The 115343-nt window shown below is 32.8% G+C and carries 104 protein-coding genes, 4 tRNA genes and 1 pseudogene (2 of these 109 cut by a window edge); 46 read left to right on the top strand and 63 right to left on the bottom strand.

Features of this window, described 5'->3' with window-relative positions:
• Positions 1-855, bottom strand: partial view of a 16S rRNA (cytosine(1402)-N(4))-methyltransferase RsmH gene (gene rsmH, locus ACFSX9_RS14650; RefSeq protein WP_379809004.1) — the 5' portion only. The gene continues 54 nt to the left of window position 1, outside the view; 855 of the gene's 909 nt are visible here — the first part of the coding sequence; the start codon lies at positions 853-855; its stop codon lies beyond the left edge, outside the window.
• A complete protein-coding gene (gene mraZ, locus ACFSX9_RS14645; RefSeq protein WP_379809002.1) occupies positions 830-1300 on the bottom strand; it encodes a division/cell wall cluster transcriptional repressor MraZ in 471 nt (156 codons plus the stop codon). Before mraZ ends, rsmH begins: the two co-directional genes overlap by 26 nt.
• 336 nt (positions 1301-1636) lie before the next feature.
• Between mraZ and ACFSX9_RS14640 the strand changes: the two genes are divergently transcribed.
• From ACFSX9_RS14640 to ACFSX9_RS14630, 3 genes are read left to right on the top strand one after another with little or no spacing between them, the layout of a single operon-like run.
• Positions 1637-2392, top strand: coding sequence for an alpha/beta fold hydrolase (locus ACFSX9_RS14640; protein WP_379809000.1), 756 nt, complete (start codon positions 1637-1639; stop codon positions 2390-2392).
• 34 nt (positions 2393-2426) lie between these two features.
• Complete coding sequence (gene yihA, locus ACFSX9_RS14635; protein WP_379808998.1) at positions 2427-3044, top strand: ribosome biogenesis GTP-binding protein YihA/YsxC; 618 nt, start codon at positions 2427-2429, stop codon at positions 3042-3044.
• Positions 3031-3621, top strand: coding sequence for a hypothetical protein (locus ACFSX9_RS14630; protein ID WP_379808996.1), 591 nt, complete (start codon positions 3031-3033; stop codon positions 3619-3621). The genes yihA and ACFSX9_RS14630 overlap by 14 nt, the downstream gene beginning before the upstream one ends.
• Before the next feature lie 86 nt (positions 3622-3707).
• Here the strand turns inward: ACFSX9_RS14630 and ACFSX9_RS14625 are convergent, their stop codons facing one another.
• The 7 genes from ACFSX9_RS14625 to gldB all read right to left on the bottom strand — a co-directional run bounded on the left by ACFSX9_RS14625 (position 3708) and on the right by gldB (position 10641).
• Positions 3708-6326 carry a hypothetical protein gene (locus tag ACFSX9_RS14625; RefSeq protein ID WP_379808994.1) on the bottom strand — a complete coding sequence of 873 codons (2619 nt, stop codon included), beginning with the start codon at positions 6324-6326 and terminating at the stop codon, positions 3708-3710.
• Positions 6327-6384: 58 nt separating this feature from the next.
• Complete coding sequence (locus tag ACFSX9_RS14620) at positions 6385-7125, bottom strand: GLPGLI family protein (RefSeq protein ID WP_379808992.1); 741 nt, start codon at positions 7123-7125, stop codon at positions 6385-6387.
• Between the two features lie 54 nt (positions 7126-7179).
• On the bottom strand, positions 7180-7446 hold the full coding sequence (locus tag ACFSX9_RS14615; RefSeq protein ID WP_379808990.1) for a hypothetical protein: 267 nt from the start codon (positions 7444-7446) through the stop codon (positions 7180-7182).
• Positions 7447-7648: 202 nt separating this feature from the next.
• A complete protein-coding gene (locus ACFSX9_RS14610) occupies positions 7649-8389 on the bottom strand; it encodes a GLPGLI family protein (protein WP_379808988.1) in 741 nt (246 codons plus the stop codon).
• Between the two features lie 4 nt (positions 8390-8393).
• Positions 8394-9134 carry a GLPGLI family protein gene (locus ACFSX9_RS14605; protein ID WP_379808986.1) on the bottom strand — a complete coding sequence of 247 codons (741 nt, stop codon included), beginning with the start codon at positions 9132-9134 and terminating at the stop codon, positions 8394-8396.
• A 155-nt stretch (positions 9135-9289) separates the two neighbouring features.
• Positions 9290-9616, bottom strand: a complete 327-nt coding sequence (gene gldC, locus ACFSX9_RS14600) for a gliding motility protein GldC (RefSeq protein WP_379808984.1) — start codon at positions 9614-9616, stop codon at positions 9290-9292.
• 62 nt (positions 9617-9678) lie between these two features.
• Complete coding sequence (gene gldB, locus ACFSX9_RS14595) at positions 9679-10641, bottom strand: gliding motility lipoprotein GldB (RefSeq protein WP_379808982.1); 963 nt, start codon at positions 10639-10641, stop codon at positions 9679-9681.
• 80 nt (positions 10642-10721) lie between these two features.
• On the opposite strand from gldB, the gene nadE reads away from it, so the two are divergent.
• Together nadE and ACFSX9_RS14585 are read left to right on the top strand one after the other, a co-directional pair.
• Complete coding sequence (gene nadE / locus ACFSX9_RS14590) at positions 10722-11519, top strand: NAD(+) synthase (RefSeq protein ID WP_379808980.1); 798 nt, start codon at positions 10722-10724, stop codon at positions 11517-11519.
• A 79-nt stretch (positions 11520-11598) separates the two neighbouring features.
• Positions 11599-12228 carry a LuxR C-terminal-related transcriptional regulator gene (locus ACFSX9_RS14585; RefSeq protein WP_379808978.1) on the top strand — a complete coding sequence of 210 codons (630 nt, stop codon included), beginning with the start codon at positions 11599-11601 and terminating at the stop codon, positions 12226-12228.
• Here the strand turns inward: ACFSX9_RS14585 and dnaG are convergent.
• The 7 genes from dnaG to rlmN all read right to left on the bottom strand — a co-directional run bounded on the left by dnaG (position 12225) and on the right by rlmN (position 20252).
• Positions 12225-14201 carry a DNA primase gene (gene dnaG, locus ACFSX9_RS14580; protein WP_379808976.1) on the bottom strand — a complete coding sequence of 659 codons (1977 nt, stop codon included), beginning with the start codon at positions 14199-14201 and terminating at the stop codon, positions 12225-12227. The two genes, ACFSX9_RS14585 and dnaG, sit on opposite strands and share 4 nt — an antisense overlap.
• A gap of 206 nt (positions 14202-14407) precedes the next feature.
• Complete coding sequence (locus ACFSX9_RS14575) at positions 14408-14737, bottom strand: hypothetical protein (RefSeq protein ID WP_379808974.1); 330 nt, start codon at positions 14735-14737, stop codon at positions 14408-14410.
• Positions 14738-14752: 15 nt separating this feature from the next.
• Positions 14753-16360, bottom strand: a complete 1608-nt coding sequence (locus tag ACFSX9_RS14570) for a hypothetical protein (RefSeq protein ID WP_379808972.1) — start codon at positions 16358-16360, stop codon at positions 14753-14755.
• A gap of 68 nt (positions 16361-16428) precedes the next feature.
• The gene (locus tag ACFSX9_RS14565) at positions 16429-17121 is read right to left on the bottom strand and encodes a hypothetical protein (protein WP_379808970.1); all 693 of its coding nucleotides are present in this window, start codon (positions 17119-17121) and stop codon (positions 16429-16431) included.
• Positions 17108-17677 (bottom strand): RNA polymerase sigma factor, encoded by a 570-nt coding sequence (locus ACFSX9_RS14560; protein WP_379808968.1) that lies wholly within the window; start codon positions 17675-17677, stop codon positions 17108-17110. The genes ACFSX9_RS14565 and ACFSX9_RS14560 overlap by 14 nt, the downstream gene beginning before the upstream one ends.
• A gap of 163 nt (positions 17678-17840) precedes the next feature.
• Positions 17841-18821, bottom strand: coding sequence for a polyprenyl synthetase family protein (locus ACFSX9_RS14555; protein WP_379808966.1), 981 nt, complete (start codon positions 18819-18821; stop codon positions 17841-17843).
• 390 nt (positions 18822-19211) lie between these two features.
• Positions 19212-20252: a 23S rRNA (adenine(2503)-C(2))-methyltransferase RlmN gene (gene rlmN / locus ACFSX9_RS14550; protein WP_379808964.1), complete on the bottom strand. Its 1041-nt coding sequence runs from the start codon at positions 20250-20252 to the stop codon at positions 19212-19214.
• A gap of 93 nt (positions 20253-20345) precedes the next feature.
• Between rlmN and ACFSX9_RS14545 the strand changes: the two genes are divergently transcribed.
• Entirely contained in the window at positions 20346-20987 is a 642-nt protein-coding gene (locus tag ACFSX9_RS14545) for an O-methyltransferase (protein ID WP_379808962.1), read from the top strand.
• Here ACFSX9_RS14545 and ACFSX9_RS14540 read toward each other — a convergent pair.
• The 7 genes from ACFSX9_RS14540 to ACFSX9_RS14510 all read right to left on the bottom strand — a co-directional run bounded on the left by ACFSX9_RS14540 (position 20953) and on the right by ACFSX9_RS14510 (position 27194).
• A complete protein-coding gene (locus tag ACFSX9_RS14540) occupies positions 20953-21540 on the bottom strand; it encodes a phosphatase PAP2 family protein (RefSeq protein ID WP_379808960.1) in 588 nt (195 codons plus the stop codon). The genes ACFSX9_RS14545 and ACFSX9_RS14540 overlap by 35 nt on opposite strands.
• Before the next feature lie 2 nt (positions 21541-21542).
• Entirely contained in the window at positions 21543-21887 is a 345-nt protein-coding gene (locus ACFSX9_RS14535) for a twin-arginine translocase TatA/TatE family subunit (protein WP_379808958.1), read from the bottom strand.
• 96 nt (positions 21888-21983) lie between these two features.
• Positions 21984-24257, bottom strand: a complete 2274-nt coding sequence (locus ACFSX9_RS14530; RefSeq protein ID WP_379808956.1) for a M1 family metallopeptidase — start codon at positions 24255-24257, stop codon at positions 21984-21986.
• A 15-nt stretch (positions 24258-24272) separates the two neighbouring features.
• Positions 24273-24767 (bottom strand): DUF6702 family protein, encoded by a 495-nt coding sequence (locus ACFSX9_RS14525; RefSeq protein ID WP_379808954.1) that lies wholly within the window; start codon positions 24765-24767, stop codon positions 24273-24275.
• Between the two features lie 19 nt (positions 24768-24786).
• The gene (locus ACFSX9_RS14520) at positions 24787-25602 is read right to left on the bottom strand and encodes a hypothetical protein (RefSeq protein ID WP_379808952.1); all 816 of its coding nucleotides are present in this window, start codon (positions 25600-25602) and stop codon (positions 24787-24789) included.
• A gap of 12 nt (positions 25603-25614) precedes the next feature.
• Positions 25615-26361: a carboxypeptidase-like regulatory domain-containing protein gene (locus ACFSX9_RS14515; protein WP_379808950.1), complete on the bottom strand. Its 747-nt coding sequence runs from the start codon at positions 26359-26361 to the stop codon at positions 25615-25617.
• A 125-nt stretch (positions 26362-26486) separates the two neighbouring features.
• Complete coding sequence (locus tag ACFSX9_RS14510) at positions 26487-27194, bottom strand: hypothetical protein (RefSeq protein WP_379808948.1); 708 nt, start codon at positions 27192-27194, stop codon at positions 26487-26489.
• Between the two features lie 113 nt (positions 27195-27307).
• On the opposite strand from ACFSX9_RS14510, the gene pepE reads away from it, so the two are divergent.
• On the top strand, positions 27308-28015 hold the full coding sequence (pepE, locus tag ACFSX9_RS14505) for a dipeptidase PepE (protein ID WP_379808946.1): 708 nt from the start codon (positions 27308-27310) through the stop codon (positions 28013-28015).
• 35 nt (positions 28016-28050) lie between these two features.
• Here the strand turns inward: pepE and ACFSX9_RS14500 are convergent.
• Positions 28051-28126: transfer RNA gene (locus ACFSX9_RS14500), tRNA-Gly, on the bottom strand.
• Positions 28127-28157: 31 nt separating this feature from the next.
• Positions 28158-28233, bottom strand: a tRNA-Gly gene (locus ACFSX9_RS14495).
• A gap of 163 nt (positions 28234-28396) precedes the next feature.
• Here ACFSX9_RS14495 and ACFSX9_RS14490 point away from each other — a divergent pair.
• Positions 28397-28834, top strand: a complete 438-nt coding sequence (locus ACFSX9_RS14490; RefSeq protein ID WP_379808944.1) for a GNAT family N-acetyltransferase — start codon at positions 28397-28399, stop codon at positions 28832-28834.
• 42 nt (positions 28835-28876) lie between these two features.
• Complete coding sequence (locus tag ACFSX9_RS14485; RefSeq protein ID WP_379808942.1) at positions 28877-30469, top strand: L,D-transpeptidase family protein; 1593 nt, start codon at positions 28877-28879, stop codon at positions 30467-30469.
• A 74-nt stretch (positions 30470-30543) separates the two neighbouring features.
• On the opposite strand, the gene ACFSX9_RS14480 is transcribed toward ACFSX9_RS14485, so the two are convergent.
• Positions 30544-31275, bottom strand: a complete 732-nt coding sequence (locus tag ACFSX9_RS14480; RefSeq protein WP_379808940.1) for a murein L,D-transpeptidase catalytic domain family protein — start codon at positions 31273-31275, stop codon at positions 30544-30546.
• 190 nt (positions 31276-31465) lie between these two features.
• On the opposite strand from ACFSX9_RS14480, the gene ACFSX9_RS14475 reads away from it, so the two are divergent.
• From ACFSX9_RS14475 to ACFSX9_RS14465, 3 genes are all read left to right on the top strand, one after another.
• Positions 31466-33877 carry a DUF5916 domain-containing protein gene (locus ACFSX9_RS14475; RefSeq protein WP_379808938.1) on the top strand — a complete coding sequence of 804 codons (2412 nt, stop codon included), beginning with the start codon at positions 31466-31468 and terminating at the stop codon, positions 33875-33877.
• Positions 33878-33954: 77 nt separating this feature from the next.
• Entirely contained in the window at positions 33955-35472 is a 1518-nt protein-coding gene (gene gpmI, locus ACFSX9_RS14470; protein ID WP_379808936.1) for a 2,3-bisphosphoglycerate-independent phosphoglycerate mutase, read from the top strand.
• Positions 35473-35823: 351 nt separating this feature from the next.
• Positions 35824-39420 carry a T9SS type B sorting domain-containing protein gene (locus ACFSX9_RS14465; RefSeq protein ID WP_379808934.1) on the top strand — a complete coding sequence of 1199 codons (3597 nt, stop codon included), beginning with the start codon at positions 35824-35826 and terminating at the stop codon, positions 39418-39420.
• A 473-nt stretch (positions 39421-39893) separates the two neighbouring features.
• On the opposite strand, the gene ACFSX9_RS14460 is transcribed toward ACFSX9_RS14465, so the two are convergent.
• From ACFSX9_RS14460 to ACFSX9_RS14450, 3 genes are all read right to left on the bottom strand, one after another.
• The gene (locus ACFSX9_RS14460; RefSeq protein WP_322549753.1) at positions 39894-40223 is read right to left on the bottom strand and encodes an RNA recognition motif domain-containing protein; all 330 of its coding nucleotides are present in this window, start codon (positions 40221-40223) and stop codon (positions 39894-39896) included.
• Positions 40224-40387: 164 nt separating this feature from the next.
• On the bottom strand, positions 40388-41395 hold the full coding sequence (locus tag ACFSX9_RS14455) for a type I restriction enzyme HsdR N-terminal domain-containing protein (protein ID WP_379808932.1): 1008 nt from the start codon (positions 41393-41395) through the stop codon (positions 40388-40390).
• 101 nt (positions 41396-41496) lie between these two features.
• The gene (locus tag ACFSX9_RS14450) at positions 41497-42771 is read right to left on the bottom strand and encodes an acetyl-CoA hydrolase/transferase family protein (protein WP_379808930.1); all 1275 of its coding nucleotides are present in this window, start codon (positions 42769-42771) and stop codon (positions 41497-41499) included.
• Between the two features lie 438 nt (positions 42772-43209).
• Here ACFSX9_RS14450 and ACFSX9_RS14445 point away from each other — a divergent pair, with 438 nt between their 5' ends.
• The 4 genes and pseudogenes from ACFSX9_RS14445 to ACFSX9_RS14430 all read left to right on the top strand — a co-directional run bounded on the left by ACFSX9_RS14445 (position 43210) and on the right by ACFSX9_RS14430 (position 45918).
• Positions 43210-43560: a hypothetical protein gene (locus tag ACFSX9_RS14445; RefSeq protein WP_379808928.1), complete on the top strand. Its 351-nt coding sequence runs from the start codon at positions 43210-43212 to the stop codon at positions 43558-43560.
• Between the two features lie 330 nt (positions 43561-43890).
• The gene (gene map, locus ACFSX9_RS14440) at positions 43891-44709 is read left to right on the top strand and encodes a type I methionyl aminopeptidase (protein WP_379808926.1); all 819 of its coding nucleotides are present in this window, start codon (positions 43891-43893) and stop codon (positions 44707-44709) included.
• Between the two features lie 32 nt (positions 44710-44741).
• Positions 44742-45116 (top strand): annotated as a pseudogene (locus ACFSX9_RS14435) (GxxExxY protein).
• A gap of 37 nt (positions 45117-45153) precedes the next feature.
• Entirely contained in the window at positions 45154-45918 is a 765-nt protein-coding gene (locus ACFSX9_RS14430) for a class I SAM-dependent methyltransferase (protein ID WP_379808924.1), read from the top strand.
• Between the two features lie 214 nt (positions 45919-46132).
• On the opposite strand, the gene ACFSX9_RS14425 is transcribed toward ACFSX9_RS14430, so the two are convergent.
• From ACFSX9_RS14425 to ACFSX9_RS14415, 3 genes are all read right to left on the bottom strand, one after another.
• Entirely contained in the window at positions 46133-48940 is a 2808-nt protein-coding gene (locus ACFSX9_RS14425) for a M16 family metallopeptidase (RefSeq protein ID WP_379808922.1), read from the bottom strand.
• Positions 48941-49023: 83 nt separating this feature from the next.
• Positions 49024-50049, bottom strand: a complete 1026-nt coding sequence (locus ACFSX9_RS14420) for an FAD:protein FMN transferase (protein ID WP_379808920.1) — start codon at positions 50047-50049, stop codon at positions 49024-49026.
• Positions 50024-50389, bottom strand: a complete 366-nt coding sequence (locus ACFSX9_RS14415) for a Na(+)-translocating NADH-quinone reductase subunit F (protein ID WP_379808918.1) — start codon at positions 50387-50389, stop codon at positions 50024-50026. Before ACFSX9_RS14415 ends, ACFSX9_RS14420 begins: the two co-directional genes overlap by 26 nt.
• Positions 50390-50840: 451 nt before the next feature.
• Here ACFSX9_RS14415 and ACFSX9_RS14410 point away from each other — a divergent pair, with 451 nt between their 5' ends.
• Together ACFSX9_RS14410 and ACFSX9_RS14405 are read left to right on the top strand one after the other, a co-directional pair.
• Positions 50841-51563: a GLPGLI family protein gene (locus ACFSX9_RS14410; RefSeq protein WP_379808916.1), complete on the top strand. Its 723-nt coding sequence runs from the start codon at positions 50841-50843 to the stop codon at positions 51561-51563.
• Between the two features lie 31 nt (positions 51564-51594).
• Entirely contained in the window at positions 51595-54252 is a 2658-nt protein-coding gene (locus ACFSX9_RS14405; RefSeq protein ID WP_379808914.1) for a hypothetical protein, read from the top strand.
• 179 nt (positions 54253-54431) lie between these two features.
• On the opposite strand, the gene ACFSX9_RS14400 is transcribed toward ACFSX9_RS14405, so the two are convergent.
• The 8 genes from ACFSX9_RS14400 to ACFSX9_RS14365 form a co-directional block, all read right to left on the bottom strand.
• The gene (locus tag ACFSX9_RS14400) at positions 54432-54848 is read right to left on the bottom strand and encodes an SH3 domain-containing protein (RefSeq protein WP_379808912.1); all 417 of its coding nucleotides are present in this window, start codon (positions 54846-54848) and stop codon (positions 54432-54434) included.
• A 9-nt stretch (positions 54849-54857) separates the two neighbouring features.
• Positions 54858-55193, bottom strand: coding sequence for a hypothetical protein (locus ACFSX9_RS14395; protein ID WP_379808910.1), 336 nt, complete (start codon positions 55191-55193; stop codon positions 54858-54860).
• A 174-nt stretch (positions 55194-55367) separates the two neighbouring features.
• Entirely contained in the window at positions 55368-56660 is a 1293-nt protein-coding gene (gene nqrF, locus ACFSX9_RS14390; protein ID WP_379808908.1) for an NADH:ubiquinone reductase (Na(+)-transporting) subunit F, read from the bottom strand.
• 26 nt (positions 56661-56686) lie between these two features.
• Positions 56687-57454, bottom strand: coding sequence for an NADH:ubiquinone reductase (Na(+)-transporting) subunit E (gene nqrE / locus ACFSX9_RS14385; RefSeq protein WP_379808906.1), 768 nt, complete (start codon positions 57452-57454; stop codon positions 56687-56689).
• A 5-nt stretch (positions 57455-57459) separates the two neighbouring features.
• Positions 57460-58125 (bottom strand): NADH:ubiquinone reductase (Na(+)-transporting) subunit D, encoded by a 666-nt coding sequence (locus ACFSX9_RS14380; RefSeq protein WP_379808904.1) that lies wholly within the window; start codon positions 58123-58125, stop codon positions 57460-57462.
• Between the two features lie 5 nt (positions 58126-58130).
• A complete protein-coding gene (locus ACFSX9_RS14375; protein WP_379808902.1) occupies positions 58131-58814 on the bottom strand; it encodes an FMN-binding protein in 684 nt (227 codons plus the stop codon).
• 2 nt (positions 58815-58816) lie between these two features.
• On the bottom strand, positions 58817-59983 hold the full coding sequence (locus tag ACFSX9_RS14370; RefSeq protein WP_379808900.1) for an NADH:ubiquinone reductase (Na(+)-transporting) subunit B: 1167 nt from the start codon (positions 59981-59983) through the stop codon (positions 58817-58819).
• A 3-nt stretch (positions 59984-59986) separates the two neighbouring features.
• Entirely contained in the window at positions 59987-61336 is a 1350-nt protein-coding gene (locus ACFSX9_RS14365; protein WP_379808898.1) for a Na(+)-translocating NADH-quinone reductase subunit A, read from the bottom strand.
• A gap of 194 nt (positions 61337-61530) precedes the next feature.
• Here ACFSX9_RS14365 and ACFSX9_RS14360 point away from each other — a divergent pair, with 194 nt between their 5' ends.
• The 4 genes from ACFSX9_RS14360 (at position 61531) to pruA (ending at position 66000) form a co-directional block, all read left to right on the top strand.
• Complete coding sequence (locus ACFSX9_RS14360) at positions 61531-62778, top strand: type IX secretion system plug protein (protein ID WP_379808896.1); 1248 nt, start codon at positions 61531-61533, stop codon at positions 62776-62778.
• 3 nt (positions 62779-62781) lie between these two features.
• Complete coding sequence (locus ACFSX9_RS14355) at positions 62782-63831, top strand: DUF3667 domain-containing protein (RefSeq protein WP_379808894.1); 1050 nt, start codon at positions 62782-62784, stop codon at positions 63829-63831.
• 3 nt (positions 63832-63834) lie between these two features.
• Positions 63835-64221: a Co2+/Mg2+ efflux protein ApaG gene (apaG, locus tag ACFSX9_RS14350; RefSeq protein ID WP_379808892.1), complete on the top strand. Its 387-nt coding sequence runs from the start codon at positions 63835-63837 to the stop codon at positions 64219-64221.
• 153 nt (positions 64222-64374) lie between these two features.
• The gene (gene pruA, locus ACFSX9_RS14345) at positions 64375-66000 is read left to right on the top strand and encodes an L-glutamate gamma-semialdehyde dehydrogenase (protein WP_379808890.1); all 1626 of its coding nucleotides are present in this window, start codon (positions 64375-64377) and stop codon (positions 65998-66000) included.
• A 102-nt stretch (positions 66001-66102) separates the two neighbouring features.
• Here pruA and rsmG read toward each other — a convergent pair whose 3' ends face one another.
• Positions 66103-66732: a 16S rRNA (guanine(527)-N(7))-methyltransferase RsmG gene (rsmG, locus tag ACFSX9_RS14340; protein ID WP_379808888.1), complete on the bottom strand. Its 630-nt coding sequence runs from the start codon at positions 66730-66732 to the stop codon at positions 66103-66105.
• A gap of 105 nt (positions 66733-66837) precedes the next feature.
• Between rsmG and ACFSX9_RS14335 the strand changes: the two genes are divergently transcribed.
• The 11 genes from ACFSX9_RS14335 (at position 66838) to ACFSX9_RS14285 (ending at position 77907) form a co-directional block, all read left to right on the top strand.
• Entirely contained in the window at positions 66838-67932 is a 1095-nt protein-coding gene (locus ACFSX9_RS14335) for a fatty acid desaturase family protein (RefSeq protein ID WP_379808886.1), read from the top strand.
• Positions 67933-67991: 59 nt separating this feature from the next.
• Positions 67992-69176 (top strand): pyridoxal phosphate-dependent aminotransferase, encoded by a 1185-nt coding sequence (locus ACFSX9_RS14330; protein ID WP_379808884.1) that lies wholly within the window; start codon positions 67992-67994, stop codon positions 69174-69176.
• Positions 69177-69541: 365 nt separating this feature from the next.
• A complete protein-coding gene (locus ACFSX9_RS14325; protein ID WP_379808882.1) occupies positions 69542-71413 on the top strand; it encodes a peptidase U32 family protein in 1872 nt (623 codons plus the stop codon).
• 219 nt (positions 71414-71632) lie between these two features.
• Complete coding sequence (locus ACFSX9_RS14320; protein WP_379808880.1) at positions 71633-72349, top strand: hypothetical protein; 717 nt, start codon at positions 71633-71635, stop codon at positions 72347-72349.
• Between the two features lie 85 nt (positions 72350-72434).
• Positions 72435-73133, top strand: a complete 699-nt coding sequence (locus tag ACFSX9_RS14315) for a Crp/Fnr family transcriptional regulator (protein ID WP_379808878.1) — start codon at positions 72435-72437, stop codon at positions 73131-73133.
• 77 nt (positions 73134-73210) lie between these two features.
• A complete protein-coding gene (locus tag ACFSX9_RS14310; protein WP_379808876.1) occupies positions 73211-73927 on the top strand; it encodes a pirin family protein in 717 nt (238 codons plus the stop codon).
• 145 nt (positions 73928-74072) lie between these two features.
• Positions 74073-74978, top strand: a complete 906-nt coding sequence (locus tag ACFSX9_RS14305) for a mechanosensitive ion channel family protein (protein ID WP_379808874.1) — start codon at positions 74073-74075, stop codon at positions 74976-74978.
• Positions 74979-74981: 3 nt separating this feature from the next.
• Positions 74982-75266: a GNAT family N-acetyltransferase gene (locus tag ACFSX9_RS14300; protein ID WP_379808872.1), complete on the top strand. Its 285-nt coding sequence runs from the start codon at positions 74982-74984 to the stop codon at positions 75264-75266.
• A gap of 4 nt (positions 75267-75270) precedes the next feature.
• Positions 75271-75798 carry an NADPH-dependent FMN reductase gene (locus ACFSX9_RS14295; RefSeq protein WP_379808870.1) on the top strand — a complete coding sequence of 176 codons (528 nt, stop codon included), beginning with the start codon at positions 75271-75273 and terminating at the stop codon, positions 75796-75798.
• Positions 75799-76035: 237 nt separating this feature from the next.
• On the top strand, positions 76036-76908 hold the full coding sequence (gene fabD / locus ACFSX9_RS14290; RefSeq protein WP_379808868.1) for an ACP S-malonyltransferase: 873 nt from the start codon (positions 76036-76038) through the stop codon (positions 76906-76908).
• A 6-nt stretch (positions 76909-76914) separates the two neighbouring features.
• A complete protein-coding gene (locus tag ACFSX9_RS14285) occupies positions 76915-77907 on the top strand; it encodes a YihY/virulence factor BrkB family protein (protein ID WP_379808866.1) in 993 nt (330 codons plus the stop codon).
• Between the two features lie 59 nt (positions 77908-77966).
• On the opposite strand, the gene ACFSX9_RS14280 is transcribed toward ACFSX9_RS14285, so the two are convergent.
• The 5 genes from ACFSX9_RS14280 to ACFSX9_RS14260 form a co-directional block, all read right to left on the bottom strand.
• The gene (locus tag ACFSX9_RS14280; RefSeq protein WP_379808864.1) at positions 77967-78857 is read right to left on the bottom strand and encodes a DMT family transporter; all 891 of its coding nucleotides are present in this window, start codon (positions 78855-78857) and stop codon (positions 77967-77969) included.
• A gap of 58 nt (positions 78858-78915) precedes the next feature.
• Positions 78916-79233, bottom strand: coding sequence for a hypothetical protein (locus ACFSX9_RS14275; protein ID WP_379808862.1), 318 nt, complete (start codon positions 79231-79233; stop codon positions 78916-78918).
• Positions 79221-79406, bottom strand: coding sequence for a hypothetical protein (locus ACFSX9_RS14270; RefSeq protein WP_379808860.1), 186 nt, complete (start codon positions 79404-79406; stop codon positions 79221-79223). Before ACFSX9_RS14270 ends, ACFSX9_RS14275 begins: the two co-directional genes overlap by 13 nt.
• A gap of 106 nt (positions 79407-79512) precedes the next feature.
• Complete coding sequence (gene galE / locus ACFSX9_RS14265; RefSeq protein WP_379809330.1) at positions 79513-80526, bottom strand: UDP-glucose 4-epimerase GalE; 1014 nt, start codon at positions 80524-80526, stop codon at positions 79513-79515.
• 98 nt (positions 80527-80624) lie between these two features.
• Positions 80625-81752: a DegT/DnrJ/EryC1/StrS family aminotransferase gene (locus tag ACFSX9_RS14260; RefSeq protein ID WP_379808858.1), complete on the bottom strand. Its 1128-nt coding sequence runs from the start codon at positions 81750-81752 to the stop codon at positions 80625-80627.
• Between the two features lie 96 nt (positions 81753-81848).
• Here ACFSX9_RS14260 and ACFSX9_RS14255 point away from each other — a divergent pair, with 96 nt between their 5' ends.
• A complete protein-coding gene (locus tag ACFSX9_RS14255) occupies positions 81849-83102 on the top strand; it encodes a 3-deoxy-D-manno-octulosonic acid transferase (RefSeq protein WP_379808856.1) in 1254 nt (417 codons plus the stop codon).
• Positions 83102-83554: a GNAT family N-acetyltransferase gene (locus ACFSX9_RS14250; RefSeq protein WP_379808854.1), complete on the top strand. Its 453-nt coding sequence runs from the start codon at positions 83102-83104 to the stop codon at positions 83552-83554. The genes ACFSX9_RS14255 and ACFSX9_RS14250 overlap by 1 nt, the downstream gene beginning before the upstream one ends.
• Here ACFSX9_RS14250 and ACFSX9_RS14245 read toward each other — a convergent pair.
• The 3 genes from ACFSX9_RS14245 to ACFSX9_RS14235 form a co-directional block, all read right to left on the bottom strand.
• Positions 83549-84271 (bottom strand): LytR/AlgR family response regulator transcription factor, encoded by a 723-nt coding sequence (locus ACFSX9_RS14245; RefSeq protein ID WP_379808852.1) that lies wholly within the window; start codon positions 84269-84271, stop codon positions 83549-83551. The genes ACFSX9_RS14250 and ACFSX9_RS14245 overlap by 6 nt on opposite strands.
• A gap of 4 nt (positions 84272-84275) precedes the next feature.
• On the bottom strand, positions 84276-85364 hold the full coding sequence (locus ACFSX9_RS14240) for a sensor histidine kinase (protein WP_379808850.1): 1089 nt from the start codon (positions 85362-85364) through the stop codon (positions 84276-84278).
• Between the two features lie 64 nt (positions 85365-85428).
• A complete protein-coding gene (locus tag ACFSX9_RS14235; RefSeq protein WP_379808848.1) occupies positions 85429-87594 on the bottom strand; it encodes a prolyl oligopeptidase family serine peptidase in 2166 nt (721 codons plus the stop codon).
• Positions 87595-88098: 504 nt separating this feature from the next.
• Between ACFSX9_RS14235 and ACFSX9_RS14230 the strand changes: the two genes are divergently transcribed.
• Positions 88099-90252, top strand: a complete 2154-nt coding sequence (locus tag ACFSX9_RS14230; RefSeq protein ID WP_379808846.1) for a S46 family peptidase — start codon at positions 88099-88101, stop codon at positions 90250-90252.
• A 165-nt stretch (positions 90253-90417) separates the two neighbouring features.
• Positions 90418-90618, top strand: coding sequence for a hypothetical protein (locus ACFSX9_RS14225; RefSeq protein WP_379808844.1), 201 nt, complete (start codon positions 90418-90420; stop codon positions 90616-90618).
• Between the two features lie 345 nt (positions 90619-90963).
• On the opposite strand, the gene ACFSX9_RS14220 is transcribed toward ACFSX9_RS14225, so the two are convergent.
• From ACFSX9_RS14220 to mutS, 4 genes are all read right to left on the bottom strand, one after another.
• Positions 90964-91314 carry a DUF1508 domain-containing protein gene (locus tag ACFSX9_RS14220; protein ID WP_379808842.1) on the bottom strand — a complete coding sequence of 117 codons (351 nt, stop codon included), beginning with the start codon at positions 91312-91314 and terminating at the stop codon, positions 90964-90966.
• A 135-nt stretch (positions 91315-91449) separates the two neighbouring features.
• A tRNA-Leu gene (locus tag ACFSX9_RS14215) sits at positions 91450-91535 on the bottom strand.
• 16 nt (positions 91536-91551) lie between these two features.
• A tRNA-Gly gene (locus tag ACFSX9_RS14210) sits at positions 91552-91624 on the bottom strand.
• Positions 91625-91775: 151 nt separating this feature from the next.
• Positions 91776-94343: a DNA mismatch repair protein MutS gene (gene mutS, locus ACFSX9_RS14205; protein WP_379809328.1), complete on the bottom strand. Its 2568-nt coding sequence runs from the start codon at positions 94341-94343 to the stop codon at positions 91776-91778.
• A 291-nt stretch (positions 94344-94634) separates the two neighbouring features.
• Here mutS and ACFSX9_RS14200 point away from each other — a divergent pair, with 291 nt between their 5' ends.
• Positions 94635-95162: an RNA methyltransferase gene (locus ACFSX9_RS14200; RefSeq protein WP_379808840.1), complete on the top strand. Its 528-nt coding sequence runs from the start codon at positions 94635-94637 to the stop codon at positions 95160-95162.
• Positions 95163-95508: 346 nt separating this feature from the next.
• Here ACFSX9_RS14200 and folK read toward each other — a convergent pair whose 3' ends face one another.
• The gene (gene folK, locus ACFSX9_RS14195) at positions 95509-96648 is read right to left on the bottom strand and encodes a 2-amino-4-hydroxy-6-hydroxymethyldihydropteridine diphosphokinase (protein ID WP_379809326.1); all 1140 of its coding nucleotides are present in this window, start codon (positions 96646-96648) and stop codon (positions 95509-95511) included.
• 112 nt (positions 96649-96760) lie between these two features.
• Here folK and sppA point away from each other — a divergent pair, with 112 nt between their 5' ends.
• The gene (gene sppA, locus ACFSX9_RS14190; protein ID WP_379808838.1) at positions 96761-98527 is read left to right on the top strand and encodes a signal peptide peptidase SppA; all 1767 of its coding nucleotides are present in this window, start codon (positions 96761-96763) and stop codon (positions 98525-98527) included.
• 177 nt (positions 98528-98704) lie between these two features.
• Positions 98705-101323: an AsmA-like C-terminal region-containing protein gene (locus ACFSX9_RS14185; RefSeq protein ID WP_379808836.1), complete on the top strand. Its 2619-nt coding sequence runs from the start codon at positions 98705-98707 to the stop codon at positions 101321-101323.
• A 259-nt stretch (positions 101324-101582) separates the two neighbouring features.
• On the opposite strand, the gene ACFSX9_RS14180 is transcribed toward ACFSX9_RS14185, so the two are convergent.
• Entirely contained in the window at positions 101583-102386 is an 804-nt protein-coding gene (locus ACFSX9_RS14180) for a DUF2797 domain-containing protein (protein ID WP_379808834.1), read from the bottom strand.
• A gap of 102 nt (positions 102387-102488) precedes the next feature.
• Between ACFSX9_RS14180 and ACFSX9_RS14175 the strand changes: the two genes are divergently transcribed.
• Positions 102489-103997: a GH3 auxin-responsive promoter family protein gene (locus ACFSX9_RS14175; RefSeq protein ID WP_379808832.1), complete on the top strand. Its 1509-nt coding sequence runs from the start codon at positions 102489-102491 to the stop codon at positions 103995-103997.
• An 11-nt stretch (positions 103998-104008) separates the two neighbouring features.
• Positions 104009-104176: a hypothetical protein gene (locus tag ACFSX9_RS14170; protein ID WP_379808830.1), complete on the top strand. Its 168-nt coding sequence runs from the start codon at positions 104009-104011 to the stop codon at positions 104174-104176.
• A gap of 103 nt (positions 104177-104279) precedes the next feature.
• Here ACFSX9_RS14170 and clpX read toward each other — a convergent pair whose 3' ends face one another.
• The 8 genes from clpX to ACFSX9_RS14130 all read right to left on the bottom strand — a co-directional run bounded on the left by clpX (position 104280) and on the right by ACFSX9_RS14130 (position 112810).
• The gene (clpX, locus tag ACFSX9_RS14165) at positions 104280-105512 is read right to left on the bottom strand and encodes an ATP-dependent Clp protease ATP-binding subunit ClpX (RefSeq protein ID WP_379808828.1); all 1233 of its coding nucleotides are present in this window, start codon (positions 105510-105512) and stop codon (positions 104280-104282) included.
• 72 nt (positions 105513-105584) lie between these two features.
• Entirely contained in the window at positions 105585-106244 is a 660-nt protein-coding gene (gene clpP / locus ACFSX9_RS14160) for an ATP-dependent Clp endopeptidase proteolytic subunit ClpP (RefSeq protein WP_379808826.1), read from the bottom strand.
• Between the two features lie 167 nt (positions 106245-106411).
• Positions 106412-107737: a trigger factor gene (gene tig, locus ACFSX9_RS14155; protein WP_379808824.1), complete on the bottom strand. Its 1326-nt coding sequence runs from the start codon at positions 107735-107737 to the stop codon at positions 106412-106414.
• Between the two features lie 101 nt (positions 107738-107838).
• A complete protein-coding gene (locus ACFSX9_RS14150) occupies positions 107839-108183 on the bottom strand; it encodes a phage holin family protein (protein ID WP_379808822.1) in 345 nt (114 codons plus the stop codon).
• A 75-nt stretch (positions 108184-108258) separates the two neighbouring features.
• Positions 108259-109839: a G-D-S-L family lipolytic protein gene (locus tag ACFSX9_RS14145; protein WP_379808820.1), complete on the bottom strand. Its 1581-nt coding sequence runs from the start codon at positions 109837-109839 to the stop codon at positions 108259-108261.
• Positions 109840-109857: 18 nt separating this feature from the next.
• On the bottom strand, positions 109858-111096 hold the full coding sequence (locus tag ACFSX9_RS14140) for an OmpP1/FadL family transporter (RefSeq protein WP_379808818.1): 1239 nt from the start codon (positions 111094-111096) through the stop codon (positions 109858-109860).
• Positions 111097-111217: 121 nt separating this feature from the next.
• On the bottom strand, positions 111218-111982 hold the full coding sequence (locus ACFSX9_RS14135; protein ID WP_379808816.1) for an alpha/beta fold hydrolase: 765 nt from the start codon (positions 111980-111982) through the stop codon (positions 111218-111220).
• 114 nt (positions 111983-112096) lie between these two features.
• Complete coding sequence (locus ACFSX9_RS14130) at positions 112097-112810, bottom strand: pyridoxine 5'-phosphate synthase (RefSeq protein WP_379808814.1); 714 nt, start codon at positions 112808-112810, stop codon at positions 112097-112099.
• Positions 112811-112905: 95 nt separating this feature from the next.
• Between ACFSX9_RS14130 and ACFSX9_RS14125 the strand changes: the two genes are divergently transcribed.
• From ACFSX9_RS14125 to ACFSX9_RS14110, 4 genes are all read left to right on the top strand, one after another.
• Positions 112906-113565, top strand: a complete 660-nt coding sequence (locus ACFSX9_RS14125; protein ID WP_379808812.1) for a CBS domain-containing protein — start codon at positions 112906-112908, stop codon at positions 113563-113565.
• A gap of 6 nt (positions 113566-113571) precedes the next feature.
• Entirely contained in the window at positions 113572-114456 is an 885-nt protein-coding gene (locus ACFSX9_RS14120) for an NAD kinase (protein ID WP_379808810.1), read from the top strand.
• 121 nt (positions 114457-114577) lie between these two features.
• The gene (gene porG, locus ACFSX9_RS14115) at positions 114578-115261 is read left to right on the top strand and encodes a type IX secretion system protein PorG (protein ID WP_379808808.1); all 684 of its coding nucleotides are present in this window, start codon (positions 114578-114580) and stop codon (positions 115259-115261) included.
• Positions 115261-115343, top strand: the start of a protein-coding gene (locus tag ACFSX9_RS14110) for an isoprenyl transferase (RefSeq protein WP_379808806.1). It continues 661 nt past the right edge of the window; the window shows 83 of its 744 coding nt (coding positions 1-83); the start codon lies at positions 115261-115263; its stop codon lies beyond the right edge, outside the window. Before porG ends, ACFSX9_RS14110 begins: the two co-directional genes overlap by 1 nt.

The following is a 115343-nucleotide window of genomic DNA, read 5'->3' as shown; positions in this document are numbered from 1 at the left end:
GATTTCTTCCTCTGAAGGCACAATTAACTTTTCGATGGTTTTAAACGGCACTTCGAAATTTCCGAAGAAATCGCGCTCTGGTTCGCCTTCAAACATTCCGTTCTTTACAAATCTTTTCACCAGTCGATCTTCTAACGAATGGTATGAAATCACACTCAATCGGCCACCCGGTTTTAAAATCTCTAACGATTGTTCTAAAAATTCTTTTAAAACATCCATTTCCTGATTCACTTCAATACGAATCGCTTGATATATTTGTGCTAAAATCTTATTGCTTTTATGTCCTGGTAAGAATCGAGCTAATATCTGTTTTAACTGTTCTGAATTTTTAATTTTGGTGTCTTGACGCGCTGCCACAATCACAGTTGCCATTGCTCTTGCGTTTTTCAATTCGCCATAATTAAACAAAACACGAGCAATTTCTTGCTCATCGTACTCATTTATAACATTATACGCACTGATTTCACCTTTCTGATCCATTCTCATATCCAATTCTGCCTCAAAACGGGTTGAAAAACCACGTTCTGCAACATCAAACTGATGCGACGAAACACCTAAATCAGCTAAAATTCCATCTACTTGTTTTATTCCGTGAAAACGTAAAAAACGTTTTATAAATCTAAAATTCTGATTGATCAATAAAAATCGTTCATCGTCAAGTGCATTTTTTAAAGCATCTAAATCTTGATCGAAAGCAAATAATTTTCCACCTTCGCCCAAACGACTCATTATTTCTCTTGAATGACCACCGCCACCAAAAGTAACATCCACATATATTCCATCAGGACGAATATTCAATCCGTCAACCGTTTCTTTTAACAATACCGGATTATGATATTCCATCTTCGTCGTCATTTAAATTACCCATTACTTCTTCTGCCAAATCTGCGAAATCATCTGTAGCATCATCCACCGCATTTTCATATAAATCTTTGTCCCAAATTTCAATGATATTGATTGCAGAATTCAATACAATTTCTTTATCAATTTTTGCAAAAACCACCAAATCTTTTGGAATCAAAAGTCTTCCCGTAGCATCGATTTCAATCATTTTAACTCCTGCCGTAAATCTTCTAATAAAATCATTGTTCTTTTTTACAAAACGATTTAATTTGTTGATTTTCAACATCATCTTATTCCATTCACTCATTGGAAACAACTCCAAACAAGGTTGAAAAACCGATCTTTTCAACACGAAACCTTCCTCTAAAGAACCCAATTGTTTCTTTAGCGACGTAGGCAGCATCAGCCTTCCTTTGGCATCCACTTTACATTCGTATGTTCCGATTAATGTCTTCAATTGTTATATCTATAAGAATAGGGACAAATTTAGAAAAATTTTACCACTTTTTACCACATAATACCACTTTGTTGATAAGTTTTTGGTATTCTAAAACGAAGATTTCCAGTTTTAACAAAGCTTTATTTGCAAAATCGAGAAAAAACGAATGTTAATCGAAATTAAAAATCAACAAAAACCATCCTAAAAAACACCTATTTTAATGCAAATTTGTTGATAACTAATAAATTAGGCGCAAATAGCGTGTTTGAAAAAAGCAGATAATTTATTGTTTAATTTCTTTAATAATATAGTATATTTGTTGCGCGTGAGAACTCATTATATTAAGTGGAATTTATGTTAAAGAAAGAAAAAAAATATACCTATTTTGAAGCCGGAGAAGGCAAACCAATCATTATACTGCACGGCTTAATGGGAGGCTTGAGTAATTTTGACGGTGTAGCCGAATTTTTTCCACCAAAAGGATATAAAGTTGTCATTCCAGAATTACCTATTTATACCCAAAATATATTAAAAACAAACGTAAAAGCCTTTTCAAAATTTGTAAAGGATTTTATCACTTATAAAGAGTTTGATAAAGTAATTCTTGTAGGAAATTCATTGGGAGGACACATTGGATTATATTTTACAAAAATGTATCCAGAACTTGTAGAAGCGCTAGTGATTACAGGAAGTTCAGGTTTATATGAAAGCGCTATGGGCGATGGTTACCCAAAACGTGGCGATTATGAATACATCAAAAAGAAAGCAGAAGACGTCTTTTACGATCCTGCAATTGCCACCAAAGAAATAGTAGATGAAGTTTTTGCAACTGTTAATGACAGAATAAAATTGATAAAAACTTTAACCATTGCTAAAAGTGCTATTCGTCATAATATGGCGAAGGATTTACCTAAGATGACCACACCAACTTGTATTATTTGGGGAAGAAACGATAAAGTTACACCTCCAAATGTTGCTGAAGAATTTGATAAATTGTTACCAAATTCAGAATTGTTTTGGATTGAAGAATGTGGCCACGCAGCAATGATGGAACACCCAAATCAATTTAACGAAATTCTTAATAATTGGTTCCAAAAACATAACATATAACAGTTCCCCGAATGGGGAATTTTATTTTACACATATGAAAATTAATACAGCCGAATTTATAATTAGTAATTCTGAAATTGATAATTGTCCGAAAGAGCGCATTCCAGAATATGCTTTTATTGGTCGTTCAAACGTAGGAAAGTCATCATTAATTAATATGTTGACTAATCATAAAAATCTAGCAAAAACATCATCTCGACCTGGAAAAACACAATTAATTAATCACTTTAAAATCAACAACAATTGGTTTTTAGTCGATTTACCTGGTTATGGTTATGCGAGAGTTTCTAAAAAAACGAAAGCTGTTTTCCAACAATTCATTATGGATTATTTCGAACAAAGAGAACAACTAGTTTGCGCTTTTGTGTTGATTGACGTTCGATTGGAAGCACAAAAAATTGATCTTGAATTTATGGAATACTTAGGCGAAAGCGAAATTCCATTTGCAATTGTTTTCACCAAATCAGACAAACTTGGTAAAACTAAAGTTCACGGTCACGTTGAAGCTTACAAGAAGCAAATGTTAGCTGGAGATTGGGCAGAAATGCCTCCATATTTCATCACTTCTTCATTAGATGCAGTGGGAAGAGAGCCTATATTAGAATACATTGGTGGAATCAACGAAGATTTATTTAAGGATGAAGGTTTTTAAAATACTTATCGTAACTTTTTTATTAACTTCTTGTAATTTACCAAAATATTACTTTAAGGACGATTCTATTACAACAGGAGTTGATTTCACAAAAGGAAAATGGCTCTTAAATAGAATTGAAAGTTCCAAAGCAACCGAAGAACAATTAACTAAAAAAACGACTGCTTTTTTTACTGAAAAGTTAGGAAACAGATTTAGTACAGTTTATTCTGAAAAGGTTTTGGTGCCTCAAAGCAGTAATTTCTTGTTAAATGCCGAAGAACTAAAGCAAATAAAAATTGGTTCTAATTATGATTATTTTATCCAAGTAAAATCTGGAAATTCTAAAAACGAGCTTGGTGTTATTGATGCAACTCCTAAAAATTTTAATAAAAATTTGAAAAACGAAGCATCGATTCAACTTGTAATTTATGATTTAAACACACAACAGCTTATTTATTCTAAAAACGCTTTTGGTATTGCTGGAAATCCAGAGAATAACAGCAACGACATCACACTCACAAAATCTTCAACTGGCTTATTGATAGGCTGTTTAGATAAAATTATAAAAGATTTAGACAAAAAATCAATCCAATAAAAAAAAATCACTAATTCAACATTAGCGATTTTTTTTATGCTTTAAGCTCCAGCTTTTCTAAAAGAAAATATTCAAAACTTAAAAATTTAGAATTTATAAGTAGCTTTTAACATAGCAATTCTTGGCAATATTCTAGTTGAACTGTAAGCTGAAACATAATTTGATATCGAATTTGAATTAATTGTTTTCGAGTTAAAAACATTGGTAACGCCAAGATTAAACAACCACGGATTATTACTTTTACCATATTCTAGTTGCGCATTTGCTAATTGGTAATAATTTTTAGAGTCATTAACTTCATTACTAGTATAGTTATAATCACCTTTAAAAATTAAATTATCCAGCAACTCAATTTCTATGTCCGCAAATAAAAAATCACTTTGATATTCTGTCTCTGATTTACTTTTATAAGTGTTGTAACCTTTTTCATAACCTACGCCAATTTGAGGCCATTCTACGTTATTAGTTTTTAAAGTAATCCCAAACGTATTATTATTAACATTGACGGCTGAAAGCATATCATTCGTTTGTTGTGTGTAATTCAACATACTTAATTTAGAACTGAGTATAACATCAAAATTCTTTAGATTTTTAGTAAAACTACCTCTAAAAGTAAAGTTATCGCTAGGTGCATTTATATAAATCGGCTGCGATGATTGGTTAATACCTGATAATAAAACACCGTTTCGTATCGGATTATTGGTACGATTGTAAAAAGAAAACAAATCGAAATAATACCTTTTAAATACATTTCTTCTATTGTACGTGAGAGCGAAAGAATGAGCCTGCTCAAACATCAAATTACCATTACCCTCATAAACGCTGTTAAAAGAGTTAATCACAAGACCTTTTGATAATTGCGCTAAACTAGCTAAGTTATTTAAAAACTGATAATCAAACTGTAAAAAATGCGCCTCACTAAATTTATAATCGCTCCTATAATTAGGCTTAAAATTGACTTTTTGTATATCAATTTCTTGGTCAAAATTTCTAAATTTTCTATTGATATTCTCCAACTCGAAACTGAAAGTATTCGTCCATTTCTTAACCTGCAACTTGTATTCAAGGTTTGTACTTATTTTCACGTCTTTATTAGCAATTTTATTTCCAAATACATTAGGATAAAAAGCGACAAAAGAGTTATCAGTTAATACTTGTCTGTCTGTTTCTGCAACATTTTGAAGGTTGAGATCTCCAAGAGCCGAAATAGTGAATGTATTCCTACTGTTAGGCTTCCAATAGGATGAATAGGTAATATCAAATGAATTTGTTTTAAGCGCAACCTCTTTATTTAAACTGTATGAAGTGTCGTTTTGCAGCGGTAAATAATCTTGCAAAAAAGGCGCATTCGATAACCAGTTCTTATCAATTACTCCTTCACTATAGGCGTGATTAATTACAAAAGTTTGATATTTTCTGCTGTTTATCTTGCGGTTATATTCGAAAAAATGATTAAAAGATTTACTTTCATTTATATTATTTGTATCGAAAAAATTTGTCGCTAAATCCGAAGATGAAATTATATTATTTCCGCTTTTATCATTTGAATCTTTTAAATTTAAAACATATTTAATATTCACATCTTTAGCTGGCTTCGTGTTTATCTTAAGATTAAAAAGAATGAAATCTGAATTTTGCCTGTCTAACGTATTTCTCGTTTCATTATTTAAATTGCTATTATTTGCATACTGAATAAAGTAATCGTTTTGCATTAGATTATTACTTGCACCATATATAAAGTAAGTTTCTAAACTTGTTTTAGCATTTATTTTTTCATTATAATTTGTAGCTATAAATTTCCCATTTGTTTTAGTTACTCTATCATTACTTACTGCAAACTGAAATAGGTTATTATCAATTTTTTTTTTGTTTTTTGAATAACTGCTAAAAATCCCAGATTCTAATCGAAAAACATCAGTGAATTCTAGCGTATTTGTTCCATTATTATTGAAATCCACTATAGAACTTAAACTTCTTTTTGGCGAATAGTAAAAGAGATTAGAATGTAATTTATAATAGTTGTTATCTGAATGACCAGCGGTTATATCGCCAAAGGCAAACTTTTTTTTCTCTTTTTTTAGCACTACGTTCATAATCAGGTCGCCGCTTTCTTCTACCTGCTTCATGAAATCAACTTCAGAGAAATTATCTAATAAAACTATTTTATCAACGGCGTCAGCGGGAATATTTTCTACTGCTATTTTAGAACTACCCCCAAAGAAACTACCGCTTTCTACGAGTGTAGTTTTCACTTGTTTGCCCTGATAAGTTACTGTTCCGTTTTTACTAACTTGCATCCCTGGTAATTTTTGCAATTGATCTTTTAATTTACGTTCGTTACCGTTTGTAAATTTTGAAACATCAAAAACTACCGTATCTTTTTTAATAAGTATTGGTTCAACTTTATATTGAATAACAATTTCTCTTAAACTTTCAGTGGAAGGTGTTAATTTAATAAGTAAAGAGTTAGTTTGTTGTTCTGGATATATCTCTTTAACATAATCTATAAAACCAATGTACGAAACCGCTATTTTATAGGAAATGCCCACTTTTAAATCCAAAGAAAAATCACCTTTACTATTTGAACTTGCAAATTTAAAATCATCTTTATTAAGCATTGAACTCGCTATAATAGTAGCATTTTCCAATGGTATATTTAAAGAATCAACAACTTTTCCTACGACTATTTTGCTCTGAGAAGACATCAAAAAAGTAATAAAAAAAAATAAAACCACATAAAAAAATCTTCTTGTCAGCACTATTTTACTTTATTCGTTTACTATCCATCACGGCTTTTTTCTGCTCTGGCGTCAAAGAACTCATACTGTATTTATCGATTTCATCGCCTGTTAATTGCGGATAGTTTTCTAATTTATCAATTTTAGGATCTTCCTTTAAATTTAAATCAATAGTCTTGACATAAAGAACAGCTTTAAAAGATTGTAATTCTAAGATTAAACCAGGTAATTTCCCATAACCATTAGGACCATAAGGAACTGGGATTGTCGGTGTGAACCAAGCTGTTATTGCAAATTTTGAATCTAATATCTCACCCTCTCGATATTTTGGAGATGTTGCTTTGTAACAAATATAACCGCTAATTTCTTTGGTTTCATTGGTAATTGTCCATTTGTATTGCAAAGAATCAGTTTGTACTACTTCCCCAATTCTAAAACTATTAAAATAACTTCTGTAAATCTTTTTTTTTCTATTTTCATAAATCTTATGATTAAAATCAAGATCAGAACTAAAATCACGAATTGTTTTACCTTCTGGTAATTCGATATCTTTTACCTTAAATCCGGCTTCCGTTTTATTAAAAGAAAGACTTAACACCACTGAAGGTGCAACATTCGTAGCTTCTTTGTCACCCGCACTTAAATATTCATTATTCTTGTATAGTTCGTTTATATTTTTTTGTATCCCATAAGTAACCACTCCATTTTTTATTTGTGAGAAAGAGTAAAAAGAGGTTAAAAGGGCTAAAGTGAATATATATTTCATAAATTATTTTTAAAAAACTACTGGCTCTAAAAATTAAAGCCAGTAATCCTATGTTTATTGTTGCGTTGTTGAATCAGAAGCTTCTTCCACTCCAGCATCTTTTTTAAGCGCATTTTTGCAAGCTCTTTCTACCATATCAGCTTTATCCCTTGCCTCCTGACGTGTACTACCACTAGTGTAATAGTCATGATAAACTGCAATCCACGCTGCATCGCAACCAGGGTTAACAACAACATCCACAGCAACTTCTTTTACCTCCACTGCAAAAGTAGCAGTAGAAAATGCACAAACAGCAAAAGCTGTAAAAATGATTTTTTTCATAATTTGTTTTTGTAAAATTTAAAATTTGTTTTTTTGTTATAACGCTTCAAAATTGAAAAAAAAAAAATGATATTTTAAAACAATTAACCAAATTTTAACAAATATAACCTGATTAATTTTAAGTTAACAATCTTATCTATTGAATTGTAAAAAATATTATTAGAAAGAGTTTTACTTAAATAAAAATCTTATTGAATTTCTGTTACTTTATTCGTTTACTATCCATCACGGCTTTTTTCTGCTCTGGCGTCAAAGAACTCATCATGTATTTAATAATTTCATCACCTGTCAATTGCGGATAGTTTTCTAATTTATCAATTTTAGGATCTTCCTTTAAGTTTAAATCGATAGTCTTTACATAAAGAACACTTGTGAAAGATTGTAATTCCAAGATTAAGCCGGGTAATTCTCCATAACCATTAGGACCATAAGGAACTGGGATTTTAGGTGTAAACCAAGCTGTTATTGTAAATTTTGAGTCTAATATTTCTCCCTCTCTATATTTTGGAGATGTAGCTTTGTAACAAATATAACCGTTGATTTCTTTTGTCTCACTAGTGATTGTCCATTTGTACTGCAAAGAATCTGTTTTTATTACTTCTCCAAGTCTAAGACTATTAAAATAACTTCTGTAAATCTTTCTTTTTCTATTTTCATAAATCTTTTCATTAAAATCAAGATAAGAACTAAAGTCATCAATAGCTTTACCTTCTGGTAATTCGATATCTTTTACCTTAAATCCTGCTTCCGTTTTATTAAAAGAAAGACTTAATACCACTGAAGGCGCAACATCCGTAGCTTCTTTATCACCTGCACTTAAATATTCATTATTCTTGTATAGTTCGTTTATATTTTTTTGTATCCCGTAAGTAACCACTCCATTTTTTATTTGTGAAAAACAAAAAAAAGAGGAAAAAAGTGCTAAAGCTAATGTATATTTCATAAAATTATTTTATTCGTTTACTATCCATCACAGCTTTTTTCTGCTCTGGCGTCAAAGTACTCGTCATGTATTTAATTATTTCATCCTCTGTCAATTGCGGATAGTTTTCTAATTTATCAATTTTAGGATCTTCCTTTAAGTTTAAATCGATTGTCTTTACATAAAGAACACTATAAAAAGATTGTAATTCTAAGATTAATCCGGGTAAATTTCCATAACCATTAGGACCATAAGGAACGGGTATTTTAGGTGTAAACCATGCGGTTATATCATATTTCGACGCTATTGCCCCATTATCCCCAAACTGTGGAGTAGTTGCTTTATAACAGTTATAACCATTAATTTCTTTGGTTTCACTGGTTATTGTCCACTTGTATTGTAAGGAATCTACATTTACTACCTCTCCTATTCTAGAACTATTAGAATAAGTACGATAGATTTTTTTCTTCTTGTTTTCATAAATTTTTTCTGTAAAACCAATGAGATATGTCATATCAGTAACAGTTTGATTTTCTGGTAAAGTAATTTCCTTTACACTAAAACCTACTTCTGCCTTATTAAAAAAAAGATTGAATACTATTGAAGGCGCCACTTCTGTAGCCTCTCTATCAAATTCACTTAAATATTCTTTATTCTTAAATTCTTCGATTAAATTTTTTTGTACTCCATATGTAACCACTCCATTTTTTATTTGTGAGAAAGAGTAAAAAGAGGACATTAACACTATAGCAATTATATATTTCATAGATTATTTTAAGATTTTGTCTCGAACTTATGCTGTAAACCTAGCGCCAAAGAAATAAAAACAAAACAACAAAACAAAATCAACCTTCCTAAACTTTGTGTTCAAAATCAAAAATCAAAAAAAAATCGCTAATTCAAAATTAACGACTTTTTTTGTTATGCTTTTAACTCCAGCTTTTCTGCGAAATATTCACAAAAATCACGCATTGTGTCAGACATCTTTTCGTCAGCTGTGGCGCGTTCAAAAGTATCAGCCATTGCCACTAGCGTTTGATGGAAAAATTGCTTCATCTCATCTACTGGCATTTCTTTTGTCCACAAATCAATACGAAGTGTTTCTTTCTTTTTACTATCCCAAACAGACAATAAAATTGCTTTTGCTTCTTCTTGTTCGATGCCACCGTCTTCTGCTGTCCACAATAATTTGTCAGGCACATTATTTTCGTCTAAACCTACGGTGATTTTTATATCTGATGTTTTCATATTTATGATGATTTTAGTGCAACTGTTTACAATGTTGCAGGATTATTATAAAGTGAAAAATATTAGTTTTTCTTTGGTTTGTATTTTGAGTTTTCAAAAATTGTCTTCGCGTTTAACGCTAATAAATCTTCTAAAGTAGTTTTGGAGTTATTCTCCATATAGCTTCTAACAATTTGCCATCCTAGCCATTGCCCTACTCTCCCCGGAGTTTGATTATCTATTTCTAAATAGAATTTTGAAAATGGTGCCGGATTGATGAATCGCTGTTCACTTTTAGGATTAGAATCGTACAATAATTTATTTTCCACTAAACTACTCCACATTTGATATTCGTTTAATTCACAAAATTGCAATTGCAAATCCGTGTAACCAATTTTATTCGCATCAGAATATTCAGGAATCAACTTATCCTTAAGATACAATTCTTTTCCGTAATAAATCATTGCTGCTAATAAAGTTCTATCCGTGGGTGTTGCTATTTTTCCATAACTAAAGCTCGAAACTAAATTAGGTAAGATTTGACTTTCTTCCAATTCAACTTTCTTAAATTCAGGAAAATCGACATAAAAGCGATGGTCTTTACCTAAATAACAATCTAGAGAAACCAAAACCAATGAATCTAAGTAAAAAGACTTCGCTTCCGTATCTACTTCATTGATTAAAGTAATAACCCTAGGCGTTTTATATTTTGGAAAATAATACTCAACATGCTGAAATAATTTCTTTAAATCCGTTTCAACTTTATCTAAATTCGAATATTTTCGCTGCACTTCCGTGTACAATTCTCTTAATAATGGATCGCTCAATTTGTTTACCCAAACTGAATCTTGATTGCCTTCCGGAAAAAAGAAAGGATATTTTGCTTTAATTTGCGGTAAATCTTCGGGCTTGGAGCCATAAAAAACTTGATCAAAGCGTTCTACTTTGAATTCCGCAGGAATTTTTGCCACAACTTCTTCTACATTAGTTTCGTTTTTGCACGAAAAAAAGGAAGCTGCAATAACAACAAATAATAATTGTTTCATAAAGCGTATTTTTATATTTTTATCAAATCTAAAATCGGTTGCAAATATACAGTTATCGACTCACAAATTCTCATAAAATAATGACAAATTCTACTCGTTTCCAGGCCGAAAAAATAAATCAGCACATTGTTGAATGGTTACTTGATTATGCTATTAACGCAAAAGTGAAAGGTTTTGTTGTCGGAATTTCGGGTGGTATTGACAGCGCATTGGTTTCTACTTTGTGCGCACAAACAGGTTTACCTACGTTATGTGTGGAAATGCCAATTCATCAAGCTGAAAGTCATGTAAGCAGGGGAAATGAACATATCGCACAATTAAAAGAGCGCTTTCCAAATGTAACCAATGAAAAAGCAGATTTAACTCCAATTTTCGAAAGCTTTAAAATGGCAGTTCCTACTTCTGAAAATGATGCACTTTTGAATTTGTCTCTAGCAAATACTCGTGCAAGATTACGTATGACGACTCTCTACTATTTTGCTGGAATTCACAGTTTACTAGTTGCAGGAACCGGAAATAAAGTGGAAGATTTTGGAGTAGGTTTCTTTACAAAATATGGTGACGGTGGCGTTGACATTAGTCCGATTGGGGATTTAATGAAAAGCGAAGTACACGAATTATCGGCTTATTTAGAAGTACCACAAAGCATTTTAAATGCCAAACCAACTGATGGATTATTTGGCGATGATCGAAGTGATGAAGATCAAATTGGCGCGAATTATGACGAATTAGAATGGGCGATGCATAATGATGAAAACGGGAAAACACTAAATGATTTCGAAGGACGAGAAGCCGAAGTTTTTAAAATATATAAAAGACTAAATACAATTAACCAACACAAAATGCAACCCATTCCTATTTGTAGAATTTTTATATAATTTAAAAAATAATTAAACATAAAATACATTTTTTTCACTAACTTTGATAAGATGTTGTAATTAATGTAATCTTTTAACTATGATAAAAATATGTATTGCAGATAGTTTCCCGGTTGTAGCACACGGACTACAGTCGTATTTTTATGGGAATTCCAAATTTGAAGTTATAGCTTCGGTTCGAAATTTAGAATCTTTATTGCATCTTTTAAACAATAAATCTTGTGCTATTTTGATTTTAGACATCGAATTAGAAGGTTTAGCCAGCATAAGAGATGTTAAAAGTTTAATCAAAGATTATCCTGAAACAAAAATTGTACTTTTTACTTCGGTTTCAGAACAAATGTATGCTCCAACAGCCATAAAAGCTGGGGTTTCTGCGTACGTTCCAAAAAACACTGAATTAAAAGATCTAGAACACACACTTATAAAAGTTGCTGAAAATGGAGTAGTTCTAAGTGATTCAGTAAAAAAAGCAATTGAATTTTTAGGCAAAGGAAAAAAAGCAGATCGCTTATTCAAGAAATTATCTACTAGAGAGATTGAAGTTTTGCGTTACTTAAATGACGGAAAGAAAAACAAAGAAGTAGCACAAATTTTAGGCTTAGACGAGAAGACGATTAGTACTTATAAACTGCGATTGTTAGCCAAATTAAACGTTAGTAACTTAGTAGATTTATTGAAGAAAGCTAAAGATTTAGATGTGATTTAATTATATCTGGATAATACTCTTCCTAAACTATTAGAGAAAATATGCGTTAGCCCCAAATAAGCCATAACCATTTCTAATGTTTCTCTGTTATCAGAATTTTCACCTGTTACAAGATCTTTCTTTAAGTCATCGATGATATTATTTACCAAATACCAACGAAGCGTAATAATTGTTTCTGTAACATACTGACTGATAGTAGCGTCTTTTTGCTTTACATAAATTTGTTGCACTTCCCAATTATGCAATACTTCGCGCTCTTCGTTCATTAGAACGGAAGTAACCTCCTGCGCTAATTCTCCAGGCAAATGCATAAGATATTTGTCCAGCTCAAAATTTTCATTTTCATTGTAATAAGCAATCAAGTGATTGTAAATAGCTCTGAAAATTGGATTCGCTAGTTCCACTTCGTCTTCTTGCAGACTTAAATAAATGCGTTGGTACACTTTGTAAGGTTTGGTTTCTTTCACCTCAACCAATGCACCTTCTTCATTATTAGCTAAAACAATATCTTCAAACTGCTCTTCTTTGCTTCCATAAAGCAATAGAATTTCTATTATCTTTTGCTCTAATTCGTACTGAATATCAACTTTAGCAGAAGACTGAGAACTATCATTCTTTACTACTTCAAAAGCTTTTTGATCTTTCTTATATTCTTTATTGGCTTCAGTTAAATCTTTTTTAACCAATTGCGCTAGCGTATTAAACAGTACATCTTCGGAAATATCCATAATTCTGGAACATTCTTGGATATATACCTCACGCTTAATGCGATCTGGAATTTTTGAAATACTAACCACCATATCACGAATCAAATCTGCCTTTTTTATAGGATCATTTTTGGCATCTTGCATTAATAAAGAAGCTTTAAACTGAATAAAATCTTTCGAATTCTCTTCAAAATAAGCTAAAAGTGATTCTTGATTGTTTTTTCTCGCAAAACTATCGGGATCATCACCATCAGGAAACGAACAAACTTTTACATTCATTCCTGCTTCCAAAATTAAATCAATTCCACGAATCGACGCACGAAGTCCGGCTGCATCACCATCAAAAAGTACGGTAACATTTGGTGTTAAACGATTTATCAAACGAATTTGATCAGCAGTCAAGGCAGTTCCTGAAGAAGAAACTACGTTCTCAATTCCAGATTGATTCATTTGAATAACATCAGTATAACCTTCCACTAAATAACAGTTATTTAGCTTTGCCATTGCTTGCTTTGCATGGAAAATTCCGTACAATACTTTACTCTTGTGGTAAATATCACTTTCTGGTGAATTCAGGTATTTCGCTGCTTTTTTATCATTGGTCAAAATCCTTCCACCAAAACCTAAAACACGACCGCTCATACTTTGAATTGGAAACATCACACGACCTTTGAATCGGTCAAATTGTTTGTCTTCTTTTACAATTGAAAGCCCTGTTTTATCTAAAAATTCTAATTTATAACCTTTCCCAAGGGCTTCTTTAGTAAAAGCATCCCAAGATTCAGGCGAATAACCTAGTCCGAATTTCTTAATAGTATCGGAAGTAAAACCACGCTCTTTGAAATAAGACAGTCCAATTGCTTTTCCTTCTTCCGACTCTAATAAAGTGTGCTGAAAATATTTTTGTGCGAATTCGGAAACCAAATACATGCTTTCCTTTTCATTGGCCTGAGCCATATCTTCATCCGTTTGAAGGGTTTCTTCGACTTCAATATTGTATTTTGCTGCTAAATATTTTATAGCTTCTGGATATGTGAAATGCTCGTGTTCCATTAAAAAAGTAACAGAATTTCCGCCTTTCCCAGATGAAAAATCTTTCCAAATTTGCTTTACAGGAGAAACCATAAACGAAGGAGATTTCTCGTTTACAAACGGGCTTAATCCTTTCAAATTACTTCCAGCACGTTTTAATTGTACGAAATCACCAATTACCTCCTCTACTCGGGCGGTTTCAAATACTTTTTCTATAGTGTCTTTTGTAATCAAATTTTTCGGGATATTGAGATTTCAGAATTTGGATTTTAAGGTTCCATAAAATCGATTTCAAAGTTACAAAGTTTTTAAATAGTAAATGAGTAGGAAAACAAAAACCTTGACAAAAACAAAAAAGCACCTCATTAAAGAAGTGCTTTTTCAAAACAGATAACTTAACCTAACCCAAATTTATCTTAAATCGAAACTAACTCATTAATTTAATTTATGGCTTCTGATTTTGCTTCAAATTTATTTTTTGTCTTTTTAAACTTTACTAAAACGTTCTCTTTTTTATTGTCATTTTCAATTTCATATATCATTTCATAAACTTGCTTGATAGTGTCATTTCCCTTACCAACAAAAACTTTAGTATTTTCTACCGAAACTAATTTAAAATCAGTTATTTCTTGTTTTTGCTTTAATTCGTTATGATAATCATCTCCTACTTTTACAGCTCTTTTAATTTCGTCTTCATCATTAAATTTAATATGTTGAAATCCACAACTTGTAAGTAGAAAAACTACTATAATTCCCGCTAATTTATTCATAACTTATACTCTTAATTAGTTGAAATCGAAACGTATACCTAAACTAACGTTGTTCTGTTCTATATTATTGTTCTTGAACATTGAATTTAAGTCATATTTAACATATAGACTTGTCTGACCGTAACCAACATACGCACTTAATCCATAATTAAAGTCGGAAACATTGAAATCTCCTTTTTGTTTGTCTTTGATTTTAAGGTCGTCTAATTCATATTTTATAATTTGTTTTGACTTCAGGCGAACACCTGCATAACCTCCAACTCCTAAACGAAATGATTGGTGTATTCTGAAAGATGTTTTTGTTCCGTCTGCTGAAAGTTTCTTCGGTGTAAAATCAAACTCTAAATGAACTGGAGCCGTTAAATAGACACTTCTAAAACGGGAATCATTTAAATGATTTGTTGCCACAACTAAGTCTGTTTGATTTCCATTCGTTTCAAAATAACGATTGTCAGTTGGACGCAAATTATTGTACTGCAATGACAAACCATATTTAGCATGTAATAAATTGTTGTTTTTTAAAATCCTTGAATTCAGAGTCATTCCCCATTCATAAAAATGCGAACCTAAAACTCTAAAATCTGAATTCTCTAGGTTTTCTCCTTCTGTAATAACATTATTAATACCCATTGCAAAAACAAATTGAGAAGTTGTTCTTCTGGATTTTCGCTCCATTTTATCTTCTTCTCCTTTGTAAATTTTCATTCCGCCAATATTAATTTCAGTTCTGTTTTTTCCGATCGAATCTTTAGAGTTTCCACCTAGATAAATTGTTGTTCCACCTCTTTTTGAAGAATCATTTGCATCTGAAAGCTTTCCATCGACTTTGTCTTTAACCAATTGAGCCAACTTAGCTTCTTCAACAGCTACTTTTGTTTCTATGTTATTTGCTCTTTCAGAAGCCGCTTTAGTCTTCAATTGTTTCCCTGTCTCAGCTGAAATTTCACCTGCAATTATTTGAGCGTCGATTTCTTCAACTTCTTTTTTAAGCGCCTCTTTTTCTTTGGTTGTAATCTCTTCAATTTGATTACTAATTTCATTAGCTCTATCTTCAAACGAGGGTGATTTTTGATTTCTTCCCTTAATAGTTCCAGTTTCTGCTACAGTATCACTAACTACTTCTAATGAAATATCCTTCATCCAAATTTGGCCTGTTCCAGCTAGTAGTACTCCATAAGAAATAGATGTTGCAAATTCAGGAACGAATAATACAACTTCATACTTTGTCCAGTCTGTTGTTCCTTTTATTCCTCTTTGCTGCATATTATCAAAAGCAAGCTCTTTACTTGAATAGAAATCAACACGCATCCACATTCCGGCCCATGACTTTACGTTTTCACTTTTAACATAACCAGTCATTTTAACTGTTTTCCCTTGGTATGGATTAGCATCTACAGTTTTCATTATATTTCCAAATCTTTCAATTTTTGATTTAATCGATTTTATTGTGTAAACCTCTTGATTGGAATAAATTTGATCTTTTGTTGGGCCAATTTCATAACTTTGAGATTCATTTTGTTTGAAACTCCAGCTTACTGAATCTTTGATAGCTACTGTTTGCGCTACTGTTTTCGTAATAAATGAAAACAAGAGAATAACGATGTAAAGGATAACTTTGTTCATAATTGTTCGATTTTTGATTGATGATTGATTTATTGATGATTGATTTATGAAGTTATAAAAAGCCTCATTTAGTCGTAATTTCTATTAACTATTGCTGTTTTCACAACCTTAAAATTCTTGTTTAATTTATCTAAAATTGTTTCTCTGTAGGAAACGTCTAATTCTTTTTCAACAGTAGAAAGCAAAGCATTAGCATCTACTTTTACCGATGATTTAGGATTGATTTTACTCGCAGAATACGATGTTATTTCTTCGTTCTGTACTTCCGCTAGTAAGTTCTCTGGTGATACGTATTTGTAAGAATCTTTAGCTATCAGTTGTCGGTTGTCGGTTAGCTGCTGTTGGTTATGATCTGTTATATTCGAAGCAATTGAACTTTTCTTAATCAATTCGTCTTTAATTGAATTGTCTTTATTAACTGATTTATTTTCGTTCTGAACTAAAACAGGTTGTTGCGATTCAATTACAATCTTGTCAGTTTTAGTCGTTTCATCAGATTCAATAGCCTTCTCAACCTCTACTATTACAGGGATTTGATGATTAACTTCTAAAGTTTCGTCTGAATTAAAGAGAAAAATTCCTAAGCCAAAGAACACAAAAAAAGAAGCGGCGATGTACAACCAAAGGAATCCTTTTTTAGGCTTCTTCTCTTCTTTAACAGAAAGCATGGCATCTAATCGGTCCCAAGATTTTGCACTAGGCACGATTTCTCTAGCATTCAGCTTTTCTCGTATTTGATTATCTAATTTATTTGACTGCATTTTGTTTGTTTTTTAATTCGGTGATTTGGATTTGCAACACTTTTCTTGCATGCGATAATTGTGATTTTGATGTGCCTTCGCTAATTTTGAGCATTTGAGCTATTTCCTGATGCTTGTATCCTTCCACTGCATATAAATTAAACACCATTTTATAACCATCGGGTAAATTATCAATGAGATTTTGAATATCATCTACTGAAAACTCTTCCATTTCATATCCCGACTCGCTTTCATTAATTGTGACATCTTCAATGTCTTTGTGGTTGAAATCATTCTTTTTAACACGAAGAAAATCAATACATTCAAAAACCATAATTCTTCTGACCCAACCTTCAAAACTGCCTTTATGTTCGAAGCTTTTCAAATTTGTAAACACTTTCATAAATCCGGTAATCATAACATCTTCGGCGTGGTGAATGTCTTTTATATATTGTCGACACACACTCAACATCTTTGGAGAAAATTTAGCATAAATCTGCTGTTGCGCTTGCCGATTATTTTCGACAGCCAATTCAATTAATTGCTTTTCTTTTTGATGTAATTGTATAACCTTCATTAGTGAATTTAGAAATTAGAATTCTGAATTTAGAATCTTGCTTCTACTTATATAGACGAGAATGAATTTAAAAAGGTTGCATGAAGATATAAATTTTGATAAAAAAATTCGAAATTCCACTTTTACTATCGTAGAATCTTTTGAAGTTTTAATTTATTATTGCTTATATCTTTCTTTCAATAACGTAATTCACCATAAGAATAAGAGCATCCTTATAAGGTGATTGTGGAAAGTCTTGCAATAGTACAAGTGCTTCTTGCTGGAAGACTATCATTTTTTCTTCCGCGTAAAGTAGTCCGTTTTTATTTTTTACGAATTGGATTACTTCTTTTACGCGTGTTTTGTCTTTGTTGTGGTTTTTAACCGAATTAATTACCCATTTCTTTTCTTTAGGCGTACAATGGTTCAAAGCATAAATTAACGGTAAAGTCATTTTTTGTTCTTTGATGTCAATTCCGGTTGGTTTTCCGATGGCTTCATCCGTATAATCGAATAAATCATCTTTAATTTGAAATGCCATCCCGATTAATTCCCCAAATTTTCGCATTTTCTCCACCACAACAGTATCTTCTGGAACTACAGAACAAGCCCCAAGCGAACAACAAGCTGCAATTAAAGTAGCCGTTTTTTGACGGATGATTTCGTAATAAATATCTTCTGTAATATCAAGTCGGCGTGCTTTTTCAATTTGAAGCAATTCGCCTTCACTCATTTCGCGAACGGCAACCGATATAATTTTTAATAAATCGAAATCGTTATTATCAATTGAAAGTAATAAGCCTTTTGAAAGTAGATAATCGCCGACTAAAACAGCAATTTTATTTTTCCAAAGTGCATTTAATGAAAAGAAACCACGACGTTTGTTACTATCGTCTACAACATCATCATGCACCAAAGTAGCGGTATGAATTAATTCAATAACAGCAGCGCCTCTGTAGGTACGATCATTGACCAGTCCGTCGGAAACCATTTTTGAGGTTAAGAAAACAAACATAGGTCGCATTTGTTTTCCTTTTCGGTTTACGATATAATGGGTAATTCTGTTTAACAACGCCACTTTTGAAGACATTGAATCGCGAAACTTCTCTTCAAAAAGTTCCATTTCAGCGGCTATCGGTAGCTTTATTTGTTCGGTTATTTTCATTGTGATTACAAAAGTAATTAAAACAACAATGAGAACAAAGCAATACCCGTTTTTTAGCCCAGATAGGAACGGCATCCTTTTTTAAATTGCCTTGGGTTGCTAAAACCCGAGGCAATTTAAAAAAGATATAGTGGATAGCTGGATTGGCTTCAACTTAAAAGTATAGAGATTCTGAAACGAGTTCATAATGACAAAATCGGTGAGGTTCTAAAATAAATATAGAACATTGACTGGATTCTGAAACGAGTTCAGAATGACAATAGTTGCTAAATTCAGAATGACAAAACCAGTGAGATTTTAATATAAATAGATGCTATTGACTAGATTCTGAAACGAGTTCAGAATGACAATAGTTACTAAATTCAAAAATCGTCGAAATTCTAATATAAATTAAGATTTATTTGCCAATTGACCGCAAGCTGCATCGATGTCTTTTCCACGGCTTCTTCTGACTTTTGCAACGATATTGTTCTTAGCTAAAGCGGCAATATAAGCGTTGGTTACTTCTTCGGAAGCTTGTTGAAATCTGCCATCATCAATCGGGTTGTATTCAATTAGATTTACTTTACAAGGCACATATTTGCAAAATTTCACTAAGGCATCAATCGATTTTTTATCGTCGTTTATTCCTTTCCAAACCACGTATTCGTAAGTGATTTTGCTTTTTGTTTTTTTATACCAATATTCTAAACTTTCGCGCAAATCTGTCAACGGAAAGTTTTTTGTAAAAGGCATAATTTCGTTTCGAATTTCTTCGATTCCTGAATGTAAGGAAACTGCTAATTTGAATTTTACCTCATCATCGGCCATTTTTTTAATCATTTTTGGAATTCCTGAGGTAGAAACCGTGATTCTTTTTGGCGACATTCCCAAACCTTCGGTTGAAGTAATCATATCAATCGCTTTCATTACATTTGGATAATTCATCAACGGCTCGCCCATTCCCATAAAAACGATATTTGATAAAGGTCGGTCGTAATACAAACGGCTTTCGCTATCGATCGCGGCAACTTGGTCGTAGATTTCGCCTGGTTCCAAGTTTCGCATGCGTTTTAATCGTGCTGTAGCACAAAAACTACAATCCAAACTACAACCCACTTGTGAAGAAACACAAGCTGTTGTTCTAGTTTCGGTCGGAATTAGAACAGATTCTACGATTAAATCATCGTGCAGACGTATTGCGTTTTTAACGGTTCCATCTTCACTTCTTTGTAACGTATCGACTTTAATGTGATTGATTACAAAGTTTTCTTCCAAAATGGCACGTGTTTCTTTTGAAAGATTTGTCATGTCTTCAAAAGTATGAGCGCGTTTGCTCCACAGCCATTCATAAACTTGATTACCACGAAAGGGTTTGTCTCCGTTTGTAACAAAAAATTGGCGTAATTGTTCTTTCGAAAGTGCTCGTATGTCTTTTTTCTCCGTTTGCATGGTACAAAAGTAATCAATTTAGAAATTAGAAGGAAGAAATTAGAACTAAGAAGATTTGGAATTTGTATTTTTGCCTACTGAAATTTATTTTTTATGCATTTTATATCTGAAGAATTAGAAGATTACGTTGCTAATCACTCCCAAATTGAACCTGAATTATTAGCCAAATTAAACAAAGAAACACATCAAAAAGTGTTGCAACCAAGAATGTTGAGTGGCCATTTTCAAGGAAGGGTTTTGAGTATGTTGTCGAAGATTATTCGACCAACTACTATTTTAGAAATCGGAACTTATACTGGTTACGCTGCTTTATGCTTAGCTGAAGGTTTAACGGAAAATGGAACTTTAGATACGATTGACGTAAACGAAGAATTAGTAGATTTTCAGAAAAAATATTTTGATGTTTCACCTTGGAAAGATCAAATTTTCCAACATTTAGGCGATGCTTTAGATGTTATCCCGACTTTAAACCGAAAATTTGATTTGGTTTTTATCGATGCAGATAAAGAAAATTACATCGAATATTTCCATATGATTGTTCCTTTAATGAATAAAGGCGGAATAATTTTATCCGATAATGTATTGTGGAGCGGAAAAGTACTTGAAGAAGTAAAATCTAGCGATAAAACCACGCAAATATTATTAGACTACAACAAGCTAATCAACGAAGATAAACGAGTAGAAACTGTTTTATTGCCTATTAGGGATGGACTAACGGTGACTCGCGTTTTGTAATTTTATATTTAGCACTAAAATGTTCGTGAAATTTATAAAATACGATTCCAACAATAGCTCCAAATAAATAACCCGATAAAATATCTCCTGGAAAATGTAATCCCAAATAAATTCTGCTGTAAGCAAAAATTAAAGGAAAGGCAAATAACAAAAATGTGTTTCTGTAATATTTTCTAATAATTAAGAAAATAAAAACAGTTGACGCCATAGAATTTGCAGCGTGACCAGAAAAGAAACTAAAAGATTTTCTAGTAACGACTTTACGAATAATTCCATCTAATTCAGGCACATTACAAGGTCTTAATCTTTGGAATGTATATTTAAAAAGATTCGTCATTTGATCTGTAAAGGCAATTAATAATGCCAAGAACACAATAATAATTATAAATTTTCTAGAACCTACTTTTCTATGAATTAGAAAAAAAACTGCTAGAAAAAATGGTGCCCAGTACGCTTGTTTGGTTATTATTTTCCAAAAAGCATCAAAAGGCTCTGATCCTAATCCATTTAAAAAAACCAATAGATTTTGGTCTAACTGAAGTAATTGTTCCAAAATTAGCGTTGTCTTTTAATGGGTCCCGTAATGCTTTCGATGTCTTCTTTTACTTTATCAATAGGATTTTGAAAGCCTAAGTCTATATTATCCGTAGGATTCATCATCTTATTCATACCGTCTTTGGCTTTGTTTATTTCTTCTGAAATTCCGCCCGTTATTTCATTTATGTCTAAACCACTGTCTTTTGCGCTGTTTTGTATTTCACTCTTCAGCTCGTTACTCGCATTTTTTAATTGCGCCATTGTTTTGCCTAAAAACCTAGCGATATCTGGTATTTCTTTAGAACCGAAAAGCATCAATACTACGACAAGAATTAGTAATACTTCTGAAAATCCATCAAACATAATAGAAAATTTTAGAGCACAAAGTTACAAAGTTTAAAGACTAATTTTCTTAAATCTATCAAAAAAAAAGACTACCCGAAGATAGTCTCATTTTTATTATTTTTTATCTAATTTATCAAACTTAGATTCTACTGCTCCGTTTGGCCAGAAATTATTAGTTACGTCTATATCGGCTGTTTCTAATTTAGGGTCTAATTGGAATTTTACTACTTTTTTCGCGGTAGCAAAAACTCTTTTAGCTGAATCGTTATTCTTTCTCCAAATCTGGGCCGGGAACGTTTGTGTTTCACTAGTTCCATCCTCAAATTGAAGCTCTACAATGATTGGCATTATCAATCCTCCTGGTTTTTCAAACTCTACTTCATAAAAGAATTTAGGCGATTGCATAGCACTAATTTCTGCTTGTGAATAATTGTCATTCAAGTAATCATTTAAACCTTTCACTTTTGAAGCATCAAATCCTTTTGCTAATTCTGGTTTGAAATCAGTTGAACCTTCTAGAACCATTTTAAGCATTGGTTGATTTTCATCACCAATCTTTCTTCCTCTTCTGTTATATTGTGGTTTAGCATCTTTAGGATCCTGTTCTACAACGTAATATTGTTTTACTTCTTTGATTCCGATATCTGTAAAATCTGTTGAATAGAACCAACCTCTCCAAAACCAATCTAAATCTACTGCAGAAGCATCTTCCATTGTTCTAAAGAAATCTTCCGGTGTTGGATGTTTAAATTTCCAACGATTTGCGTATGTTTTGAAAGCGTGGTCAAACAACTCGTGACCCATAATTGTTTCTCTTAATATATTTAATCCTGTTGCTGGTTTCCCGTATGCGTTAGCACCAAAATTGTAAATATTTTCAGAGTTTGACATAATTGGCTCCAAATATTGTTGATTTCCTTTCATGTAAGGCACAATGTTTTTAGCTGGTCCTCTTGTTGCAGGGAAATTTGGATCAAAAGATCTTTCTGTTAGATATTCTAAAAATGTATTCAATCCCTCATCCATCCATGTCCATTGTCTTTCATCTGAATTTACAATCATTGGAAAGAAATTATGTCCTACTTCGTGAATAATTACACCAAGCATTCCATACTTTACTCTATCACTTACGAATCCAGTTTCGTCAGGACGACCGTAGTTCCAACAAATCATTGGATATTCCATTCCTTGGTCTTCTGCAGAAACTGATACTGCTTTTGGATAAGGATAATCAAACGTATGGTGTGAATACGTTTTAATTGTATGTGCTACTGCTTTAGTAGATAAATCTCCCCAAAGTGGATTTGCTTCTTTTGGATAAATTGAAATTGCTAATGGTTTGTTAGTTGGTAAATCAACCGCCATTGCATCAATCATAAATTTTCTTGAAGAAGAAAAAGCAAAATCCCGTACGTTTTGTGCTTTAAATCTCCATGTTTTCTTTTGGTCTGAAAAACTAGTTTCTTTTGCAACTGCTTCCGCTTCCGTTACAATTATTACTGGTTTGTCAAATGTTTTTTCTGCTAATTCCCATCGTTTTACTTGAGCCGGCGTATAAACTTCGCTTCTATTTTGTAACGATCCTGTTGCTTCCATTACGTGATCCGCTGGAACCGTAATATTAACTTCATAATCTCCAAAAGCTAAAGCAAACTCTCCACCACCCCAGAATTGCATATTTTGCCATCCTTCTACATCATTATAAACAGCCATTCTTGGAAAGAACTGTGCAATTACATACAAACGGTTGCCATCTTTAAATTCTTCATATCCGGAACGACCATTGTTTGCTTGCACTTGATAGTTAACGATATTGTACCACCATTTAAGAGAAAAAGAAATTTTTTGACCTGACTTTAAAGGTTTGTCTAAATCGATACGCATCATCGTTTGATTCACCGTATACTTTAATGGATTTCCTTTTGCATCTTTTACATATTCAATATTGAATCCACCTGGAAAAGGGTTTTCAATGAATTTTTGAGCAAAACCATCAGTCGTCATTGTTTTAGCTAGGACTTCATTTCCAATTAATGGTGTTTTTGAATCTGCTCTTTCAATATTCTGGTCTAATTGTAACCATAAATATTCTAAATTTTCTGGCGAATTGTTAAAATAAGTAATGGTTTCTGACCCCGATACTTTTTTATTTTTATCGTCTAATTCTACATTGATCTTATAATCTGCTTTTTGCTGATAATAAGCCGGTCCTGGTGCTCCAGAAGCCGTTCTGAACATATTAGGAGTTGCCATTTCCTGATACATTTGACGAAACTTGTTTTCGTTGTAATGTCCTTGTTTCTTTTCATCCTTCTTCGCTTCTTGAGCAATTGCTCCAAAGGCAACAGATAGTGATAAAAATACACTGAATACAATTGATTTTTTCATAATAGTACGGGTCGTTTAATAGTCAATCTTTTCTTTTGATGCCGTATTAGTCATCAAAAGACTTTTTTTGTTACCATTTATATTGGTATGAACTATATTTTGTTGATCAGAATATACTTCTGTTAATAATGAGTTATAGATTTCGAAGGTATTTATTTTTTTTGAGATAGCAATTTTTGTATACAATATTAACACATCGCCTTCTAGTTCTCGGGCTAAAAACTCAATTTCTTGTGGTTTCTTATTAATTGAAATCTTAACTTTTTCTTTCAAATATGCTTTAATCAACTCTTCAGCTTCAGGCAATTCTCTTGTTGAAGTTAAATTTACTTTTTTATTATATCTTTTATTCAACGCTTTCTCAAAATCATCAATAAAAATTCGGGAAGTAATTTCAATTCTCTTTTTTGAAGGCACATAATCCACTTGCGTTACCGAAACATAAAATTTATGTACAGCAAACGAACTCAAGAACAGCACAGCAAATACTAGCAAAACACTCTTTTTCATTGGACAAAATTAAACATTATTATTGTAATTTAAATTCTTTGGCTTTTATGACTAAATATTCAATCAATTTTAATTCATTTTCCGATTTTAAAAGTGGCGAAAGCTCATACACATTTAATTCAGCAAAACTCATAAACATTGGAATAGACTCGTTTTTAATTTTCAGCGTCTCAGTAAAAAAATTGTTGGAAAATCTTTCATGCATATGTTCTGAAAAGGATTTAGATTGAATGTATCTAATTCTCCTTTGTTCGAAAACGCGTTCGGAATTCGCTTTTGAATTTCCTTTAATTCCCAGCAAATTTGCAATTCCTTTTCCAATAAGCATAAAATTAACTCCTGTCTGTGCTAAATTATTTGATAAAGCTATATTAAGTGGAGCTTTAGTTCTAACATCGTCTTCATAATTTTTAACAACTTTTGCATCAATTTTTGAAAACCCATCTCCATACACCTGAATGCGCTTGGTATCTACCTCTAAAATCCCTGTTAAAGTATAAGGAGTTATGATCACTTCGTTTAATTCTGTTATTCTTACCTTTAATTTAATTTCTAAAACCGGAAGCCAAAAATCCTTATCGGTTAATACATATTTCTTAGAATCATAAGACAAACCCTGAATATACAAAGTATCAGTAGCCCTTGCGTTTATTGAAAATTTACCATCTAAATCGGTAATTGCACCAATATTTGATGAAATATTGTAAACTGTAAGATTTTCTACTTCGATGGAATCGGCAACAATGCGACCACGCAATATTTTTCGACCAATTTCTTGTCCAAAAATAGTTTGACTGATGCAAATTAAGAGTAAAATTATGTAGCTTTTTCTCATAAATAATTAGAGTTATAGTTCTTTTAATTTAAGATATTCTACAGCTAATCCTGACAAAAGAAATGCAGCCATAGTTTTATTTTTAGCCTTCATGGCCTTCGCGTAAGCATCATTATCAGCTATATAAAACAGAAAGCCTTGCACATATTCTTCTGGGATATGTAAGGTTTCAGTAAAATAAGTTTGTTCAAAATAATCGGAAGTTTTTGCTTGTAGCATCTCCTTTTTTTCTACAACAAACTCTTTCTTTAGCATTGCCGTTCTGCCGCTTATGGCATTAATCATCCCATCAACATCCATTCCGCCAAGAGGAATAAACAAAGGACTGTACCATTTAAAGTCACCAGCAGTATATAACTTTCGCTCTGCAGGCGTATAAGTTCTTTGATTTGCAGGAACAATTCCTAAAGAAACTGCATTAATGTTTTTATATTCTGTGATTGTAATTTCGTCGAGTTGACTGATCAAGGATTTCATTTCTACTAAAATTAATTCAGCTTTTAAATCTCTTTTCTTAATAACGTATTGCGTTGCCTTCAAATGAACCGCACTAAACTGAAGGGTATCATTAACTCCAACCTTTATTTTAAAATATCCTCGAGCTTCTGTAATTCCTCCCGTTTTTTTAGAGATATTAAGCACATGAATTCCTTCTAAATTAGTAGATTCAGACACAATTTTACCACTTATTATGGTGTCATTTTGAGAAAAAACTAGTAAAGGCAACAGAAATAAAAGGCAAAGTAAAGGTTTAATCATTTATTTAAGATTTCGTATGTTTCTGTAAATGTAGCCAATAGCTCTCAAAAGGAAATCCTAAAGAGATGGTAAACTTGTGTTAATTCAAAAATAAAACCTTTATTGCAGACGGACGAAAGTTTACTTTACAACTCTTTTAATTTTAGATATTCCACAGCTAATCCTGACAAAAGAAATGTAGCCATAGTTTTATTTTTATCTTTCATAGCTCTAGCATAATTTTCATTTTCAACTACATAAAATAAAAAACCATCGACGTGTTCTTCAGGAATATGTAACGTTTGAGTAAAATAAATTCTTTCAAAATAATTTGAAGTTTTAATTTGAAGAAATTCTTTCTTTTCTATTCCCACATCATTTTTCAGGGTATTTGTTCTTCCTGAAATCAAGTTTAACACGGGTTCAATAAAACCAGATTTTGAACTCTTTAATCGGCGCTCTGCTGGAGTATAACTTTTTGTACTTGCTGGGATAATTCCTAGCGAAAAAGCATTTATATTTTTATATTCTGTCAGCGTAACTTCTTTTAAATGAGTGGTTAATGATTTCATTTCTACGAATATTAATTCGGTTTTGAAATCACTTTCTTTTATAACATATCGTGTAGCTTCTAAGTGAACTGCACTAAACTGAAGGGTGTCATTTACTTGCGCCTTTATTTTAAAATAACCGCGATCTCCGGTGATTTCTCCCGTTTTCTTAGAAATATTAAGGACATGAATACCTTCTAAATTAATAGATTGCGAAACAACTTTACCACTTATTATGGTATCCTTTTGACAAAAAAGAATTAGTGGTAAAAGCAGAAAAAAGAAGAGTAAAGATTTAAACATTTATTTTTTTTTGGTATATTTTTGTAAATGTAGTTTATACCTTTCAAAAGGAAATCCCAAAAAGATGATAAACTTATGTTAATACAAAAATGTAACTTTGTAAAAAATTTGAAATGAAAAACATATTAATCGCAAGCACATCAACCCTACATAACGGCAGTTATTTAGAATATCTTTTACCTGAACTGCAGCTTTTTTTCGGTGGATGCTCCGAAATTATTTTTATTCCTTACGCACGTCCAAGTGGCATTTCGCATGATGACTATACGCAAAAAGTAGGAGAGGCTTTTTCGAAAATTAATATTCAAGTTAAGGGTATTCACGAATTTGAAGATCCAATTACAGCTATTAAAAATGCAAAAGGTATATTTACGGGTGGTGGCAATACGTTTTTATTAGTTAGCCAGTTGTATAAAAATAATGTGATTGACACCTTAGAAAGAGTTGTAAAAACAGGAACACCATATTTAGGAACAAGTGCGGGAAGTAATATTTGCGGCTTAACAATGCATACTACTAATGATATGCCTATTGTTTACCCTCCAAGTTTTAGAACCTTAGGATTTGTTTCTTTTAATATCAATCCCCATTATTTAGACCCAATTGCTGGCTCCACACATATGGGAGAAACGCGCGAAACCCGAATTAATGAATTTCATCATTTTAATCCGCAACCTGTTATTGGTTTAAGAGAAGGAAGTTGGTTAGCCGTAAAAGGAGAGTCTATAAAATTAAAAGGAGAATTGACCGCTCGAATTTTCAAAAGAAATGAAATTCCTTATGAAGTTACACCAGAAACAGAACTTAAGGATTTGAAATAAAAAAAGCCTTGCAAATTTGCAAGGCTTTTTTTGTGTGGAGCGGAAGACGAGGCTCGAACTCGCGACAACCAGCTTGGAAGGCTGGAGCTCTACCAACTGAGCTACTTCCGCAGGTGATAATTTTTAAAACTTTATCTTGTTTTGGAGCGGAAGACGAGGCTCGAACTCGCGACAACCAGCTTGGAAGGCTGGAGCTCTACCAACTGAGCTACTTCCGCATTCTAAATCAGTGCAACAATACACTCATTTTGTGGGTGCAAATATACTTCAAAATATATTTTAATTGCAAGTTTTTTGACATTTTTTTTCCATTCCTTTGTTTAAAATTTATTAATACTTGAATATAAGTCGTTAATTGATTAACAAGCAAATAGTTACAAAATGATATATATTAAAAAAATCAGTTCAGCGGAGACCTATTTAGTGCGACAAGAGGTCTTACGGAAAGGAAAATCTATCGAAACATGTTATTTTGATGGGGACGACGATGTAACCACGGCACATTTTGGATTATTTCAAGATGAACGTATTATTGGCGTAGTTTCTATCTTTAAAGCAACTGCAACGCTCTTTACTGAAAGTGATCAATTTCAAATTAGAGGCATGGCAGTTTTAGAAGAATTTCAAGGAAAAGGATTTGGAGAACGACTTTTAAAAGAAGCGGAAGAATATTGCTGGACGCAGCATGCAAAAGTAATTTGGTTCAATGCAAGAGAAAGTGCAGTTGCATTTTACAAGAAATCTAATTATAAAATTCTTGGTGATTCCTTTAACATTCCTGATGTTGGCATTCATTTTGTAATGCATAAAAAAGATTAAAAAGATATTCACTACTTTTACCCACTTAAACGGGTTTTCTCTATGAAAATTATTACTATTTTATTATCTATATTCTTACTTATTTCTTGTAAAAAAGGAAAAAACGAAGCTGCTTTTGACAATTCTATTATAAGAGACACAATTCACAACGTAATTATAAAACCTGTTGCTCCTGAATTACTTGCTGATAAGTCAGACAGTATGAAGTTATATTATCAAAAAGCTGATTTTCATGAAATTTGGTATTTAGATGAAAACAGATTAGCGTTAATCAACGAAATTAAATCATCTGGCTCTGAAGGATTAGACCCAATGGATTATTCCCTTGAAACCATTGGGAATTTAGAAAAAAAACGAACGCAATTATCTGATAATGAAATCGCTAAATATGACATTTTACTTACCGAGTCTTTTGAAAAATTAGCGCTTCATTTGCATAAAGGAAAACTAAATCCGAAAGAACTATATAAAGATTGGGATTTACAAGCTAAAAAAATAGCTCTTTCTGATTTGTTAATTCCCGCAATTAAAGATCAAAAAGTAGCGTCGATTTTTGAAGAAATAAAACCAAAACACCTTGTTTATCGATTACTTAAAAGAAGCCTGAGAGAATTAGAGAATTATCCAAACACTCCTTTTAAGAAAATTGAAAGTAAAAAAGATAAAATTCAGTTAAATGACACGCTTGCCGAAATTGTAAAAATAAAAAAACGTTTGAGTTATTGGGGTGATTTTAAAAATAGAGACAGTGTTTATACTTGGAAATATGACACCCTAACTTTTAAAGCAGTAAAAAGATTTCAAAAACGTCACGGTTTATTAGAAGATGGGATAATTGGAAAAGGAACTTTAAGCGCTTTAAATACCACAAAAGAAGAAAGAAAAGAACAAATTATAGCCAATTTAGAAAGATGGCGTTGGTATCCAACTAATTTAGGAGAACAATATTTAATTGTAAATCTTCCGGAATACATGTTGAATTATGTAGTTAATAATGATACAATAGCATCGCATAGAATTGTTGTGGGAACGGCAAAAAGAAAAACACCTATATTGACTTCTAAGCTTTCTAATTTTGTTTTCAATCCTACATGGACGATTCCTCCGACTATTATTAAAGAAGATTTGACTCCAAGCGCTTCAAAAAATAGAAACTATTTCCCATCTCGAAGATTGACTATTTATGACAATAAGGGATCAGAAGTTGGGCCAGAAGATTGGAATCCGGCAAGAGCTAATAGTTATCGTTATGTACAAAAACCTGGGTACAACAACTCTTTAGGTTTGGTAAAATTCAATTTTCCTAACAGTCATCTTGTATATTTACACGACACCAATCATAGAGATTACTTCGTTAGAAACAATCGTGCTTTGAGCTCTGGTTGTGTTCGAGTAGAAAACCCACTAGTCTTAGTAAAGCAAATTTTAGTAAAGGAAAATGAAAAAAAATGGGCTTCTTCAGAAATTGATTCCATTATCAAGGAAGAGAAAACAAAAACCGTTTCCCTCAAGGAATCTGTAAATATTTATATTTTTTACTGGACGAGTTGGATAGAAAAAGATCAATTGCAATTTAGATCCGATATCTATCAACTTGACAAAGCGTTATATAAAAAATTAAGAAATCGCGATTAATTAAATGTTGCAAAAACAAACATTGATAAGAAAAGACGATAAAATCAAAGTGAGATTAAAAATGAAATCTAAATTTATGAAACTAATTTAGATTTAGCTACATAATTTCTCGATGGGTGATAAATGAAGACGCACGATTTATCTTTAATTAATTCAATCAATTCTTTATGTATTTTATAAGGAACCGCAGGACATCCTAAGCTTCTCCCGATGTATCCTTGCGCATTAGCTAATTTCTCACTTACATAATCAGCTCCGTGAATTACTACAGCTCTATCTCTTGCATTATCATTAATCCCTGACTCCATTCCATCTAAACGTAATGAAGTTCCATGTTTCCCTTGGTATTCTTCGCCAGTTACGTAAAAACCTAAACTGCTCTGAAAAGATTCATTTGTATTTGAAAATTTAGTAGCAAATTCAGTTCCTGAATTTCTTCCATGCGCCACTAATGATTTTAAAATCACTTTTTGAGTTTTCATATTGATAACCCACATTCTTTCCATTCTAGAAGAAAGGCTAAAATCTACGATAGTTAAAATTTCATTAGAAATCTTTCCTTGTAATTTTAAAACTTCATAACCTTGAAAAGCGGCAAGAAAACTATCAAATTTTGGTAATGATAAATTATTATCATCTATTGCACTATATAAAGTTTTACACTTCGTTTCTAATGATGCTTTGCTGTTTGCTGCGATTAATTCTGGATCAGTGTCAACAACTCCTTTTTGTTGCGCATCAGCGGTGTTTAAAGGCTTGAAGGAGAATATTGCTATTAAAACGAACGGTAAGATTTTATAAATCATTGTTAATCTAGTAGTTGTGGGGGTTATGTCTGGGCCAAATGTATTTATTTTTTTAATAAAAACAAATATAAAAAGTGTTTTTTATCTAAATTTTATGCATTTCGTCGATAAAATGCAAAAAAGTTAAACATTGCATAAAAAATACCAAATAATGTGTTAATCTTATAATTTTGCAACTTAAATTCCACTTATGACAACTAAGTTTTGCATTGCTTTCATTTTATGCGTAACAACGGGTGCTTTATCAGTTGCACAAACAAAAAAGATAATCACCACAAAAAAAACAAATGAATCTATTGTTATTGATGCTAACTTAAGTGAAGAGGCATGGAAAAATGCTGCGGTTGCAACTGACTTTGTTTCATTTGAACCTAAAAACGGAACTCCAATTCCTGCCGAATTTACAACAGAAGTAAAAATTATTTATACGAATGACGCGGTTTATATTGGCGCCATGTTATACGATCCAGCTCCTTCAAAAATTTTAAAAGAAATTGTAGAAAGAGATGAAATTGGTATTTCTGATCTGTTTGGAGTAATGATCAACGGCTATGATGATGGCCAGCAAGAGTTTAGATTTTATGTTTCAGCAGCAGACGGTCAGGTTGATACTAATTTCACTTCTACCGAAGGCGAAGATGGTTCATGGAATGCAATTTGGCAAAGCAAAGCAAAAATAACAGAATTTGGTTGGGCGGTAGAAATGAAAATACCTTATGCTGCACTTCGTTTTCCAGAACAAAAAAACCAAACGTGGGGCATAAATTTTTTTAGAGAAGTAAAAAGAGAGCGTCAAAAATATACTTGGAATCCTATTGACAATACACTTGGTACATTTTCACAACAAGCGGGAATTTTATCAGGAATTGAAGACATACAAACCCCGACCCGTTTATTTTTAATTCCCTACTCTTCTTTTTACTTGAACGCAAGCGACACACAGAAAACAAAAGGCGAATTCAAAGGAGGCCTAGACATCAAATATGGTATTAATGATGCATTTACATTAGATGCGATTTTAGTTCCAGACTTTGGTCAAACCAAATTTGACAATGTAGTTTTGAATTTAGGTCCGTTCGAACAACAATTCAACGAAAATCGTCCATTTTTCACAGAAGGAACCGATTTGTTTAGTAAAGGTAATTTATTATATTCTAGAAGAATTGGTCAAACGCCTGATTTAAATCTAAATTTAGCTAACAATGAAGATTTTGCAGTTTATCCTGGAGCTATTAATTTATTAAATGCAATGAAGATTTCTGGTAGAGACGAAAGCGGATTAGGCGTAGGCTTTCTTAATGCAATTACTGAAAAAACCACAGCTACGGTAATCAACGAAGATGATGATTCTAAAAGAGAAATTGTTGTTTCCCCATTGACCAATTATAATGTTACGGTTTTTGATCAACGCTTTAATAAAAATTCCTCTGTCACCTTTATTAATACGAACGTAACTCGAAATGGAAGTTTTAGGGATGCGAATGTAACCGGACTATTATTTGATATCTTCAACAATTCTAATAAGTATAATTTTTTTGGAGGTTTTAAATCTAGCAGTATTAGAGATGTTGAAAACACAAACGGATTCAACACCTCTTTATATATGGCAGAAACAACTGGTCAATTCAGACATAGTTTAGGTGTTGAGTATATTTCTAAAGATTTTGACCCTAATGATTTGGGAATAAATTATAAAACCAATTATTATAGTGTTTCGGGCAACAGTAATTATCGCCTTTTAAATCCCAATAAAACTTTTAATTCATTTCGGGTTAACCTAAATTCTTACTTTGAATTTTACACGCCTACTAATCAGATTCAATCTAGCAATTTCAATATCAATACTAGCATGTCTAACAAGAAGAACCATTCTTATGGTGCTGGGATAGATTTTAACCCTTTTAAAAATTACGACTATTATGAACCCAGAATAGCGGATAGATTTTTTGTAAACCCTGAAACGATTAGTGTTTCTGGATTCTTTTCTTCGAACTATAACAATAAATTCGCAATTGACATTGAACCTTCTATAGCTCATGTTATAGGAGAAAATCGCTATGAGGCTGGAATAGATATTAGTCCTAGATATCGATTTAACGACAAGTTCTCATTGGTTTACGGTTTTAATTATTACAAGCAAAAAAATGATGTTGGGTTTATAGCTATTGAAAATTCGAGCATTATTTTTGCTCGTAGAGATAGAGATACCTATACGAATTCTTTAACGGGAAAATATTCAATTAGCAGTGTTATGAATTTTAATCTCGCGATTAGACACTATTGGTCGCTGGCTGAAAATAATCAAATAAATTCTCTAAATACAGACGGAAGTTTATCTCCTTACAATACTTATACAGTTAACAAAAATTCGAATTTAAGCAGTTGGAATTTGGATTTATCTTATTCTTGGTGGTTTGCGCCGGGAAGTCAGATGTCTATTCTATACAGAAACAATGCTGCTACGTTTGATCGTACTATCAATAAAAACTTCAATTCGAATTTTACCAACTTATTTGACAACAATTTGAGTCACGTTTTATCGTTTAGTGTGCGTTATTTTATTGATTATAATCAGGCAAAAAACTGGCTGAAAAAAGATTAAAATTACCTCATCAATTTCCCAACTATTTTTGATTCTTAGCTTCTGTAAATCCGTATATTTGTACAAACACGACTGCAATGAACAAAAAAGTAATTTTAATGATATTAGACGGTTGGGGGAAATCTCCAGATCCGAAAGTTTCTGCTATAGACAACGCAAACACACCTTTTATTGATAGTTTATATACGAAATACCCAAACGCACAATTACGAACTGATGGTTTAAATGTGGGTTTACCCGAAGGTCAAATGGGTAATTCAGAAGTAGGTCATATGAATTTAGGCGCTGGCCGAATTATTTACCAAGATTTAGCCAAATTGAATTTAGCCGTATCCAACAAAACCATGAGTCAGGAAAAACCGCTTATGGATGCTTTGAATTACGCAAAAGAAAATAATAAACCTGTTCACTTCTTAGGTTTGGTTTCCGATGGTGGCGTACATTCTCATACTTCTCACCTACGCGGTTTAATTGATGTGGCACAAGCAAACGGGAATCAGAAAATGTTTGTTCATGCGTTTACTGATGGTCGCGATGTAGATCCAAAATCAGGAATGAATTATATATCAGACTTGGAACATTATCTGCAAAGCACCAATGCGAAACTAGCCTCTGTAATAGGAAGATATTATGCAATGGATCGAGATAAAAGATGGGAACGCGTAAAATTAGCATATAATTTACTAGTAAATGGTTTTGGAACAAAAAGCACTAACGCTTATCAAAGTATCGTGGAAAGCTATTCAAATAACATTACAGATGAATTCATAGAACCAATTTGCTTAGTGGATGAAAAACAAGAGCCAATTGCTACAATAAAAGACGATGATGTTGTTATATTCTTCAATTTTAGAACGGACAGAGGAAGAGAATTAACGGAAGTTTTATCACAAAGAGATTTACATGAATTCAACATGCATAAATTGAATTTATATTTTGTAACGATGACAAATTACGATGAAACGTACAAAAATGTTCATGTAATTTACGACAAAGACAATGTGACTGAAACGCTGGGTGAAGTTTTAGAAAAAGCACATAAGAAACAAATTAGAATTGCAGAAACTGAGAAATACCCTCATGTTACGTTTTTCTTTTCCGGTGGCAGAGAAGAACCTTTTGTTGGCGAAACTCGTATCTTAAAAAACTCACCAAAAGTAGCTACTTATGATCTACAACCTGAAATGAGTGCGTTTGAATTAAAAGACGCGTTAGTTGTTGCATTAAAAGAAAGAGAAGTTGATTTTGTTTGTTTAAATTTTGCCAATGGCGACATGGTTGGTCACACTGGGATTATGGAAGCAACTATAAAAGCGTGCGAAGCAGTTGACATTTGTGTCAAAGAAGTAGTTGAAACAGCTTTAGCAAACAATTACACCACCATTATTATTGCAGATCATGGAAATTGCGAAACGATGGTTAATCCGGATGGAACACCAAACACAGCTCACACCACTAATCCTGTACCAATAATTTTAGTAGATAAAGAATTAAAAAATATTCAAAATGGAGTTTTAGGCGATGTAGCTCCAACAATATTAGAATTGATGGGTATTGAAAAACCCGCAGTAATGACTTGTCATTCTTTATTGTAATACTACATATAAAAACACGAAAGGGAAAGCAATGCTTTCCCTTTCGTGTTTAATGAAAAATCAAATTTACACTAACCAAAAAGATATGATGAACGTACCCAGAAAACTAAAAAAAAGTCAATTTTAAATTTAGCAAGAGCGTATCTAACTTTTTGGCGAATTACACCATTTATTACACACTAAAGAAAGTTGTTTTAAATTGGCGAAAGCTACTTCTTCGAGTAGAATTCATCGAAAAGTTGAATTACCTGAAAATATTTCATTTATCTATAGAAAAAAAAGCAGTTAAATTGCTTCTTTTAAACTTTTATGCATAAAAAAGTAATAAATTAGCGCCTTAAATTCAGTAAAATGAACAAAACAGTCTCTATTTTTATTTTTTTATTTTTTAGTATTATAATGTACGCACAAGGAGGCGCGTCATCATGTGCTGAATTGGCTGCTAATCCACTAGCTTATCAATCATGTGCTACTAACGTTCCTTTTACCAGCGCAACAGGAAGTAATTCAGAACGCTACAGCACAAGCTGTATCCCTAATCGTTTTACTGCACCAACATGGTTTTTTATAGAAATTGACACTCCTGGAAATGTAGTTCTACAAATCAGTCAGGAGAATTTATCGGGCGTAGGCACTGATGTTGATTTTGTATTATGGGGACCTTTCAGAAATTTAGATAATATTTGTTCGCAACTAGATGAAAGAAAAGAAGTAGACTGCAGCTATTTGCCTGACGCAATTGAAACTGTAAGAATTCCTTATAGCAACTCGGGAGATTTATACATACTTGTGGTTGATAACTATTCTAGACAGCCTGGGAAAATTAGAATTTCTCAAACAGGAGGAAATGGAGCAACAAACTGCGACTTTTTATCATCTGTAAGTTTGCAAAACCCTGACAACTCACCTTTAACCGTACTAAACTATTGCAAGCCTGAAGTTAAAGAAATAGTAGCAAAAATTGATATTACTGACTTCCCCGGCGTACCAAGTAATTTAAGATTTAACTACACGTGGTTTAGAAATAATATTCAAATTAATGCTGTTTCTAATTCAACTTTGTCAAAAAACAGCTTAAACGTTAGTGATAGTGGTATCTATAAAGTAGTTACAACTGCATACGATATTACCGTAAATCCTACAGGAAATTTAACTGGCTTGCGAGTAAGTGAGGTTTCTACTAATTTGAAGTTCCATATAAAACCAGCTGTTCAAATCTCAAACGCTAATACGGTTTGTTTAACTGATAATCCGACATTAACTTCAACTATTACAAACAACACCGATTTAAATCCGTCAGTAGATATTTTAAGCTATCAGTGGTTTTTAAATAACAACCCTATTACTGGAGCTACGACGACATCATTCGCGCCGACGCAACCTGGTGACTACTACATCAAAGCAACAAACACACCTTGTTCTTCGACGGATTCAAATGTAATTCGAATCATTACAAATCCTAATGTTCAGATTTCTTCAGATCGTATTATTTGTGAAAGTGATTCTTTTACTATCACATCAACTAATGCAAATGCAAGTTTAAACAACACCCTAACTTATCAATGGTATAAAGATGGTGCGGTTATTGCTGGAGCCACGAATGCAACTTATACTGTAAATAGTTCTAATCAGAACTTAAACACACCATCACAATATTACTTAGAAACTACCGAACAAGGAACTTGTACAAATATTTCCAACACAGTTGAAATCACTATTAATGCTTTACCAATTGTAAATACTGTTTCAACAATTTTTGAACAATGTGATTATATTGACAATACACTTGATGGAATTGCTGAAACTAACTTGTCACAGCTGTACGATTATTTCACTAATTCTACAGCAGGATTAACTCTTAATTTCTACACTGACATAGCACTAACTCAACTTATAACTAATTCAACAAATTACTTAAACACTGCGTCTCCATTTTTACAGACTATTTATGTTAATCTTATCAACGAAAATTTAATTCCAAATTGCACTTCTTTAAATACAGGAAGTTTTGTGCTCCAAATTAATCCAACAAGCGTTGCAAATTATCCAGACATTCCTGCTATTTGTCCAGAACTTGGTCAAAATTATGGTTATATTGATTTTAATGCACATCGTATTCTAATAAAAAATACTTATTTCCCAAGTGCTGCTGTTGCTATTTCATTTCACTTAAACACGTCAGATGCATCAACAGGATTAAACGAGTTAACCAATTTAAGTCAAATACCAACAGGAACAACAACTGTATATACTCGCGTAATTTCAGCTGTATCTAAAAGTTGTGAAGGCATAGGAACTTTTGAAGTAATTGTTAATCAAGCTCCTGTTCAAAATGCTATTGAGAATGAGGAATTATGTTTATTAGAGAATTTCTTTTTAAACACTAAAGATGCAGAAGTTTTGCTTGGTCAAGATCCAACTGTAATTGTGTCTTATTTTAATAGCTTTGAAAACGCGAAGGATAATATAGCAATTATTAATAAAAATAACGCAAGCGCATTAACATTAGGCACTTCAACTATTTTCGCAAGATTATATGACACGCTCACCCAATGTTTATCGATTGTCTCTTTTGATTTAAATGTGTTTCCAAATCCAACAGCTGTAGCTCCTTCCCCAATTAAAATTTGTGGTGATGTAACAGCAACCTTTAATTTGAACGCAAGAATTAATCAAATTACTAACGGCAATACTAATTACCAAGTGTTGTATTATGCAAATAACGCTGATTTAATAGCTGGAACGCCAATTACAGATCCAGAAACATATACAAGCATTTCAACAACAATAATTTGTGAGGTAACAGATCCAACAAACAGTTCATGTAAAACACTAGTTGATCTAGAACTGATAGTTATGAGTTTTCCTGTGAGCAACAGCAATACAACACCGATAGAGATTTGTAATGATTCTGGATTTGACTATTTTGACTTAACTGTTAGAGAATTGGAATTAGCAGGTCCAACTCCAGTAGCTTCAATCGACTTTAAATATTATAAGGATTTATCCGAAGCGTTAGCAAGTGGAAGTATAAATCATATCGTTTCACCAAATAACTTCCGAAACACTACAGTTAATTTCCAGAAAATTTATGTAAAACTAAACAGCAAGACAAATATTGACAGTGAAACTGGACTGCCTTGTTTTAAGATTTTAGAAATAGACCTTTACGTTCGACCATTTCCTGAAAATAATCTTCTAGTAGAGCCTTACACTATATGTATTGATCAACAGAACAATATTACGTATCCTATAACGATCAAAACATCTTTAAACAGTACCGATTATACTTTTCAGTGGTACACGGATAATGACGCTACCAACGGTAATGAAATCATAGGTGAAACAAGTTCTTCATTTACAACGGCGAACGTTGGACTTTATTCAGTGAAAGTTACAAACATTTCCAATGCTGCAAATTGTGCATCGGTATTTAATTTCAGTACGAAAAATTCCGTTGTGCCTAATGTTGTAACAGTGACACCAAACGAATTAATCGCTTTTGGAGTTGAAAATACAATTGTAGCAAATGCTATTCCGGCTTCAACCGACTACCTGTATAGTATTGATGGTACAAATTTTCAAGAAAGTAATATATTTACTAACATTCCTCCAGGCGATTATACTTTAACTGCTACTAATAAATATGGCTGTGGAGATGTTAGTGATGCGTTTACAGTTATTGATTATCCTAAATTTTTCACGCCAAATGCTGATGGTTTTAATGACACTTGGAACATCAATATTAGTACAGCTTTAGACGTTGCACTTATTAGAATTTTCGATAGATATGGAAAACTAATTACAGTAATTACTCCAGATAACGAAGGCTGGAATGGAACTTTAAATAGCAAACCACTTCCTTCAACGGATTATTGGTTTACAATTGAGTACACAAAAAATAATATTAAAAAAGAATTTAGAGGACATTTTAGTTTGATAAGATAAATAGAAAACCTTCGCACTGCGGAGGTTTTTTTGTTTTACACGTATTAAGTCGTGCGCCGTTTATTTGCTACTGCAACTAACTTCCGTTCAAGGCAAAGCAATAATTTACAAATTGGGTGCGATGCGAAAATTGCTTAGTTTGAGGTTTCGATTATTATATAACTTATTTTCTAGCGCAAATTAATATATCGATCCTTACAATTGCAGTAAAAGTAATTGTTTAAATAATTCCAGCAACGATGTTATAAATAAATACAGAAAAAATAGTGAGGTAATAATTTACACTAACAAGGGAAGAAACCGTAACATAAAGGATTGCATTGAATGCTTAGTGAAACATATTTTCGCAAGCTTACTTTCGAAAATAATAATAAGTATGAATTTAATTTGCTTTCTGTTAAAAGCGAGAAGTAATTAAAACAAAAAACCCTCGCAATGCGAAGGTTTTTTTTCGTTGTATATTTTAAAAAATACTAGTAACGATCTCTTGAGTTGTTGTCTCTATTGAAACCACCTCTGTTTCCACCAGCGTTACGATCGAAGCTTCTTCTTTCGCCTTCTGGTTTCGGTTCAGATTTGTTAACAACGATTTTTCTACCTTCGATAGTTCCACCGTTTAATTCGTCGATTGCTTTCTGAGCTTCAGCGTCATTAGCCATTTCAACAAATCCAAATCCTTTACTTCTTCCTGTAAATTTATCCGAGATAATTTTAACTGATTCAACAGCTCCATACTCTTCAAAATAACCTCTTAAATCTGCTTCCTCTACACTGAAAGGAAGACTTCCTACAAAAATGTTCATCTATGAAAAATTTAATTCCCTACAAAGGTAAGTTATTAAATGTTGTAAAAAGCGTAAAGTTGAGTTTATTTTCCAAAAGCAGCCAAATTTGGCAAAATATTAACACTCAAAGGGTTAGTTTGATAAAGACAGTTCAAACTGCTTTCTCAAAGCTTAGAGAAGATCTATTCTAGCACTTCTAAAGCCTTAGCTATCAACTCATTTTTATATTTTAAAACATCGTCAATGCTATCTAATATATAGTCATTGCTGCCAATAGAAATCTTTTTTGAATGATCTGTAAATTTCAATTGACAAATAATTTTCTTTTGATTATCATCCAAGGTAATGTTAAAAACACTTTTCAAATCTTTGAAGCCAACTCTAGTACTCGGTATTTTCTTATTTTGAATTAATAAAGTTCTAATTGTATGATATGCTTGCATTTCATCATCGGTAGTAATAATTCCAGCAGATTTTGAATTAGTTTTAGTTTCATGCAATAAAATCTTATCTGCTAATGATTTGAATAAAGAAGAATTCATCAAATCTTTCATCTTTTCCTCATTATATTTTGTCTTGAAAGACATTTTCTTATGCATTAACTTTAGAAGTTCAGGAGATGGAGTTGCCATTTCTTTAAAAAACGTATTTTCAAAATCCTCTATAAAAACAGATTCTTGTGCTTTTAAAATAATCTTACTTATATCAATAACCCTAGCGTCAAAATCTAATAAATCCTCAATATCTTTTTCTGAATATTGCTCCAAATTGAAAACAAAAAATGGTTTGGAATCCATAGTATTTGTCAAAACTACATCTGAATAGAATCGGTATTCTTTTCCATTAGTTAAAATCGCAACTCTTGAATTTTTTGCGTTTTGAAAATAACCACTCAATTGTCCCGCCTCCTTATCAGTTAATTTACCATTCAACTTTTTACATTCAACAATTATAATATCTTTTCTATTAAGCTTGATAGCATAATCAACTTTATGACTAACTCTATCGCCAAAATCGGCTTCATATTCAGGTATTAAATCCTCTGTCGCATAATTTAACAACATAAAAAAAGGATCGATCAAAAACTTTTTTGTTTGAGCTTCATTAGCGCAATTCTCAGATTTTAATTTAAAATTATCTAACGTTTTCTTTAAAAGATTAAAGGCTTGTTTTCTATTTATTATAGACATAATTGAGAGTTTAGATACTTTCAAATGTAGCTTATTAAATTGAATATAAAACAAAAAAAAGACAACCTTTCGATTGTCTTTCATATAGTTAGGTTTTTTATTTACATACAACCAATCATTTCATAATACGAACGTTCAATTGCTTCTTGATGCGTAGGATGTGCAATTCGAACCAATTCTGTTACTCTTTGTTTTAATGTTTTACCGTATAAATCGGCAATTCCATTTTCCGTGATTATGTATTGCACGTGGGCTCTTGTTGTAACTACTCCTGCTCCTTGTTTTAAGAACGGAACAATTCTGCTTTCACCTCGTTTTGTAATAGAAGGTAAGGCAATAATTGCTTTTCCACCTTCACTCAATGAAGCACCACGAATGAAGTCCATTTGACCTCCCACTCCAGAATACATAGAACTTCCGATGGAATCCGCACAAACTTGTCCGGTTAAATCGACTTCAATTGCGGAATTTATAGAAACCATTCTTGGGTTTTTACGAATTCTTGCTGTATCGTTTACTATAGAAGATTCTTTCATTTCGATGAAGGGATTGTCATCTACGAAATCATACAAACGTTTTGAACCCATTAAAAAAGTAGCCAAAGCTCTTCCTCTTGAAGTTCCTTTATAATTACAATTGATTACGTCTTTTTCAATTAAGTCAATTACACCGTCTGAAAACATTTCGGTGTGAAGTCCTAAATCTTTATGATTTGTTAACTTACTCAAAGCGGCATTTGGAATAGACCCAATTCCCATTTGAAGTGTACTTTTATTTTCGATTAGCGAAGCAACGAAAGTTCCGATTTTTTCTTCCGTTTCTGTGAATGCTGCCAAATTATGGGCGTGAATTGGAACATCTGCTTCTACTAAATAATCGATTTCAGAAACGTGGATAATTCCATCACCAAAAGTTCTTGGCATATTTTTATTGACCTGAGCCACAACTATTTTTGCGTTTTCGATTGCCGCCACACTAGCTTCTACCGAAACTCCGAGAGAACAATAGCCGTGCTTGTCTGGTGGTGAAACGTGAATAAAAGCCACATCTAACAATAGCACTTTTTTACGAAACAAAAGAGGCAATTCACTTAAGAAAACTGGCGTGTAAGATCCGTTTCCTGCTTTTATAGTATGGCGCACGTTAGCACCAATAAAAAAGGAATTTACATGGAAACTTTCTCTTAATTCTGGATTAGCATAACGTGCTTCTCCTTCTGTATGTAAATGACATATTTCTACACCTCTAAGTTCTGATGCTCTGTCTGTTAATGCGTTTGTAAGAACTGTTGGTGTAGCCGCTGCTGCTTGCACATAAACTCTATCACCACTTTTAACTACTTGTACAGCTTCTGCTGCGGTAACATATTTTCCCATACCTACTGAAATTTATTCTTCAAAATTAACCCTAAATTTAAAGATAAAATATGACATTTCTCATCTTTACAGCGGTAATAAACAATTTTGATGAAAGAAATAACTTATAAAACACTAATCAATAAATGGCAAAGAGGAAGCAAATGCCCTAGCCCAGATGGTAGTGGCATCCTTTTTTTATACCCAGCATTTTGCAAATAAATGCTGGGTATAAAAAAGATAGAACGAAGAGCTGGAATAGCTTCTAAAAACAATCTAAAATTAGAATTTCTATAGCGTCAATTTTCTGTCCTTTTTAAAACAAACCGAAAAATAAAAAGAAAAAACCCAATGAAAGCATGAAAAAAAAATAAAAATGTACAGATTTTCTGTAATTGAAACTATAAACACACCAGTTACCTTTACAGAATAATATGCATATTCTATAAAATTAAACTCATGAAAAAATTAATTATCATACTTGCAGTATTTTTTACACTACAAAGCTGTAATGTTTATAAAGCTACAAACAGCAATGAATTAAAAGCAGGCAAGACATACAAAATGACTTACAACGACAAAGAGCTGAAAGCAAAATTTATGTCTGAAGACGATTCTAATGTTGTTTTCGCCACTAAAAAAGACACGATGAACCTGAAAAAAGATGATATTAAAAATCTGAAAATTAGAAAATTCTCAACTATTAAGACTATTGGTTTTGGAATACTAGTGGTTTGTGGAATTGCAGTTGCAGACTTTGTTATAGATCCAGGTACTGGAAAAGGAACTACTATGCAAAGCCCTAACTAAATTTAAATCTGACAGCAGAATTATTAGCTTTACCAGCATGTTGCAATTATTTTTAGGTTGCGTAAACAATGCTAATAAAACTTGAAATTGTGGCAAAAACAAATTTAAATCAACCATTAACTCTCTTTCTCAAAGCAAATAGTGACTATTTCTAAAGTAATTTAATCACTATGAAAAAGCAAATGCCCTAGCCCAGATGGTAGTGGCATCCTTTTTTTATACCCAGCAGTTTGCACAAAACTGCTGGGTATAAAAAAAGATAGAACGAACAGCTGGAAATAGCTCCTAAAAACGATATAAAATTGTATTTTTGCACTGAAATTTTATATTATGATTATAATTAAAACACTTGAAGAGATTGAATTGATGCGCGAAAGTGCTTTGATTGTTTCGAAGACTTTAGGAATGATTGCTAAGGAAATTAAGCCTGGCGTTACTACTTTATATTTAGACAAATTAGCAGAAGATTTTATACGATCACACGGTGCGGAACCTGGATTTTTAGGGATGTATGGCTTTCCAAACTCACTATGCATGAGTCCAAATACGCAGGTGGTTCACGGGATTCCGAATGCGACTGAATTGCAAGATGGCGATATTATTTCGGTAGATTGTGGTGCGTTGAAAAATGGTTTTTATGGCGATCACGCTTATACTTTTGAAGTAGGTGAAGTGGCGGAAGAAACGAAAAAGCTACTAAAAATTACGAAGGAATCGCTTTATGAAGGGATTCGTGCTACGAAAGTAGGAAATCGTACGGAAGATATTGGAAATGCGATTCAGGTATATTGTGAAGCGCATGGTTATGGCGTGGTTCGTGAATTATGCGGACACGGTTTAGGCAGAAAAATGCACGAAGACCCGGAAGTTCCAAATTATGGAAAGCGTGGACGTGGTAAAAAATTAGTAAACGGAATGGTTATCGCCATTGAGCCGATGATTAATTTAGGCACAAAAAACATCAAACAACACAAAGACGGCTGGACTATTACTACGGCTGACGGTAAACCAAGTGCGCATTTTGAACACAATGTGGCGATTGTAAACGGTAAACCCGAATTACTATCGACTTTCGCTTATATTTATGAAGCGTTGGGTATTATAAGTAATGAGGAAGATGGGTTGCGACAAAAAGCATTAATACTTTAATTAAACACGAATTTCACTAATTATCACTAATTATGAATGATTTAATTTATAAAGAGGAAGTATATGGAATAGTAGGTTTGTGTATGGAGGTTCATAATATTCTTGGAAAAGGACATAATGAAAAAGTATATGGAGATGCCTTAGAATTTGAATTTAAGTTAAATAATATTTAATATATTAGAGAGCAAAAATATACGATTGAATATAAAGGAATTCAATTACCAAGCTATTATTACTCAGATTTCACCGTACACAATAACATCATATTAGAGATCAAAGCCATACAAACTCTTACCTCAAGTGAAACCAAACAAGTATTAAATTATTTAGCAGCTTCTAAATGCAATTTAGGTTTACTAGTAAATTTTGGCGAAGACAGTTTAAAGTACAAAAGAATAATATTATAATAATTCGTGCTAATTCGTGAAATTAGTGTTTTAATAAATGAAGAAAATATTCAAGTTTATATTAAATACCATTCCTCGTCCGATTTTAATTCGAATGAGTATTGTGGTGCGTCCGGTTTTGGCTTTTTTGTTGAAAGGTGAACGTTTTACGGATCCAATTGATGGGAAAAGCTTTCGTATGTTTTTGCCTTATGGCTATGGAACGCAACGCAATAATGTATTATCGCCAAGTACGCTTTCGCTAGAGAGACATCGTTTGTTGTGGTTATATTTTCAAAACGAAACTGATTTTTTTACTGCACCAAAGAAAGTATTGCATTTTGCACCCGAACAAGAATTTTACAAACGTTTCAAGAAACAAAGCAATTTAGATTATACAACGACCGATTTATTTTCGCCATTGGCCGATGTGAAAGCGGATATTTGTAATTTGCCTTTTGAAGCTAATTCGTATGATATTATTTTATGTAATCACGTTTTAGAACATATTCCGGATGACACCAAAGCGATGCAAGAATTGTATCGCGTTTTGAAACCGGGTGGTATGGGAATTTTTCAGATCCCACAAGATTTATCACGTGAAGTTACTTTTGCAGATGATTCAATTACGGATGAAAAAGAGCGCGCTAAGATTTTTGGGCAATATGATCACGTTAGAGTTTATGGAAGAGATTACTTTGACAAATTAAGAAGCATAGGTTTTAAGGTGGATGAAGTTGATTACACGAAAACTATTGCACCTGAATTAGTAGAGAAATATTGTTTAGCAAAAGGGGAGATTATTCCGGTTTGCTATAAATAAATTTGTCATGAAGTTTTGAGGTTGTTTCTGGAGTTGCTAGAGATGCTACAATGAATTCAGCATGACAAAAGATCACTATAATTTACCTTGCAAGCTCAATCATTTTAGATACTGCTTTCGATGATGCAATGATCTCGCAGTTTCGACATAGCATTAAAAATAAAAAATCCCGTAATCTTTACAATTACGGGATTTTAACTTTATTTAATTTCTTTTATTCTTCTGGCATTAACATTCCAATTACTTTGTCTTTCGATAAGTATTTTTTAGCCACATCTTGAAGTTCTTTTACGGTTAAAGCATTAAGTTTTGCTTCAAACTGGAATACTTCTTCCGGATTAACATCTTCGGTATAAGCTCTCTTTAGAGTTGCCATCCAATATCTGTTTTCTTTTAAACTTTCTTTGTACTCAAGTCTTGAAGCTTCTTTAAATTTATCTAAATCTTTTTGCTCAGGACCTTTTTCAATTACTTTATTTAATTCGCGAAGTGCAGATTCTGTTAATTTTTCTGCATTTTCTGGACCACATGGGAAAGAAATTGTAAAGCTGTAACTTCCATTAGGCACTTTACTCATGCTTCCTCTTGCTCCTACTCCATAAACCCCACTTTCATTTTCTCTTAGCTCTTCAATAAGTTTAATAGTCAAAACTTCACCTAAGGCTTTAAGTGCGAAAGCTTCCTTTGCATCATATTTAGTATCACCATATATCATGATGTTTACGTTACTTTTTGGATCTTTTCCTTTATTAACCACTTTCTTATGTGATCCTTTCAACATTCTGTAACCTAAATCTATTGCTTTTTCTTTTTTAGCAACATCTGACGGTAATGAAGCTAAATACTTAGCCACATAAGCCTCTAATTGAGCTTCGTCAAAATTACCAACAAAATAGAAATTAAAGTCTGCAGCATTTGCAAAACGTTCTTTGTATTTCTTATAAGCTAAGTCATAATCTGCTTTGTCAAAATCTTCTGCTTTTGGAAAACCTGTATATCTAGGGTTTTCTTTATTTAGATAAGTGTAAAACTCATTAGAGAAATAAGTAGCTGGTTGTGACATCATATTACTCAAAAATCCTTTTTGCTTGGTTACAAATCCATTAAAAGCTTCTTTATCGAAATTTAAATCTGTAAAATAAGCGTGAGTCATTTGCATTAAATATTCTAAATCTTTAGGAGTTGAAGAACCATTAAGCCCTTCATTAATTCCGTAAACGAAAGGATTAACACGTGCAATTTTCCCTGTCATGAATTTATTAATATCATTTTTAGACATTCCTGAAAAACCTGCTTCTGATAAACCTCCCATTGCTAAAGAAACTTTCGCCATCTCTTCATTTGAGAATGTATTTGATCCACCAAAACTGATCGCTTCAAAAATCACTTCATCGTTTTTGAAATCAGTTTTCTTGTAAACAACTGTTGCGCCGTTAGAAAGTTTTAAAGTAGTAGTTCCTAATTTATCGTTTTTAACTTTTGAAGTAATTGTTCCTGCAACAACTGGGTTTCTAATTAAGCTTTGCGCCAAAGCCGTTTCTGCATAAGGTGTTAATTCATCTTTATTAACCGCCAGTGAATTTAACACTTCTGCTTCTGTAGCTTGTACCAATCCGTCTTTTTCAGGACCCGTTAAAATAACAACTCTGTTGTCTTCTTTTAAATATTTTGCAATTAAAACATTGGTATCTTCAACGCTAATTGTTGGCAACATTTTTTTAATTGCATCGAAAGTCCATTCTATACTTGGAATAGGCTCTTGAGTTAAGAAATTACCTTGATATTCTGATACGAAGTTTTCAGACTCGCTATTATTTCTTTCGTTATATTGTCTTTCAAATTGCGATAAAAAAGAAGCTTTTGCTCGATCTAATTCTGCTTCGCTAAAACCAAACTGTTTTACACGCTCGTTTTCTTTTACTAAAACTTTAAGCGCTTCCACTTGTTTGTCTTGCGCAACCATCGCAAACGATTGAAATGCTCCTTTTGTACGGGCAAAAGTACTTCCATGATAGGTATAACCATAGTTAAAAGGAGGATTTGGGCTGTTTTGTAATTCGGCTAATCTATTATTTAGCATAGTAGCGAATAAACCTTCTGAAATATATTCTTTGAAGTCACCAATTGTAACTACTTTCTTTGGTGCATCATAATCTTTATACATCAATTGCACTTGAGCGTAAGGCGTTTCTTTGTCCGACTCAATTGCAATTAAAGTTTCTTTATGGTTTGGAACTTCGTAAAGTTTACGTGGTTTTTCGTTTTTTGGATTTTTATATTTACTGAAATGTGCTATGATTTTCTTCTCCATTTCGGCAACATCAATATCACCAACAACAATAACCGCCATTAAATTAGGACGATACCAGTCTTTGTAGAAACTAGTTAATTTATCATGTGTGAAATTTTCTAAAACTTCTTTTTGTCCGATAGGAAGACGTTTAGCATAAACCGAATTGTACATCATTTTAGGCATAAAACGACCCATCATTCTTTTGCTTGCTCCTAATCCGATACGGTATTCTTCTAAAACTACTCCTCTTTCTTTATCTATCTCTTCGGGAGTTAGTGTAGTATTGAATGCCCAATCTTCTAATATTTGAAATCCTTTCTCTAGTTTTTCACTATCGTCTGCGGGTATTGGTAAGAAGTAAACTGTTTCATCAAAACTAGTGTAAGCGTTTAAATGCTGACCAAATTTTACACCTATGCTTTGTAGGTAATTGACTAATTCATTCTTAGGAAATCGTTTTGTTCCATTAAAACACATGTGCTCCATAAAGTGCGCTAAACCTTGCTGTTCATCGCTTTCCAAGATAGAACCTGCATTTACAACTAAGCGCAAATCTACTTTATCTTCTGGTTTTGCGTTTTTACGAATGTAATAAGTTAGGCCATTTTTCAACTTCCCAATCTTCACATTTGGATCCGTTGGAATGCGATTGTCTAGCTTCAAATCTTGCGCAAAAAATAGTGCAGGCACTAAAAGCAAGAATGAAACGGCAATTGTAATTGTCTTCATATAAATTGATTTTTGTTTCTATAAAATTATTAGTATAACTCTAAAAACAACTACTTATTATATAATTTTTAACAATTAAATTCCTATTTAGAATTACTTTGAATTAATTCACTGAAATTATCCGTTATAAATTGTTGCATTTCATTGTGCGAATCGGAGTACAAAAGCATCACGTATAACTCAGGATGCGCTTGAAGAAACAATTTACTTTCCTCTAAACTCATCAGCATAAAAGCTGTTGCATAACCATCTGCAATTCCAGCTGATTTAGACAATATAGTTGCGCTTAATATATTACTTTTTTGTGCTAATCCTGTTTTCGGATTGATAATATGAACAAATTTTTCACCTGATTCTTCATCAGTAATTACTTTACGGTAATTTCCTGAAGTTGCCATTCCTAAATTCTCCAAATTTACTTTTGCAATTAACGTGCGTTCTTCTGGTTTCTGAAGCGGATTATCGATTCCTACAATCCAATTTTTATTTTCAATTGTATTCTTTCCAAAAGCGTATAACTCACCTCCTATTTCTACAATAGCATTTTCAATTCCTTTAGACTTCATAAAATCAACTGCAACATCCACAGAATAACCTTGCGCAATTGCATTAAAATCGATATAAATATCTTTATGTTGTTTTGAAACGGTGTTGTCCGCATTTATTCTTACTTTATCAAAGCCCACATATTGCAATAAACTATCAATCTGTTTTGAGGTTGGGTTTTGGCGTGTTTTATTCGGGCCGAAACCATAAGCATTTACTAAAACGCCAATTGTAGGATCAAATAACCCTTTTGTTGCTTTATAAATTTCGTCTGAAATCTCCCAGTTCTTGATAAATAAATCATCAACTACAACTGTTGTATCTCCCGAGTTGATTTTGGATATTTTCGAGTCGTTGCGATACGTTGAAAGCGACATATCAAATGCTAACAATAAAGAGTCGATTTGTCTTTTTGAAACCAGTTCTTCTTTTGCAATGTATTTTATGGCATAAGTTGTCCCTTGTGCTTCTCCTTGAATGGTATGAAATTTAGGTTCGTTTTTACAAGAAACCATTAGTAAAGCGATAACTAGAATGCTACAATATTTCTGTAATTCCTTCATAATTCATTATATAATCTTGATTTTTAAAAATTGGGCTTTCGTAATCTTGAGCATTAGCGAAGCCTATCCCAGCATATAAAACTTTCGCATTTTTGGTTTTGGCGTGTTCTTTAAAAGTTTCCATAAAAACCGTATCGTATTCCGCCGGATTATTAGGATAAGTAACCGCCTGAACCATTACAAAATGCAATGTATTTGTGGGTTTGTCTACGCAAACAAATTGGGGATGTTTCTTTAATTGACTGTTTACCGCAAGGAATTCAAACCCGTGATTTTCGAGTTCTTTCCCCACATGATTCATCGCCAGATTATGTAAGTCTTGTTGTGATAATTCTTCCATGATGCAAAGGTATTAAAATTGGAAATAGAACGATTGAAAATCATAAAATCTTAAGACTTTATTATTATATTTATCATTTTGATTTCGCAGTTTAAATTTAAAAACTATAAATTCCCTAAAAATAAAAATCATCCAAATCGCTAATATTTACAACTTCTTCATGTTAAAGTATGATACTTTCAAAGTAAAACACTTAATGGATTCAACATAAAATTAAAATTACATTTTGTTAAAATTGAACAAGCAACGAATTTTTTTTGTAGGTTGCGCCTCAGAAGTGTAGCTTTTCAATAGAGAATTTATTACTAAAACAATTATATCTAGAAATAATAACAGAAGGACTTAGCAGACATACTTGGTTTGAGCACTACCAATAGTAGCGCTTTTATTTTTTGAAACATAATAAAAATCGAGTTAAGTTTTAACACATTATCACTAATAATTTCAAAGTATGAGAAAAATCGGACTTGTTATTATATTACTATTTTTAAGTAATCTTACATTTTCCCAAAATCTAAAAGTTAGTTATTTTGAAAACAGCACAATTAATTTAGAAAATTTAAAAAAAACTCCAGAATACTTACAGTTTCTGTACGAGAAAAATACTTTTATTTTCAATTTAGAATACAGCAATGGAATTACTCATTATAAAAACGATGATTTTTCTAAATTAGGTATCAAAAATGAAGAGTTTTTCAAGGAAGAAAAAAACGGAGATGAAGACGAAATGGGTAACAAAACTATAAATACTGGAACTTTAGTTGATTATAAAAGTTTTTTACTAGCAAAGGAAAAGGAATATTATAAAGACTTCAAAAAAAATACAATGCTTTGCTTAATTGGCGGAAGTACAAATGGAACACAAATAGTAGATAAACCTTTTGAATGGAATTGGGAAATAACAGACGATACAAAAAAAATTTCAGGATATACTTGTAAAAAGGCGATATCAAAATTGATGGGATTGCACTTTGAAGCCTGGTATAGTGATGAGATTCCTGTTAATGCTGGTCCGGAAAAATACGATGGTTTACCAGGCCTAATATTGTATGTAAAAACACCTGGTTTAGAAATTATAGCAAATTCTATTACTTTCACAAAAGAGGCTAAAGCAATTGAAGCGCCCATATTTAAAGGAAAAACATATACATTCCTAGAAGCATTGGGGAAATAATCTTGACATTTTTTAATAACGCAAGCCATAAATGAAAACTATTTATTTAGTACTAAGCTTATACTTATTTACTCCATCTCTTTTTAGTCAAAAAATAACTGGTACTTTAAAGGACTCTTTAAATAATCCTATTTCATTCGCGACACTTCAACTTCTTACTAATAAAGAAAAAAAAATTGTGTCTTATACGCAATCAAATGCTGATGGTGTCTTTTTTTTAGAAACAAAAGGAAACGCTTTTCCTATGACAATTAAAGTTTCTCACATAACTTTTGAAACTTTAGAAAAAACAATTAATACTACTGAAGTTTTAAATCTAAAGCTGAAAACCAGAGTCAGCATCCTCCAAGACGTTATTGTTGAAGGAAAGCTTTTTGATGTAGAAGAAAAACAAGACAGCCTAATTTATAACTTAAATAAATTGCTTAATGGGTCTGAGTTGTTGCTAAAGGATGTTATTGCAAAATTGCCTGGACTTTCAATTGACGCCAATGGAAAAATAAGACATAACGGAAGTATTATCGATCATCTTTTAATAGACGGCGACGAGTTTTTCCAAGAAAATCACCAAATAGCGACTGAAAATTTAACATCCGAAATGATTAAGAATATAGTTTTACTAAAAAATTATCAGGACTTTTCATCTATTAAAGGATTTGAGTACAGCGGAAAAAGTGCGTTAAACATTAGCATTAAAGATGAATTTAAAGAACATTACAAAGGCAACGTTGCTATAGAATCGGGTTTAAAGGAGCGTTATGGACTAAATAATAACTTGTACAATTTTGGCAAAATAAACAAATTTAATCTACTAACAAATTCGAATAACTTAAATAAAACCATCTTCAATCTGTCAGATTATTTGGAGATGCGTAATGTCACGGGTAAGAAAACCATCGAAGAACAGTTTTCAAATGGTAACTTTAGTTCTACTGACAATGATTTACCACCTTTCTTATTTTCGACAGATAATATTAACACAATAGATTTACAAAATGCTACGCTTCATTTTAGTAAGAAGTTAAACAAAAAAGAGCGAGTAGAGCTAATCTCAATTTTTAATCAAACGAGACAAACTGAAAAAACTGACAGCTTTCAAAGTTATTTCGACAACACCAATACAAATGCTGTTAATAGCGAAGAAATTCGAGGTAAATCGTTGTACAATTCAAACGTATTTAAATATGAAAATAAGTTTAATGAGAATACTTACTTAAAACTAAACTCCTATTTTTTAAAAAGTATAGATCATCAAAATGAAAATCTTTCTAATCTATTACTATCAAATCAAACAGAAAAAGAGTTTATAAATAGTTCAAAACTAAACAGCACAAAATTTGGTCTTAACACCTATTTTAAAAATAAATTTTCCGCCAAAGTTCTATTTGAAAGCACTTTTTTTTACGACTACATGACAACCAATACTTTAAAACATTTTAATTCAAACCTAGTGTTTGATTGGTTTAATCATGATAAAAACAACTTTAATCAAGGTAATAAAATAGATTGGATGAGTTTTGGCGCCCAAGCAAAAGCAACGCTACAATTAACAAAAGGAGGAATATCCTTCAAACTACTATCTTTTGTAGAAAACGAAACTATTGAAAACCAAAACTCAATAGGAACCGATTATACTTTTCTAGATAGATTTATTAAAACTGAAAACAATTTCGACATAAAATACAACTCGAATTACTTCAATCAAAAGCTAAATTATTCTATTGGATTAAACTTAAACAATAACAAATATACTTTGAGCTCTAAATTTGCCGAACAAATTAACGTTGCTTTGCCTTATGCTAGCATATCTTACAAACTTAATACTAAAACAACAGTATCGACGAGCTATAGAACATCCCTTGCATCATTTTCATCTCTTATGTTTTTAAGAAACAACTCTATAAACAACTACAGAACGCAAACATTAGGCAACAATTTAGTACCAAAAAAGAATATTACAAATACATACAACGTTAGCTTATCCTATATTGATATCAAAAAAAATCTATATTCCATACTCAGTATTTCCCACAACAATATTTCAAAAGCACTAGGGAAAACTTTTACCAACAATACTTTTGAAACATCGCAACAGTTCAATTATTTAGAAAACCAACATTCCAGTTCATTGATCTATAGTTTGGAAAAAAAGTTATACAAAATGCCATATGGTTTGAAGTTTAGCTCAATTAACACTGGCATACAAAATAATTTATTTTTAAATGGTGAAAAAAGCAATAACACTATACTTCAGAATCAAGTTACATTTGGATTAAAATCATACTTTAAAAACAGTTACTTCAATTTTAATGCAGGAGTTGAATATTTAGCTTCGAGCACAACAAATAAAATACAAAACTCGGTTAACAAAGGTAAGCTAGCAACCTACAGTCCTTTTCTGAATATTGATGGACTTATTTTGAACAAAAGAATAAATTGGTCGATAAATTCCAATTATTATTATTTTCAATCTGACTTGTTCGCTAATACTGACGTTATCGATATCGGTTTTAATGTTATCTATAAACTTAGTGCTAATTTAAAATGCAATATTCACGCTAGCAATATACTAAACGTTAGAGATAATAATCAAAAAAACTCCATTCTAATCGATCCCGTCTTTGTACAACAAAATCGTATGAATACTTTATCAGGATTTTTGAATTTAGGACTTCAATATACTTATTAAATAAAAAAACAACGCTACGTTAAACCACTAGGTACTACGTAGAATCGCTATAAATCTAGCTATACAATTTATAGCTTTATATTAATAATTAAGCATAAAAAAACCGACTCATTTCTGAATCGGTTAAGATACTTTAACTTTAATTTACTTATGTTTACTCGTAAAGTGATTTAGCAAAATTACGCCTTTAAGTAGCGTGAGTAAGCATATCCTTCTTCTCCTTTACTGTTTTTAACCTTCCACCATTCATCAGATGTTTGATCTACTAAGACAACAAACTCGCCTTTTGCAGCTTTACCAACTATTGCACCTTCTGTCGATGGTTCTTTTCTAATATTTAAATTACTTTTTTCTGTCGCAACTGTTAATGCTGTTCCAACTGCAAGACCTGCAACCTGAACATTGATATTGATGTCACTCGCAGAATAAGAAGGATCTAATTCGCCGAGCGCATTCCAAATAGCATCTTTTGCTTCGTTTTTGGTAGAAGTTCCTGCAATATATAGTATACCTTCTTGCTCCGTAATAGTTAATTTACTTATCGCAGCCGCCTCAGCAGCCGCTACAACACTTTTATATTTTTCTTGTAATGTCATTGTTTTAATTTATTTAGTGTAGTTATAATTCACCTTTCCAACTTGTAAAGCATCGATAGACATTTTGATATTTCTAGCTTGCTCTGGAGTAGCTTTACCCGTTATTGTCAATTCGCCATCCACCACTTCAGCTTTCACATTTGGATAATCTTTTAATGCATCAGCAACTTTTTGCACAACATCTGGAGCAACAGGTGAAACCGTCTCAACAACTGGGGTTTCTACTTCTGGAGTAACAACTTCTATTGGAGTTTCCACTGGCGGTTCAACAACTTTCTTTTTACAAGAAACAAATCCTATCGACATTATAAGGGCAACTGCCGCAATTTTAAAAAATCTTTTCATAGTTTGAGAAATTAATTATGGTTAATTATCTAAATTTAGTAATAATATTTTACGGAAACTTTCTTTTAGCTGAAAAATATATATATTTTATTATTTCATTAACGTTTTCACAAGATTAATTCCAATAAAAAAACCGACTCATTTCTGAATCGGTTTTGATATATAAACATTGGATTATCCTCCAAAATCGTCAAAACGAATATTTTCTGGATCCATCCCGAAGTCTTCACCCATTTTCTGAACAGCTTTGTTCATCATTGGTGGACCACAGAAGTATAATTCCATATCCTCTGGATTTTCGTGCTTAGATAAGTAGTTATCAATTACCACATTGTGGATGAAACCTACGAATCCGTCACCTTCTCCATCAACACCATCTTTAACTTTCCAGTTATCTTCAGGTTGTGGTTCTGATAATGCTAAGTAGAATTTAAAGTTAGGGAAATCTTTCTCTAAAGCTCTAAAATGTTCTGTGTAGAACAATTCACGCTTAGAACGACCACCATACCAATAAGTTACTTTTCTTCCTGTTTTAACTGTACGGAATAAGTGATACAAGTGCGAACGCATTGGCGCCATACCTGCTCCACCACCCACATACAACATTTCTGCTTCTGATTCATTGATAAAGAATTCACCGTAAGGTCCAGAAACAACTACAGGATCTCCAGTTTTTCTTGAGAAAACGTAAGATGATGCAATTCCTGGGTTTACTTTTGCCCAGTCGTTAATAGCTCTATCAAATGGAGGTGTTGCTACACGTACATTCAACATAATTTTTCTTCCTTCTGCAGGATAAGAAGCCATTGAGTAAGCTCTTTCAACCAATTCGTCATTTTTCATAACTAACGGCCATAATTTGAACTTATCCCATTCCGCTTTGAACTTTTCAGGATCACCAGGATGTTCTTCTGGATGCGCTGTAATATCCATATCTGTAAATTTTACTTCACATTTAGGAATTTCAATTTGGATATATCCACCTGCTTCGTAATGCATATCATCTGGTAACTCAACAATAAATTCTTTAATAAAAGAAGCTACGTTATAGTTAGAGAATACTTTTGCCTCGAATTTTTTAATTCCAAAAATTTCTTCTGGAACTTCAATTACCATGTCTTGTTTTACTTTAACCTGGCAACCTAATCTCCAACCTTGTGCTAATTCTTTACGCGAAAAGTTAGGTATTTCTGTTGGTAATGGTTCACCACCACCTTCTAATACAATACATTTACACTGTAAACAAGTACCACCACCACCACAAGCTGATGGTAAGAAGATTTTACTATTACTTAAAGTTGTTAAAAGAGTATCACCTCCGTTTACTTCAACTTCATTGTCTCCGTTAATTTTAATCTTTACCGCACCTGAGTTTACTAATTTCGATTTAGCATACAATAGCATAAATACCATTATTAAAATCAGTGCTAAGAAAGCTAAAATCGAATATGTAATTAATTCAAACATAATTTCAATTTTTAAATATTATACTATTATTCAATTGCATTGATTGGTTCTTGCTCAGCAGCAATTGACTCTATTTGAAGTGAATCAACTGAAGAAGTTTCAATTTCCGTACGCGCTGGTGGCGGTGGAACTACAACTGTTTCTTGAGGTTTAGCGTTTAATGCGTTAAGGTCAATTCCACCAAAACTCATAAAACCGATAGCCATTAATCCTGTTAGAATAAATGTAATACCAAGACCTCTCAAAGGTGCTAACACATTTGAATATTGCATTTTTTCTCTGATCGCTGCTAATGCTACAATAGCAATTAACCAACCTAAACCAGATGAAAGTCCAAAAGTTATTACATGTCCAATATTTTCATAAGTTCCTGTATCTACACGCAATTGCATAAATAATGAACCTCCTAAAATTGCACAGTTTACAGCGATAAGCGGTAAGAAAATACCTAAGGAATTATATAAAGATGGTGAGAATTTCTCAATAATCATCTCTACTAACTGTACTAAAGTTGCTACAACGGCGATGTAGATAATAAGATTTAAAAAACTTAAATCAATCTCCGCTAAAGAGGAATCTAACCATGATAAAGCACCTGCTTCTAAAACATATTTATAAATTAAATAGTTTAAAGGAACTGTAATTACTTGAACAAATGTAACAGCGATACCTAATCCAATAGCCGTGGATACTTTTTTAGATACAGCCAAGTAAGAACACATTCCTAAGAAGTATGCAAACACCATGTTTTCTATAAACATGGATTTTAAAAATATATTGATATATTCAAACATAGCTATTATTTTTTCTCAATTAATTTTTTATTTACGCTTCTTTGCACCCAAATAATAAGACCCACTGTAATCAGTGCCATTGGAGCTAATAACATAAATCCGTTGTTTACATAACCATGAGCGTAAGCACCAGTTTTTTCTACAGAATTTCCTAAAACTTCAATTCCGAATAATTTCCCTGAACCTAATAATTCTCTGAAAAATGCTACAATGATCAAAATAATTCCATAACCTAAACCGTTTCCGATTCCGTCTAAGAATGATTTCCATGGTGTGTTTGCCAAAGCAAATGCCTCTAAACGCCCCATTACAATACAGTTAGTAATAATTAATCCTACGAAAACTGAAAGTTGTTTACTTACATCGTAAGCATAGGCTTTCAAGATTTGGTCAACTAAAATAACTAATAAAGCTACTACTACTAATTGAACGATAATACGAATACGATTCGGAATTAAATTTCTAATTAATGATACAATAACGTTACTTAATGCAATAACCGCAGTTACTGAAAGCGCCATTACAAGCGCGTTTTTCATCTGAACTGTTACTGCTAAAGCCGAACAAATTCCCAATACCTGAACCGTTACCGGGTTATCATCATTGAAGGGATTTGTAATTAATTTTATATTACTTTTTGAAAATAATCCTTCTTTATTGTTTTCTGCCATGACGATTATTTTTTATTAGATTTTAAATACTTTTCATAAGGTTTTAAACCTCTCACTAACATTTCTGAAACTCCGTCTCCAGTTAAAGTTGCTCCTGAAATAGCATCAACTTCACCATCAGCTTTGTCTTTTCCGCCCTTATATCCTTTAACAACTTTTAAGCCTTGTAGGTTACCATTAGCATCAAAAACACTTTCGCCGATAAAACTATTTTGAAAATAATCTTGCGTAATTTCTCCTCCTAAACCTGGAGTTTCTGATTTGTGATCAAACACAATACCATCCACTTTCAAATTTTCATCAACAGAAACATAAGCCCAAATAGCATCCCATAATCCCATTCCTCTTACAGGAATAACGTAGAATTTTTTACCATCTTTTTCTGCATTAAAAATTGGAAATTTTCCTTTTTCTTTTGCAATATCTAATGTAAAAGCATCTTTGCCAATTTCGTTTCCGTCTTTGTCAAAAACTACTTCACTAGTGATGTGTTTTTTATAAGCTTCTTCAGAATCATTTCTTTCTACAGCTACTCCAAATGATTTTAGAATATACTGCATTTTCTCTTTCTTTACGTTTGCTTCCTGATTTGGTTTAAGTGCAGATGATGCAAAAGCCAAAGCTGATGCTACTACCACTACCATTATAATCGCAAACAAAAACGTATATCCGTTACTTTCTCTATTCATGACTATGCAGATTTTAATTGTTTAGACTTCTCTAATCTTTTCTTTCTTCTGTTTACGTTTCCGTTTACAACGAAGTGATCAATAGTAGGAGCTAATGCATTCATTAATAAAATTGACAACATTATTCCTTCTGGGTAAGCCGGATTGAAAATTCTAATCGTCATCGCGAAGAATCCGATTAAGACACCGTATATTAGTTTCCCTGTATCTGTTTGTGCCGCAGAAACTGGATCAGTTGCCATAAACACAATACCAAATGCAAAACCACCTACAATTAAATGATCAGTCCATTGGAAGTCCATTATAGTAGTGATTCCAACAGCATTAAACATCAAAGCAGTTAAAGCTGCTCCAATTACTCCAGAAAGCATAATTTTCCAACTACCAACACCTGTTGCGATTAGTATTAATGCACCAATCAATATAGCTAATGTTGAAGTTTCTGCAACGGAACCTGGAATAAATCCTAAGAACATATCCATTGAAGAATATGCTACTTCTTTACCGTTTGCTAAGGCTCCTAAAATTGTTTCTCCTGAAATTGCATCTGTAGTTGTAGCTTCACTAACCCAAATTTTATCTCCCGACATAAATAAAGGATAAGCAAAGAATGCAAAGGCACGCGCTAATAAAGCAGGATTGAAAATATTCATTCCTGTTCCTCCAAAAGCTTCTTTACCAATTACAACAGAGAAAATTACTGAAACTGCCAACATCCATAAAGGAAGGTCAATAGGCATAATCATTGGAATCAATAATCCAGTTACCAAGTAACCTTCGTTAACTTCGTGTCCTCTCCAAATTGCGAAAGCAAACTCAATACCTAAACCTACTGCATAAGATACAATAATCATAGGTAATATTTTCCACAATCCGTGTAAGAAAACATCCATAAACGGAGGTAAAACACCATCATTTAATTGAATAAAATGCTGATAACCTCCATTATAAATTCCAAAAAGTAATGCTGGAAGTAAAGCTAAAACCACAGTAATCATGGTTCTTTTTAAATCGACAGCATCTCTGATGTGTGCTCCATGCTTTGTAGTATGATTAGGTACATATAAAAATGTGTCTAAAGCATTAATAGCTGGTGCATATTTTTCAAATTTCTGCCCTTTCTCAAAAGGCTTTCTAATTTGGTCTAATTTATTTCTTAAAAACTTCATAGCTTATCCTACTTCTTTAATCATTAAATCAAGAGCTCCACGAATAATTTCCTGAGCTTCTAATTTAGAGGTGTTAGTATAATCAATTAAAGCGAAATCTTCTGGAGCCACTTCGTATATACCTAGTTCTTCCATTTTATCAATATCGCCAGCCATACAAGCTTTCAATAATTGCATAGGAAAAATATCTAAAGGCATCACATCTTCCATTTCACCAGTTACAACTAAAGCTCTTTCTTCTCCATTTAAGTTCGTTGTAGGCGCGTATTTTTTACCTGGCATTAACCAAGATAATCCAGTTCTTGAAGCCGTATGAATACTTGGCGCTGCAAATGGCATCCATCCAAACATTCTATATACATTTCCTTCAGGAATAACCGTTACTGTATTGCTGTAAAAACCAACATATCCGTCAGCACTTACTTTTTTACCAGTTAGAACATCTCCAGTGATAATTCTTACATTATCTCCTTTGATTTTATGATCAACTAAACTCGCAATTGGCGCTCCTTGAATAACATTATAATATTGTGCATCTTTCACCTCAGAACCTGCTAAAGCAACTGTTCTTGTAGCGTTAAATTTACCTGTTAAAAACAATTCTCCAATTTTAGCAACATCTTGTGGGGCAACAGTCCAAACTCTTTCACCTGCATTTATTGGGTCAATTTTTGAAATTTGAACACCAACATTCCCAGAAGGATGTGGACCATAAACTTGATGTACAGAAACTCCCTTGATATCAGAAAAAATTGATTTTCCTTTTCCTTTTGCAGAAAGATGAACTTTACCAGTAGTCAATTTCGCAAGAGCATTTACTCCTGCCTGAAAAGCCTCTAATTTGTGTTCCAAAACAAACTCGACATCAGCAGCCAAAGGCGCCGTTGCATAAGTTGAAATGAAAATAGCTTTTGGCGTATCAGCTGCACTAGCAATCACATCATAAGGACGTTGATTGATAAAAGGCCAACATCCAGAAGCTAACAAATGTGCTTTTACTTCTTCCGTTGATAAATCAGTTGGGTTTTTCTTGCTATGCTCTACGAAAACATCCTGTGAATCAGCAATAATAAGAATTTCTAAGATCACTCTTTTCTCACCACGCTTAATCTCTTGGATTTTTCCGCTTACTGGGGATACAAACTTAACTCTCTCATCTGCTTTAGAATAGAAAATTACCTCTCCAGCTTTAACGTTCTCGCCTTCCTTTACGACCATCTTTGGAGTAACTCCATGAAAATCAGAAGGTTTAACAGCATAGACTTTCGAGCGAGTGATATCAGAAACTTTCTTTTCCGCTTCACCCTTCAGCTTAAGGTCTAGACCTTTTTTAATTCGAATGTCTTTTGACATATTTTTGAAGATATGATTGTTAAAAAATTACTATAAAACATGCAAATTTAATCATTTACAATCTAGGATACCAAAAATAAAGGTCACGACTTCTCCTATTTATAAAGATTCTAAATTAAACTTTGGTATTATAATTGTGTTTTGATAAAATTGACTAAAAGTTTTATTATTTTTACGAATTATAACACAACCAAATGAACAAAATAATCACTATATCCATTCTATTTTTTGTGAATTTTCTCTTTGCACAACAAGAATTAGAAAAAGAGCCACCGTTTAACATTAAAACCATTTCATTTGTTGTTAATGGAAATAACGTAATCCCCTTTTTTAAACTAGGAGACCCCTTCGAATTGCAGTTTGATGATTTATTTGGCAACGAAGCAGATTACTATTATGACATCAAACAATACAATTACAATTGGTCTGCTCCTACTGATTTATCCAAAGCAGAATATCTAGACGGAATGGACAATCAACGAATTATCACTTACGACAATTCGTTCAATACTTTGCAGATGTACTCACATTACAGACAAGGCTTTCCTAATCAATTGAATCAAATTACAAAAAGTGGCAATTATTTATTTAGCATTTTAAACGATGATCGTGAAGTGGTGTTTTCACGAAAAGTAATTATCTACGAAGAAGAAGTAAATGTCGGTCTGTTAGTCCGAAGATCTAGGGATTTTGGAGGATTAGACACCAAGCAAAACATAGAAATGAAAATCAATTATGGAGATAAAATATTGCAAAACCCAATTCAAAATGTAAAAGTTACTTTATTTAAAAATGGGAATTGGAAAACAAGCATTTCAAACATCAAACCACAATACACATTAGGATCTGAGCTGATTTACCGCTATAATGAAGAAACGCAGTTCTGGGGCGGTAATGAATCTTACACAATTGACAATAAAATCATCAGGACTACGAACAACACCGTAGCAAAAGTAACTTCTGGAGAAAATATTTACAACACTTATTTATACACAAACACACCACGAAAAAACCAACCTTACACTTATTTTCCAGACATAAATGGTAATTTTTTCATTACCAATGCGAATGTTCAAAATGCGGCAATTGAAGCCGATTATTCTTGGGTATATTTCGCGTTAGAAGCGCCAACTTTTACCGAAGGAGCCATTTACATTGCCGGAATGTTTACTAATTATGCACTTACCGATGACTTTAGAATGGAATACAATAGAAAAACAGGTTTGCATGAAAAAGCCATTTTAATGAAACAGGGTTTTACTAATTTCGAGTACATATTAACAGACAAAAAAAGGAATATCGATTTTGAAAATGCAATTGATGGTAATTTTTACCAGACCGAAAACAATTATACTGCAATTATATATTACAAAGGAAACAGTGACAGATATGATAGGGTTATTGGAATTGCTAATACAAATAGTGAAGTCATTCGCAATTAATTTATGAAAATAAAAGACAAAAGATTCAGAAGCACTTCATGCCTCAACTGCAACACTTCATTAGACATCAGTGAAAAATATTGTCACTCATGTGGTCAATTAAATTCAACCAAAAAATTAACAATTAGAGATTTTTTCGAGGAATTCTTCTCTAACTTTTATGCTTATGATTCGCGTTTACGCAATTCTATTATTTATATTTTCACAAAACCCGGCGTCTTAGCTAGAGAATTTAATGAAGGAAAGCATCAAAAGTTCGCAAATCCTTTTCGTTTATTTTTAAGTGTTTCTCTAGTTTTATTTGTTGTAATCAATCTTAGCAATCAAAAACAAGATATTAATACGCTCCTGGCTGAAAAAGAAATTGAACATAATATTAAATATCAAAGAGAAGCTGATAGCTTGGCGGTTTTATATGGTATTCAAAATAATTCAAAAAAGGATTCCATTCCCTTTTATAAAGATTCTATATACACAAAGAACGAATTATCAGAAGCAGAAAATAAAACGCAATACACAATTACGTCTTTTAGAAATTATCATTTAAAATTTCCAGAAAAATCAACTGAAAGCAGTTTAACAACACTTGGTTATGAAAATAATTTTATAAATCGCACTTTATTTGACAAAGCTAAAAACTTTAAATCAAATGAAACTTTTTCAGAAATTCTAGATTATTTCTACCAAAAGCTTCCTTTGCTAATTTTTGTTTCACTGCCCATTTTAACGATAATGTTTTGGCTCGTGTTTTATTCAAAATCTAAAAACTACACAGAACATTTAGTTTTTACCTACACATTTTATACATTTCTATTTTTAGGATTACTTATCTTTAATGTATTGGACTATATCTCAACACCTGCATCTCGTTTTCTACAAAGCATCTCGTTTTCAATAGTATTCCCTTTTTATTTATATAAATCTTTAAGAAATTTTTATCGTTTGAGCCGTTGGAAAACCATTTTTAAATTCATACTTTTGAACTTCTTATTTTTTCCATTTGCATTAATTTGCATATTATTTATCTTGTTTTTAGGAACAGCATTTTTTTAATTTATGGTTAGTCAAATTACACGAGGCATAAAAATTTCAGTTTTAACTAGTTTTGAAGGTACTTACTTCAAGAACTACAAGATTAATTTTGCTTTTGCTTACCAAATAACTATTGAGAACCAAAGTAAAGATTCTGTGCAATTAAATTCGCGTCATTGGGAAATTTATGATGCCTTAAATGATCTTGATACAGTAGATGGCGAAGGCGTAATTGGCAAAAAACCCGTAATAAAACCTGGAGAAGCTTTCTCTTATTCTTCTGGATGTTTACTTTCTTCGCCTATTGGCGCCATGAAAGGCTATTTCAACATGGTGAATTTCACCTCAACAAAAAGTTTTAAAGTGCTAATTCCTACATTTAAATTAAGTGCTCCTTTTGCAATCAATTAAATAAACACAACACATAATTACTTTATCACAAAACTTTTTTAGAAGTAACTTTTTGTTAACGATATTTCAAAATATACTTTGTATTTTTGCAATTCTTTACAATTAATTTGGTAAACGAAGTACAAAGATGTCTAATTTTCAAAATACAACACCATGTTAAAAGGATTTTTTAATGTTCCGAAAGCGGTTAATGAACCTGTAAAATCATATGCTCCTGGTTCTCCAGAGCGCGCTGCAGTAGCTGCAACTTATACAGAAATGTGGGATTCTCAAATGGAAGTTCCGTTATATATAGGTAACGAAGAAATTAAAACAGGAAATACTAAAACAATGTCAGCACCACATGATCACCAGCATATTGTTGGAAAATATCATCAAGCAGACAAAGCATTAGTTGAAAAGGCAATTGCATCAGCTTTAGAAGCGCGTACAAAATGGGCTGCAATGTCATGGGAAAACAGAGCTGGAATTTTCTTGAAAGCTGCTGAATTATTCGCTGGACCTTACAGAGCAAAAATAAATGCTGCAACAATGATTGCACAATCAAAAACAATACACCAAGCTGAAATTGATGCTTCTTGTGAATTGATTGATTTCTTACGTTACAACGTAGAATTCATGACTAAAATTTACGCAGATCAACCAGCTTCTAACTCAGATATGTGGAACAGAGTTGAATATCGCCCTCTAGAAGGATTTGTATATGCAATTACACCTTTTAACTTTACGGCTATTGCTGGAAATCTTCCTTCAAGTGCTGCATTAATGGGTAACGTTGTAATCTGGAAACCAGCTGCAACACAAGTATATTCTGCTAATGTGATTATGCAAGTTTTCAAAGAAGCAGGTTTACCTGATGGTGTTATCAATATGGTAATGGGAGATTCTGCGATGATTTCTGAAGTAGTATTATCTAACAAACATTTTGCTGGAGTTCACTTTACAGGCTCAACAGGAGTTTTCAATGATATCTGGGCAAAAATTGGAACAAACATCAGCAATTATAATACTTATCCAAGAATTGTTGGAGAAACTGGTGGGAAAGATTTCATCATCGCTCACCCAACAGCAAATCCAGCACAAGTTGCTGTAGGAATTGCACGCGGAGCTTTTGAATTCCAAGGACAAAAATGTAGCGCAGCTTCTCGTGTTTACGTTCCTCAAAGTTTATGGCCAGCAATCAAATCTAAATTAGAATCAGATTTAGCTTCTATGAAAATGGGGTCGCCAGAAGATATGAGTAATTTCGTTACTGCAGTAATTTCTGAAACTTCATTTGACAAATTAGCACGTTATATTGACCAAGCTAAAAAAGATAGCGATGCTGAAGTTATAATGGGTGGAAACTATGATAAATCTAAAGGATATTTCATAGAGCCAACTGTGATCTTAACTACAAATCCTAAATACAGCACAATGGAAACTGAATTATTCGGACCTGTTGTAACTATTTATGTATATGAAGATGCAAAATGGACTGAAACATTAAAATTAGTTGATGAAACTTCAGAATACGCATTGACAGGCGCTGTATTTAGCGAATGTCGCTATGCAGTTGAAGAAGCAACTATCGCATTACAAAATGCTGCCGGAAACTTCTATATCAATGACAAACCAACAGGTGCTGTTGTAGGAATGCAACCATTTGGAGGAGCTAGAGGTTCTGGAACAAATGATAAAGCGGGTTCTTCTCAAAACTTATTGCGTTGGACTTCAGTTAGAACAATTAAAGAAACTTTCGTTACTCCAGTAGATTATAAATATCCTTTCTTAGGATAATCAACCTATAATTTATTTTATTATAAGTACGAAAATAATAGATACAAAAAAGGGATTCAAAATTTGAATCCCTTTTTTTATTGTTATAAATTCAGGTCCTATTTATTTTTTATACTTCAATGGAACGTGCACTATTTTTTTAGTCTCAAAAAACTCTTCTTTGAAGAACTCAGATAAATTATATTCCGTTGCATTTGGGAAGTCTTTTAATTCTTCCGTTAAATCACCACCTTTTAAATATAAGATTCCGTTTCCTATTTCGTGATTTTGCTTTTTAGATATTGCTCCATCAACCCAACTTACGAAGTCTGTCATATTAGTTACAGCACGACTCACGATAAAATCAAATTCTTGCTTTACTAATTCGGCACGTTTTTGCTCTGCTTTTACATTTTTCAATCCTAAAGCTGTCGCCACTTCATTTACTACTTTGATTTTCTTCGCAATCACGTCGATTAGATAAAAGTCAACTTCCGGAAACATAATAGCCAATGGAATTCCTGGAAATCCACCACCTGTTCCTACATCCATAATTTTAGAACCTGGTCTAAACTCTATTATCTTAGCCATTCCAAGCGAATGCAATACGTGTCTTGTGTACAATTCATCAATATCCTTTCTAGAAATCACGTTGATTTTCGAGTTCCAATCTTCGTATAGGGATTGCAACATTTCAAATTGAATGCGCTGATTTTCAGTTAAATTAGGAAATTGTCTTAAAATCTCTTCCATTAGTTAAATTTTGCACAAAAATAGGGTTTTAAATGAATAAATATGACGTAAATCATAAATCAAAAAATTATAATAATTATCTTTGTGCAAATTGAACGCAACTATATGAATAACACAGCCCCAATTTTCTCTAAGAGTGATAATTTAAAATTCTTTAGGACACTAAATAAAAGAGTTAATGATTATTTTAAAGAAAATAATATCGACAAAACTGGAAACTGGAAACTTCACGTTAAAACTATCGTGATGTTTGCGCTTTTCTTAACGCCATACTTCTTTTTGCTAGCTATGGATATGCCTTTCTGGACGTATTTACTATTAAACGTAGTAATCGGAATTGGAATGGCAGGAGTTGGAATGAACGTAATGCATGATGGAAACCACGGCGCTTACTCAAACAAATCTTGGGTAAACAAATTCATGGGTGGAAGCATCTATATTTTAGCTGGAAACGTTTACAACTGGCAAGTACAACACAATGTATTGCACCATACTTATACTAATATTTTAGGTCATGATGAAGATTTAGAAGCAGGAAGAATTTTACGCTTTTCTAAAACTTCTCAGTGGTATGCACATCACCGTTTTCAACATTTTTATTCTGTGTTTCTATACGGTTTATTAACGTTTAACTGGGCGATTACTACCGACTTCCTTCAAATGAGACGTTACTTAAAAAGAAACTTATCGTATGGTGAATTCAAAAAACCTTCAATCAGATGGACTACTTTAGTAATTACAAAAGTGATTTATTTCTCGATTTGGTTAGTATTACCGATGGTTTTAGGAGTTACATGGTGGAAAGTTTTACTAGGATTCTTAGTAATGCATTACACAGCTGGAGTAATTTTGAGTGTTGTATTCCAATTGGCTCACGTTGTGGAAGAAACAGTTAATCCGGTTGCAGACGAACACGGAGAAATTGAAAACACTTGGGCAATTCACCAATTGTTCACTACGGCAAACTTCGCACCTAAAAATTGGTTGGTAAATTATTACACAGGTGGATTAAATCATCAGATTGAACACCATATTTTCCCAAATATTAGTCACGTTCACTATAATAAAATTTCGGAAATTGTGAAACAAACTGCCGCAGAATGCAACTTGCCTTATCACGAGTTCAAAACTACAAGGGCTGCAATTTATTCCCACTTCAATCACTTGAGAGAATTAGGAAGAAAACCACAATTAGCATAATAAAATTAAGAGACGCGAGGAATCGCGTCTTTTGTATTAACTATAACAACTAACAAACTATGAACCCGCTATCGGAAAGAATTAACAATTTAGCAGTATCTCAAACTTTAGCAATGGCCGCTTTAGCAAGAGAATTAAAAGCACAAGGAAAAGACATTATCAGTTTAAGTTTAGGTGAACCTGATTTCAACACGCCTGATTTCATTAAAGAAGCTGCTAAAAAAGCGATTGACGAAAATTACAGCACATACTCTCCAGTAGAAGGGTATTTAGAATTAAAGGAAGCCATTTGCAAAAAATTCAAAAGAGATAATAATTTAGAGTATAAACCATCTCAAATTGTAGTTTCTACGGGTGCAAAACAATCGTTGTACAACATTGCACAAGTAATGTTAAACGAAGGTGACGAAGTTATTTTACCAGCACCTTACTGGGTATCATACTACGAAATCATCAAGCTTTCAGGCGGAACACCAGTTGAAGTTCCTACTTCTGTAGATAGCGATTTCAAAATCACACCCGCACAATTAGAAGCAGCCATCACACCAAAAACAAAAATGATGTGGTTCAGCTCACCTTGTAATCCAAGTGGTTCGGTTTACAATCGTGAAGAATTAACAGCATTAGCTCAAGTACTAGAAAAATATCCAAACGTTTATATCGTTTCGGACGAAATATACGAACACATCAACTTCTCGGGAACATTTTGCAGTATTGCATCAATTCCAGGAATGTTAGAAAGAACAATCACCGTTAACGGAGTAGCAAAAGCATTCGCTATGACTGGATGGAGAATTGGTTACATCGGAGCACCTGAATTCATTGCAAAAGCATGTACAAAAATCCAAGGACAAGTTACTTCTGGAGCAAATTCAATTGCACAAAGAGCTACAATCACCGCAGTTGAAGCAGATCCAAGCGTATTAAACGAAATGGTAGCCGCTTTCAAAAACCGTAGAGATTTAGTAGTTGGCTTAGTAAACGAAATTCCAGGATTCAAATTAAACGTTCCAGAAGGTGCATTTTATGTATTTCCAGATGTATCGTTTTATTTTGGAAAAACCATCAAAGGAACCGAAATTAAAAACGCAACCGATTTCTCAATGTTCTTATTGGCCGAAGCAAACGTAGCAACCGTAACAGGTGACGCCTTCGGAAACCCAAACTGTATTCGTTTTTCTTATGCCACAAGTGAAGATTTATTAACCGAAGCAATGAGAAGAATTAAGGAAGTAGTTTCTTAATTCGTTTTCAAAAATTATATAAAATGCCTCAGGATTATTTCTTGAGGTATTTTTTTTGGTTATTTTTTTTGGGGTTCCCTTCGGGCGGGCCATCCACTCTATCTTTTGTCCCGAAAAAACGGAACAAAAGGATGCCGTTCGTGTCCCTAACCCAGCGTTCGGTCATCAGTTTTTTCATAATTATTTTTAAAAATCAGAAAAACACAATTACTAATTTCTTATCAAAAATAGTCAAACCTCCAACAGAAAACCGACAACAATCCACTTAAATCCAAAAAATCACACCAACAATTAGAATACCTCCTTTTTTTATAAGAACTTTGCAGATTATTTCGGATAAAACCCAAAGAATTAAAGTGTTAAAAATGAAGAAGAAGATTGAAATACTTGCACCCGCAAAGGATTTAATACAAGGAATTGCCGCTATAAATAGTGGTGCAGATGCCGTATATATTGGTGCACCGCTTTATGGAGCTCGTTCAAACGCTACCAACTCCATTGAAGATGTGGCCGAATTAGTAAAATATGCCCATTTATTCAATGCCCAAGTTTTTGTAGTAATCAATACGATTTTATACGATAACGAATTAGAATCGTGTCGTCAAATGATTTGGAAATTGTATGACATTGGTGTCGATGCCTTGATTATTCAAGACATGGCAATTATGGAAATGGAATTACCTCCAATTGTTTTGCACGCCAGCACACAAGCAAACAATCGTGATGCCGATAAAATTAAATTCTTAGCCGATGCCGGAATGAAACGTGTGGTTCTTGCCCGCGAATTAAACTTGCACCAAATCAAAACCATTAGTCAAGCAAGTGATGTGGAATTGGAATTCTTCGTTACCGGAGCTTTGTGCGTTTCCTTCAGTGGGAATTGCTATATGAGTGTTGCAAATGGCGAACGTTCGGCAAACAGAGGTTCGTGTGCACAAAACTGTCGTTTACCCTATAACTTGATCGATGGAAATGGCGATACTTTAATTAAAAACAGTCACTTACTTTCGATCAAAGATTTCGATGTTTCGAACCAAATTCCAAATTTAGTCGAAGCCGGAATTGTTTCCTTTAAAATTGAAGGACGTTTAAAAGATATCGTTTATGTTAAAAATAACGTTTCTTATTTGCGTAAAAAGTTAGACAGTTTCCTAGAAGAAAATAGCGATAAATACATCAAAGCTTCTTCGGGAAAATGCACCTTTACTTTTGATTCTTCTTTAGACAAATCATTTAATCGTGGTTATACTGATTATTTCGTAAATGAAAGACATCAAGCGATTGGTTCTTGGGAAAGTCCAAAATCAAAAGGTCAATATATTGGAAAACTAATTAGAACCGTCGGAAACTCCTACGAAATCGAAAACGGAGAATTACTAAACAATGGCGATGGATTGTGTTTCATCAACGAAAACAATGAAGCCGAAGGAATTTATGTAAACAGAGCCGAAAATGGTTTTGCTTATCCAAATGTCCTAAAAGAAATCAAAGACGGAACATTCATTTACAGAAATAACGATGCTGGTTTTATCAAAATCGTAGAAAGAGAAGACAGTGCAATTAGAAAAATAAGCACAACTTTATTATTAGCTGAAAACGAAGAAGGTTTCGAATTAATCGCTAGAGATGAAGATGGAAATGTTAGCGTAGCGAAATTAGTTCATCCAAAAGAAAGAACTAAAAACAACGAATCCATCGAAGAAAACTTCAAAACTAACTTAGCAAAAACAGGTTTCACACCTTATACAGCTGACGAAATTAACGTTGATTTCTCTGAAAATTGGTTTCTTCCTATTTCGAAAATTAATGAAATGAGACGTACGGTTTTCGAACAGTTGTCTGAAATTCGTTTAAAAAACTATAAACGCAGAGAACACCAATTGGTAAAAACATCGCATCCTTATCCAGAAGAAAAATTGGATTTTATGTATAACGTTGCCAACAAATCAGCTCGTAAATTCTACGAACGTCACGGTGTTACTGAAATCGAAAAAGCCTTTGAATTGCAATGGGATCCAGGAAAATCTCGTGTAATGACTACAAAATATTGTATTAAATACGAATTAGAAAAGTGTCCAATTCACCAGAAAGATAAAATGGGAGAAAAACTAAAAGAACCTTTAGTTTTGAAGCAAGGTGAATTAGAATACAAACTAAAATTCAACTGCAAGCCTTGCGAAATGGAAATTTGGGAAAAAGATGCGGAATTCGAAATTGAAGAAGATCATTTACATTAAATCATAATTGACGTTAAGATATAGAATCAGCACTATTCCATTGTTGATTTAACTCATAAAAAAGCCAAATTCATTTCGATTTGGCTTTTTTCGCTCCAAAATTTTAGAAAAACAAATGCTTTTTCGGCGTTTTATTAAAAAAAAGCTAACTTAGTAGTTAGTTGTAAGTGATTTAAGCTTCGACAATTTGATTTTTTTTATTAATTTAAATAAAATACTATGAAAAACTTATCGATTCTTTCAATCCTTATTGTTCTAGTTTTAACTGGATGTAGCCCAAGATATTATACGCCTAACTCACATAATGTACCACTATTTTCTGAACAAGGCGAAACCAATCTTACTCTAGCAGGAAGTGCTACTCAAATAGAACTTCAGGGCGCTTATGCAGTTACAAACAAATTTGCAGTATTAGCAAATGGAGGTGCATTTATTCCTACAGATGAAAATAATGGAAATGGCGGTTCTGGAAAATTTTTCGAAGTTGGTGGTGGCTATTTCATGCCAGTCAGTACTGATTTTGTTTTTGAAGTTTACGGAATTATCGGTTTCGGTTCTGTTGAAAATCATCGACCTTCTACCATTCAGGAAAATCCTGGAACTACGGGTGATATTTCGGCAAGCGTTCTTAGATATGGTATTCAACCTAATTTTGGTTACAAAACCAAAAATTTTTCTGTGGCAGTTTCTTCTAGAATTGTCAACTTAAATTACAACAATATAAAAGGGGATTTAATCTATGATGAGGTTGCTCAATCTGACTATCTGAAAGACAACTCCTCAAATTTCCTTATTGAACCAGCACTAACGATCAAAGGTGGTTTTGATAATTTCAAATTACAATTGCAATATGGCTACAGTGAAAACCTGTCTAACAGTTACTTTAGACAAGATAAATCGTACTTAACACTTGGTCTGAACTACAATTTTAAGTAAAACGTCAAACTGCTCAGTTAGAAAATGAAATATCAATTAGAGCTATTTAACACTACAAAGCGCAAAAAGTTTTAGTAAAAATCAAATGAAGTTATTATTTGTGCAACTTTTACAAATAATAGCTTCATGCTATTTTGTGGCATTAACAACACAAATTCAAAAGATTAAAATAAATGGTTCTAGCTTTAAAATTTGTAATTTTGAAACTATGCAACCTATTATACAAAATATCTCTAAACACGTTTCTTTAACTCCAGAAGAACAAGCTTTGTTTTTATCTAAAACGGAAACTAAAACAGTCAAAGCAAAAAGCGTTTTATTGCATTCTGGAACTGTTGTAAAACATACCTATTTTGTGAATTCAGGGATTTTGAGAAGTTTCTATATTAACGACAATATAATTGAAAACGTTTTGCATTTCGCTTGCACAGGTTGGTGGATCGGCGATATGTACAGTTATATCTCAGAAAAACCTGGAAATCTTTTTATAGAAGTTTTAGAAGATGCAGAAGTGGTGATTTTATCCAAAGAAAATCACCAAGAACTGTATCAGAAAATCCCAAAATTAGAACGGTTTTTCAGAATCTTGGCCGAAAATTCTTTGATTGCTCATCAACAGCGCTTAATGGAGAATTTGACCTTGACGGCTGAAGATCGTTTTGAGAAATTCTGTACGAAATACCCAAGCTTGATTCAGAATATTCCACAAAAGCACATTGCTTCGTTCATAGGAGTAACGCCTGAATTCTTTAGCAAAATGAAAGCCCGAATGCTCAAAAAGTAATTTCTTAATCTAGGTTAAGTGCTATTACTATTTACCTGCTATAGCTTTGCATCTTATTAATTATAAATTTATATGCGATGCACAATATAGTTTTACACAAAGCAACATCAAGAGGAAATGCCAATCATGGTTGGTTAAATGCTTATCATAGCTTCAGTTTTGGGAGTTGGTATAATCCTGAAAAAGTACAATTTGGCGTGTTACGCGTTTTAAACGACGATTCGATTGCCGGTGGCATGGGTTTTGGAACGCATCCACATGATAATATGGAAATTATCACGATTCCATTAGAAGGCGATTTGGCACACAAAGACAGTATGGGGAATTCTGCTGTGATTAAAACGGGCGACATTCAAGTAATGAGCGCTGGAACGGGCGTAGAACATTCCGAATTTAATCCAAATACGGCTTTACGAACGAAATTATTTCAGATTTGGTTGTTTCCAAAATATCGCGATGTAGCACCAAGATATCAGCAAATTACTTTAGACAAAACCTTACAAAAAAATGATTTTGCCCAAATCCTTTCACCTAATGAAGATGATGAGGGTGTTTGGATTCATCAAGATGCTTGGTTTTATCTGAGTGATTTTGATGATGATTTTTCTAAAAAACTAGCTTTAAAGAAACCAGGAAATGGTTTTTACATTATGAACATTGAAGGTGAAATTGAAGTAAATGGTACAGCATTATCAAGAAGAGATGCTGTAGGAATATGGGCAACACCAGAGATTGAAATAAAAGCAATCTCCCGATCGAGATTTTTAGTAATGGAAATCCCGATGGAAGAATAAATACATAATGACAATAATTATAGAATTACAGTAAGCACTATAGCAGCAACTGCAATTAAAAACATATAATTCCTTAATTTCTTATTAAAATAGTTGGCAGAACCACAATCATTATTTATTTTAGCAAGACTCAAATAGGACGTTTATGAATTTCGACTTCAATAAAATAACTGATTTAATAAACGGTAAGCTCAACTTCTGGTTAGAAGCCATTGTGAAATTACTGCCTAATATATTTTTGGCAGCACTTGTATTAGTTTTAGGAATATATCTTGCCCGTTTCATAAAAAGAATAGCGGTAAAAATTGTCTCTAAAATCACCAAAAATGTTACGCTCCAAAACTTATTTGGTTCCATTATCCATTTTACAATATTAGGTGTTGTGCTGTTTACAGTATTAACAATTTTAAATCTCGATAAAGCAGTTACCTCCATTTTAGCAGGTGCCGGAATTTTAGGTTTGGCACTAGCTTTTGCCTTCCAAGACATCGCTTCGAATTTTATGTCAGGGATTTTTCTCTCGTTTAGAAAGCCTCTAAAAGTGGGAGATATTGTAGAAATAAAAGGTTATATGGGTAGGGTTTTGGAAATTAATTTACGAGATACCGTAATGCAAACTTTTCAGGGCAAAACGGTGATTATCCCTAATAAAGAAGTGTTTCAAAATCCAATAGAAAACTATTCTTATCTTGAGAAAAGACGTTTCGATTTAGAATTAAAAGTCTTACTAACCGAAGATTTAGAAAAAGTACATGACGTAACTTTAGCAGCTGTAAGCGATATTGAAGCCTTATCTCCTGAAGATGAAACTAAAGTGTATTTTTATGAAATAGGAAATAGCGCTATACACGTTTCCATTCGTATGTGGATTAATACGCCCGAACAAACCACTTATAACGAAGTAGGAAGCGAAGCGATTATAAAAATTACAAAGGCATATAAAACCAACAACATTACGATACCTTTCCCAATACAAACTTTAGATATTAAATCTAATGGAGAATTTAATGCAATAGACTTTCTGAAAAATAATAATGAACAAAAACAATAAATTATGAACCAAGAAGTACAACTTACAATTAGCGATAAAACCGGTATTTTTTATATTGAAGTAGATGGAAATGAAGAAGCAATGATGACTTTCTTTATGTCGGATGATAATAAAATGACAATTGATCATACGGAAGTGAATCCTGGAAATGAAGGAAAAGGCTTTGGTAAAAAGTTAGTGCTAAAAGCAGTTGAATTTGCAAGAGCACACAATTATAAAATTGTTCCAGTTTGTTCGTTTGTAAAAAGCGTGATTGAAAAGACTCCAGAATTTAAAGATATTGTATAAAAATATGAAGAAAATAATCGCTTTTGGAGCTTCTTCTAGTAAGAATTCTATTAATAAACAGTTAGCAAATTACGCAGCACATCAGTTTGAGAATGTGGAAGTGGAACTTTTAGATTTAAACGACTATGAAATGTCAGTTTTTTCTGTGGACAAGCAGAAAGTGAATGGAATTCCGCAATTGGCTCACGATTTTTATGCCAAATTAGGAAGTGCTGATTTAATTCTTATTTCTTTTGCCGAACATAATGGTGCGTATTCTAGTGCTTTTAAAAACATATTAGATTGGGCTTCTCGAATCAACGGGAATACTTTTCACGACAAACCAATGTTTTTATTAGCCACATCTACCGGTCCTAGAGGCGGCAGCACTGTTTTAGAAATCGCTAAAAACAGATTCCCGTTTCAGGGTGGAAAAGTGCTAAGTAGTTTTTCACTACCGACATTCCAAGATAATTTCGACGCTGAAAAAGGAATTACTAACTTAGAGTTTAAAAATCAGTTGACTGAAATAATTGAATCAATTGCGTTTTAACAACCAAAAAATTACAAGAAGACCCTAAAGAAAACTCACTAGCCCCGATTGAAGCGGCATCCTTTTTTGTGTTTTCAAGGTTTGTAAAAACCTGTAAACTCAAAAAAGATAGAGCTAAAAGCGGGAATAAGGAAACCAAGAATTCCCAAGCCATTGCGCTCCAAAAAAAAATACTATTTTTGCAACGGTTTAACTCTCACTTTTGAGGTATTACCATTAAACTTTTAAACTAGAAAAATGAAAGCATACGTATTTCCAGGTCAAGGCGCTCAGTTCACAGGGATGGGTAAAGACTTATATGAAAACTCACCTTTAGCACAAGAATTGTTTGAAAAAGCAAACGAAATCTTAGGCTTTAGTATCACCGATATTATGTTTGAAGGCACGGCTGAGGAATTAAAAGAAACAAAAGTGACGCAACCAGCGGTATTTTTACATTCGGTAATTTTAGCCAAAACATTAGCCGATTTTAATCCGGAAATGGTAGCGGGACATTCATTAGGGGAATTTTCGGCATTAGTGGCAAATGGAACATTATCTTTTGAAGATGGTTTAAAATTAGTTTCAAAAAGAGCTTTAGCGATGCAAAAAGCTTGCGAAATTGCTCCTTCAACAATGGCAGCGGTTTTAAACTTAGAAGATAAAATTGTAGAAGATATTTGCGCATCGATCGACGGTGTTGTAGTGGCAGCGAATTACAATTGTCCTGGACAGTTAGTGATTTCGGGCGAATACAAAGCGGTTGAATTAGCGTGTGAAAAAATGAAAGAAGCAGGTGCAAAACGTGCTTTAATTTTACCTGTTGGTGGCGCATTTCACTCACCAATGATGGAGCCAGCTAGAGAAGAATTAGCCGCAGCTATTGAAGCGACTACTTTTTCTACACCAAGTTGTCCAGTATATCAAAATGTGACGGCAAGTGCAGTTTCTGATCCAGATGAAATTAAGAAAAACTTAATCATTCAATTAACTGCTCCTGTAAAATGGACGCAGTCTGTAAATCAAATGATTGCTGACGGCGCTACAAGTTTCACGGAAGTGGGACCAGGAAAAGTATTGGTTGGATTGGTTGGAAAAATCAATAAGGAAGTAGCAACAATTTCAGCCTAATTTCAAGTGGAAGAAGCTCAACAAAGTTATTTTAAAGATTTATGGAAGGTAATTCGTTCCACACTCTCCGAATTTGGCGAGCACAAAATAATGAAAAAAAGTGCAGCATTGGCTTACACGACAGTGTTCTCAATGGCGCCACTTCTTATGGTTTTGCTCTATTTAATTGGAATATTCTGGCAAACCGAAGCTATTGAAGGGGAGATATTTTATCAGCTCAGAGATTTTCTAGGTGAGCAATCAGCCATTCAATTGCAAGAAATTATAAAGAATATTGCGCTTGCTAATAAAAGCGGCTTTCCTGCGCTTATTGGAATTGGTACGCTAATAATTGGTGCAACTTCTGTATTTGCAGAAATTCAAGATTCAATTAACTCCATTTGGGGAATCCGTCTTAAAAAGAGGTCGAGTTTTTGGCTATATTTTAAAGCACGATTACTTTCCTTTGGTGTAATTGGAAGTTTAGGTTTTATACTGTTAGCTTCTTTAGGCTTGTCAACAATTTTAGATTCATTGAATAAAAAGTTATTTGCGCATTTTTCTGAAGCTGCAGTTTATTCAGTTTTCATAGGACAAACATTAGTTACGCTGACGATTATTACTTTGTTATTTGCTGTGATTTTTAAAATATTACCTGATGCAGATATTACGTGGAAACAAGTAAAAGTTTCGTCTTTTACCACGGCTATTCTTTTTATGGTAGGAAAGTTTTTAATTTCATTTTACATTTCGCAATCGTCTTTAGGGACAATTTATGGCGCAGCGGGATCATTAGTTATTATTATGGTTTGGGTTTATTATTCGTCCGTAATCTTATATTTAGGAGCGCTTTTCGCGAAATGCTATGCAATTGAGTTTGGAAGTTCAATTAAACCTTCAAAATATGCAGAAATAATTCATATTGTTGAAGTCAAACTTGAAGCTACAACCTTGCAAGATGCGAAAGAAGAAGTAGACGAAATAAACAAGAAGAACGAAAAGGAAGAACTTTCGAAGTAAAGAAAGATTTAAAATAATTTACAAATTACAATCCTCATAATAGTATTATGAGGATTTTTTTATTTACGCTTGTAATTGATGATGAAAACTCCGGTCATAATTAAAGCGGATGCAACTATAAAATCAGATGTAATAACCTCATCTAATACCAACCAACCCAAGAAGATTGCAATAATAGTATTGACATAACTCAATATCGAAACACGAACCGCAGAAATTCGTTTTAGCGCATAATAATAGCAGAAAAAAGCAACAACAGATCCAAAAACTGCTAGATAAGTGGTAGCTAAAATACTTCGCATACTCCATTCGCTAATCTTAGCTTCGGGATAAATTATGAAGGCTAAAACCAGTTGGATTATTGCTGCAAAAGTGAATTGGTAGAATAAATTAAGTGTGATATTATTAGATTCGTGCGAATGTTTTTTAGAAACTAAAACTCCCGTTGCCCAACTCAAAATAGCTACACTTAAAAATAAAATTCCGATTTTGTAATCAGGATCAAGGATGTCCGACAATCCATTTCTAAAAATAAAAACAACTCCAGTAAATCCGAATAGAATCCCAAAGAAACCTTTCCAAGTTGCTTTTTGAATTCCGAACAAAACGCTTCCAATAAATATAATTACAGGAGAAATTGCACTCATAATCGACGTTAAGCCACTAGGAATCGATCGTTCAGCAACGGTAGTAAAACCATTAGCAAAAACTAGTATTAAAACCGCCAATAGCAATTGGATTCTGAAGTTTCTCCAACCAATCCAAGCCAATTCTTTTTTGAATAGTAAAATCACGAAAACAATCAAAGCGGCAATTCCTTGTCGGATTGAAGTTACGAACCAAGGTTGCATCGTTTCCACTGCAATCCGAATTCCAAGATAAGTGGTTCCCCAAACAATTCCGACAATGATTAGTGCAAGAACTAATTTTAAATCAAGTTTTGAACTCATAGTTGCTTTATAGCATTTTTAATGCTTTGTGATTTATAGTGATTTTAAGTCTGATGCTTTATATAAATTTAGCTTCTTCACAATGATTATTTAATATTGCAGTAATTAAATAACGGTTTTCAAATTTTTCAAAGAGAACATACCATGTTGTTCTTTTAGAGGAATTGTAAAAAATATAATTTGAACCAAGTTGTTTTAATTCTTTTGGAGACTTTTTCGAAGGAAAATCTTTAATATTATGAGAAACAAATTCAACTAATTTCTCTAAATAGTTTTCGGCGTTTTCCAAATAAGAAAAATATTCTTCTTTGAAACGCAAATAGACCAAATCATCAAAATAGTCTAATACATCTTCTCGATAGATTATTTTTTCCAAGGAAACTTACTTATTCTCTTCTTCATTTCCACTAAAAACTCATCTGGAGTATAACCGCTTTTAGACTCTTTCTCAAAATCAAAATCCAGTCCAATTCCTTTTTGCTTTGGAATCGATCTATATGCTGTCGCAGGTTCTTCAACCTTCCTACTATTTGATTTATCATTGCTCATAATCAATATTTTACATCCAAATTTACAATTTTATTCTTACTTATTTTAAAAAAATATTCAGTTAAAAAGTTCCTGATTACTGATTACTGCGAATGAAAACTGAAAACTAACCTCTAATCTTCTGCTCCCACTTCCAAGCACTTGCTAAACTTTCTTCTAAGGTTGATTGTGCTTTCCAACCTAAAACCTCATTTGCTTTATCCGTATTTGCATAAGCTTCAACAATATCACCTTCTCTCCTACCTACAATTTGATAATTCAGTTTATTGTCCGAAATTTTTTCGAAAGCACTAATTACTTCTAAAACCGAACTTCCTGTTCCAGTTCCTAAATTGAAAGTTTCAACTTTATCAAGGTTTTTCTTGTCTAATAATCGCTTTAAAGCAACAACGTGCGCTTTAGCCAAATCAACAACATGAATATAATCGCGAATTGCTGTTCCGTCTTGCGTAGGATAATCGCTTCCAAAAACTGATAACTTTTCACGAAGTCCCATTGCGGTTTGCGTGATAAATGGCACTAAATTCTGAGGAACTCCTAAAGGTAATTCGCCGATTTCAGCGGTTGGATGCGCCCCAATCGGGTTGAAATAACGCAATAAAATCGCATTGATATTCGTCACTTTTGCAACATCAGTAATAATTTCTTCACCTATTTGCTTCGTATTCCCATAAGGCGACATTGCTGTTTGAACGGCTGCATTTTCCGTTATTGGCATGTTTTCGGCTTGACCGTAAACCGTACAAGATGAGCTAAATATGAAATTTGCTGTTTCTTTTTGCTGTAATTCCTGCAGCAAATAAACCAAAGTATTAATGTTGTTCTCGTAATACAAAAGAGGATTCTCAACACTTTCGCCAACTGCTTTTGAAGCGGCAAAATGAATTACTCCCGCAATATCTTGGTGTTGTTTAAAAAAATCTTGAACAGCACTTTTATCTCGTAATTCTAATTTTTCAAAAATCGGTTTTTTACCAGTAATTCGTTCAATTCCATCTACCACTTCGATTGAAGAATTCGATAAATTATCAACTGCGATTACTTCAAATCCTTGATTTTGCAATTCAACAACAGTATGCGAACCGATAAATCCTAAACCGCCTGTTACAACAATTTTCATGTCTTTTATATTTATAAAACGCAATTTACTCTGTTTCATTCAGAATAAATTGCGTTTGATTTTATTTTTGTTTTTAGACGCGAACGACCGATTTTTATTTACACAAATTCTAAAATTGCTTCTGTGATAAATTTAATTTGGTCATCGTCTAATTCTGTATGCATTGGTAATGCAATAACTTCTTTACACAACTGAAGCGTTACCGGGAAATCTTCTTCCTTATATCTTGTATCAGCATATGCTTTTTGGCTGTGCAATGGAATTGGGTAATAAATCGCACAAGGAATATCTTTACTTTGTAAATGTGCTAATAATGCATCGCGTTTTCCATTTAAAATACGAATTACATATTGATGAAAAACGTGGCAATCACAAGTATCGCAAATCGTTGGCACCCAAATGTTAGTATTCACTCCTAAAGCTGTACTGTATTTCATTGCAGCATCTTGGCGCGCTTTGTTATAAGTATCTAAAAGAGGTAATTTCGCTTTTAAAACTCCGGCTTGAATACTATCTAAACGAGAATTTACGCCAACAACATCATGATGATATCTTTCGTACATTCCGTGGTTTACAATTCCTCTTAATTTATGGGCTAATTCATCATCATTGGTGAAAATTGCTCCACCATCTCCGTAACAACCTAAGTTTTTAGAAGGAAAAAATGATGTAGCACCAACGTGTCCAATCGTTCCAACTTTAGATTTTGAACCGTCTTTTGAAGTATAATCTGCTCCAATTGCCTGTGCATTATCTTCAATTACATATAAATTATGTTCGCGAGCAATTTCCATAATCGCATCCATATTAGCCGAACGACCAAATAAATGAACCGGAACAATTGCTTTCGTTTTTGGTGTAATGGCTTTACGAATTCCGTCTAAAGAAATGTTCATATTATTCAAATCAACATCTACTAAAACCGGAGTCAATTGCAACAAAGCAATCACTTCAACTGTAGCGGCAAATGTGAAATCAGCTGTAATAACTTCATCACCAGGTTTTAAATCTAATCCCATCATTGCAATTTGCAACGCATCTGTTCCGTTTGCACAAGGAATTACGTGTTTTACACCCAAATATTTTTCTAAATCAGCCTGAAATTGGTGAACCAAAGGTCCGTTTATATATGTATTATTTTCTAAAACTTCTTGAATAGAAGCATTCACTTCCACTTTTATTTTTTCGTATTGACTTTTAAGGTCAACCATTTGTAATTTTCTCATTAGGAATAAAATTAAGTGTAGCAAAAATAAGAAATAATAGGCACAAATTTTATCTAACTTAAAAAGAAACGTAATTTAGCACCATAAAATTCAATTATGCTATTTTTGTACAACATAATTACCCTTTTCGCCTCGCAGATCTTAAAGTTAGTAGCACTTTTCAGTCCGAAAATGAAACTTTTTGTAGACGGAAGAAAAACTGTTTTTTCGACTTTAGCGAATAAGATCAAATCAAACGATAAAACGATTTGGTTTCATGCGGCTTCTTTAGGCGAATACGAACAAGGTTTGCCGGTAATTGAAGTGATTAAGCAAAAATTTCCGTCGCATAAAATTGTTGTAACTTTTTTTTCGCCATCAGGATATGAAGTACGAAAAAACAATACCGTTGCTGATGTTACGGTTTATTTGCCTTTAGATACAATTTCCAATGCGAAAAAATTCATCCAATTGGTTCATCCAGAAATGGTGTTTTTCATTAAATATGAATATTGGCCGAATTATTTGAATGAATTAAAAAAGCATCAGATTAAAACCTATTTAATTTCTGGAATTTTAAGAGAAAATCAAGCCTTTTTTAAATGGTACGGCGGTTTTTACAGAAATGCCTTGAAAACATTTGATTACTTTTTTGTACAGAATGAAAATTCGAAAAAATTACTCCAAAGTATTGGTTTCAATAATGTAAAAGTTTCAGGAGATACACGCTTTGATCGAGTAGTTTCGATTTTAGAACGAGATAATTCGCTTGATTTTATTGAAAAATTTAAAGATAGTAAAACCACAATCGTTATTGGAAGTTCGTGGCCAAAAGACGAAAATTTATTGGTAGATTATATCAATAAATCTTCGGACAATGTAAAGTTTATTATCGCACCGCACAACATCAAACCGGAACAAATTCAGGAATTAAAGAAGTCGATCAGTAAAAAAACAATTTTGTTTTCGGAATACAACCATAATGTAGAGACGCGATCAATGCCGACTCTACTAGATTGCAATGTTTTCATTATTGATACTGTTGGAATTTTGACCAAAATTTATTCCTACGCCGATATCGCTTATGTTGGCGGTGGTTTTGGGAATCCGGGTGTTCACAATATTTTAGAACCAGCCACTTTTGGAATTCCGATTGTTATTGGACCTAATTATTCGCACTTTGCAGAAGCTACTGCCTTGGTTCACATGGAAGGTTGTATTTCCATTCAAAATCAAAACGAAATGAATGAAGCTTTTGATTTATTGCTTCAAAACGAAGACGAGAGATTAGAAAAAGGACATATTTGCAGCACTTTCGTGCAGATGAATAAAGGCGCTACACAAACAATTATCAATCATATACTAAACTAATGATTACTTTTAAAACTCTTGAAATTTCGGACATTGACGCGATAACTGCTATGATGCAAGATTTTTATGCTATTGACAATTATCCGATTGAAGCTGAGGCAACTAAAAAAATGTTTTACGAATTTATTTTCAATGAACATTCAGGAAAAGCTTGGCTAATTTATGCCGATAATGAAATTGCTGGTTATGTAATTCTAACCTACATTTTTAGCTTTGAATATGGCGGGAAAATTGCTTTTGTGGACGAATTATTCATTAAAGAATCGGCCCGAGGAAAAGGAATTGGTAAAGAAACCATTCAATTTATTCAAAAGGAAAGTTCAAAATTATCTTTAAAATTACTTTATCTAGAAGTTGAAGATCATAATGAAAATGCTCAAAAATTATATCTTGCAAACAAATTTGAGTTTCACAATCGAAAACTGATGAAGTTTTCCGTCAAAGAATCATAAACTCAATTTTTCTTTGAAGGCGCTTGCTTGTCTTCTCGATATTTCGACTTTTATTTCTTTTGGCAAATGCACTAGTAAATTTCCGCTAAACCAAGGATCAATTTGATTGGCGAACTGAATGTTTATAATTTGATTCCGATTGGCTCTAAAAAAGAATTCTTCTGGAAGTTTGGCTTCAATCTGGTTTAAAGATTTTGATATAATAGCTTTTTCATCTTTAAAAAAAACCTTTGTGTAATTGCCATCCACTTCAAATAAATAAATATCTTCAATTTTTACCAGCCAACATTTTTCGCCATCTTTTATAAAAATCTGATTGCTTAAATTTAACTTCTGACTGTTTTTAATTACTTTTTCTTCAAGATTATCTTTTACCTTTTCAATTGCTTGCGCAAATCGTTTTGAGTTAATCGGTTTTAAAAGATAGTCGAGTGCATTGTATTCAAATGACTTTATTGCATACTCATCAAAAGCTGTAGTGAAGATTGTAATTGGTACATTATCAAGCATCTCTAACAGCTGAAAACCATCTTTTTCAGGCATATTAATATCTAAAAACAACAAATCAGGTTGTGTTTTATTAATTAATTCATAACCTTCATCTACATTTTCGGCTTCACCAATAATTTCAATTTCAGGATGTGATTTGAGTAATTCTTTCAGCTCATTTCGTGCTAAACGAGAATCTTCCACTATAACTGCTTTTATCTTTTTCATGATTTTAACTAATTGGTAGCTTAATAGTTGCTCTTACAGTATCGTCTATTTCTTCTAAATTAAAAGAAGCTTTTTCGCCATAAAGTAATGAAATTCGCTCCTTAATATTTTGCAATCCTAATAGCGTTGAATTTTTATCGATGACTAATTTACCAGAGTTTGTAACTTCAATTACTAAATTATCGTCAAAAATACTGGTTTTCAATTCTATAATTCCGCCTTGTTTGATGTTTGCAATTCCATGTTTTACAGCGTTTTCAACCAAAAGCTGAATTACCATAGGTGGAATTTGCATTTTTAAGGTTTCGGGTTGAATTTCTTTTACAAATGACAAGCGCTCTTCAAATTGGATTTTAGAAATAGCTATAAAATTATCTACAACTTCAATTTCTTCTTCTATGGAAATGGCATTGACATCATTTTTTGTTAATGAATACCGAAGCATTTCAGACAAACGAGTAATCATTTCCCTTGATTTTTCGGGATTTTCAAGAATCAATCCTCTTATATTATTAAGGCTATTAAACATAAAGTGCGGGTTAATCTGTCCTTTTAAAGCGTTTAATTGCGACTCTTTTAAGGTTGACTCTAACTCAAGCCTATTGATTTTTACCTGATTTAGATATTCGAAGACCCTAATTGCGGAAACAATAAAAAACCAAACTAAAAAAGCCACGAAAAAGAATGGGACATTTGCTAATTTCATTATAAAAATCATCTCAGCATACCGTTCTGTAATTCCATAATAATAATCTTGAGGTATTGCTAACATTGGCCAAAGGCACAGATGATAAACTACTTGTACAACAATAAAAATCCCAATTAATACTGTGATTTTTTTTGTTTCTAATTTTGAGAAATTAATTAATCTTTCATAATAAAACAATATCACATAAGATAGAATAAAGCCTAAAAAACCACACAACACTCCTTCAATAATAGAATAATAAAAAGCATTAATCTGCTCTGAATTCCATTTTTCGACAGCAAAAACACCATATGATACTTTAGCAAAAGTTAAGGTAAATAATACATATAAAATCCAACCGATTAAATTTAGGAGATGATACTTATTGTTGTTGATTAATTTCATTTTTAATATTTAAATAAACTTTGGCAAAGCCCTAATTAGCTTTGCCAAAGTTAAAATTATTTATTTAATTTTTAGGCTGGAAACTTGGATGCCCTACTTGCCATAAAGCAAAGGCTAAAATATCTGCCGTTTCTTCAAAACTTTTTAATTTAGAGGCTCCACCAAAATGGCCCGCTTCATAATCTACTTTTAACAAGGTTGGTTTATTCGAAGTATTTACTTCTAAAAGTTTTGCTGCAAACTTAGCAGGTTCCCAAACTATAATCCTTGGATCATTAAAACCTGCTGTCGTTAAAACTGCTGGATATTTTACACCTTTCTTAAGATTGTGATACGAATCCATTTCATACAAAGCATGAAATTCTGCTTCAATTTCTGGGTTACCAAACTCTGCCATATTCGCCGGTCCGTTTGGTGAACTGGACATTCTTAAAGTATTCATACTTCCTACACCTGGAATAGCCACGGCAAACAAATCAGGTCTTTCTGTAATTGCTCTTCCTACAAAGATTCCACCAGCACTTCTACTATAAATTGCAGTTTTTGTATTATTTGTAAAGCCTTGCGCTATTAAGTATTCAGTACAGGCAATTGCATCTTTCCACGTATTAGGTTTTGTTGATTTTTGACCTGCTAAATGCCATCCTTTGCCTAACTCTCCACCACCTCTAACGTGTGCTACTGCTAAAACCCCTCCTTGTTCTACCCATAATAAGTGCGAAGGGTTAAAAGCAGGACGCATTGACATTCCATAAGCTCCATAACCATAAATTAATGCTGGATTAGTACCGTCTTTTTTCATTCCTTTTTTGTATATTAAAGACAAAGGAACTTCTACACCATCATGAGACTTAACCATCACTTCTTCTACTTCGAAATTTTCAAATTCTGGATATTCAACTATCGTAGATAATTCTTCTCTTTTAAAAGTATTCTTTTTTAAGTCATATCTGTATTTTTCTCCTGAAGCTGTCCAGCCAGTAGTAACAACCCAAATATCCGAATAATCTACACCTCTAACAACTACTCCAATCGTAGCTGCTTTTTTAGGTAACTTAATTTCTTTTCTACCGCTACCATCAAAATTTATATAGTTAAAATTTGTTTCGATACCATTTCTATTTGTAGTAAAATAGATCCCATCTTTATTATAAGTAAAAGATTCTATTTTATAATTCTTATCCTCTTCAATAAAAACTTGCGCCTTGTTCAGGTCAATATTGTTTGAAGATGTTTTGATTATTTTAAAATTTGGCGCGTTTAATGTAGTTAAAAAGTAAGCGTTATTGTCTTTTATGAAAAAGTTTCTCACCTCATCTTTTCGATCACAAAGTAATTTCCAATCGATTTTTTTATTCATAAGCTCAGACGCGTTCGCTATAAATATTTTAAGATTTGGATTTACTGTATATGGAATCATATACAATTTATCACTTGTTATGTCGTATGACATAAAAGGAATTTCTTCATCTAGAATTTCTAATTCAGGATACATTCCTTTTGAAAAAACAACTTTATCAGTTGCAGGATCTGTTCCTAATACGTGGATTTTCGCAAATAAATCAGACTGCGCTTTATTATCGTGTATATCAGAAGTAATCGATTGCAGATACATAAACGATTTGTTGTCTTTTAGCCAATTAGCGCCGCCAAAGCGTAATTTATCTACTTTATCTGCTAATATCTTATTGGTTTTTAAATCCATCACTATCATTTCGTTCATTTCTCCTCCGTTTTTTGAAAGATTGATAGCAAGATGACTTCCTATTTTATTCGCCGTGTAAGAACTAATAGTATAAATATCTTTACTATTTTTATCATAAGTTTCTGGATCAAAAAGTAAAATGCCTTTACCCTTAATACCTTTTCTTTTATACAATTTTGCTACTTGGTCGCTAGGTGTTAATCGCTGATAAACATAGGTTTCGTCTTCTAATATTTGAGTAGAAAAAATAGTTTCTGTTGCTCTGCTGTCAATATCAACCATTTTATCTATTAAAAGTTGCTTTCCTGGAATTGCATTTAATACAGACTCAGTATGTTTTGCCTGAGCTTTCATCCAAGACAAAGTATTTTCGTCTTTTAAATCTTCTAGATTTCTATATTTATCTACTACCGTTTTTCCAAAATAAGTTTCAGTCACTGACTTTGAAGGGGCTAATTGCTGCTTTTCTTGAGCGTAAGAAAACACGGATGCAATTGTACTTAATGTTATTATATATTTTTTCATATTGTTATAGTATTAATTTTTTTGGTTTATTTTTTTTTATTTTGTTATTCGAGCGTTTCTATATTTTCTTTAAAATCCTACATATATTGATTACTCGAAATCATTAACTTTCGCAAGCCCCGATTAGTAAATTACAATTTTTAGAAAATAAAATAGACCAAAGCCTATAAAAAACCCTAAAATACCACTCATTACTACTTTCCCTTTTTTTCCTATTAAATTTTCCATTTTATGTATCTTTTATATTATTAATTAATGATGCTTTCTATTACGTATTGAATTATTACTGCGGTAAACTGAATAATTTTACTTACTAATGTTGCCATGTTTACTATGTTTTAAGTTTGTTAGTTGTTTGATTTGTTAATTTGATATTTCAAAAGTAGCATCAAAACTTTCTATATTTCTCGAGAAAATGACGAACGGTAATTAGAAATGATGAAAGGTAATTTTCAGGAAGATTAAAAAATTTGTAAATTGCACTCATTAACATTTACAACAACTATGAAATTTATCAAATTAATTGTATTACTATTTGTAGTACAGCTGCAAGCACAACAAGGAGGCATGTGGATTCCATCCTTATTAAAAGGTGCCAACGAGAAAGAAATGAAAGCTTTAGGAATGAAAATCAGTGCCGACGATATTTATTCGGCCAATCATTCTAGCTTAAAAGATGCTGTTCCCCATTTTGATGGTGGATGTACAGCTGAAATGATTTCACCAAAAGGACTTTTACTAACTAATCACCACTGTGGTTATGACAACATTCAAAGTCATTCTACTGTTGAAAACGATTATTTAACTAATGGTTTCTGGGCATATAACATGGAGCAAGAATTACCTAACAAAGATTTGACGGTAACTTTCATTATCAAAATTCATGATGTGACCAATAAAATATTTGAAGGTGTTTTAAATCTTCCGACTGAGAGCGATAAACAAAAGAAGATCCAACAAAACATTTCAGAAGTAAGTAAGAATTTCACAAGAGAAGCTTGGCAAGATGCTATGATTCGTGCTTTTTATGACGGTAACCAATATTTACTATTTGTTACTGAAACATTTAAAGACGTTCGTTTAGTAGGTGCGCCACCTAGTTCAATTGGAAAATTTGGATCAGATACAGACAACTGGGTTTGGCCACGTCATACTGGAGATTTTGCTTTATTCAGAATTTACGCAGATAAAGACAACCGTCCGGCAGCATTTTCAAAGGACAACTTTCCTTACAAACCAAAACGCTATTTGCCAGTTTCTGCACAAGGAATTCAGGAAAATGACTTTACTATGGTTATGGGATATCCTGGAAGAACGCAAGAATATTTACCTTCTTTCGCAGTGGAACAAATTGTAAACGATTTAAATCCAGCAAAAATTGAAATTCGTGATGCTGCTTTAAAAGTGCAAGATGGTTTCATGAGAAAAGACAATGCTATTAAAATTCAATATGCTTCGAAATACGCAGGTGTTGCGAATTATTATAAGAAATGGATTGGCGAAACTAAAGGATTAAAAAAATCAAATGCAGTAGCCGTTAAAAAAGAATTTGAAAAAAAATTCCAACAACGTGTTCTTAAAGCAGGAAAAGAACCAGAATACGGATCGCTTCTAACTGATTTCGAAAAAAACTATGCCGATATTCAAGAATATGCTTTAGCAAGAGACTATTTTTCTGAAGTAGTATTAAGAAATGCTGAAATTTTAACTTTCGGATACCGTTTATATCAATTAGAGCAAGTTTACAACTCAAAGGGAGAACAAGCCTTTACAGATCGCAAGAACAACCTAATAAGTAGTTTTGAAGCAATATATAAAGATTATAGTCCAGAAGTAGACGAGAAGGTTTTTGAACAGCTTATCGACTTGTATGCTAAAAAATCTCCAAAACAGTTTTTACCTAAAAGTTTAAACAACCTTAATGCTTCCGCTTTAACTACTTCTATTTTTAGTTCTTCTAAACTAACGAACTATACTGGTTTAAGAGATTTACTAAAAGGTGATGCAAAAACTGTTCTAAAAAAAATAAATCAAGATAAAGCTTACCAATTGGTTAAAACCCTAGCGGATGGTTTTACAAAAGATGTGGCTCCTAAGTTTGATGAAATCAACTTAAAAAATAGTGCTTTACAAAGAACATACATGAAAGCGATCACTGAGTTATTCCCTAAGGACAGAATTTTCCCTGATGCTAACAGTACTTTACGTGTGACGTATGGAAAAGTAAAAGGTTACAAACCGAGCGATGCAGTTCAATACGAATCAGTAAGTTACTTAGATGGCGTTATTGAAAAATACATTCCTGGAGATTATGAATTTGACGTTCCTACCAAGTTAGTTGATTTGTACAATGCAAAAGATTTTGGAAACTACGCAGATAAAAACGGAAAAATGCCATTATGCTTTATTGCAACGAATCATACTACTGGAGGAAACTCTGGAAGTCCAGCTTTAGATGCTAAAGGAAACCTGATTGGATTGAATTTTGACAGAGTATGGGAAGGGACAATGAGCGACATTTATTACAGTCCAGAAATCTGTAGAAATATTATGGTAGATTCACGTTATATTTTGTTCATTATTGACAAATTTGCTGGTGCAAAAAACCTAATTGATGAGATGACAATTATCTACCCTAAGTCACGAAAAGCCAAATAATTAGAAAATTTTAGGCTACTAAAAAGTTTGGCACGACATTTGAAATATAGCATTTTGGAGGCTTAAGAAAATAAATTAAAAAAAATGTGAAAAAACATTTTGTCATGTCAAAAAATTTATATCTTTGCTCCGAATTAATAATTAACCTTTTATAATTTATTTAAGATGAAAAAAGTTGTTTTAAGCTTGGCAATTGTTGCTGCTATGTTCGTTTCTTGTAAAGAAACTGCTACTGAAGGAAATGATACTATGGATTCAGTTACTGTTGAAGTTGAAGCTCCAGTTACTGAAGAAGTTACTGTTGACTCTACTACTGTTGAAGTTGAAGTTCCAGTTATTTCTGAAGAAGCTGCACCTGCAAACTAATTACTTGCCGACAAAAAAATTAAGCTCCACATTGTGGAGCTTTTTTTTGCTCTAAAATGAATGAAAGAAGTTCTTTCTGACTTTTTCTACTGTATAAACAGTAAACACTAAGCACGTTGTTAATGTATTTTAATTAAAAAAAGGTTTTAAGTAAGAAAATGCGCTGCTTTACTTCTTTGAAGGAAGTAATAAAGTGGTACTATTATTTCAAAAATAATAGAAGAAACTTTTGAAGTTTTTTAAATAAACATTGAGCTCTAAAAAGGAAATCTCCAATTTTCAGGAATTAGGAAAATACTAAAAGAAAATTTTAAAAATATTGAATAGTAGAGTTAGTTTTTTAACCTACGAAGTTCCAAAAATATCTTCTGCTGATGAGAAATCTAAAAACTCTGCTTTATCTGCATATTTTATGATTTCATCAATTCCTTTTTGAAGTAATAATTGAGTAGTATATCTTCTACTTAACGCAACTTCTTTTTCATCCATTATCAATCGGAAGAAAAACTTACCACCAGAAGATTTGAAACGCATAAAAACACATTTCTCTAAAGAATTTTTAAGCACTTCGATTTCTTCCTCGCATTCAAAACGCAATTCAAAATCGTTACTTGTAAATATTGTTTTTCCTTTTCGGGATACAAATTCATATTTATAAGCGCCACTAAGCCTTTGCGCTATCACAAATGTCCCCATACTAATTCAATTGGATTTTATTTTCCTTTCAAAAGAAAAGGATTTTTTAAAGATACTAAAAATTTCAAGTTTGAAATTTTTATTTACAAACATATAAAAACGAAAAAAGCTCCGAACAATGTTCGGAGCTTTTAGTACTCAAGACGGGACTTGAACCCGTACGGGCATTACTACCCACTGGATTTTAAGTCCAGCGTGTCTACCAATTCCACCACTCAAGCAAATTATTTGGTATAGAGCGAAAAACGGGGCTCGAACCCGCGACCTCGACCTTGGCAAGGTCGCGCTCTACCAGCTGAGCTATTTTCGCGTTTTCAATCTTAATCTTTAAAAGAACGTCGCCATACTTGTTCCGTATTGCGAGTGCAAATATAGAACATATTTTTATTCCTGCAAGTACTTTCTAAATAAAAATTCAAAGTTTTTCATAACCTTTTGATAACTAATTAATTATTTTTAAATTATTTTTTTACCAACATCCGTTTTATCTCATTTAACTTCATTAAAGCTTCCACAGGAGTCAATGTATTAATATCGATATTCATTATTTCTTCTTTAATATCTTCCAATAACGGATCATCTAAATTGAAAAAACTCAATTGCAACTCATCATTTGCCGATTTAATGCCCGATAATTCTTCACTTGAATGCCTTTTTTCCAATTGCTTCAAGAGTTTTTGTGCTTTCTGAATTACAATTTGAGGCATTCCAGCCATTTTTGCGACGTGAATTCCAAAACTATGCGCACTTCCACCTTTTACCAATTTACGAATAAACAAAACAGTATCTTTCAACTCTTTCACAGAAACGTTGTAATTGTGAATGCGTTCAAACGTAACTTCCATTTCATTCAACTCATGATAATGGGTCGCGAACAACGTTTTTGGTTTGTTTGGATGCTCGTGCAGATATTCTGAAATCGCCCAAGCAATCGAAATTCCGTCATAGGTTGAAGTTCCTCTTCCAATTTCGTCTAACAATACCAAACTTCGGTCTGAAATATTATTCAAAATCGAAGCGGTTTCATTCATTTCGACCATAAAAGTAGATTCACCCATCGAAATATTATCACTCGCTCCTACTCTAGTGAAGATTTTGTCCACAACACCCATTCTAACGCTTTCCGCAGGCACAAAACTTCCCATCTGAGCCAATAGCACAATCAAAGCAGTTTGACGCAAAATAGCCGATTTACCGGACATATTCGGTCCAGTAATCATAATGATTTGTTGCGTATCGCTATCCAAATACACATCATTTGCAATATAAGGCGTTCCAACAGGCAATTGCTTTTCAATTACTGGATGCCTTCCGTCTTTTATTTCCAATTCAAAACTATCATCCAGTATCGGACAAACGTATTTATTATCAATCGCTAATTGCGTAAACGAATTCAAACAATCTAATTGAGCAATTAAATTGGCGTTCAACTGAACGTGCTTGATATACGTCGCAATCCAATTCACTAATTGTTCGAATAATTGGGTTTCTAACTGATGAATTTTTTCTTCAGCTCCTAATATTTTCGATTCATATTCTTTTAATTCTTCGGTAATATAGCGTTCAGCATTTACCAAAGTTTGCTTGCGAATCCATTCGGTTGGCACTTTATCTTTGTGCGAATTACGAACTTCAATATAATAACCAAATACATTATTAAATGATATTTTTAACGATGGAATTCCGGTATTAGCACTTTCTCGTTTCTCTAAATCTTCTAAATAGCCTTTTCCTGTTGAAGAAATGCTACGCAATTCATCTAATTCCGAATGAACACCAACCAAAATTGCATTTCCTTTATTGATACTCACCGGAGCATCTTCTTGAATGGTAGTTTTTATTTTTTCGCGCAACAATTCACAAGCGTGTAAACTATCACCAATTACACGCAACGCTTCGTTTTTACTGTCCAAAGCCAATGTCTTAATTGGAATAATCGCATCCAATGAATCTTTTAAGAAGATAACTTCTCTTGGCGAAATTTTACCTGTTGCAACTTTAGAAATCAAACGTTCTAAATCCGAAATTTGCTTGATTTGATACTGGATTTTTTGAAGAATATCAGGATTATCTTTTAAATACGAAACCACTTCGTGACGACTTCTAATTTTAGCAATATCCTTCAACGGAAGTGCCAACCAACGTTTCAAAAGTCTGGCTCCCATTGGCGAAAGCGTTTTATCAATTACATCTAAAAGCGTTACTGCATTCGGATTATAACTGTGGTATAATTCTAAATTTCGAATCGTAAATTTATCCATCCAAACATAAGCATCTTCGGCAATCCGCTGAATACTTGTAATGTGTTGGATTTTATTATGTTGAGTTTCTGACAAGTAGAATAAAATCGCACCTGATGCAATTAATCCTTCATTTAATTCTTCTACGCCAAAACCTTTTAAAGAATTGGTTTGAAAATGTTTCATTAAACTTTCTAACGCATAATCTTCTTTATACACCCAATCTTCCAAGAAAAAAGTATGAAAATCAGGGCCAAAAACCGACGTGAATTGGTTCTTAAATTGTTTTGGAATTAAAACTTCGCTAGGGCGAAAATTTTGCAATAATTTATCAATATATTCTTCATTTCCTTGCGAAACTAAAAATTCACCTGTGGAAACATCTAAAAATGAAACACCGATATTTCTTTTTCCGAAATGAACTGCTGCTAAAAAGTTATTTGATTTCGAACTCAGCACCTCATCATTCATTGAAACTCCTGGCGTTACTAACTCGGTAACTCCACGTTTAACAATAGTTTTTGTCATTTTCGGATCTTCTAACTGATCGCAAATTGCAACACGAAGTCCGGCTTTGACTAATTTAGGTAAATAAGTGTTTATGGAATGGTGAGGGAATCCGGCCAACGCCGTTTCGGTTGCAGAACCAGCTCCTCTTTTGGTCAATGTAATACCTAAAATTCCTGCAGCACGGACCGCATCTTCACCAAAAGTTTCATAAAAATCGCCTACACGAAAAAGCAAACAAGCATCGGGATATTTGCGTTTTATCTCGTTGTATTGCTTCATTAAAGGCGTTTCTTTTGGTGTTATATCGGAAGAAGTTTCTGCTTTTTTAGCCACAATTTTTAGATTTTAAGTACAATTGCGAAGGTAAGAAAAACCAAAGCAATAGCAATGGCAAAATTCAATAGCAATTACACTTTCAAAATTCAAGGACAAAACAATGGGAGAATTCAATACTAATTTTAAATATCTATAAAATCAGCGTTGCATTGCATCCGTTTTATCGGCGTTCCAAAAATCCAAAAATCTAGAAATCCTATTTGAATCTTCGTTACAATAAAATATCTTTGCAACATGAGAAAATTAGCCAACGCAGAATTAGAACGTAAAAATGTAGATGAATTTAAAGACGCTAAAAAGACACCAATTATTGTAATTCTTGATGATATTAGAAGTTTGCATAATATTGGTTCGGTTTTTAGAACTTCGGATGCGTTTTTAATTGAAAAAATCTATTTATGTGGTATTACGGCCGTTCCTCCCAATAAGGAAATTCACAAAACTGCTCTTGGCGCTACAGAAACCGTGACATGGGAATATGTAAAAGACGTTTTAGAAGTTGTCAATAAATTGAAGTCGGAACATATAAAGGTGTATTCAGTAGAACAAACTGAAAATGCGATTATGTTAGATAAATTCCAAACCGAACCGAACTCAAAATATGCTTTAATTTTCGGAAACGAAGTAAAAGGCGTTTCGCAGGAAGCTATTAATTTAAGTGACGGCGTGATTGAAATTCCACAATTAGGAAGCAAACATTCCTTAAACATTTCTGTTAGTGCTGGAATTGTAATTTGGGATTTGTTTCAGAAAATGTCGTAAACACATAAGTCATATAAGTTTTTTATAACTGCTTTAATTTATGGCATGAAATTATAACGGAGCTGCTGAAACAAGTTCAGCATGACAAAATCAGATTTATCAGCGATGCGAAGCATCCGGTTCATCCGCGTGCTTTATTTATTGCAACATCTGAAGTAAAGAGCGAGATGCTGAAACGAGTTCAGCAGGACAAATTTGAGTTAATTCATATAAATTAGTGATGCGAAGCATCCGTATCATCCGCGTGCTTTATTTATTGCAACATCTGAAGTAGAGAGCGAGATACTGAAAAAGAGTTTAGCAGGATAAAATTAGGTTTAACTTATCCATTATGACAAAATTCAGTTTATTTAGTTGTAATCTTCTTATTGATCGCATTCAACAAAAACACATAGTCTTCTTGTTTCTTAACAAAATCTAAATCAGACACATCAATAACCAAAACATTTAAATCGGTTTGCGTTTTGATGTAATCTAAATAACCGCGATTGATTTTCTCTAAGTATTCCCCAGGAATTTCTTGTTCGTAACTTCTTCCTCTTTTCTTGATGTTTTGCAACAATCGATCGGTGTTTTGATAAAGATAAACATACAAATCAGGTTTAGGCATTTCTTTGTGAATGATGTCGAACATCGTTTTGTACAACCGAAATTCATCTTCCTGAAGTGTAACTTTGGCAAAAATCAACGATTTGAAGATGTGATAATCGGCAACCACAAAATCTTTGAATAAATCAAATTGTGCTAAATCATCAGACAATTGCTGGTATCTATCCGCCAAAAAAGACATTTCTAAAGGAAACGCATATCTGCTTTGGTCTTTGTAGAATTTTGGCAAGAAAGGATTATCGGCAAAACGTTCTAAAACTAATTTCGCATTACAATCAGCTGCTAATTTTGTGGCAAGTGTCGTTTTTCCTGCACCAATATTTCCTTCTATCGCGATATAATTGAAGTTGTGTAAACTTAACTTCTCAATAGGAGAAATCAAATTTTGAATTACTTTACATTCACTGCTATCTTCACAGTTTAGTAATAATTCAGCAATCGATTTTTTATATTTTGGATGTTCCCAGTTCAGACCTAAATCTAACATGGGTTGCAAAACGAACTTTCTATTTTGCAATAAAGGATGCGGAATATTTAAGTTTTCTGTTGCAATAATCTCCTCATCATACGAAATAATATCAATATCAATGATTCGAGCTTGATATCCTGCTTCATTTTTTCGAACTCTTCCTAAATTTTTTTCCACTTTTAAAACCTGACTCAACATTTTCTGAGCTGATTTTGACGTATGAACGAGAATGGCACAATTATAAAATGCGTCACTTTCAAATCCCCACGCAGGAGTTTCATACAATTTAGACACTTTAACTACAACGGCTACTTCGTTATGAATCAAATCAATACAAGACAAAATCGCAGCTAAACGGTCTCCTTGGTTGCTCCCTAATGATAATATAACTTGGTGTTGGTCCATGATGGCAAAATAACAAACAATTTTAGACTTAAGTTTTACCTTTTCTGTTTTTTTATGAACATGTAACAAATTTGTTGTTTCTACTACTTATAGTCAATTAATAAAAAGTATTGCTATGAAATTTTTAGGAAATGTAATCGCAACTGTTGTTGGGATATTTATTTTTATCATGATGTTTTTCTTCGGAATAATCATCATAGGAGCCATTTTTGGTGGAGACAAAGACAAAGTAAGTGTAAAAGATAATTCAGTTATTGAATTGGATTTATCAAAAGTAACTTTGGACTATTCCGGAAAAACAAATTACAAAGACTTTAATTACTTTGAGGCACATCATAATGGTGTGACTGATATTTTAAATGCGATTGAAGTTGCAAAAACAGACAAAAAAATTAAAGGAATTTCAATTTTAAACAATCAATCTAGATTAGGGTTAGCCCAAAATAAATCGGTTAGAGATAAATTAGAAGAATTCAAAAAAACAGGAAAGTTTGTATATTCTTATTCGAACAATTACACGCAGAACGATTATTACTTGAATTCAGTAGCAGATCAGGTATATTTAAATCCGATGGGTGAAGTAGATTTCAAAGGATTGTCTTCTGAAATTCTTTACATGAAAGATTTACAAGAAAAATCAGGTGTGAAGTTTGAAGTAATTCGTCATGGAAAATATAAAAGTGCTGTTGAGCCTTTCTTAGCTCAAGAAATGAGTCCAGAGAACAGAGAACAGATGACCGTTTTATTAAATTCGGTTTGGAATACTATTGTTGCAGACATCGCTAAAAGCAGAAAAATAACAGTGGCACAATTAGATGTAATTGCAAATACATTAGGAGCTAGAACTCCAGAATTAGCTTTGGCAAACAAAATAGTGGACAAAGTGGCTTATGAAGATGAGTATCATGATGCAATTAGAGCTAAATTAAAAGTAGACAAAAAGGACAAGTACAATATTGTAAGTGTAAAAGATTATGCTAAAAAAGCAGTATCAACGGTTAATGATTACTCTAAAAAAGACATCATTGCAGTTGTTTATGCTCAAGGTGAAATCTCTGGTGGAGAAGGTGCTGTAAATGTAATTGGAGAAGGTTCAATCAAACGTTCTTTAGAAGAAGCTAGAAAAGACGACAACGTAAAAGCAATTGTATTAAGAGTAAATAGTCCTGGAGGAAGCGCATTGACTTCTGAATTGATTTGGAGAGAAATTGAAATCACTAAAAAAACTAAGCCAGTTGTAGTTTCTATGGGGAATTATGCAGCGTCTGGTGGTTACTATATTGCAGCAAATGCAGACCGAATTTTTGCAGAACCAAATACGATTACAGGTTCAATAGGTGTTTTTGGAATGTTACCAAACGCTAGTGAATTAGCTAAAAACATTGGAATTAATGCGGAGCAGGTGCAAACACATGATAATGCAAGCGGTTATAGTCTTTTTGAACCAATCAATGAAAACTTCAAAGGAATGGTATTAGAAAGTATTGAAAAAACGTACGATACATTTCTTAAACGTGTTGCTGATGGTAGAAAAATGACAAAAGAACAAGTAAATGAAATTGCACAAGGAAGAGTTTGGACTGGAGTTGATGCACACAGATTAGGTTTAGTGGATGAAATTGGTGGATTAGAAGATGCTATTAAATACGCAGCAAAATTAGGTAAAACTACTTCTTACCGTACAGAAGACTTCCCAGAGTATGAAAAAAGCTTTGAAGATTTATTAGCTAATTTCACAGGAATGGCAATGTTTAAAACAAAAGAGCAATTGATAAAAGAGCAAATTGGGGAAGAAGGATTCCAAATGCTAGAACAAATAAAACGTGTAAAAAGCAGAAAAGGCATCCAAGCTATAATGCCATTTGAATTAGAAATTCATTAATAGCAACACACAAATAATTAAAATCCCAAAGACAAATCGTTTTTGGGATTTTTTTTGTAAGTTTAACTTTGCTTTGCCATAAATTTTAGGTTTTTGGTACTACTTTTGCTACTATTAATTACTTCGGCTTTGTAGAAGTATTTGCAAACAAAAATTTACTCTTCAAAAAATAACATTATGTTGAAAAAAATCTTAAAAGGAATTGGAATATTTTTACTAGTTGTCATCATTGCTTTGGCAGCAGCACCTTTTTTATTCAAAGACAAAATCAAGGAATTGGTGGCGAAAACTTTGAATGAAAACGTAAATGCTACAATTGCTTTTAAAGATGTAGATTTAAGTTTATTTAAAAGCTTCCCGCAAGCGAATGTTTCTATTAAGAATCTTAGCATTGTAACTAAAGCTCCTTTTGAAAATGATACACTTTTATATTCAGGTGAAACTAATTTAACCATGAGTGTAAAAGAACTTTTCAAAGGCGATGGAGAAGCTATGAATTTAGAAAGTTTCAGCACTATTGACGGAATAGTAAATATTATATTCAACAAAGATGGCGTTGGGAATTTTGATATTGCTTTGAAAGAAGCGAAAGACGATAAACCATCGGACAGCAAGCCTTTTGCTTTAAACATTCAAAACTATGAGGTTAAGAATCTAAAATTCACTTACAAAGATGAAGGTTCAAACATGAAAATGGTTTTAGACAGCATCAATCATCAAGGAAAAGGAAATTTTGCAGCTCAAAAATTAGATTTGGACACCAAAACTACTGCTAAATTATCTTTTGATATGGAAAAGGTAAATTACATGAATAATGTTACCATTTCGTTAGATGCAATTTTAGGAATTGATTTAGACAAAGGCAAATATGAATTTAAAGACAACAAAGCTTTAATCAACAAATTACCTTTAGAATTCAATGGTTTTGTACAAATGCTTGAAGCAGGTCAAACATTTGATTTAACCTTCAAAACACCAACTTCAGATTTCAAAAACTTCTTAGGACTAATTCCTGCGGTATATTCAGGTGATATTGAAAAAGTAAAAACAACTGGACAGTTTTCAGTGGATGGAAAAGTAAAAGGAAATTTAACCGAAACTACTGTTCCTACATTTGATATTAAAATTGCGTCAAACAATGCGTCGTTCCAATATCCAGATTTACCTAAAGGAGTTAAAAATATTATAATTGACACGCATATTATAAACGAAACGGGATTGATGAATGATACTTATGTTAATTTAAACAAATTATCTTTCGCCATTGATCAAGATGTATTTAACGCTAAGGCGAATATTAAAAACCTAGCAACAAATGCTTTAGTTGACGCACAATTAAATGGTGTGATCAATTTAGCTAATGTAACGAAAGCATATCCTGTTAAACTAGACAAACCATTAACTGGAATTTTAAAAGCAGATGTAAAAACTAAATTCGATATGAAATCAGTTGAAACATCTCAATACCAAAATATTCAAAATTCAGGAACAGCTAGTATCACAGGCTTCAACTATGAAGGTCCAGAAATGGCAAAACCTTTTAAAATCATTCAGGCTAATGTGGCATTTAATCCAAACCACATCGAATTAAGTAAGTTTGATGCAAAAACAGGTGCTTCTGATCTTCAAGTAAACGGAACTTTAGACAACTTTTATGGTTTCTTATTTAAGAATCAAATCTTAAAAGGGAACTTCAGTATGAATGCTACAAAATTAGTGGTTTCTGATTTTATGTCACCGACAACTACTACAACACCAGACGGTAATAAAACGGCAGAAGCAGTTAAAATTCCTTCGTTTTTAGATTGTACAATTAATGCAAAAGCAGGAACAGTTGTTTATGATAATTTGAATCTGAAAAATGTTTCAGGTACGATGTTGATCAAAGACGAAGCCGTAAATTTAAATAATTTGAAAATGGATATTTTTGGTGGAAGCATCGGTTTAACCGGAACAGTTTCTACAAAAGGAAAAACGCCAAAATTCAATATGAACTTAGGATTAAATGCAGTAAATATTTCAGAAACATTTACCCAGTTAGATATGCTAAAATCAATTGCTCCTATAGCTGGAGTTGTGAATGGAAAGCTGAATTCTACCATAAAATTATCTGGAGATTTGCAACAAGATATGACGCCAAGTTTAAAAACAATCACGGGAGACTTAATAGGTGAATTGCTATCGACTACGATAAATGAAAAGAATTCAACTTTATTAAGTTCACTAGACTCAAAAATATCGTTTTTAGATTTTAGTAAAGTTAATTTAAATGACATTAAAGCTGCGCTTTCTTTTGATAACGGAAAAGTGAACGTAAAACCTTTTGATTTAAAATATCAGGATATTACTATAAATGTAGGCGGAACACATGGTTTTGACCAAACTATGAATTACAACGTGAAGTTTGACGTTCCTGCAAAATATTTAGGAACCGAAGTAACTAACTTATTAGCAAAATTAACGCCTGCCGATCAAACTAAGATTGAGAATATTCCAATTACAGCATTGCTTGGTGGAAACTTCAGTAATCCAAAAATAACGACAGATATGAAGCAAGCTACTACAAATTTAGCTACGCAGTTAGTGAAAATGCAAAAAGACAAGTTAGTCAATCAAGGAACTAATGCTTTGAAAGATTTACTTAACGGTGGAAAAGGAAACAATCCTGAAACACCAACGGCAACGGATACTACAAAGACTCCTACTACGCCAAAAGAGGATGTAAAAAACACAGTAAAAGACAAAGCAACGGATGCTTTAAAAGATATCTTTGGTAAGAAGAAGAAAAAAGAATAGTTTAGAAGTACATAGTTAGAAATACGAAGTACGAAATTATAAGTAATACAAAACCCTTTCAGATTTGAAAGGGTTTTGTGTTTTATATCTGTTTGTTTTTGAAATAGCCATCTATAACATAATAATTTTGAAGACTAAAATAGAATCATCTTGTCAATCTGAACTTGTTTCAGCTTCTCATTTAACAAATTTTAAAAATACTATAGGTTTTCTGAAACAATTCTGGAACTTCTTAAAAGAATGACAAAGTACTATTTTTCTATAAGCTCATTTTTACTACATAGCCTTCATAAGTTCTAACGTTGAATACAGTTCCATCTTCAAATAGTAAATATTGTCCTTTAATTCCTGATAATTTTCCTGTGAAATTTGGCGTTTTATCTAAATTTAGACTTGTTACTTTTGTAGGAATTTGCAAAACAGGGAAATCCATTTGGATGATTTTTTCTTCTTTCGGAAAATAATCCTTTACTTCATTTGGCAACCACTCAAAAGCTTTATTTCGCTCTAAAATTAAATCCACCTGCGGCTCAGAAGTTTCAGGATTCATTTTTAGCATTTTTTGCCAATTGGTTTTATCTGCATAATGATTTTTCAAAGCAACTTCTGTGATTCCAGCTAAATATCTGTTGGGAACTTCAACAATTGGAATGGCTTGCACTGCACCTTGATCAATCCATCTAGTAGGAACTTGAGTATTTCGGGTTACACCCACTTTTATTTCACTAGAAAAGGCTAAATACACTACGTGAGGTTGAAGTTGCACTCGTTTCTCATAAGCCAAATCTCTGTCTTCAATATCTAAATGCGCCGTACTCAATTCTGGTCGCATAATCCAATCGCCCACAGCAGGACTACTCATAAAACAGTCGTAACAAAAACCCTGACGGAAAACTTTCTTGGCTTTTTTACAATTCAAACATTGGTAGCCTTTAAATTCAATTTCGATATTTTTTCCTAAAAGCTGATTGACGTTTAAGAAACTGTTTTCAAAAACCAAATAATATTGAATAGGACTTCCTAATTCAGTTTGCATTTTTGAAAGTGTGCCTTGGTAGTTCATTTGTATAAAGATTTTCTTTTTGTGAAGAATTATTTGAAAAAAATGTTATTTTTGGTAAAGTTATTATTACCATTTAATAATTCAAAATTAGAGCTACTTTAAATGCCGTTACAAATTATAAATTCTGTTGCCACTTGGTTTTTGAAGAAACGAATTCATCAAATGGAATTGTTTTTAAAATATCCACATGAAGTGCAAGATGAATTGCTTCTTGGCTTAATAAAAGCTGCCGAAAACACACAATTAGGAAAGAAATATGATTTCTCTTCCATGCGAAACTACACTAAATTTAGTGAAAGAATCCCTATTTCTACCTACGAAGATTTAGAGCCAACTATTGAGTTAACCCGCAAAGGCGAACAAAATGTGTTTTGGAACTCTACTATTAAATGGTTTGCTAAATCAAGCGGCACCACCAATGCTAAAAGTAAATTTATTCCGGTTAGTACAGAAGCTTTAGAAAACTGTCATTATAAAGCCAGTAAAGATTTGTTGTGTTTGTACTTGAACAATAATGAAGATTCGCAACTATTTACAGGAAAAAGTCTTCGACTGGGCGGTAGCAAACAATTGTATGAAGATAATAATACTTTTTTTGGTGATTTATCTGCCATTTTGATTGACAACATGCCGATTTGGGCAGAATTCAGTTCTACACCTTGTAGCAAAACCTCATTAATGGGCGATTGGGAAACCAAACTACCGGCCATTGTAAATGAAACTATTAACGAAAATGTTACTAGTTTAGCCGGTGTTCCGAGTTGGATGTTAGTTTTACTTCACAAAGCTTTAGAAACGACAGGCAAATCAAATCTGCATGAATTATGGCCAAATGCCGAAGTTTACTTTCATGGCGGTGTAAATTTTGATCCTTATAAAGAACAATATAAAAAATTATTTCCAAAAGACGATTTCAAGTTTTACGAAATTTACAATGCTTCTGAAGGCTTCTTTGCTATTCAGGATAAAAATGATTCCGATGAATTGCTTTTGATGTTAGATTATGGGATTTTCTATGAATTCATTCCGATGGATACTTTTGGCAAATTGAATCAGCAAGTTATTCGCTTGAATCAAGTTGTTTTGGATAAAAATTATGCATTGGTTATTACTACAAATGCAGGTTTATGGCGTTATTTAATTGGTGATACGATTCGGTTTACCTCATTAAGTCCTTACCGAATTAAAGTTTCGGGAAGAACAAAACATCACATTAATGTTTTTGGAGAAGAGTTAATGGTTGAAAACACCGATAATGCGATTGCAAAAACCTGTAAAGAATTCAATTGCGAGGTCGTAGATTATACGGTTGCTCCTATTTTTATGAAGGACAATCAAAAGGGATCTCATGAATGGTTAATTGAATTCAAGAATGCGCCACATGATATTGAGAAGTTCCGCATTGCCCTTGACGAAAACATTCAAGGTGTAAATTCTGATTATGAAGCAAAACGTCATAACAATATGACTTTAAATCCGTTATCTTTGCAAGTGGGAAGAGAAAATCTATTTTACGATTGGCTGAAAAAGCAAGATAAATTAGGTGGCCAGCACAAAGTTCCTAGACTTTCAAATGATCGAAATTATTTAGAAAGTTTATTGCAATTATAAAATTGAAATTTATGAAAAAGATAGTCGTTTTGGTGTTGCTAATTACCGTTTTAACTTCTTTGTTTTCCTGTGGACCAAGACGTTATAAATGCGGCCCTTATAGAAGATGCGAAGTAAAAGAGGTTAAACAACCAATGAAAATGGAAACACAAGTTAGAACAAATTTAGCACTATGTTAAAACTATAATGAATTGAACTATTAGAATTCTATAAAATATTCTTATAAATAAAAGCTCCAAAACCTAATGATTTTGGAGCTTTTTTTATGTTTCGGTTACATGATTAAGAAACTGCTTTCAAACGTTTTAATAAATTTCTATCCAAACTATTTTCTGCATATTCTTTTGTTACTTGCAAGTGTTTCTCGTTAGAGCTTGGTAATTCATACATAGCGTCGGTTAAAATAGCTTCACACAATGAACGCAAACCTCTTGCTCCTAATTTATATTCTAACGCCTTAGAAACTATATAATCTAAAGCCTCTTCTTCGATATCCAACGTTACCTCGTCCATCTCAAACAATTTTTTGTATTGTTTTACAATAGCGTTTTTAGGTTCGGTTAAAATAGCTCTTAAAGTTTCAGCATCTAAAGGATCCATGTGTGTTAAAACTGGTAAACGCCCGATAATTTCAGGAATCAATCCAAAGTCTTTGACATCTTTTGGCGTTAAATACTGCAATAAATTATCTTTATCAATATTATCTGTTCCAATTGACGAACTGTATCCAACTGCTTGTCTGTTTAAACGTTTTGAAATAATTCTTTCAATTCCGTCAAAAGCACCACCTGCAATAAATAATATGTTTTGCGTGTCTACTTCTACGAATTTCTGGTCTGGATGTTTTCTACCTCCTTTTGGTGGCACATTTACAACAGTCCCTTCTAATAATTTCAACAAAGCTTGTTGCACACCTTCACCTGAAACATCACGCGTAATAGATGGATTATCACTCTTGCGAGCAATTTTATCAATTTCATCAATAAAAACAATTCCACGTTCTGCTTTAGCTACATCGTAATCAGCTGCTTGAAGCAATCTTGTTAGAATACTTTCCACATCTTCTCCTACATAACCTGCTTCTGTTAGTACTGTTGCATCAACAATTGCAAGCGGAACATTTAACATTTTTGCAATGGTTTTAGCTACTAAAGTTTTACCAGTTCCTGTTTGTCCAACCATCAAAATGTTAGATTTTTCAATCTCTACTTCATCATCCAGTTGAATTTGCATCAAACGTTTGTAGTGGTTATAAACCGCAACACTCATTACTTTTTTAGTTTGATCTTGTCCAATAACATAATCATCTAAAAATGCACGAATTTCTTTTGGCTTCAATAGGATTAAATCAGCAGCTAAATCTGAATTTCCTGCTTGTTTTATCTCTTCTACAACTATTCCGTGTGCTTGTTCAATACATTTGTCGCAAATATGCGCATTTATCCCTGCGATCAATAAACTGGTCTCAGGTTTTTTTCTGCCGCAGAATGAACATTCTAATACTTCTTTTGCCATCTTTTTCCTTTCAGGTTTAAAGTTTGAAAATTTAAGTTAAACAACTAGAAAATTTCAAATCTCAACACTCCATTATTTTCTTATTAAAACCTCATCAATCATTCCATATTCTTTTGCCTCAGCAGCAATCATCCAATAGTCACGTTCTGAATCACTATGTACTTTATCATAAGTCTGACCAGAATGTTTAGCGATAATTTCGTATAATTCATACTTTAATTTCAACATTTCCTTTAAGTTGATTTCCATATCTGTCGCGACACCTTGCGATCCTCCAGACGGTTGGTGAATCATAACTCTTGAATGAGGTAATGCCGAACGCTTTCCTTCTGCACCTGCACATAACAAAACCGCTCCCATTGAAGCTGCCATTCCTGTACAAATTGTAGCAACATCTGGCTTTACAAATTGCATTGTATCGTAAATCCCTAAACCAGCATAAACACTTCCACCTGGTGAATTGATATAAATACTAATGTCTTTTGAAGCATCAACACTTTCTAAGAACAACAATTGCGCTTGGATAATGTTAGCCACATAATCATCAACACCTGTTCCTAAGAAAATGATTCTATCCATCATTAAACGAGAAAACACGTCCATTGAAGCTACGTTTAATTGACGTTCTTCAATGATATAAGGTGTCATACTTCCAACAATTTTATCGTAATATAAACTGTTTACTCCGTGATGCTTAGTAGCATATTTTTTAAATTCTTTTCCGTAATTCATAAATTAAGTTTAAAAGTTTATATGTTTAAAAGTTTAAAATGCATTAAATTTAAAACCATTAATGTTTTTACAAAGGTCGTGCCTTTTATTCTGTCTGACAAAATGACTCGAAACAAAAAGCGCCAAAACTAGTTTGACGCTCAAAGATAATTATTTTTTACGAGATATTATTCTCCGTACATTTCTTTGACGAATTGATCGTAATTTACTTCTTTAGATTTAGTTTTTACTTTTTCATTGTAAAGACCAATCATTTTTTCGCCCATTACTTGCTCTGACAAACGTTTTACTTCATCTTGGTTACCCATAACGCGTGCTACAATACCAGCAACTTCTTCATCAGAAGGATCTAACTGACCAAATTGAGCCATTTGTTTCTTGATAATTACGGCGGTATGCGCTTTTAAATCTTCGAAAGTAATTTGTAATTTATTTTCAGCCATTACTCTTCCTTCAATTAATTGGAAACGTAATCCTTTTTCAGCTTTCGCATATTCTTCTTCAATTTGATCATCTGGTAATGGAGTTTCGCCCATCGTTTTCATCCATTTTTTAAGGAATAATGAAGGTAAATCAAATTTTGTATTTTCGATTAATGAATCAGTAACATCATTTAAGAATTTTTGATCTGATTGTTGTGCAAATTGCACTTCAGCATCTTCTTTGATTTTAGCTTTCAATTCGTCGATAGAAGAAATAATTCCAGCTCCAAATATTTTATCAAATAATTCTTGATTGAATTCTGCCTTTTCAATTGCATTAATTTCTTCAATTGTAAAATCAACAGTTATATCTAAACCGTGCACATCATCATGACCTATTTTCAAATAATCCATTAATTTATGGTCATCATCAAATAAACCTTTTGTTTCGATAGCAACAACATCACCAACTTTTTTACCGATGAATGCTTTTGCTACTTTTTTATTTGCAAAAATATCTAAACCGAAGTTTGCTGGAGCAATAATCCCGTTTTCTTCGTTTGTAAACGTTCCTCTAACTTCGAAATCTTCTTTTACTTCTGATTGAGAAATTAATTTTCCGTATTGTTTTGCGATACGATCTACTTGATCATTTAGCATTTTATCGTCTGCAATAATCGTATATCTTGTAACATTTTTTGTAGCAGATAAATCCACAACAAACTCAGGCGCTAAACCAATTTCGAAATCGAAAGAAAATTCATCTTGATCCCAATCAATAGTTTGATCCATTCTTGGAATTGGATTTCCTAAAAGGTCTAATCTTTCTGAACTTAAATATTTACTTAATGATGCTTGTAAAACTTTATTTACTTCTTCTTGTAGAACTGGTTTTCCATATTGCTTTTGAATTACACTCATTGGAACCGCTCCTTTTCTAAATCCAGAAATAGCTGCAGTTTTTTTATAATCGTATAATTTCTTGTCTACTTGAGTTGCATAATCCTCTTTAGTAATTGCTATCGTTATAACAGCATTTAATGCATCAATTTGCGTTTTTGTAATATTCATTATCTTTTTGTTTAAATACCTTAAAAATTGGGTTGCAAAATTATAGAATTTTTACAACCCAAACAAGTTTTTAAGATATTGAAATTCAATTCGCTATAAAATCATTTTTCGCTAACGAATAATCCATTTAATACCGACTGACTAATTGACATTAAAACACTAAATATTAATGCTGTTATAAAGCCATCTACTGTAAACTCCCTAATAAAGTAAGCGCAAAGCATGATTATAAACGCATTAATAACCAGCAAAAACAAACCTAAAGTAAGAATGGTTACTGGAATGGTAAGAATAACCAATATTGGTTTTAGAAAAGTATTTAAAAGTCCTAAAACTACCGCTACTAGCAGAGCCGTTGACATATCTGCAACATGCACGCCTGGTAAAAAGTAAGCCAGTGCAAAGACGATAATTGTACTAACTAAAAGTCTGATAAGTAAATTCATGTGATAAAGTTTAAAAATTAAAATTACAAAAAAAGGCACCAAAAATGATGCCTTTTAATTTTTTATACGAAAATCTTAGTTTGAACCTACAATATTGATTCCAGGGAAATTATTAGGATTTAAAAAAGGTAATTTAGCATTGTAGTGCGTGTTAATTACTTTAATTATCTCGTTAGCAATTACCGAATATCCTCTTGCATTTGGATGTACACCATCTAATGAAAACAAAACTCCAAACTCTGTAGGACCACCGTTAAAGTAATTGGCAGTATAGATAGTTCCGTTATTTGCTCTTAGACCTGAAACAAGTTGATTCAAAATCACGTTCATATCAGCAACTGCTAAATCTTTAGTCGCAGCAATAGAACGAATTGAATTATTGTAAGCCGTAGTTGCGTTTGCAACTTTAGTTTTTTCGTTAACTGTCAACACCCATTTATTAGCCATTGGAAACGTAACTCCATTTAAATTAATAGAGGGAGATGGCGAAGATGCATTAGGAGTACCAATAACAGAAGAAGCTGGCAAAACCACTAAGTCAGCAGCAGTTGCTTGACGTGCTTTTCCAAATACAGCTCCAAAAGCAGCTGCTGTTGGCGCACCTAAAGTTCCTGTTAATGCTCCCGTAATTTGTGCAGATCTATCAGTTGCATCAGCATCAAAAATTAAAATTGGATTAGCAGAAGTTGCTGATAATAATTTAACACGGTCTGGTTCTCCCAACGCGGTAAAAACTTGATTTAATGGACCATATAACTGTGCATTTAATGCTGCGATATTTGCTGCACCTCCTAATTTAGCTGGGGAAAGTGGATTAAATGGAACTGTTGTGAAATAAGGAATTGAAGTTACACTTGGAATAGTTGCTACTACTCCTTTAGCATTACCACTAGTTAAAGTTGTAATAATGGTAGAATATACACTTTCAAATACCATTGAATTCGTAATGTCATTTGGACCATAAGTAGCAGGATTTGCGTTTCCTGTTGTATTATGATCTTCTGCAGGTGTGTTTCCATCAGCTTTCGCTCCACCATTTGTTGCGTATGACAAAATATCATTAGCACCAATCCAGTTAGTGAAAAATGTTGGATTTTTTGACATTGCATCACCTAATACTGTTGCAGTAGCAGAAGTTGCATGTCTAACGAAATATGGATTAGCAGCTCCCGTTGCAACACCAGCAACATTACCGTAACCAGAAACACCTAAATGGAATGATTTTGCACCTGGAACACCCATATTATTATATGCCGAAGCTTGTAAAGAAGACACCTCAATAGTAGGAGTACCAACTACATTTTCCGGCTTTCCTTCCGAAGCATCAATTAACAAACGAGTTGCGCCTATTTGATTTCCAGCTAGCAATAAACCACCTAAGTTATTAACGTCATCCGCATAAGAAGGTTGCGTGAACACACCACCACCCACTTGAGCAAATTGTTGCGCCAATAGATTAGGAAAAGAATATGATTGACCAACTCTCGAAACAGTCCCATCCATGTAACCTGCAGTTAATGAGTTACCAACAGCAACGTAAGATGAAAAATTTGCTTCTCCTGCAGAATAATCTTCCGAAACCGGATTCTCAAATTCTGGTTCACATGAAGCAAAACCAACCGCTATTATAGCTAAATATATAAATTTATTTTTCATTTGTATTTTTATTTAAAATTAAAAACCATAAGTTATTCCGATACCTGGAGAGAACACAACAGATTTATATGTTCCACCAAAATCACCGTTAGCATTGTGATCATAAGAATTTTCAATCTCATCAAAATGAATATATAAGAAAGAGAAGTCAATACCAAATTTATCGCTAATTTGGTAAGTTAAACCTCCTGTAAATGCATTTGAGTCATTTCTTGGAGTTTCTGGCGCGAAGTAACCATCTTGTACTGGACTTTCGTCAAAATAATATCCAGCTCTAAAAGTAAATTTATCATTTGCTTTGTACTGAGTACCAAATCTATAAGTAGAAACATCTTTATAATTTCTAGGATTCACTGAAGTAGGTAATCCATTATTAAATTTTACATCTAAACTTTTATATACACTCCACATTGTATAGTTGTAGTCAAAAGCAAGTAACCATTTATCAGTTACTTGTACAGAAAGCCCTGCTGTTAGCTCAGCGGGAAGAGGTAATTCAGCATCGAAAGTTGTGTTTGTTAACAAAGACGTTGCGAAACCAGGAACATCGTTAAATGTTGCTTCACCGTCCTTAGCCTCCATTATAATCTCAGAGCGGTAATTCATACCTATTCTAACAGTATTCGTAGGATTAAACATCATTCCTAAAGTATATCCCCAAGCAGAGATTCCTTTTGCATCTATCGTTAAATCAGTTGGATCTCCATTAACTTGAAAAGTACCATTTGCCGCATATAAATTTCTATTAAAATTTACAGAACCTGTTGCGTAAATTGGTCCACCACCTACACTAAAATGCTCACCAACTCTAACAGAAACTGTTGGCTGAACAAATATCGCTTTCAAATCAATATTATTTACTAAAAAAGCTCCTTGCCAGTTTTGATCCCACTCTACTGCACTTCCGTATGGAGTGTAAACTGCTAATCCTGCAGAAAGCCAGTCATTTAATTTATAAGTTGCATATACACTAAATGGTGTACCCAAATTTTCTGATTTAGCAGTGGTATTGAACACACTTTCTTGAAATTTAGTCGTAGCAAACAAAGCACTACCTCCTACAGATAAGTTGAATTTTTTATCTAAGTAAGCCATACCTGCTGGGTTGAAGAATGCAACTTCTGCACTATTAACTACTGCAACACCAGTGTGGCCCATAGCTAATTGTTTTTGACCTTGAATACTAACTCGGTATCCACCTGCAAACGCAGTAGAGCCAGCTAAAGCCAATAATGTTAAAGAAAGTAATTTTCTCATAATGTAATAAGTGTTAGTTTTTATCTGTATTTATAAAATCATTAGTTCAAATTTAAAACAAAATATGAATTTTACAATTTTTTTAACAAAAAAATTATGCATGCATACTTAATTTTTAGGTTTATTGTAAAAAATTCATTGTTGCATTATAAAAATCTTTAGGATTTTCTGCATGCAACCAATGTCCGGCATTATTAATTGTTTCAATTTTTGAATCTGGAAAATGATGATTAATCGTTTCAAAATCAGCATTTTGTATGTAATCCGATTTATCACCTCTTAGGAATAATGTGGGTTTAGGAAATGTGTTTTCAAAAGGCAAAGCAGTTCCTACAACGTCTATTTTCTCCATAAAAACAGGTAAGTTAAATCGGAAGGCTAATTGTTCTGGTGTTTCCCAATACAGGTTTTTCAATAGAAACTGTCTTGTTCCAAAATCTTTGATGAAGGTTGACAATATTTCTTCGGCATCGCTTCTGCTCGGTTTTTCTGAGAAATCAATAGCGCTCAACCCTTCTAAAATCGTTTGATGATGCGGTGCGTAATATTTAGGACCAATATCTGCAACTATTAATTTAGAAACTAAATCGGGATAAGTTGATGCTAAAAGCATTGCGACTTTTCCGCCCATAGAATGTCCTAAAAGTACTACATCTGTTAGTTGATAAAATTCGCAATATTTTTTTACGTCTTCGGCCATAATATCATAACTGAAATCGCTGGAGTGAAAACTTTTACCGTGATTACGTAAATCTAACGCGTGGACTTGAAAACCTTGTGCTGCAAATTGTGTTCCGAGGGATTTCCAGTTGTCATTCATTCCTAAAAAACCATGGATGACAACCATTGGTTTGCCTTCTCCTTCTATTCTTGAATTTAAAATCATATTTTCTATTTTATGGGATGTTGCGTTAGGGACGGAAGTGGCATCCTTTTTTGGTGCTTTTTTTGCATCAAAAAAGATATAGCGGACGGCCCGACCCTTGTGGTAACGCCCAAATTATTTTAGTTTTTGAAGATACATATTCACCACATTGTCCAATCCTAGATATAGAGATTCAGAAATTAAGGCGTGACCGATGGAAACTTCCAAAAGGTTCGGAATGTTTTCTTTGAAGAATTTGATATTATCCAAACTTAAATCGTGACCGGCATTAATTCCGATATTTAGTTCATTTGCTTTCAAGGCGGCTTTTACAAACGGTCCGATTCCTGCCTTATTTCCTAATCCGTATTGGTGTGCGAAACTTTCGGTGTATAATTCAATTCGGTCTGCTCCGGTTGCTTTTGCTCCTTCTACCATTTTTTCATCGGCATCTACAAAAATCGCTGTTCTGATTCCGTTTCGGTTAAATTCCTGAATCACTTCGGTTAAATAATCTTTGTGTTTAATGGTATCCCAACCTGCATTTGAAGTTAAAGCACCAATCGCGTCCGGCACCAAAGTAACCTGAGTTGGTTTGCATTCCAGCACCAATTCAATGAAATTATGTTGTGGATTTCCCTCGATATTGTATTCTGTGTAAACAATAGGCTTTAAATCGCGTGCATCTTGATACCGAATATGGCGTTCATCTGGTCGTGGATGAATCGTTATTCCTTGTGCTCCAAATTGCTGAATATCTTTTGCAACCTGCAATAAATTAGGCGTATTTCCACCTCTTGAATTGCGCAATGTTGCAATTTTATTAATATTAACCGATAGTTTTGTCATCTCTTAAATTTTATTTTAGCAAAAATACAAAGTATAAATTAGGTAACATATGGTATTTTTTGATTATTTTGCGGTTGAATTATATACCTACCTAAATGAATAGTCTAGAAAGTTACATCAATAACGACATAAAACCTATAAAACACACGGATACTGTGGCAGATGCACAGGATATTTTTGTAGATTTTCCGTATTCGCACTTTCCGGTTACTGAAGAAGGTGTTTATATTGGTTGCGTAGGAAGAGATGCAGTAGAATTTCTAAAAGCTGATGCACTAATGAATGAAAGTCGTTTTCATTTTGAACGCTTTTTTGTTCGTTCTTCTATTTTATGGTTGGATGTTTTGGAAGTTTTCGCGAAAAGCGATGCCAATTTAGTTCCGGTTTTAGATGATAAAAATGCCTATTTAGGTTATTACGAATTAGAAGATGTGATTAGATTTTTACAAGAAACACCTTTTATGAAAGAAGAAGGTGGCACTATTATCTTGAGAAAAGAAGTGGATCAATTTTCGATGAGCCAAGTAGCGCAAATTGTTGAAAGTAATAATGCAAAGGTTTTAGGTTTATTTATCTCGGACATTGCGAATAAAAAAGTTGAAATTACTTTGAAGATTAGTCAAAGTGGAATGAATGAGATTATTCAGACTTTTAGAAGATATGAATATGAGATTATTTCAGAACATCAAGAAGATTCGTATTTGAACAGTTTGAAAGAACGTTCTGATTATTTAGATAAATACCTTAATATATAATCGAATATGAAAATAGCTGTTTTCGGACAATATTACCAAAGCAATACGGCAGAAATTGCGATTAAAGTGGTCGATTTTCTAAAGAAAAATGATATTACGATATTATTTGAAGCTACTTTTTTAGAGATTTTAAGGGAGAAGGAAATTATTTTGGATGCCTTTGAAACGTATTCGAGCTATGAAGAATTACCAATTGACACGGAAGCTTTAATAAGTATTGGTGGCGATGGAACTATTTTGAAAGCTGCGACATTTATTAGAGATAAAAATATTCCAATTATTGGAATTAACGCCGGAAGGTTAGGGTTTTTAGCAACCGTTCAGTTTGATAAAATTGGGGAATTGTTGCAAAAAGTATTAATTAAAGACTATTACATTTCTAAAAGAAGTTTATTAAGTATCGAAACGACTCCATTTTATGAAAATTTTGCAGTTTTAGACTTTGCTTTAAATGAAGTTACGGTGGCAAGAAAAGACACGACTTCCATGATTACGATTGAAACTTCCCTAGATGGGGAATATTTAACTTCGTACTGGGCTGATGGTTTAATTGTTTCTACTCCTACTGGCTCCACCGGTTATTCTTTAAGTTGTGGCGGACCTGTTTTAATGCCAGAAGTGAATAGCCTTGTAATTACTCCGATGGCACCACATAATTTAAACGCTAGACCTTTAGTGATCACTGATGATACTGAAATTGAACTCAAAGTGACGGGAAGAGAAGAGCAATATTTAATTTCGTTAGATTCGCGAATTGCCGCTGTTGGAAAAGACACGGTTGTGCGAATCAAAAAAACACCTTTCACTATTTCGATCATTGAATTTAAAGAAGAATCCTTTTTAAATACGATTCGAAAAAAACTACTTTGGGGTGCAGATAAAAGAAATTAAGCCCACCTTATATTATTTCTACCATTTTTGCGTTTTAAAAGCACAACTAAATGTAACAAAAATATCCCCGAAAATAGGGATAAGTACTCATTATTGTTATATTTGCAAACTATTTTAAAAAATGAAACGCTTTTTATTACACATAAGCTTGCTATTCTGCGCCTTGAATGCTAATTCACAAATCAATGAGTTAGGTGTTTTTGTGGGCGGTATAAACTATATTGGTGATGTAGGTCCTACGGATTATATTGCACCAGACGAATTTGCTATTGGAGTCATCTATAAATGGAACAGAAGCACTCGTCATTCTTATAGATTCTCCTATTTTCAAGGAAGTATTACTGCAAGAGATAAAGACAGCGACGTTGCAAGCCGCTATTTAAGAAACAATTCATTCAAAAATAATATAAAGGAATTTTCAGCAGGTATGGAATTCAATTTTATGGATTTTGATCTTCATACTAGTGATAAAGTGATTACTCCTTATGTTTCAACAGGTCTGAATTATTTTATTTATAATGAAATTTACATTCAGAACAATAAAAGCGAAATAGATTACAGACATAGCACTTTTGCAATACCGATGATAGTAGGTGTAAAAGCTAGATTATTTGGTAATTTTATTATTGGCGCTGAAGTGGGTGCTCGCTATACGTTTACAGATAATTTAGACGGGAGCAATCCGAAAAATGACAATTTGGAAACCTTGCGTTTTGGAAATTTAAACAGTAAGGATTGGTATGTATTTACCGGCTTGACACTTACTTACACTTTTGGTCAGAACCCTTGTTTTTGCGCAAATTAATGGAATTAGTACACGAAATAAATAAAGCAAATTTGCCTCAACATTTAGCCATCATTATGGATGGGAATGGTAGATGGGCAAA

Source organism: Flavobacterium ardleyense, from assembly GCF_042686085.1.
GTDB lineage: Bacteria > Bacteroidota > Bacteroidia > Flavobacteriales > Flavobacteriaceae > Flavobacterium > Flavobacterium ardleyense.
This window is presented reverse-complemented; position numbering and strand designations above follow the sequence as displayed.

Excerpts from the sequence above, each read along its gene's own strand:
- ACFSX9_RS14640 (WP_379809000.1), top strand. The coding sequence starts at position 1,637 with ATGTTAAAGAAAGAAAAAAAATATACCTATTTTGAAGCCGGAGAAGGC.
- yihA (WP_379808998.1), top strand. The coding sequence starts at position 2,427 with ATGAAAATTAATACAGCCGAATTTATAATTAGTAATTCTGAAATTGAT.
- ACFSX9_RS14630 (WP_379808996.1), top strand. The coding sequence starts at position 3,031 with ATGAAGGTTTTTAAAATACTTATCGTAACTTTTTTATTAACTTCTTGT.
- ACFSX9_RS14625 (WP_379808994.1), bottom strand. The coding sequence starts at position 6,326 with ATGTCTTCTCAGAGCAAAATAGTCGTAGGAAAAGTTGTTGATTCTTTA.
- ACFSX9_RS14620 (WP_379808992.1), bottom strand. The coding sequence starts at position 7,125 with ATGAAATATATATTCACTTTAGCCCTTTTAACCTCTTTTTACTCTTTC.
- ACFSX9_RS14615 (WP_379808990.1), bottom strand. The coding sequence starts at position 7,446 with ATGAAAAAAATCATTTTTACAGCTTTTGCTGTTTGTGCATTTTCTACT.
- ACFSX9_RS14610 (WP_379808988.1), bottom strand. The coding sequence starts at position 8,389 with ATGAAATATACATTAGCTTTAGCACTTTTTTCCTCTTTTTTTTGTTTT.
- ACFSX9_RS14605 (WP_379808986.1), bottom strand. The coding sequence starts at position 9,134 with ATGAAATATATAATTGCTATAGTGTTAATGTCCTCTTTTTACTCTTTC.
- gldC (WP_379808984.1), bottom strand. The coding sequence starts at position 9,616 with ATGAAAACATCAGATATAAAAATCACCGTAGGTTTAGACGAAAATAAT.
- gldB (WP_379808982.1), bottom strand. The coding sequence starts at position 10,641 with ATGAAACAATTATTATTTGTTGTTATTGCAGCTTCCTTTTTTTCGTGC.
- nadE (WP_379808980.1), top strand. The coding sequence starts at position 10,722 with ATGACAAATTCTACTCGTTTCCAGGCCGAAAAAATAAATCAGCACATT.
- ACFSX9_RS14585 (WP_379808978.1), top strand. The coding sequence starts at position 11,599 with ATGATAAAAATATGTATTGCAGATAGTTTCCCGGTTGTAGCACACGGA.
- ACFSX9_RS14575 (WP_379808974.1), bottom strand. The coding sequence starts at position 14,737 with ATGAATAAATTAGCGGGAATTATAGTAGTTTTTCTACTTACAAGTTGT.
- ACFSX9_RS14570 (WP_379808972.1), bottom strand. The coding sequence starts at position 16,360 with ATGAACAAAGTTATCCTTTACATCGTTATTCTCTTGTTTTCATTTATT.
- ACFSX9_RS14565 (WP_379808970.1), bottom strand. The coding sequence starts at position 17,121 with ATGCAGTCAAATAAATTAGATAATCAAATACGAGAAAAGCTGAATGCT.
- ACFSX9_RS14560 (WP_379808968.1), bottom strand. The coding sequence starts at position 17,677 with ATGAAGGTTATACAATTACATCAAAAAGAAAAGCAATTAATTGAATTG.
- ACFSX9_RS14555 (WP_379808966.1), bottom strand. The coding sequence starts at position 18,821 with ATGAAAATAACCGAACAAATAAAGCTACCGATAGCCGCTGAAATGGAA.
- rlmN (WP_379808964.1), bottom strand. The coding sequence starts at position 20,252 with ATGCAAACGGAGAAAAAAGACATACGAGCACTTTCGAAAGAACAATTA.
- ACFSX9_RS14545 (WP_379808962.1), top strand. The coding sequence starts at position 20,346 with ATGCATTTTATATCTGAAGAATTAGAAGATTACGTTGCTAATCACTCC.
- ACFSX9_RS14535 (WP_379808958.1), bottom strand. The coding sequence starts at position 21,887 with ATGTTTGATGGATTTTCAGAAGTATTACTAATTCTTGTCGTAGTATTG.
- ACFSX9_RS14530 (WP_379808956.1), bottom strand. The coding sequence starts at position 24,257 with ATGAAAAAATCAATTGTATTCAGTGTATTTTTATCACTATCTGTTGCC.
- ACFSX9_RS14525 (WP_379808954.1), bottom strand. The coding sequence starts at position 24,767 with ATGAAAAAGAGTGTTTTGCTAGTATTTGCTGTGCTGTTCTTGAGTTCG.
- ACFSX9_RS14520 (WP_379808952.1), bottom strand. The coding sequence starts at position 25,602 with ATGAGAAAAAGCTACATAATTTTACTCTTAATTTGCATCAGTCAAACT.
- ACFSX9_RS14515 (WP_379808950.1), bottom strand. The coding sequence starts at position 26,361 with ATGATTAAACCTTTACTTTGCCTTTTATTTCTGTTGCCTTTACTAGTT.
- ACFSX9_RS14510 (WP_379808948.1), bottom strand. The coding sequence starts at position 27,194 with ATGTTTAAATCTTTACTCTTCTTTTTTCTGCTTTTACCACTAATTCTT.
- pepE (WP_379808946.1), top strand. The coding sequence starts at position 27,308 with ATGAAAAACATATTAATCGCAAGCACATCAACCCTACATAACGGCAGT.
- ACFSX9_RS14490 (WP_379808944.1), top strand. The coding sequence starts at position 28,397 with ATGATATATATTAAAAAAATCAGTTCAGCGGAGACCTATTTAGTGCGA.
- ACFSX9_RS14485 (WP_379808942.1), top strand. The coding sequence starts at position 28,877 with ATGAAAATTATTACTATTTTATTATCTATATTCTTACTTATTTCTTGT.
- ACFSX9_RS14480 (WP_379808940.1), bottom strand. The coding sequence starts at position 31,275 with ATGATTTATAAAATCTTACCGTTCGTTTTAATAGCAATATTCTCCTTC.
- ACFSX9_RS14475 (WP_379808938.1), top strand. The coding sequence starts at position 31,466 with ATGACAACTAAGTTTTGCATTGCTTTCATTTTATGCGTAACAACGGGT.
- gpmI (WP_379808936.1), top strand. The coding sequence starts at position 33,955 with ATGAACAAAAAAGTAATTTTAATGATATTAGACGGTTGGGGGAAATCT.
- ACFSX9_RS14465 (WP_379808934.1), top strand. The coding sequence starts at position 35,824 with ATGAACAAAACAGTCTCTATTTTTATTTTTTTATTTTTTAGTATTATA.
- ACFSX9_RS14460 (WP_322549753.1), bottom strand. The coding sequence starts at position 40,223 with ATGAACATTTTTGTAGGAAGTCTTCCTTTCAGTGTAGAGGAAGCAGAT.
- ACFSX9_RS14455 (WP_379808932.1), bottom strand. The coding sequence starts at position 41,395 with ATGTCTATAATAAATAGAAAACAAGCCTTTAATCTTTTAAAGAAAACG.
- ACFSX9_RS14450 (WP_379808930.1), bottom strand. The coding sequence starts at position 42,771 with ATGGGAAAATATGTTACCGCAGCAGAAGCTGTACAAGTAGTTAAAAGT.
- ACFSX9_RS14445 (WP_379808928.1), top strand. The coding sequence starts at position 43,210 with ATGAAAAAATTAATTATCATACTTGCAGTATTTTTTACACTACAAAGC.
- map (WP_379808926.1), top strand. The coding sequence starts at position 43,891 with ATGATTATAATTAAAACACTTGAAGAGATTGAATTGATGCGCGAAAGT.
- ACFSX9_RS14430 (WP_379808924.1), top strand. The coding sequence starts at position 45,154 with ATGAAGAAAATATTCAAGTTTATATTAAATACCATTCCTCGTCCGATT.
- ACFSX9_RS14425 (WP_379808922.1), bottom strand. The coding sequence starts at position 48,940 with ATGAAGACAATTACAATTGCCGTTTCATTCTTGCTTTTAGTGCCTGCA.
- ACFSX9_RS14420 (WP_379808920.1), bottom strand. The coding sequence starts at position 50,049 with ATGAAGGAATTACAGAAATATTGTAGCATTCTAGTTATCGCTTTACTA.
- ACFSX9_RS14415 (WP_379808918.1), bottom strand. The coding sequence starts at position 50,389 with ATGGAAGAATTATCACAACAAGACTTACATAATCTGGCGATGAATCAT.
- ACFSX9_RS14410 (WP_379808916.1), top strand. The coding sequence starts at position 50,841 with ATGAGAAAAATCGGACTTGTTATTATATTACTATTTTTAAGTAATCTT.
- ACFSX9_RS14405 (WP_379808914.1), top strand. The coding sequence starts at position 51,595 with ATGAAAACTATTTATTTAGTACTAAGCTTATACTTATTTACTCCATCT.
- ACFSX9_RS14400 (WP_379808912.1), bottom strand. The coding sequence starts at position 54,848 with ATGACATTACAAGAAAAATATAAAAGTGTTGTAGCGGCTGCTGAGGCG.
- ACFSX9_RS14395 (WP_379808910.1), bottom strand. The coding sequence starts at position 55,193 with ATGAAAAGATTTTTTAAAATTGCGGCAGTTGCCCTTATAATGTCGATA.
- nqrF (WP_379808908.1), bottom strand. The coding sequence starts at position 56,660 with ATGTTTGAATTAATTACATATTCGATTTTAGCTTTCTTAGCACTGATT.
- nqrE (WP_379808906.1), bottom strand. The coding sequence starts at position 57,454 with ATGTTTGAATATATCAATATATTTTTAAAATCCATGTTTATAGAAAAC.
- ACFSX9_RS14380 (WP_379808904.1), bottom strand. The coding sequence starts at position 58,125 with ATGGCAGAAAACAATAAAGAAGGATTATTTTCAAAAAGTAATATAAAA.
- ACFSX9_RS14375 (WP_379808902.1), bottom strand. The coding sequence starts at position 58,814 with ATGAATAGAGAAAGTAACGGATATACGTTTTTGTTTGCGATTATAATG.
- ACFSX9_RS14370 (WP_379808900.1), bottom strand. The coding sequence starts at position 59,983 with ATGAAGTTTTTAAGAAATAAATTAGACCAAATTAGAAAGCCTTTTGAG.
- ACFSX9_RS14365 (WP_379808898.1), bottom strand. The coding sequence starts at position 61,336 with ATGTCAAAAGACATTCGAATTAAAAAAGGTCTAGACCTTAAGCTGAAG.
- ACFSX9_RS14360 (WP_379808896.1), top strand. The coding sequence starts at position 61,531 with ATGAACAAAATAATCACTATATCCATTCTATTTTTTGTGAATTTTCTC.
- ACFSX9_RS14355 (WP_379808894.1), top strand. The coding sequence starts at position 62,782 with ATGAAAATAAAAGACAAAAGATTCAGAAGCACTTCATGCCTCAACTGC.
- apaG (WP_379808892.1), top strand. The coding sequence starts at position 63,835 with ATGGTTAGTCAAATTACACGAGGCATAAAAATTTCAGTTTTAACTAGT.
- pruA (WP_379808890.1), top strand. The coding sequence starts at position 64,375 with ATGTTAAAAGGATTTTTTAATGTTCCGAAAGCGGTTAATGAACCTGTA.
- rsmG (WP_379808888.1), bottom strand. The coding sequence starts at position 66,732 with ATGGAAGAGATTTTAAGACAATTTCCTAATTTAACTGAAAATCAGCGC.
- ACFSX9_RS14335 (WP_379808886.1), top strand. The coding sequence starts at position 66,838 with ATGAATAACACAGCCCCAATTTTCTCTAAGAGTGATAATTTAAAATTC.
- ACFSX9_RS14330 (WP_379808884.1), top strand. The coding sequence starts at position 67,992 with ATGAACCCGCTATCGGAAAGAATTAACAATTTAGCAGTATCTCAAACT.
- ACFSX9_RS14325 (WP_379808882.1), top strand. The coding sequence starts at position 69,542 with ATGAAGAAGAAGATTGAAATACTTGCACCCGCAAAGGATTTAATACAA.
- ACFSX9_RS14320 (WP_379808880.1), top strand. The coding sequence starts at position 71,633 with ATGAAAAACTTATCGATTCTTTCAATCCTTATTGTTCTAGTTTTAACT.
- ACFSX9_RS14315 (WP_379808878.1), top strand. The coding sequence starts at position 72,435 with ATGAAGTTATTATTTGTGCAACTTTTACAAATAATAGCTTCATGCTAT.
- ACFSX9_RS14310 (WP_379808876.1), top strand. The coding sequence starts at position 73,211 with ATGCACAATATAGTTTTACACAAAGCAACATCAAGAGGAAATGCCAAT.
- ACFSX9_RS14305 (WP_379808874.1), top strand. The coding sequence starts at position 74,073 with ATGAATTTCGACTTCAATAAAATAACTGATTTAATAAACGGTAAGCTC.
- ACFSX9_RS14300 (WP_379808872.1), top strand. The coding sequence starts at position 74,982 with ATGAACCAAGAAGTACAACTTACAATTAGCGATAAAACCGGTATTTTT.
- ACFSX9_RS14295 (WP_379808870.1), top strand. The coding sequence starts at position 75,271 with ATGAAGAAAATAATCGCTTTTGGAGCTTCTTCTAGTAAGAATTCTATT.
- fabD (WP_379808868.1), top strand. The coding sequence starts at position 76,036 with ATGAAAGCATACGTATTTCCAGGTCAAGGCGCTCAGTTCACAGGGATG.
- ACFSX9_RS14280 (WP_379808864.1), bottom strand. The coding sequence starts at position 78,857 with ATGAGTTCAAAACTTGATTTAAAATTAGTTCTTGCACTAATCATTGTC.
- ACFSX9_RS14270 (WP_379808860.1), bottom strand. The coding sequence starts at position 79,406 with ATGAGCAATGATAAATCAAATAGTAGGAAGGTTGAAGAACCTGCGACA.
- galE (WP_379809330.1), bottom strand. The coding sequence starts at position 80,526 with ATGAAAATTGTTGTAACAGGCGGTTTAGGATTTATCGGTTCGCATACT.
- ACFSX9_RS14260 (WP_379808858.1), bottom strand. The coding sequence starts at position 81,752 with ATGAGAAAATTACAAATGGTTGACCTTAAAAGTCAATACGAAAAAATA.
- ACFSX9_RS14255 (WP_379808856.1), top strand. The coding sequence starts at position 81,849 with ATGCTATTTTTGTACAACATAATTACCCTTTTCGCCTCGCAGATCTTA.
- ACFSX9_RS14250 (WP_379808854.1), top strand. The coding sequence starts at position 83,102 with ATGATTACTTTTAAAACTCTTGAAATTTCGGACATTGACGCGATAACT.
- ACFSX9_RS14245 (WP_379808852.1), bottom strand. The coding sequence starts at position 84,271 with ATGAAAAAGATAAAAGCAGTTATAGTGGAAGATTCTCGTTTAGCACGA.
- ACFSX9_RS14240 (WP_379808850.1), bottom strand. The coding sequence starts at position 85,364 with ATGAAATTAATCAACAACAATAAGTATCATCTCCTAAATTTAATCGGT.
- ACFSX9_RS14235 (WP_379808848.1), bottom strand. The coding sequence starts at position 87,594 with ATGAAAAAATATATAATAACATTAAGTACAATTGCATCCGTGTTTTCT.
- ACFSX9_RS14230 (WP_379808846.1), top strand. The coding sequence starts at position 88,099 with ATGAAATTTATCAAATTAATTGTATTACTATTTGTAGTACAGCTGCAA.
- ACFSX9_RS14225 (WP_379808844.1), top strand. The coding sequence starts at position 90,418 with ATGAAAAAAGTTGTTTTAAGCTTGGCAATTGTTGCTGCTATGTTCGTT.
- ACFSX9_RS14220 (WP_379808842.1), bottom strand. The coding sequence starts at position 91,314 with ATGGGGACATTTGTGATAGCGCAAAGGCTTAGTGGCGCTTATAAATAT.
- mutS (WP_379809328.1), bottom strand. The coding sequence starts at position 94,343 with ATGAAGCAATACAACGAGATAAAACGCAAATATCCCGATGCTTGTTTG.
- ACFSX9_RS14200 (WP_379808840.1), top strand. The coding sequence starts at position 94,635 with ATGAGAAAATTAGCCAACGCAGAATTAGAACGTAAAAATGTAGATGAA.
- sppA (WP_379808838.1), top strand. The coding sequence starts at position 96,761 with ATGAAATTTTTAGGAAATGTAATCGCAACTGTTGTTGGGATATTTATT.
- ACFSX9_RS14185 (WP_379808836.1), top strand. The coding sequence starts at position 98,705 with ATGTTGAAAAAAATCTTAAAAGGAATTGGAATATTTTTACTAGTTGTC.
- ACFSX9_RS14180 (WP_379808834.1), bottom strand. The coding sequence starts at position 102,386 with ATGAACTACCAAGGCACACTTTCAAAAATGCAAACTGAATTAGGAAGT.
- ACFSX9_RS14175 (WP_379808832.1), top strand. The coding sequence starts at position 102,489 with ATGCCGTTACAAATTATAAATTCTGTTGCCACTTGGTTTTTGAAGAAA.
- ACFSX9_RS14170 (WP_379808830.1), top strand. The coding sequence starts at position 104,009 with ATGAAAAAGATAGTCGTTTTGGTGTTGCTAATTACCGTTTTAACTTCT.
- clpX (WP_379808828.1), bottom strand. The coding sequence starts at position 105,512 with ATGGCAAAAGAAGTATTAGAATGTTCATTCTGCGGCAGAAAAAAACCT.
- clpP (WP_379808826.1), bottom strand. The coding sequence starts at position 106,244 with ATGAATTACGGAAAAGAATTTAAAAAATATGCTACTAAGCATCACGGA.
- tig (WP_379808824.1), bottom strand. The coding sequence starts at position 107,737 with ATGAATATTACAAAAACGCAAATTGATGCATTAAATGCTGTTATAACG.
- ACFSX9_RS14150 (WP_379808822.1), bottom strand. The coding sequence starts at position 108,183 with ATGAATTTACTTATCAGACTTTTAGTTAGTACAATTATCGTCTTTGCA.
- ACFSX9_RS14145 (WP_379808820.1), bottom strand. The coding sequence starts at position 109,839 with ATGAAAAATAAATTTATATATTTAGCTATAATAGCGGTTGGTTTTGCT.
- ACFSX9_RS14140 (WP_379808818.1), bottom strand. The coding sequence starts at position 111,096 with ATGAGAAAATTACTTTCTTTAACATTATTGGCTTTAGCTGGCTCTACT.
- ACFSX9_RS14135 (WP_379808816.1), bottom strand. The coding sequence starts at position 111,982 with ATGATTTTAAATTCAAGAATAGAAGGAGAAGGCAAACCAATGGTTGTC.
- ACFSX9_RS14130 (WP_379808814.1), bottom strand. The coding sequence starts at position 112,810 with ATGACAAAACTATCGGTTAATATTAATAAAATTGCAACATTGCGCAAT.
- ACFSX9_RS14125 (WP_379808812.1), top strand. The coding sequence starts at position 112,906 with ATGAATAGTCTAGAAAGTTACATCAATAACGACATAAAACCTATAAAA.
- ACFSX9_RS14120 (WP_379808810.1), top strand. The coding sequence starts at position 113,572 with ATGAAAATAGCTGTTTTCGGACAATATTACCAAAGCAATACGGCAGAA.
- porG (WP_379808808.1), top strand. The coding sequence starts at position 114,578 with ATGAAACGCTTTTTATTACACATAAGCTTGCTATTCTGCGCCTTGAAT.